The organism is Stratiformator vulcanicus (assembly GCF_007744515.1).
GTDB classification, from domain to species: domain Bacteria; phylum Planctomycetota; class Planctomycetia; order Planctomycetales; family Planctomycetaceae; genus Stratiformator; species Stratiformator vulcanicus.
The window spans coordinates 4639727-4755069 of sequence record NZ_CP036268.1; the positions used below are offsets into that span (position 1 = coordinate 4639727).

Sequence of the window (115343 nt, forward strand, 5' to 3'; positions counted from 1 at the left end):
GAATCGCATGCGCTCGGCCCGCTTTGTCGCGGTAGCAGGTGCCGATGCCGCGCATCGTGGTCCCGATCGCCGAGTCGCCGCGATTCTTCTCGAGGATCGCCTCTTCGGCCATGTGATACGGGAAGATGACGTGGGCGCGGTCGCTGATTCGCAAGTTGACGTCCTGCGGCCCACCCGCGGCCTTCATCGACTCGAGTTCGGCGAGCAAAGCCTTGGGATTAATCACGACGCCCGTCGCGATCACGGAGTCGACGTCCGGATTGAGAATCCCCGCCGGCAAGAGCGAGAGCTTGAACGTCTTGCCGTCACAAACGACCGTGTGTCCCGCATTGTTCCCGCCGAGGTATCGCACCACGATCTCGTGGCGCGAGGTGAGCAGGTCGACGAATTTTCCTTTGGCTTCATCGCCCCATTGCAGGCCGATGACCGATGTCCCAGGCACAGTCCACACCCTCAGTAGATTTTCAACGATCGAGCAGACGCCGCGGGGCGTCAGAGAACAGCGGCCCCGGCATCGTGCCGATGGCCACGCGAAACGAAATATTGGCTCCCCCCGGCCAGAGTACGATGCGACCGATATCGGCGGCCCGATCGACTCGCGCAGGCGGAACCCGCTGATTGTAACGCCCCGTGCCGGGGACAGGAAACCGGGGACCGATCCCGCTGAACACGTGCGGCCCCCGCGCGGCCCCGACCGATCCTGCGGTTCGTAATTTCGATCACCGCGGATCGTTCGGTCCGGAACCTTCTTCGGCTCCTGTTTCAGAGTTTCCGGTGGCGGAATTCTCTGCGGATTTCGATCCCTCGCCCGGTTCGGATTCCTCCGCCGGTTCTTTGTCAAAACGACTGAAGCGGAGGTTGCCGTTGTAGGTTTGCAGTTCGACGAATTCTCGCTGCAGGTCGATCCGAACGGCACTGGGGTTGAAGTGTGATCGCCCGGGCATGCTGGCCTCACCGACGGTATCGCCGGTGTGCCGATCGACGGCCGTGATGTCGGCCGTCCAGTAGCTGGTCCCGAACTTCTGCCGCAGAGATCGATCAATGAAGATAAAGACCGGGGTGCGGTCGACGTCGCTGAGCGGAAGGGTCCCCTTCACCCGCTTCGACCAGCGCTGCCCGCTGCCATCCAAGGCGAGGCCGGTCATTTGTCCGTCGACAAAGAATGTCGGGACGCCGCCGGAGTAGTAGGTGTATTGATTGCCGCGATTGACGATCAGAAAGAGGCTTTCAGTCGTTGAGAAACATAGGGCTGATCGCACATTCCCCTGAAACAAGCTCGCGGGAACATCGCCGAGGTTGGAGACGCTGCGCTCATGGAAATCGACCAGCGCGACCGAGTTGTCTCGATCGACCAGCACCATACGCCCGTCGGCGAGCAGACCGACACGCACGGCTGAGGCGAGCGGCACGTCCGGGACCCAGCCCGACTGACCCGCAACAGGGTCAAACAGGAACAGCCGGGGCGTGGCCACGTCGATCGGAAAAATGCCGAAGGCACTTCCCGTTCGGCCCCGGTGGGCGACCACGAGATAGGGTCCGACGGTCGCGACGGAGGCGTTGACCAACCGCGTGATCTGATCCAAGGCGAGCGGACGCCCGTTGATCGCGTCGAACGCCTTCCATTCGGAACCGCCCTCCAGCAGGAAGACGGCACGAGTGGTCGCCGTCACGGTGCTTCCGGACGACAGACCGTCCCGCGCCCATAGCAACCGGCCGGAAAGTGCGTCGAAGACCTCAAGCGTTCGCAGCGATTGCACGCAAACGATTCGCTCATTCGCCACGGGCATGATCCCGGCCATCTTCGCTTCGCGGATCAACCCTTTAGAATTGGCGAAGTTGCTGAAGGGGAGCAACGTCATCGTCTGCCGTCGGCCTGGTGATCGCAGCCGACTGGAATTGCGACGATCAGACGGCCCACGTGCCCACAGCATTCGAGCTTCACGCACTGCGATGCAATGTACGAAGTCGTTGTAAAGCAGATAGATCCGGTTTCCGACGGCCTTCGCGCGCGGCGTGTAAGAGCGCTCTCCGCTTCGCAGGGAGTAACTCTGCACGACCCGGCTACCGTTCGGCCCGAGCACGATCAGCCGGTTGTTCGAGGTATCAACCTGAAAGGAATGCCGCTGGAAGAAATCAGCCGTCGCCCCTTCAATCGCGAGCGAAACATATCCCGTCGAGCGCGTGTAGCCCTCGACTTTGATCGCGACTTCGTAGTCTTCCCAGCCCGCTGGTACTTCGGCGATTTGAGCTGCCGATGCCTGTGCGTCCGCGAGTTCTTGCCGGAACCGTTCGACTCTGTCGGCAAGCTCTTTAGAGAACCGGGCGTCGCCCGCTTGGCTAACAGCGTCATCACCGGGGGATTTGCGATCGGCCGCCCCTCGCGCAGCATCCTGAATGTGATCGAGCTGAGCGAACGCTTCTTCATGCCGGCCTGCTTCGGCGAGCCGCTTCGCGACTCGAAGTCTTAACTCTTGACCTGACGGCCGGAACGCGAACAGATCAGCCAGTTCGAGCCGATAGCCGTCGTTACCCTCGGCGTCTTCTGCATTTCGTATTTCGCGTTCGATTATTGAATCGATCTTTCGCTGCTCGTTTAAGGACGCGGCGAAGTAGGCCCCTCGAATTTGACCGGCAAGCCAATTGCCGAGACGCACCCGGTAGCGATCAGGTCGAGGGAGCATCGCGTCGAGGTCGGAGTTTCGGGCGACCGCCAGGCAAGCGTTGACCGCCGCAGACGGGTTGCCGGAGGCCACCGCAATTTCGATTTCAAAAATATCGACGGCCCGTAATTCGGCGTCGCTTTCCGAAATGGATCGCAGCCGAGGCAGCAGGTCGGCACGTTCGACGGGGTTGGTCGAAATTAATGCCTTCAAAGCCGCGATGCGTGCAAACCGTATTTCGTTGCGGAGGACCGGACCGGGCGCAGCGGCGTCGATCTCGCCGAGCAACCCCAGCGCGGACTCGAACTTCTGGTCCAGCATTAAGAGCTGAGCCTGTCGAAACTTCGCTTCGGCCTGTTCATCGTCCGCAACCATCGCACGGCGAATCTCTTCGTCGAGCAGACCGGGGTTCTCGAACGCGGTCATCCCCTGCGATGAAAGCGAATAGAGCCGGTCTTTATAGCTGACGAGTGAACCGAGCTTCAGACCGCCCGACAGGGCTTTGCGGCGGGCCAGCACCTTGCCCGTCATCGGGTCGATTACCCAAAGCCGACCGGCGTCAAGCGGGAGCAACAATTGATCCCCGGCCAGAAAGGCACCCCCGGCTGTCCGGTCGTTCGAATTCGATAGTGAGACCCGCCACTCGGTCGTGCCGTCGGCGGCGTCGATCGCCACGACGAGGTTGCTCGACGTGAGGAACACGAGGCCCTCGGCTGTGCCGCAAAACGCAAGGGCGCTGCCGCGCGGCTTCTTCCAGCGAACCGTTCCGTCGAACAGATCGAGACAAATCAGGCTGTCCTCTTCGGGCACGGCAATGATCACGTTCGAGCCGTTGATGACCGGCGGCGAGGACAACCATCGCTGACCAATCGTCTTATCCGCCGTGACCGTCACCTGTCGGCGAAACCGACTCCGATTACGAGTGTCTGCTTCTTTCACGGCTCCGGCCCATAGCAGCCGACGCCCCACCCGATTGACGGCCGCGACCCAACCCAAGGTCGTCGGGCAAACGATGACGCCCTCTTTGACGGCGACCGGGGCGGCCCAGCGTGCCCGGGCCGGATCCTGCTCGATACCGGTTTCGGAATAGGCCAACAGAGTCGACCAAAGGCGGGTACCGGAGATCGGGTCGAGCGCATAAAGCCGAATCTCCCGATCTTTTTCGCCGACCACCAGCAGTTCTCCGTCGTCCGGTAAACAAGGACCGAAGAAATGACATCCCGCGAGATCACCGTCGAACACGTCTCCGACCGCCGTTCCCCCGGCCCGCCAGAGCACGCGGCCGGTGCGCAAATCGTAGGCCGCAAGCTGATTCAGTGAATTGTTGAGCGTCGTCCGTCGCGAGCTTCGGGCGCCTCGGCGGCGAAGGTCGGCCTGCCGGTCGTCGACCGTGCCCGACTTTTCAATCGTGAATACGCGGGCTCCGTCGCTCGACAGTGCGCCCAACGCATCATCGCGATAAAGAAACGAGGTGGCCGGATACTGATTGATATCGAGGTTCTCGACCCAGGCGTCAAATTGAGATCGACGGTTCTGGAAGAGAGAAGGATTATCTTCGGCCTCGGTCGAATCTCCCGCCGCCAAGACCGCTTCCAATGAGTTCGCCGGCGAGCTTTCCCAGATTAAACGCCCCGTTTCGGCCGAGACGACTGAGAGGCCGCGGAGCGTTCGGAACACGATGTTCCCCCGGACCGCGATCGGGCGGCAAACCGGCACCAGCGCGGTCGTCTGCCGGACATCTCCTTCGAGCAGTTCAATCCGCTCCGCCACCGAGCGGTCGAAGGTAAGCGGGTGATCCCAGCGCGCCAGCAAGAGCGGATCGCACTTTGGGGCTCGAGCATTTCGAACCGGGACGCCACCGTCATATCGCCAGTCGGCAAGAGGCAGACGCGAACCCGCGTTGTGCTTGGTGCGAAACTGTCGGCCGAGTTCGGCAACCCGACCCAATTCACGTTGCCAATCTTCGTTTGCCGTCTCAATGATCTCCTGCGCGGACGTGTCTTCGCCAGAGGCCGTCGCCGCGAACACGGCCTTGGAGAGAGCCGATATTGACCCGGCCGATCCCCGGCGGCGCTGACGTTCAAGCAGTCGGGCGGCAAGCGCGAACCGGCCGTGATCAATATGCCGGGCGATCAGAAGCGTCAGGGCAGACGCGCCCGCCGGCGTGTAGGCATAACGCTCTGAAATTTGAGTCAGCAATTCGCTTCGCCCTTGTGCAACCGCATCGCGCAGCATCGCCGCGGCAACGCCTTCATCCCGCAAGCGATATTCGCGGCGGATTTCCGCCGGGAGACTCGAAAACAACTCGGCAGCCTCGGTCGCGACGGGCGAGATTTCCCCCGACCGCAGGCGGACGACTCTGCCACCGGCTCGCTCCAGGACCTGAGAGATGAGGCGGGCCGCCCGCTCCCAGTCTTCGTCCTGAATGAGTATGTAAGCTTGTTTCAACCAATTGGCCGAAGCCGAATCATGCGGCGCTCGGCCGTCGAGCGGGTCGCTGCTGATCACATCGTATGGCGTCGGCTCGCTGCGAGTTCGCTCCGGCTTCTCGGGTACTGGTTCTTTGGAGTCGGGCGGAAGGAGCGTTTCGAAGAATTGCTGAAGCGGATTGAAGGGCTCATCGGCGATGGCATCGGAGCTGGCCAGAACGAGCGACATCAGCACCAACGCAGGAACGGCCAAAACGTTCACGCGAATGAGCGCAAAAGCACGTCGCTCTGAATGAGCCAACTCACGCGGAGCCGAACAGGCGGTTGTAAGAGCGGGCTCGGCCGTTGGCCCACGCCGAAAACAGGCGATGGAGATCGGCTCTTCCGGCAGCGGCTTGTGATCCGCTAAACAAGATCGATGGCCGTTGCGTTCCACGTACGGGACAGTCCCCATTCGTTCATCCTGTTGAAGTTCTTGTGCGGTCACGGGCGGGGCCGAACCTACTTCACAATAGCGGTGGTGCCGCCTTCCGGATACGGGTGTCCTGCGCGAAACATGCCGTTGCCAGCCGTTGAAGCATCAATTTCTGATAAAATACCGGAAAAGGCCTCTCGCTCATGCCTCACATTTGAGGCCGAAGAGCCGTTCGTCGGAAAGTGAATCGCGTTTTCAGGAGTAGTTTTGGGCATCGCTCCGCCTCGAAGGCGATCCAGCGTTGAAAACCGCGGCGGGTCGGGTTACACATATCGGCTTCTCCCCGGCGAGAGAGGCCGATCGGGTTATGCCCCGACTTTCATCGATGCCGGCGGGGGAAACTCCTTCAGCCGCACGCCGGAACAAGGTGACTGAGGTCTCAGCCCGGTGATGATCGCCGGCTGCCTCGACCTTGCACTGTCTGAGTGCTCCGCGAAATTCGGGGACTCCGAGAAAGACGTTTGATATGTCCGATGCAGAACACTTAAGCGCCGAACCGCGCTCGAAAACCGGATCGATCGCCGCTCGACGGCTGCGCCAAAATGCCCAAATCCCCGGCAATGTGTACGGCCACGGCGAAGGCTCGGTCGCGATTGCCGCTCCGCGTGATCGAATCGATCACCTCGTCCATGGCGGACACCATATCGTTCAACTGGAGTTGGAAGGCGAGACCCAGCAGACACTTCTACGCGAAGTGCAATGGGACGCCTTCGGTCAGGAAGTGCTGCACTTCGACCTGCAGCGGGTCTCGTCCGAAGAAAAGATTCAACTCGAAGTCCCTGTGGTCACCACCGGCGAGGCCCCTGGGGTCGTCAACGGCGGACTGCTCGATGTTCCGTTGCACTCACTCGAAATCGAATGCCCCGCCGGACAGGTGCCCGACCAAATTACGGTGAATATCAATCAATTGAAGATTGGCGACGGGATCCAGGTTCGCGACCTGAATTTGCCTGAGGGCGTCTCGACAACCGCCAATCCGGACGATACGGTCGTGCACGTGCTGTCGCCGAAGGAAATGGCGTCGGCCGAGGACATCGAAGACGTTGTCGACATGGCGGTCGAGCCGGAGTTAATTCGGAAGGACGAAGGAGACGAAGAGGCCGCTGCCAAGGCGGACGATTCGAACGACTAGCCGCGAGAATCGAAATCGGGAGCGATGGAATACCGACGTGAGCCTTTGTCGTGAAACTCATTGTCGGACTCGGTAACCCCGGACGGGAATACGCAGGAACGCGGCACAATGCCGGGTTTGAAGTCATTGAAGAGTTGGTGCGACGCGGCGGATCGCCCGCACCGAAGATCAAATTTGAAGGGCAGTATTGGGAAGCAGTCTTCGGTTCGGTTTCGCTCAAGCTATTGGAACCGTCGACATTCATGAATCGCAGCGGTCGCAGCGTTGGGGCGGCCGTGCAGTTCTTGAAGCTTCCACTCGAAGACTTGCTCGTCATTTGTGATGACATGAATTTGGAGCCGGGACGTTTGCGACTGCGAGGACGCGGTTCGGCAGGCGGCTCGAACGGAATGAAGGACATCATCGCGAGGTTGGGGACCGACGAGTTTCCGCGACTTCGCGTCGGGATCGGTCGGCCCGCCGGGCGGATGTCGGCTGTCGACCATGTCCTCGGCAGGTTTCGCGAGGACGAACGAAGCGAATTGGACATTGCCGTCCGCGAAGCCGCGGACGGTGTTGAAATGTGGGCCCGCGAGGGCTTGGTCACGGCGATGAATCACGTCAACACGCGTGTCGACGCCGAGGCAAAATCGAACACGGAATCAAAGAAAACCGATCGAACAAAAGTCGAGACCGAGCGGCCTGCCGACGGAACCGACAATCAGTGAGGGGAGTAAAGCGTGGCTGAAGAGACCGTTGCAGAGCAAAAAGTCAATTACTACGAGGGCATGTTCCTGGTCGATAGCGCCCAGTACGCAACCGACCCTGACGGCATGACCGAGCTACTCGTTGGCTTGATCGAAAAAGCCGGCGGAGAGATCGCCGCGCACCGGGCTTGGCAGGACGGGCGGCTCGCGTACGAAATTCAGGGCCGCCGCAAAGGCCTGCACTACCTGCTCATGTTCACGATGCCGACCGACCGGCTCGACGATCTCGACCGGGCCTGTCGACTCAACGACAAGGTCCTGCGGCAGATGATCATCCGACATCCGCACGTCCTGTTCGAAGCGATGGTCAATTCGATCGATCCGGAAGCGACGGATGAAGAATCGGACGGTTCCGAAGGCTCCGAGGCCGCGGATGTCCCGGACGCCGCGGTCGCATCGGCCGAGTAATTGTCCCCAAACGGCGAACCGGCGATTTTGATCTCATTCCGCCGCAATGGCGGTCGGGATGGAACGCAGCCACATTAAATTTGAACTCCCCTGCCCCTGACGAACCGGACCGATGGCGAACCTCAACAAAGTGATGTTGATCGGGAATCTCACCCGCGATCCGGAAGTCCGCTACGTTTCGTCCGGCACAGCCGTTTGTGACATCGGCCTCGCTGTCAGTCGGCAGTGGTTCGACAAACAGGCGAATGAGCGGAAGGAAGACGTCACGTTCGTCGACATCACGCTCTGGGGCCGGACGGCGGAGGTTGCCGGCCAATACCTGTCAAAAGGTCGTCCGGTCTATATCGAAGGCCGCCTGCAACTCGACCAGTGGGAAGACAAGCAGTCCGGACAAAAGCGGTCAAAACTGAAAGTCGTCGGCGACCAAATGCAGATGCTCGGAGGCCGCGGCGATGGTGATGGCGGCAGCGGTGGCGGTTCCGGTAGTGGAGGAGGCGGCCAACGTCGCGGTAGCGGAGGCGGAGGCGGCGGAGCACCACGGGGTGGAAATAGCGGCAGCGGAAACAGTGGCGGTGGAAATAGCGGCGGCGGGTACGAGCAGCAGGGCGGACCGTCGGCGGACGATTACTACAGCGACCCCGGACCCTCCGGCGGCGACATCCCGGACGACGAAGTCCCGTTCTAATTCGTCTCACGAGGGCGTTGAGTTCATCGGGCCTTAGAACACTTATTCGCGCGATCAAGCATTACTGAAGGCGGCACGACCGCTGATAGAGGATTCCAATCATGGCTAAAGTCAAAACTCGTCGCGGCGTGGGCGGATCACGCCGGTCGCATGTCGAAGTGCTGCTGACCGAAGACGTCGCCAATTTGGGTAACGCCGGAGACATCGTTCGGGTCAAACCTGGTTTTGCCCGCAACTTCCTGCTCCCGCAGGGTCTCGCGACGGTTGCGACCGAACAAAATAAGAAGATGGTCGAAGTCCACCGCGTGCGGCTCGAAGAGGCGGAGAAAGATCGGATCAAGAGCATCCGCACGCAGGCCGACGCGATCAGCAAGTACTCGGTCACGCTGGAAGCGAACGCCAACGAAGAAGGTCATCTGTACGGCTCGATCGTTGCCGTCGACATCAGCAAGGCACTCAAGCAGGCTAACTTCCCGGTCGAGCCGGACCACATCAAACTTGATGGCCCGCTCCGCGAGCTCGGGATGTACACGGTCAAGATCGAGATGCACGAAAAGGTGAAGACCGACGTGAAAGTGTGGGTCGTCCCGAGTGCCAAAGGTGAAAAATAGCGACCCGGTCGGCCTTTGTTCCGGCCCATCTCGGCGATAGGTTGCGTCGATCACAGAAGGGGGCTTTGCCGGTCGCGGCGGTCCCCTTCTTTCGCGCCCGGACGGTGGGACTGCGAATAACCTGTCGACAGTCGGCCGCCGGTGATTGATGCTGGCGAATTTCCTGTTCGCGATGAGGATCCGCGATGGCTACTGCATCTGCAGCAAACGGCGCCGCCGGTCAACTTGAGCGTGTCCCGCCGCAAAATCTCGAAGCGGAGCGTGGCGTTCTCGGAAGCCTGCTCTTGATGAACGACGCGATCGACGAGGTCGCCGACGTTGTCACAGCCGACAGCTTCTACAGCGACCGCCACCGCCTGATCTACGCGTCGATCCACGATCTCTACGAACGCGGCGTGCGCGGCATTGACGTTGTCACGCTTGCCGAAAAGCTGGAAAAAGAAAGACATCTCGAAGAGTGCGGCGGCCCCGCCTATCTCGTCGAAATCCTCGAATCGGTCCCCCACGCCGCACACGCCAAGTACTACGCCGAGATCGTGCGGGAAAAGGCAGTCGAACGCTCGCTGATCTACGCCTGCACCGACATCCTGAAGGAGTGCTACGACGCCACTCGCCCGATCGACGAGATCCTGCAATTGGCCGAACAGGGCATCTTCCGGATTCTCGAGCAGCAGGAGATCACCGAACGATTCTCGATCGATCAGATTCTCATCGATGCGTGGAGTCGCATTGAACAGCGGAGCCAGAACGAAGGAGAACTCAGCGGCCTGACAACCGGTTTCTCCGACCTCGATAAGCACACGAACGGCTTTCAGCCCTCAGAGCTCATCATCCTGGCCGCCCGGCCGAGTATGGGAAAAACCGCCTTGGTCTGTAACTGGGCCGAGGCGATCGCCGACCGCACCGGCAAGGCCGTGCTCCTGTTCAGCTTGGAGCAATCGAAGCTCGAACTCGCCGAGCGATTCCTCTGCATCCGCGCACAGGTCGACGGCCACAAATTGCGGTCGGGCGAATTTGACGAGGCCGAGCGCTATCGCCTGATGGAGGCGTCCTCAGAGCTGCATGAGCTGCCGCTGTTTATCGACGACCAGGCTGGGCGAACCGTCTCTCAAATCGGTGCGATCGCCCGTCGGCTGAAGCGGCAGGGCAATCTGGGCATCATCATTGTGGACTACCTGCAGCTCATCGAGCCGGAAGACCGGAAGGCTCCCCGGGAGCAGCAGATCGCGTTCATTTCCCGTCGGCTGAAGTTCATTGCGAAAGAATTGAGCGTTCCTGTTGTCGCCCTCGCCCAGCTCAACCGTGGCGTCGAGCTCCGCGAAGACAAGCGGCCCCGACTGGCCGACCTTCGCGAATCAGGGGCAATCGAACAGGATGCCGACCTGATTTCGTTCCTGCACCGCCCCGATCAGTACGACAAGAACGATCGACCGGGCGAAGCGGAGGTAATCATCGCCAAGCACCGCTCCGGCCCGACCGGAATCGTGAAACTGACCTGGCGGGCGAAATACATGCGATTTGAAGACTACTCCGGCGCCGCCGAACCCGACGGCGGCTACGGCTTCGGTGATGACGGTTTTTAACTCGCCGTATACATTGCCCGAATTTCTAAGTTAAAATTGACCTATGAGTCGGATTACCATCGAAATTTCTGACGAATTGGTCGAGCACTTGGAGGAACGTGCGTCCTCGAAGGGCTTCGGTAGCGCTTCGGAATATCTTCAAGAGATTATCCGTGACGATCGACGGCAGGCAGCGTTCCAGCGAGTCGAACAACTCCTCCTTGAGGGCCTCGATAGCGGCCCACCAAAGGAGTTGTTGCCAGAGGACTGGGATGCACTGCGATCTCGACTGGCGAGCAAGCATGGCCAACCGGTTCCGCCCCGGAGCGCAGTCGGGTGATCCGCCGACGCCCCCAAGTCGAGATCGATCTATTCGAACTCGCTGACTTTATTGCGGCATCCGACTTTGACGCCGCGATTCGCTTCATCAATGCGGCTGAAGACACGATTGACAAACTCGGCGGGTCACCTTCGTTGGGCAATCAATTTCTGCACGGGCCGGTCGCGTTAGAGATGTTCCGCTTCTGGCGGATCGATAAGCATCCACACCACCTTATTTTTTATATAAGTGATGGTGAAGAAATCGAGATCGTGAGAGTTCTCCATTCGTCACGGGATATCGGCAAAGCGCTTGCGGAAGTCCAACCGTAATTCCCGCGCCGCGGACCCCGTCTTGACCGTTTTCGATTGGCCATCAATAATCCGGCGGCCCGTCCACCGTTCCTTCAGCCCGCACCGGTCGATGAACTCTCTCCCGGCGAATCGGTACGCGATCTTCGCCTGCCTCGCGATCTTCGGCCTCGCCGCGGACCTCGTGTCCAAGAATGTCGTGTTCGCCCAGCTCGGTTCTCCGGCCGGGTCGACCGGCTGGCTGATCGATAGCTGGCTCAAATTCCGTCTCTTCACAACGTTCAACGAAGGCGCCCTGTGGGGCTTCGGCCAAGGCCTGACGAGCCTGTTCGCCGTCTTTAGCATCGCCGCAGCCGCGGGGGTTATCTACTGGCTGTTCGTGGCAAAGGCAGCGAAGAGCCTGTGGCTGACGATTTCGCTGGCACTCGTGATGGCCGGCACGCTCGGCAATCTGTTCGACCGCTTCGGCCTGCACGGCCTGTCGGGACCCGACGGAGAGGTCCGGCTGGCAGTGCGGGACTTCCTGCATTTTCGATTCGGAACGTTCGACTGGGCCGTCTTCAACGTGGCCGACATCCTGCTCGTAGTCGGAGCGATCATGCTCGGCCTGCAATCGCTCATGCCCGACCCCGCGCAGGCGAAAGCCTCATCCGACAAAGAACCGCCCGGCGACGTCGCCACGCAAGCGGCCTAAGTTCGCGCAAATTGTCGACCGCTTTGCAGCCGCGCCCGGCAGGAAGCGGATCACGCGTAGCGATGCCCGAGAAATTCGGCTGACAAGTTCGAAGCCTTCCGGCGCTACAATATTCAACGACGCGAATGTCGGGCGATTATCGCTCCTCGATAAGCTGCTCAAGTAAATCGACCTGTCGCTGACTCGCGGTCGCGATGTCGGCGAACGCCCGAACGGCGTCGGCGAAAACGAGATACAGAAACGCATAAAAGGCAAAGACAACCGTAACGAACACGGCCAGAACGAGGCCCGGCATTAATCCATCATTCATCGCTCCACCAATGGCGAAGCTTGAAGCGAGTAATAAGCCGAATCCGAATACGAGCGCTGCGCCGAGAATCGCAGCGCCTCCGACGAAACGCAGAAACGGATACCCAAATCGTTTCTTTCCAGACACCGTGCGGCGCCGCGGAGTTGCCGGGAATTCAGCATCTCCGAAGTCCGCCGGCTCGTCTGGCGGAGGCGGCACGATTCCGTTTCCGCCAGACCAATCGTCGACCTCGCCATCGCCCCACTCGTCGGTCGAAGGTTCCGCGCCCGCCATTGGGGGTGAGTCCGATTCAATCGGGTCAGGATTGGGAAACATCCCAGCAATGCGAATCGCCGGCCGCCACTTCGACTCGCCTTTGCGAACAAGCGTCTCTTCGGTAATTCGCCCGCTCTCTCTGAGCTTCTTCAACTGACTGGCAGTCAGCGGTCCGACCTTCTTTCCATTTTCCTGAATGAACCACTCAGCGGCCATCGATGTCTCTCCGGAAGATGCTCTACCTATTCTTCAAAGTGTACGACCACCTGAACGCAATACAATACTGTTCGGATTCGCCGACAGTCCTCCCCGGTCGCAGTCGGAATTTCGAAGACCGAATTTATGCGGTCGTCACTGATCGCCGCACGCAGATAATCCGCTCCTTACCAGTCGCGGCTGCGTCTCTTTCTACGCCGGGGCGTCTGCGTCGGTTCCGAAGGGGTTCTTGGCTTCCGGTTGCAGGCGGCACATCCAGATGCCGAGTTCGTAGAGGCCGACGAGCGGGAGCATCATCAAGAGCATGCTCATCGGGTCGGCGGGGGTCATGAACATTGAGATGACCGCGATGACGAGAATCGCCATGCGTCGCCGTTTGCTGTATTCCTCGACGTCCACGATCCCCAGCCGCTCGATCACGAGCATCACCAGTGGCAATTGGAAGCTCAGCCCGAACATCACCGGTAGCATCAAGGCGAAGCTGATCCACTCCGACATCCGAATCTGCGGCGTCAGCCCCAGCCGCTCGTTGAAGCCGAGCAGGAAGTCGAGCACGAACGGGAAGACCGCGTAAAAGCAGAACATCGCCCCGATCAAAAATAGCGCGATGCTGAACGGCAAATAGGTTTGCACATATTTCCGTTCGTGGGGATAGAGACCCGCCGCCACGAACAGCCACATTTGATAGCAGACCCACGGCGAAGCCAGCACCAGCCCGGCGACCAGCGCCACTTTCAGGTAGGTGAGGAAGGCCTCCTGCACGTTGAACGTCACCGGTCGCTGCGGTTCGGCCGGCTTCAAATCGGCGAATCGGGACGACGAAAGGACCAGCTCCACCGTCGGCTCTTTCGACTCTCCGGCAACGACCGCTTTTGCAGGTGGCGGAATCTGTTCCGGATACATCTCGTGCAGCATCTCGGCGAACTCGCGACGTTCGATGGTCACAACAACGTCATCGGGCTTCGCAAACATCGAGGGCGTCGGCTTGGGGGCCTCGACCGGCTCACGCGGCTTGCCCGCCCACCAGTCGGCGACATCACTCCGGAAGTCGCTGAACGAGAAACCCTCCAGTTGGCTTTGGCTTTCGATGCCGTACTCGGCGAGGGCCGCGTTAATCGGCGATGACACGAACTGAATAATGTACTCGCCGAAAATCAGCGCGATGACCACGCCGAGCACGATTCCGATCACCGACATCCACAGCCGAATCCGTAACTCTTCGAGGTGTTCCCCGAAGGTCATGGTCGTCTCTTCGAACAGGTCCTGATTGGGCGTCGACATGGTGAGGACTGCGAGGTTGAGAACGCGACCGGCCGCTGCAGCGGGAGCTGCTGATCAGTCGCGGAGCGGAGGCGTCGCTTCGAAATGGCGACGTGAGCGGTGCGCGGCCTCCCAATCGGGGAAGCTCGCGCCGCGCCGATAGTATCGGGCCATTCGGCCACCCGCGTCAAACGCTTGGGACCGCGCTCGCCCGAAACAACGATCCCGACATCTCCGCCATCGTCCCGCGAAACGTTACGGCGTCGCGCCGTCCGCTGCGTCGTCGACCGGCACGTTCGGATCAACGCCCGGCGGAATCACACCAGGTTCGGCACCGCTATCAATTTCGGCCTCAGCTTCCGCAGCCGCCTGCTCAAGTTCACCGAACACTTCGACAATCCCCGTGGTGATCGCAATCGTTAAGCCGGCAGTCAAAATCAGGACGCCGAGCGCGTTGAGGACGAACAGGTATTTCGCCTCATCCCATTTGATGACCACAAAAATCGTGGTGACGATCAGCGAAATCACTCCGAAGGGAATGCCGATCAAAAACGCAAGCGGCATCCAACCGGCAGAGAATGCAAGAATCGCCCATGGCAACTGCGCCAGGCCCAGCCCGATTCCCCAACCGGGATGCACGTTCCACCCCATTCGAATCCACATCGGCGTCAGATAGAACAACTGCTCGATGCGATAGATCCAAAACATCCCCAGTCCGATGCCCATCACAAACGAGATGTCGTCTTTGAAGACCGAGCCGACCAGACCGAAGGCGATGCCGATCATCAGCATCACGCCGCTGGCCGCCAGCACGCCCGGCCAGGTTTCCAACTGGTTTTCTTCGGGCGCATTCGGATCTTTCTGCTCCTTCGCGACATATTTGACCTCCTTTTCCATCGCCTGCAGATCGAGTTGCTTCTTGAACTGCTTGGCGTAATAGCCGCAGAGCCGCGTCGCGAAGATTGATCCGTAGCCGAACAAAAATGCGAAGGGGACGACCACGGCGGCGGGGATGATTAAAGGCGTCAGCGAAATTTCGCGCGGCTCGTTATCTCCGGCGGCTGCCGGGGCGGCGTTGGAATTCGAATCGTCCGAGGAGGCCTCGCCACGCTTGCGGCGGATGATTTCGGCGTTGTGCTCGAAGTCGGCCACGAGCTGCGAAAGACTCGGGTAAGAGAACGCGGCCGCTCCCGCGAACAGTCCGACGCCCGGCGCCAGTGCGAGCGCCGACAACCCTAGACAATACAGGTGCGGACCGAACAGGCGCAGAATCGCCGGATAGAGCTTCAGCGGCAACCATCCCGGGAACGCTTGGGGCATCGACATGTGCGCCAAACCGGCCGGCCACGCGAAGAAGGCGGCCGCCAATTGAGCGGCCCCGGCCGTGCAGAAGCCGATCAATGCGACATCAGTCTCGCCGAACATGAACATGATGAGACCGAGGCCGTAACCCAAAACGGCGATCGGCAATGCCACGACGAACGACCACGCGTAAAGGATCACGCCGTTCGATGCCGCCTGAAACATGTCGACGCGGGGCTTCTTCAGTTTGACCTTTTTCGCGATCGTCTGCTGATCAACGATGATCTGCATTCCCCAGGACCAGCCCGGCGGAATCAGGAACGCGACCAGACCGAAGAACCCCCAGAACAATTTCAACGGCGTCGCCACGCACCACACGACCATCAACGCGCAGCAAAATGCGATGGTGCCGAAAATCAAATAGGTCAGTGAGGCTTTGACCGGCAGAAAAGGGTTCTTCTGCACGAATTGCAGCGCATCGGAGAACGCGTTGCGGTAGTAGACCTCCGGCTCGTAGCCGCCGCGCTGGGCCCGCAACCGCTGAGTTTTTCCGGCGCCCCCGGTATCGGGATCGGCACCGCACTTCGGGCACTCGATCTCCTCCTCATCGACAACCGCGCCGCACTTCGCGCACACGCGCGTTTCGTGGTCCTCCGCTCTGGAGAGGTCCATCCCGGCGAGAAACTCTTCGGAGTCGTGCGGCTCTTCCGAACGCGGTCGTCGGCGTTTTCGACTCGCACCGCCACTTGCGCCGCGTCCGCTTTGTGATGCCGTAGCCGCGGCCTGTCCGCCGACGCGAATACGCTGGCTGCACTTAGGGCACTTGATCGCTTTGCCACGTGCGGCATCGGGAAGTTTGAGCGCCGCGCCGCATTCGTCGCACCGAATTTTGATCGCCATCGAAGACGCCCGAATCGAAAGGAAGTCGAACGGTTGGAATTGAAACCGTGTGAAATGTCGATAGTTGACTGACCCGGCATCATCCCGCCACGTGCGGTGCGATGCAACCGGCCACGAAAGGCGGGGAGCTATTCCGGCTGTGCATCCAGCGGCGCATCGATCGACTCAGATTCTTGCGCGGAAGCGGCCTGTTTCACGTGCACACGGATCGACATCGCTCCCATGTCGAGTGACCAATCGGGACGCCAGATGTCCGACGCCGCCATCTCCCGCCGCGCCGGCAACCGCACGATCAAGATTGCATCGCTTGAAGAAACGTCATCACGCCCGAGCTGCTTCAGGCTGCGGAGGAACTTTCCGCCCGGGGCCAGGTCGGCGGCGTCTTTGAACGGCGGATCGAAAAAGATCACATCATACGGCAAATACGACTCTTTCCCCTTCGGCCGATAAGAGCAGCGCATCGCGTCGGCCCGCCAAGCGAACGCCGCGTCCTCGATTCCTAGCTTCGCGATATTGGATTGAAGCAGTTCGAACGCAGCGCGATCCTTCTCAATAAAGACCGACGAGACCGCGCCGCGGCTGAGCGCCTCAAGCCCGAGCGTGCCGGTGCCCGAGAAAACGTCGAGGACACGGGCACCGTCGAAGTGGCCCAGCAGCTTGGCAAACAATCGCTCTTTGGCACGATCCGTGATCGGCCGAGTGCCTGAGCCCGATACCGCCGCGAGCGTGCGGCGTTTGAAGCGCCCCGCAATGATCCGCATTAGTTTCGGGCCTGCTCACGACGATAAGACTGAATGATCTCCGACGCCTTCGCGACGAACGGATCGTCACTCACTTCAACGGGCCCCCCTTCGGCGGGAACAGGATCAGCCCCCGATTGCGCCGCATTCGCCGCGGCGTCCTCCCTCAATTGGGCCGCCTGAGGACCGCTGACGATCGTCGTGTCGCCGATGGAGGACGCATTCGACAGTGACTCCAAGTCATCGGTTGCCAAGGCCGTCCGTGGTTCGGCCTCTTTGGCCGGCGTCCGTTCGGGCATTTGGAAAACCAAAGGGCCGACCTGTAGCAGGTCACCCGGATTCAACGGCGTATTCTCCGCGACCTTCTCGTCATTGATGCGAGTGCCGTTGCCGCTGTCGAGATCGCTCACTGAAATTTCGTCGTTGCGACAGACCAGTTTGCAGTGCTTCCGGCTCAGATCGGGAGACGGAAACCGAATCTGGCATTCTTCGCCCCGACCGATAAACACTTCGCCGTCCGGCAGTGTGAGTTTCTTGCCTTGGTGCTTACCGAATCGAATCACAAGCGCGGCCATCAGACTCTCCGGTCGATATCGACGGTTGAAATGGCAAGTCGCACCGACAGGGCATCGTGCCGTCAATGCATTCCTTGAAGTGACTTATCAGCCGGGAACAGAACTTCCCTTTGAAATCGCTGCGCAAGCGACCGGTTGATCCTTTCACCCGAATGGGTCAATCAACCGGCGAAGACGTCGCAGAATTGATCGGCTTCATCTTGGTGGCTTGGCGGTTCGGCGTCCACCGTCGAGGAATCCCGAAGCGGATCGCGCGACCTCCCCACGCGGGTCGGGAACGGCGCGACCGGCCTTTGACCACAAAAAACGCTGGAAATTCGGCGTTGCGTTCGTTGACAAAGTTTCGGGTGGAGCTTTAACTACCACCTTCCCGGCCGGATAACGACGTCCGGCACGGTCGTGCAGCCTGATTAAGGAGCTTCAGATGGCCAAGAAGACCGTCGCCAAAAAGCCGATGTCAAAGACGGAGATTTACACCACGCTTGCCGAGCGCACCGGATTCTCGAAAAAGGATATCGGCACGGTCTTCGACGAGTTGACACAACTCATTGAGGAAAACCTGAGCAAAAAAGGCCCCCGCGTGTTCAACATGCCGGGGATGATGAAAATCTACGTCCATCACAAAAAGGCCACCAAGGCCCGCATGGGACGAAACCCGCAGACCGGCGAGGAAGTCAAGATTTCCGCCAAGCCTGCGACCGACGTCATCAAAGTGCGACCCCTCAAGGGTCTCAAAGAGATGCTCTAACGGAGATTCGGGAGTCGACGACTCCGCAAAATCCGATAGCGTTTCGCGTGCGGCAAAGCGAATTGTGCTTGCCGCGGCTGTCTTTACGCAGCCGCGGCGAGATATTTTCGCATTTCCGCCACTTGACGGCCCATCATTCGCAGTTAGACTCACGGGTGTGTGGGGAGTACGTACCGACTTCCCAAAGGGTTTCGCGGGATCACGGGAGCAGTGATCCGATGTTGGTGCTGTCTCGAAAAAAAAATGAGTCTGTCGTCGTCGACGACCGGATCGTGATTACGATCGTGGAAATCCGCGGCGATAAGGTGCGACTCGGAATCGAGGCGCCGCGCGAGGTCCCCGTCCATCGAAAAGAGATTTTCGATGCGATCCAGGCCGAACGAAATGCCGAAGAACGTTCCGCCTCGTGAGATAATCGGTCAAGTTTCGATCTGTCGAAAGCCGATTCTCGCTGAGTGCTTCGCTTGACGCCGCGGCGAGTTTCTCTAATCTACGCCGTACTGACGGCCCCATCGTCTAGTCAGGTCCAGGACATCGGATTTTCAGTCCGAGAACAGGGGTTCGAATCCCCTTGGGGTCACTTTCAATTTCCCGCGCGGCCTTGTGAGCCCCGCGGGTTTTTTCTTGCCCCGTCGTTCGGAGCCAAAGAATGTCTGCGATGGTTGCTGCCGATTCGTGGCGGTCATTGTTTGAAAGCTGGCCCGAAAGCATCCCGCGTCAGGGATTGTGCGTGACGGCGTTCGGCGAGCAAATCCCGTTCGTCGATTTTCTCGTCTCAGGTGGCATCGTTTTGCTGCAACGAGACAAACCTGACACGCAGGGCGCCCGGAAAGTCATTGTCTCCTACGAAGCAGTTCAAGCCATCAAGATGGCCGACCCCGGCGAGTTGGCTCGCTATCAGGTCATGGGCTTTCAGCCGCCGATGTGACTGAGGGATGACTCAGCGGCAAATGGGGTGATCCGCTTACTTCGTGCGCGGCTTGTGCCTCCCCCAAAAAACCCGAGCGGCACTTCGGCTACGTTGTGCGCTGCTTGTAGTGCTGCAATCGTCTTACGTGACGGCCATTCGGCGGGCCAGGGCAACGGTCGGAACGATCAGCGCCGCGGTGATCCCGGCAGCGACGACATTCCCAGAAGCGGCGTAGACGGCTGCGGCATCGAGTACGATCACCGTGAGCAGCAATACGCGTACGGCCGTCTGAACATGGCGCGGGGTCGGTTCCTTCACCGCGCGACCGATCCGCATATTCAGCGAAAACGCCAGTGCGGCGTAGCAGATCAGGGCCCGAACCGGACCGACGTCGGGAAACCACTCGGCTGAGAACGCTCCGCCGAGTGCCGCGGCGAATAGCAGGATCGCCCCGTTAATGATGATCGCCGCCCCGATCAATTCGATCCGTCCACTCTGTTGCGATTCAGTCCGGGCAAACCATGTGACGCCGCCAATGTAGACCCCCATAACGGCCGCATAAATGATTGCCGGCATCAGATGCATCGGCAAGACGTCGCCCGTTGTTCCCATCCCGACGGCGGCGGCCCCAAGTAGAACGTTCAACAGCCGGCACAGGCCCATCGCCCCCGGTCCCACAAAAGTTTCCTTGAGCAGCCCGTCATAAGCGAACACGGCCCCGGCGATCAGCAGCGCGATGATCACCCCGCCCATCCCGAGCGCTGCGGCAAATAGAATTCCGGCGAGCATCAACGCACTCGCCAACCGCCCCGCGGCCTTGGGCGAAATCGCCCCGGAGGGAATCGGGCGCTCGGGACGTTCGAATTCGTCGGCGGCCCGATCGAACACGTCGTTCCAAATCATGCCCGACAAATAGAGCCCGACCGAGGCCAGCACGGCGCAGCCGAGCCATAAAAGCTTCGTCGATGTCGAGAGGTCTCCGCCGGCCAACGCGTAGCCCGCGGCGATATTCGACATCGCCGAAAAGACGGCCGGGAGCCGCATCAAGCGAAGCCAGGGGAGCAATTTCAATGCTCAGCTTTCCATCTGACCGACGGTCGATTTCACCCACGCACTCAGAGCATCCTGCACTTCGGTCATCTTCGCATCGGCGGCTGCCTGCACCGCGGCGAGTGAGTTTCCGTCGGGCACATCGGCTTTGACGAAGAAGTAGAACTTGATCTTCGGTTCCGTCCCCGACGGTCGGGCCGCGATCTTCACTTCGATTTCACCGGGAGCCGATTCGAAGAACAACAACTCGCCTTGCGGTTCTGGAAGGTCGCCCGATTTCGCGTTACCCGGCAGGCTGCGAACCTCGTGCGTTCCGTAGTCGCGAACCGACGCGAGCGTGACCCCGGCCAATTCCTCGGGCGGCTTGGCGCGAAGGGCTTTGATCAGTCCTTTGATCTGCTCTCGCCCCGCCGGCCCCGGGCAGACCTCGGAGCGCTGACCCTCATTATGATAGCCGTGCGCGATGAACAGCTCGTCGAGCCGATCGAGCAGCGTCTTGCCCTTCTCTTTGAGTTCTGCCCCCAGTTCGGCCACGTATAGACCGGCGACGGCGGCGTCTTTGTCGCGGGCGTACTCGCCGGCGAGATAGCCGAGCGACTCTTCGGCACCGAAGACGAATTTGTCGGGGCCATTCTGGTCCATCGCCTGGCCGATGTACTTGAAGCCGACGAGCAGGTCGTCGATCAGGCCGACGTTGTACGACTTCGCGATCGCGCCGATCAGCGGTGTCGTGACCATCGTTTCGACGACGTAGTGCTCCGGAGTCAGATCGCCCTTCTCCGTCCGTTTGCCGAGGACGTAGTCCACGATCAACGCACCGACACGGTTGCCGGTCAGATGGACCGCCCCGGAATCTTCGGGCACCACGATGCCGAGCCTGTCGGCGTCGGGATCGCTCGCCATAATGACGTCTGCGCCCGACTCCTTCGCCCGCTCGATCGCCGGGTCGAATACGACCGTCCGCTCGGGGTTCGGAAAGTGATCGGCCACGTTGGGGAAGTCGCCGTGCGGCTCGCGTTGCGGTTCGAATATCTCCAATTGCCGAAAGCCGGTCCGCTTGAGGACACCGGCGACGTTCGACTCACCCACGCCGTGCAGCGGTGAGAAGAGAATCGACACATCTCGCGCTTCCGACAGGCTCAGCTCCGCGGCAGCGTCGAGATAAGCCGAGTCGATCTGCGGACCCACGACCTCGATCGCCTGCTCGGCGACGGCCTGATCGAAATTCCGCGTCGGGATATCTTCGGCCCTGTAGACGTGATCGATGATCCCCTTGTCGTGCGGCGGCAGGACCTGCCCGCCGGATGTCCAATAGGCCTTGAAGCCGTTGTCGCTGGGCGGATTGTGCGAGGCGGAGACCATGACTCCGACGTCGCAGCCGAGGTGCCGAACTGCGAAAGAGAGCTCGGGAGTCGAACGGTGCGACTCGAAGAAGAAGACCTTCATCCCATGTGCGGCGAAGGTCGTCGCGGTGAGCTGCGCGAATTCGAAGGAGCGATTTCGCGTGTCACAGGCGACAACCGCCGAGCGGGGCCCTTCCGGCTTTTGCGTTTTCAGATAGGCGGCGAGGCCGTCGGCCGATTCGGCAATCGTGCGGTCGTTAATGGTCGCGCTGCCGATGTCGGACATCAGTCCGCGGCGTCCGCCGGTGCCGAACGGGATCGTCTCGTAAAACAGGATGTCGAGCCGCTTCCAATCGCCGGCGTCAATCAGCGAAGTGAGCTTGTCCCGATACGGCTCCAGATAGGATTCGCTCAGCCAGCGAGCGATATTTTTACCAGAGGCCTCCGTCAGGTCGCCTGACCGCACCGCCTCATCAACCTTCGCCTGATACTCCGCACTCATGTCGCCTGTTCCTGAAGGATAAGACTTCACTGCCGAGGGGCCCGAACGTTCCCTCGCTTCCGGTTCCATTTCCGGACTGAAGACGACGGCACCTTACCAGAGCCGAACGCGCCGTGCGACCGGGCACATCCCCGTGTTCCGGCCCAAATGGCTTGAAAAACTCTTGCAATTGCGTCACGCGAAACTGACCTTGTGTGAGAACGCACACCATTGACCCTTGCCCATTATTCGAATGCATCGCTTACGTGGTTTCACACTAATTGAACTGCTCGTGGTGATCGCGATCATCGCGATATTGATCGCCGTGTTGCTGCCGGCTGTTCAACAGGCCCGTGAAGCAGCCCGACTGGCCAGTTGCCGTTCGAATCTCAAGCAAATGGGAATCGCGCTGGCCAACTATCACGACGTCCACTGGCAATTCCCCATCGGTTCTCGCGGCCCGACCGATTTCGACAATCGCAAAGACTGGTTCAATTGGCGGGGCAGCCTGCTGCCGTTTGTCGATCAGGAGCCGCTGTACGACCAGCTCGATTTCGACGGCAATCTGGCAGCCGACGCGCTCAGCAACGGGAATGAGGTACTCGAAGGGTTGGTGGTCGACGTTTACCGCTGCCCATCGAGCGCGGCTCCGATCGCCTCTGATCTGGAAGGAAGAAACCCCAACCAGGTGATGAACCATCAGTACGTCGGCATTCAAGGGGCTTCGCCGACCAGCCACCTGCCGCCGCACTACCCGTTCGACATCTCTGCCAACACCTTCGCCGATTGCGGTCAGGGTTGGAGCTGCAACTCAGGACTACTCACGTTCAACGAGTCGTTCGCGATCCGCGACTGCACCGACGGTACGAGCAACACGCTCATTATCGGGGAGCAATCGGGACTGATGGATAACACTGATCGCCGCAGCGCTTATTACGGCGGATGGGCCGGAGCCAGAGACCTCGAAACGGTCAGCAACTGCACAAATTCGACCGGCTCAACCTGGCAGACCGGAACAACCTGCCAGCGCTACCCGATCAATGAATCGCGAACGACGCTCGCCGGGGCGGATCATGCGTGGAAAAACAATCTGCCGTTCAATTCGTTTCACACCGGTGGTGCGGTCTTCCTGCTCGCGGACGGTTCGGCGCGCTTCATCGGCGAGAACATCGATTACGAACTCGTTATGAAGCAGCTCTGCATCCGCATGGACGGCGAACCACTCGGCGAGTTCTAAGGCGCCCACACACAAGCGCGCAGCGCAAGCAAGGGATTTCGCTCTTTTAAGTCCGATACGCGCAGGTTGCCCTGCCAAAAAATCCCTCGCTCGCGCGTCGGGCTATTGGTGGATGATATGCGAAGTTGAGTCAACTAAACTACGCCGCTTTGCGGACGGGTGTTGCCGGGGCGTTGAACCAAGCGAGGGGGCCGACGGCTCCGTTGGCGCGGCCGTCCCACTGATGGGCGGCGACTTCCTGCAAAACTCGGTCGGCAATCGCGAGGGCCTTCGTCGCTTCGGTTCCGCTGACGATCGGTCGTGTCCCGGTGCGGGCACAATCGACGAACGCCGCGAGTTCAGCCGTTAAGGCGTCGGCTCCGCTCACCTCGGGTGTCTCGACACCAAGGTCGATACCGAAGAGATCGGCTTTCAATTGATCGATATCCGCTCCCGGACGTCGCGCCTTCGCGAGTGGTCCGTTCCCGGCGAGCAACGCTTCTGACGGACGGAAGACCGTCACATCGCGACTGGTCAAATCGGCGGCAACACACGCCTGCGGCGACCACGTTTGAATCGCCCGGCTCGGTGACGGGTTCACGCGGTTGACCGACAAGTCGGCGATGCAGCCGTTCTCGAATTTGATGCGAGCCTGAACGGCGTCTTCATGGCTGCCCAGAATACTCACTCCGAAAGCTTCAACACTGGCGACGTCCGCGTCGACAAGACCGAGCGTGAGGTCGATGTCATGGATCATCAGGTCATGCACGACGCCGATGTCGGTCGAGCGAAACGCGAACGGGCTGAAGCGTTCGGCCTTGAGATATTTTACATCTCCGGCGTGTTGCTGGACGGTTTGATAAGCGGGGTTGAATCGCTCGACATGCCCGACCTGCAAAACGGTGTTGTGCGTATCGGCCACCTCACACAAAACGCGAGCGTCCTCGAGTTGCGAAGCAAGCGGCTTCTCGATCAAGGTCGGGATTTTGCGACTGAGGAATTCCGTCCCGACAGAGCGGTGCGCGAACGTGGGTGTGGCGATCACAACGGCATCAACGCGGCCGACCAACTCACGATAGTCGGTCGTCCAGCCGCAAGGCGCCAGATCGGCGATCTTCTTCGCCTGCTGGGCATTGGCATCGGCGACGGCGACGAGATTGACGCCTTTTATTCCCGACAAAATGCGGGCGTGATGCCGACCGAGAGCACCGACACCGATCACCGCCACGTTGAGCGGTTCGCCTTCCAATTTAACAGTTGCGCCGTCCGCCATGTCCGTCTCCCGAAGCGTGACCGGTCGCCCGGCCCATATTTTGTTGAACTAATTTTCAATACCGGCCCGGCTGCGTCGGCGAGCGTTCCTCAGGCAGCCTGGCGACTTGATGATTCCGCAGCCGGTTTCGCACTGCGTACGGCTTCGCGACCCCGGCCCATTTTGCCTTCTCGTTGACGTTCGACGAAGTCGAGCATCGTCATTAATTCGATCGGCATCACACCGTCGAGTTCGTCCTGCAGCGTCTGCCGCACGACGTCGATCTTCTTGTGCTCGCGGTACAGCAGTTTGAATGCTTTCTTGACGAGCCGGATCGTCGGTTCGGAGATGCCGCGCCGTCGCATCCCGACGATGTTGAGCGTTTTGATCTCCGGATTGTCGCTTCCCGCGGCGAGCAGGTAGGGCGGGATGTCGTGCGGAACCCGGCAGCCGCCGCTAACGAAGGCGAGCGTCCCGATCGTCGAAAAGTGATGGACGACCGAGTTGCCGGAGATGATCGCGCCGTCGTGGACGTGAACGTGGCCGCCGAGCAGCACGCCGTTGACGAGGATCGTGTCGTCGAACACATGGCAGTTGTGCGCGACATGGGCGTTCGACATCAGCAGATTTCGGTTGCCGATGCGGGTCACGCCGTCTTCTTTTTCGGCTCCGCGATGGACGGTGACGCCTTCGCGGAATTGATTATCGGTACCGATCTCGACCGAGGTGTCGGCATCGGTCCAACCTTTATCCTGGGGTTCTCCGCCAACGACGACGTTCGGCCAGAAGCGATTGTTCGAGCCGACCGTTACCCGACCGGTCATGGCGACATGGCTGTCGAGCACGCAGCCGGGACCGAGCGTGACCTGGGGACCGACGACGCAAAACGGACCGATCCGGACGTCGTCCGCGATCGTCGCGTTCGGATCGATAGCGGAAAGCGGATGTATGTCGCTTGGCACGGCGAAGGCCCTCCCTGGCACATCGGTGTTTCGATCGGCTAAGCGACGTGGAGCAATTCACGCCCGCCGAGTGTTGAGTTGTTCGTTCGCTTTCGAAGTCGGTCGATCGGGGTGCAATGTCGTCGGATATTAAGTTGCCGCGAATCACTCAATTCCAATTTGACGGAATTTTTGCCGACGCCTACGCGGCGCGTGACTGGTCAATCAGTTCGCCCGACGCTGCACACGTTCTGAGTTGCCGGACCAGTTGCCGATTCAACGCATGTCCGCTGCGCTGCGCGGTGACACGACCGGAGATGTCGCAACCGATGAGGGCGAAGTCGCCGACGCAGTCGAGAATTTTGTGACGCGCGCATTCGTCGGGAAATCGTAATTCGTTGTCGATCGGGCCGTTCTCGCCGAGAACAAGTAAGTCTTCGGCGGTCACGTGCTGACCGTAGCCTAGTTTCTTGAGACCTTCGATTTCCGCCGCGTCGATGAACGTGCGGGCGGGCGCGATCTGCTCGGCGAAGACGTCGGGCGTAATTTCGTATTCCGACGTCTGAGTTGGCACGGTCGACGCCGCTCCGTAGTCGAGTTCGTATCGAATCGTGAACTCATGAGGTTCGGCGCGATCGATCGTCAGTCGCGACCCGTCCGAATAGAACGCACCGGTACTCCGCATCGGTCGGACGATGCGAACCGGCGCCGCCTGTTCGACGATTTCCGCCGAAAGAATGGCGTCCACAAACGGTCGGGCGGAGCCATCGCAGCCCGGGGCTTCGCACGCGTCGAGTTCGATCCGACAGTTGTCGATCGCCATCCCGGCGAGCGCGGCGAGCACATGTTCGGTCAGTTCGACTTCGGCTTCCCCCCGTTTCAAGACGGTCCGCCGATGCCGTTCGACGGCGAAATCGATCTCGGCCCGAATCTCGGGAGCACCGTCCAAATCGACCCGGACGAACTTCCGCCCGTAGTTTTCGGGGGCCGGGTTCAGCGTCAATGTCACGGCGGCGTTGGTGAAGAAGCCGAAACCGTTAACCGTAACGGGTCGGCCGATCGTCCGCTGCGAACGCGGGAACGGGATATTCAAGGCGACCTCAATTTCGATGGGATGCAGGACACGATCGGATGAGTGAATCGACCTTTTGACTGCCGTTCGCCTCATGCAGAAGTGCGATGCCGAGCGAGCTTCAAACTCAGTAGCGGGCAGAAAAAAGACCGGCAGGGGCGGACGGTCCGCCACGCTGCCGGTCATTTACCAGACCCACTCTGGAATCTCAGCAGTCGCCATCAGCGACCGATTGACTTATCGACCGGCGACCGGTCGGTATCGCTTGTTGAGCACTTCAATCACGCGTTGAGTGATGTCGTCGGTCTCTTGGTGGTAGATGACCAACTGGCTCATGTTCTGGATCAGCTTCTGCGGATCGTCCTGGGCGGCGACGTCTTCAGCCTTGAAGCGAATCACCATTGTGTAGCCATAATGCTCGGCGGCGGCGCCGACCATCTGCGTGACTTCGACATAGATGTCTTTATACATCGTCGATTCGCGGCGAAGAAATTCGCGTTGAATCGTGGCCTGCTTCGACTTGATCAGACCGTTCAGTTCGATGACCTTCTTTTCCTGAGCGGCGTACTGCGGCGAATCTTTGCCGTAGGGAGAGTTCTTCAACTCTTCGCCGGCGGCTTTGATCTGCTCGGCCAAGGCCTTGATTTCAGTTTCGCGTTTTTTGAGCTCGTCTTTCAGAGCTTCGCGTTCGTCTTTGAAGCGTTGGTAGTTTTCAAAGACCTTCGCCATGTCGACCAAGCCGATGCGTGTCGATTTGTTCTGAGCGAACGCTTCGGTCTGGGCGAATGTGAAGCCGGCGAAAATCGCGGCGATAACGGCGAGTCGGGTGAATCGAATCACGGCGTGGGCACTCCTTTGCGTTGCCGAAAATTGCCGAATATACGGCTGGAGGATTCCATCCTCCGAATCTGTTTCATTTGAGGGCGGCGAAGCCGGAGCGGGTTTTCGCACCTTTGACCAAACCGGTCAAGATGCGTTCCCGCACGAAACTTTCCGCCATAGAATTAGCATCGTCCGAACAGGCAAACCGGTTGAATCGATTCAATCGATTCTAATGATTAGGCAAAATTGAGAGGGCCCTCCTAGCTTGCCAGGGTGCATATCGCTTGCGTGCCGGGGTGCGTGTCGCCCCCGCAGGGCAAAGTCCGCCCGCTGCTTGCATCGCATCCACTTCACAAGACTGATGCAACGGACCGTGTGTTGTATTCAGATCGCGAATCGCCCGGTGCGGCGCCCACGCCGGGTGCCGGGGTGCGTGTCGCCCCCGCAGGGTTGAGGTCGCTCGCGCTTTGCATCGCTTCCACTCCGCACGACTGATGCAACGGACCGTGTTGTATTCGGATTGCGAATCGCTCGGCGCGAAGCCCACGCCGGGTGCCGGGGTGCGTGTCGCCCCCGCAGGGTTGAGGTCGCTCGCGCTTTGCATCGCCCCCATTTTGCAACGCCAGCACAAAGAAACCCGCACTCCGCCTTCTTATCACGGCGTCCACAATCGCCGCTCGCCGTCGCTCTTCTCCTGCATCGCGACCCGTCGGGCTTTGAGCCGCACGTAAGGGGCGACAAACCGCCCGCGATGTCCCATTGATCCGACCGGAGCCCGGCGTTCCGCTCTGATCGGCTCACGCAGATCTTCGAGTACAAAGCCCGCCCGGCACAGCCCGCCCACAATCTGGTCCCAGCGATGCAAAAACTCCGTCGCACCCGTCTCGCGGTACGATGTGTCTTCCGTCTGGGGCAGTGCGGTCTCGCGATAGTATTCGAGACCGAGGACGTGCTGCCCCTGCGGCGTCCGGTGCGTCACCTGCAGTGAGGTCGGCGTCTTGTGCTGACTGATATAAAGCCCGTCCGGTTTCGTCACCCGCGCGACCTCGGAATACACCGGCTCAACATCGGGCACGTAGCAGGTACTGACCGGTTGGTGCACGATATCGAACCGGCTGTCCTCGAGAGACGACAGGTCATCCATTGAGAGTGGAATTGCGGTGACAGCAAGGCCCCGCCGAGCGGCTTCGCGCCGATCGAGTGCCAGCATTTCGTCGCTGATGTCGACGACGGTGACGCGAGCCCCGGCTGAGGCATAAAGAATCGACTGCCAACCTCCTCCCGCCGCCAGGCACAGCACCTCAAGACCTTCGACCGACTTCGGCAGCCAACCCCGAGAATCGAGCGTCGCCAGCGGGTTCGCACATTGCTCATCGGTCGCCACCTTTGCGAACGCACTCCCCGATCGCACAAGACGATCATAAGCAGCCGCATTCGCGGAACGATAAGACATTTCGAGGTGAGTGGTGAGAGGCAAAACGTTTAGCCGCGACCGCCAGGAAGCGTTTCAATCATCGCGATACGGCCACCTTAATCATCGGTCCGGCCATCGCAGATCGCCGCGACATATCGGATCGCATCGCCATTCTTCTCCGCCACTTCTCGCAGCACGTCGAATCTCCCCGCCTTTCGGCAGACCTCGGCAAACGAGAAACCGCTCGGCTGCTCGATGCCTTCGAGCCAAGGCCGGGCCGCGGCGAGCGCCTGATCGTATTCGCCGCATCGCATCAACAGATCGACGAGCACGAACGCCAGCCCCGGCTTATCCGGCTCGTCCGGTTCCTCATCCAGCCGATCACGAAAGTATTGCACCCCGGATGCCCGGTCTTCATCGGCAATCGCCCCGTAATACGCCGCGTAAGCGTTGTAGAAATCCTGAAACGGAGGCTCGCCGGCGTACTGCAGTTGCGGCGCGAGGTGACGGCCGTATTCGACCAATTCCCGGACCATCGCGAACTCTTCGACGTCGGGCTCCAACACCTGCGCGAATCGGACCGATGCGTTCAGATGCGACACATCGGTGTGATAGTTGGCGTTCTCGAATAACCAGCCACGCTCGGCGAACCAATCTGAGAGGCGTCCCTCAGGAGGCCGTCCCTCCTTTGATTCAATTTCCGCCCGAACCGCGGTTGAAACCTCACCATGCAATTGCCGCACGAGCAGCTTGGCAACCCCGGCACGGTCTTCGTCATTGAGCTGCCCGAATGCCTGATCGGAGGCCGTGACCGCGTTGCAGGTACCGTGCGTGGCGAGCATCAGCTCAACCCCTTTGGCCGGATGAACCGCCTCGTACAACGCGATGCCGACCAGTTCTTCGACCTCTTCGTAATCGACCTTAGCCGGGTCGAGCCGCTCGAGCGCGTCGTGAACCGGGTCGAACTCGCGGATCGTTTTGAAGTAGGGCCACGCCGACTTAATCGCACCGGCGTCGAGGTGCAATTGCCCGACTTCGCGCGCGGCCTCGACGTAAGCTTTCTCAAATTCATCGCGCGGCCCGCCCTCGACGTCATCGAGCGCCGTCGGACGTGCCGTCGGAAGCCCGAGTTCGAACCGTTTGCGAAGCAGCAGGGCATCGAACAGCCGGTCGTATTCGCCCGACTGGCGCAGATGCGAAACGAGTCGGGCGACCGCTTCTTCGGGTCCGCCGTTCTCGGCTGCGGTGCGGATTTCGTCAATCGTCGGATTCGCCATCGGTCCATCGCCAAAATGTGTCGTGTCTCGCAACACGCGACATTGTCATGCAATCCGCACGACGGCAACCGTCCGCAGCGAAAACGTGTACGCCCCACCTACAAGCCGCGCACGAAGTAAGCGGATATTCACGCTGCATTCCGATCCGCTTACTTCGTGCGCGGCTTGTTGCGGTGACCGCTCAAGTCAACGCCGCAGGCCGACGCTTCGCACGATAGCCCGACGCGCGAGCGAGGCCGTTCAAAACCCCGCGACACGTCGAAAGGATCGCGACGAAGAGAGCTGATAACTGTCGCATTGACCAAAGGCACGTCCGGTGCCAAACGTCAGACTTCACGGCCTCGCTGGCGCGTCGGGCTATCGGCGACCGGATCGATCGGCTCGCAAGGCAGCCCGACGCGCGAGCGAGGCCGTTCAAAACCCCGCGACACGTCGAAAGGATCGCGACGAAGAGAGCTAATATCGGTCGCGTTAGACCAAACGCACATTCGTTGCCAAACGTCGGACATCACAGCCTCGCTGGCGCGTCGGGCTATCGGCGACCGAATCGATCGGCTCGCAAGGCAGCCCGACGCGCGAGCGAGGCCGTTCAAAGCCCCGCGACACGTCGAAAGGATCGCGACGAAGAGAGAGCTGATAACTGTCGCATTGACCAAACGCACGTCCGGTGCCAAACGTCAGACTTCACGGCCTCGCTGGCGCGTCGGGCTATCGGCGACCGGATCGATCAGCGACGCAGGCCGACGCGGAAGAGGAAGGAACTGTCGGGCGAGAAGTCGCCGATGCCTGACTCGAATTCGACGTCACGCCCGAAGACGTAGCCCGTCTCGACAAGCACAGCCAACCCGGAGTCGTACTTCTGCTCGGCACCGACAATCAGTCGGAAGTCGCGGATCGTTATTTCGTCGTTGAGGCCACTGGCTCGCTCTACGGCCCAGCTTCCGCCCCCGAACTCCCCGCCGATGTAGCCCCAGATTTCGCTGTTCGGCCCGCTGCCGATCTTTTTTGTCACCTTTGGTCGAGGGAAGACAAGCTCGTACCGCAGGTCAGGATTCGGGGCATAGATCATACCCAAGGCGGGTACAGCCAGAATGTCATCGCGATCGAGGTACACCACGCCGACTGCAAATTGAAGCTGCCGCGACATTGCGATGAACAACAGAGCTCGGGCCGGCAGGCGAAATGCGTCCGAGGTCGTGTTGTTGAAGTCGGTGAAGAAACTCGGCGTCACCGCGACTTCGTAGCCGTATTGAATATTGATTTGACCGCGATAGGAGAACGTCAGTTGCAAGTTGTAGAGCTGATCGGGAACGTCGGCCGCGAACGATGCCGACTCGTCCGCGAAAGTGCCGCCGAAACCTGGGGTGATGGAAAAACCGGGCAGCACCGGGCTGAACGACGTGGCCGATAGGTCGAACTCATTGAGTCCAAATCCACTGTCGGCAGTACCGACGAGGGTGTAAGTCGCCCGCATTTTCTTGAGGCCGACGGGGACGCCGCCGAACGTCGTTGTGACGGCATCACCGAGTGCGGCGGGCGGTCCCTGTGCCCGAACGATCGGTTCGGCGCGAGCGATGTCGCTTGCGGTCCCGAACGGAACCTCGCCACCGGCATAGCCAAAGACGTCTTCAACGAGTTCGTCGAGAGACTCGATCCGTGTCGACGCAGGAGCTTCGACGAACCGGTAGTCATTCTCGGAAGCGGTTGCCGGATTGAGCAGATCGCGCCGCTGCGGTACCTCGGCAAAGCGATTTTGTGGGATCGCGAAAATGTTGGTATCAGCCGATTTGAAGCGGCGGCCTGACCGAGCTTCTTCGGCGGCGTCGAGTCCGCGATCGGCCTCGACCTGAGCTATGGCCGGGGCGGCAGCGCAGAACGCCAGAGCCGCGATGAGTAATCTCACGGGAATGATCACGTTGGGAGAGTCGAAGACGAAATGTCAGAAATGAAGAGAGGGCCGGGAGCGATAGCAGGAACCGTTGAGGAACGTCAAGCCGAAACCCGGGATCGCACCGGTCTTGTCCGATGCGATTCGATTGCAAGATGACAGCAATCGGCGTATCTTGCCCGACTCGAAACTTCGCGACTCCGACCGAGTCGATGAGCCCTGTATCTTCACTTCGATAAATTACTGACGGACGAGTTTGATCATGCCACGTGTTGAACGCAGCCGAGAAATCGCACGCCGCCGAACCCGCCGGGCGAAGTTGGCGAAGCTGCGAAAGAAGTACGCCGAAGCACAAACCGACGCCGAGCGCGACGAAATTTTCGCCAAAGCCCGCCGAATCAGCCCCTTCGTCGAGTTCCAAGCCGAAGCCAAAGAAGAGTAGAGCGCGAGACGCAATTCTAAAGCGCAAACAAGCCCGAAGCGCAAGCGAGGGACAATTGATCACGTCCCTCGCTTGCGCTTCGGGCTTGTAAATTTTTTGAACAAATAAGAAAGCCCGCCGGATCAGCGATCCGGCGGGCTTCATCTATTGAGACGTCGAGCGATCAGCTCTTGGTCTCGAATTCGGCATCGATCACGTCGTCATCCGACTCCGTTGATCCGCCGTCTGGTTCCTGTCTACCGGGAGCAGCTCCGGCTTCGCCAGCCTGCTCTTCGGCACCGGCATAGAGCTGCGCCGAGAATGCCTGCACCGCCTGTTGCAGATCGTTGACCGCACTCGTAATCAAGTCGGCGTCTTCACCGCCCACTGCCTCATTGACCTTATCGATCGACGATTGCAGCGACGACTTGGCGGAATCGTCCAGCTTCTCTTCGTTCTCCTTGATCAACTTCTCGGTCTGATAGACGAGCGTGCTGCCGGAGTTTTTCGCTTCGGCCAACTTTCGCTTCTTCTCGTCCTCGGCCGCGTGCGCTTCGGCGTCCTTGCGCATCCCGGCGATTTCGTCTTCGCTCAGGCCGCTCGACTGCTCGATCTTAACGGTCTGCTCTTTGCCACTCGCCTTGTCCTTGGCGGAGACGTTCAAGATACCGTTCACATCGATGTCGAAGCCGACTTCGATCTGCGGCACGCCACGCGGCGCCGACGGAATGCCGTCGAGATTGAACTCGCCCAACAGCCGGTTGTCGGCGGCCATCTTGCGTTCGCCTTGGAAAACGCGGACTGTCACCGCCGGCTGATTGTCGGCTGCCGTTGAGAACGTCTCGGTCTTCGTGACGGGAACCGTCGTGTTTCGTTCGACGAGGACCGTCATGATGCCGCCTTCGGTTTCGATACCGAGCGACAGCGGCGTCACATCGAGCAGCACGACGTCTTTGACGTCACCGGCGATAATGCCGCCTTGAATCGCGGCGCCGACGGCAACGACCTCGTCCGGGTTGACGCCTTTGTGCGGCTCCTTGCCGAACATCTCCTTGACGAGTGCCTGCACAGCGGGGACGCGGGTCGAACCACCGACGAGAACAACCTCGTCGATTTCGCCCTTGCTCAGCCCGGCATCTTTCAGACAGCTTTCGACCGGACCGCGGAGCCGGCTCAGAAGCGGGTCGATCAATTTTTCGAACTCGCTGCGCGAGACCTGCATTTGCAGGTGCTTCGCGCCGGAGGCATCCGCGGTGATGAACGGCAGATTGATGTCGGTCGATTGAGCCGAGGAGAGTTCCTTCTTGGCTTTCTCAGCCGCTTCCCGCAGCCGCTGCAAGGCCATCGCGTCGCTTCGCAGGTCGATGCCCTGCTCCGACTTGAACTGATCGGCAATGTGGTCGATGAGAACTTCGTCAAAGTCGTCCCCGCCGAGGTGCCCGTCACCACTGGTGCTGAGCACTTCGACAAGTTCGTCGCCGACTTCGAGGATCGAAACGTCGAAGGTGCCGCCCCCGAGGTCGAACACCACGATCTTCTCGTCCTTTTTCTTTTCAAGCCCGTACGCGAGCGCGGCGGCGGTCGGCTCGTTGATGATCCGCCCGACTTCGAGCCCGGCGATCTGACCGGCGTCTTTGGTCGCTTGGCGCTGGGCATCGTTGAAGTACGCCGGGACGGTGATGACCGCTTTGTTGACCTTGTGGCCGAGATAGCTTTCGGCCGCTTCCTTGAGCTTGCGCAGCACGAGAGCGGAAACCTCGGACGGCGTCATTTGCTTACCGCCGACTTCGACCTTCACGTAGTCCTCACCCCCGCCAATGACGGGATAGGGGACCATTTTCTCTTCCGACTGAACTTCGTTGTGCCGACGGCCCATGAACCGCTTGATCGAATAGACGGTGTTCTTGGGGTTCGTCACGGCCTGCCGCTTGGCAGGCTCGCCGACGTGGACGTCGCCTTTGTCGGTGAAGGCCACGACACTGGGGGTAATGCGATTGCCCTCTTGGTTCGCGATGACTTTCGCCTCGCCCCCTTCGAGCACGGCAACGACCGAGTTGGTCGTTCCGAGGTCAATTCCGATAATCTTTTCGCCTGATGAGGCCATGCTTCAATCTCCAATGAAATTCGTTGATGCGGGGGCCGAAGAGCCGTGCCCGCTGTGATTGTCGAGGTGGTTGAGAGTTGTGACGGGCTGAATGCCGAATCGGGTCGCTCTCGTCACCGAGCAGGACCAATCCTGCTCACCGCGAGAGTCACTCCACCATGTTACCGGCGAGTGGGACGCACTTTCAGCCGCCAATAAGCAAAGCAACCGACATGCCGGGAACGCCAGAAGCCGCTATAAATCGTAAACTAATATTTTCATTACACTTACGACTCAAGACAGGCCCGTTCCTCTCTTCACGGTAACGATCGCACGCACTTCACCCGCCAAAGTGGCAACACCCGAGAGTCACGCGCGGCCAAAACGACAGGCCATTTTGGCAGTCCGCGGTTGTCGTTGCCGCTGCACAGACCGGTTTACAGGACACGTAGCCGACATCGACCCGCTTCCTTGACACCCTGAATGGGCACCGGTACAACCCCCGATCTCATCGGAGGTTACGTGCTCCCGGCGATTACAGAACGGCGAGCGTCGATTTCGATGGCGGTATCCAGACCGCCGCATTGATTTCAGCCCGCCCTGATTCACCCACCAACGAACCGCCCCATCGCCATGGCCAAGAAAGCGACCGCGAGTTCGAACGCAGCAAAGAAAACGGGGTCGAAGACCGGGGCAAAGAAGTCGGTCAAACGCAAGAAGCCAACCGCGACCGCGGTGAAGCAGCTCGATCAACAGATCGTGAAACTCCTGAACGAGCGGGCCGACCAGATCGCCGAACTGCTGCGAGGCGAGGAGGATCCGGCCGCCGCGCTGTACGATCCCACTCACGATGAGCAATTGCTGAAGACCGCCGTGGGCCTCAACAAAGGGGACCTGCCAGAGCAAACGCTTCGTCGCGTTTTTCAGGAGGTCATCAGCGCGGCCAAGCGACGCATTCGCGTGCAGCGGGTCGTCTATCTCGGTCCGGAATTCAGCTTCTCCCATCTGGCGGCAATCGAACGATTCGGGCAATCGGCTGACCTGGTGCCGGTCAACACAATCGGCGCGGTCTTCGAAGAGGTCAATCGCGGGCACGCGATGTTCGGGATCGTTCCGATCGAAAACAGCACCGACGGACGCGTGGTCGACACGCTTTCGATGTTCGGCAAATTGCCGGTTCGAATTTGCGGCGAGGTTCAGCTTCAGATCCACCTGCACCTGTTAGCGAACGGTCCGCGTGGGCAAATCACCGAGGTTTACAGCAAGCCGCAGGCGCTGTCGCAGTGTCGCAACTGGCTGGCCCGCAACATGCCGCAGGCGCGGCTGATCGAGGTCACCAGCACATCGACTGCCGCACAACTGGCCCGCACGAAACCGGGGGCTGCGGCCGTCGCAAGCCAGCAGGCTGCCGTCGACAATGGCCTGACGATCCAAGCCGAAAACATTGAAGACAACCCGCACAACATCACGCGCTTCGCCGTGATCGGCGAGGACATCTGCAAGCGCAGCGGTAAAGACCGCACGGCTGTTCTGCTGCAGGTCGCCCACCAACCGGGCGCCTTGCACGATGCACTGATGGCTTTTAAGAAGAACAAGATTAATCTGACTTGGATCGAATCGTTCCCGCTGTTCGGTGCCGAAAACGGCTACCAGTTTTTCCTCGACTTCGAGGGACACGCCGATGATGCTGCCATCAGTCGAGTATTGAGCGATTTGGAGAAAAAAGCCGTCCGGATGGAACTGCTGGGATCGTATCCTCGCAGTTTGACGATCGGTTAGAATTGACCGGGACATCGCGGAACGGCGCCCGGGCGCCTTTCGTCGACAGGATGGCCCCTACCTTTATCTACGATCGGCGAAAGCGACGCCGTTCAGCTTCGAATCGAAGGTCGAGTTTATGCGGCGGTTATACGTGGCCGGCAACTGGAAGATGAACACGACGCGAACGTCGGGGGTCGACCTCGCGACCGCGATCGCCGCAAAGGTTCCCGCGGAGGGATGTCCGGTCGACGTCCTGGTGGCGCCGCCGTTCCCCTATCTCACCGCGGTCAGCGACGCGATCTCGGGCAGCGGCGTCAAACTCGGAGCGCAGAACGCGTACTTCGAAGCGTCGGGAGCGTTCACCGGCGAAGTCGCCGTCGACATGCTCAGGGACGTCGGCTGCGATGCCGTGATCCTCGGCCACAGCGAACGTCGTCACGTGCTTGGTGAGACCGACGAGACGATCAACCGCAAAGTGCTGGCGTCGCTTGAGGGCGGACTGCCGGTCATCCTGTGCATCGGCGAATTGCTCGAAGACCGCAAGGCCGACCGAACTGAAGCGATTCTCGATGAGCAACTGACCGGCGGCCTGAACGACGTCTCGGCCGAGCAGTTAAGCGAGATCGTGCTGGCTTACGAACCGGTTTGGGCGATCGGGACCGGCGAAACCGCCACGCCCGAGCAGGCCCAAGCGGCCCACGCCTACACGAGAGACTGGATTCGCCGGAAATACGGTGACGCCCCCGCAGACGCGATCCGCATCCAATATGGCGGAAGCGTTAAACCAAACAATGCGGCCGAATTGCTGGGGCAGTCCGACGTTGACGGAGCGTTGGTCGGCGGAGCCAGTTTGAAAGCAGACTCCTTCACGGCCATCATTGAAGCCGCGATTAGTGTCGCCGAGGGTGCGTGATTCGACGTACCATCGAACAAGCCGCTGAATCAGCCATCTTAATTATCGATCATTCACGGAATTTCTAAGGTCCATCTGATGCTCTTGGTTTTTGCAAGCGTGTGGTCCTACATCACAATGACCCTCCTGATGATTGTCGGCCTGTTGCTGATGTTCATCATTCTGTTGCAGCGGGGACGAGGCGGTGGCCTCGCCGGTGCATTCGGCGGTGCCGGCGGTCAAAGCGCCTTCGGTACGAAAGCAGGCGACGTGTTCACTCGCATTACGATCGTGGTAACGGTTGTCTGGGTTGCCTTGGCCGCGGCGAACGGATTTCAATTGCGAGCCGATGCGGTCGTGAACGCCGACAAATTTAAACCGAGCGGTCCGGCGATCGAATCAACGGAGGACGGTGAGGACATCTTCGGCCCCGCCGAGTCAGGCTCGGCCGTCGAATCGTCCGGAACTGGCGAGCCGAATCCGTTCGAAGAGCTCGAGTCGGGTTCGGCTACGAATTGAAGCGTCGGTATTTAGCTCAATTACGGTCGCTTCTTATTCGGCTCGGCCGACTGGTCGATTAATCCCGGTTCTTTCCCGCCAAGGTGTCACTGTGCTACTGAGCATGACCGGCTTCGGCACCGCGCGGGCCGAGACAGAAGCCTGGGCCGCCACCGTTGAACTCAAATCGGTCAACAACCGCTATTTGAAAGTTTCGACGCGCCTGCCGGAAGTGCTCAACCCCAAGGAAGGGGATGTTGAGCGGATCATCAAAGAGTTCGTCGCTCGCGGCTCGGTGCAATTGCAGATTCGGTTGGAGCCGACAGACTGCAAGACCCCCTACCGCGTGAATGCGGACCTCGTCAAAGACTATTGGACGCAGGCCGAAGCGATCCGGCTCGACCTTGGAAAGTCGGCGCCGATCCCGATTTCGAGCCTGTTTCAGTTGCCTGGAACACTTGTCGATGTGTCGAAAGCGACCGCCTCAATCGAAGAGGTCTGGCCGCTCGTCGAGCGAGCGTTGCGATCGGCGGGCGAAAAGCTGCTGGAGTTCCGTCACTACGAGGGAGCCGCGATGGATGCAGAGCTGCGAAAGTACGCCAAGGTGATCGCCGAGCAGGTCGACGCCGTCGAGAAGCAAGCCCCGGCGGTAATCAGCACCTACCGCGAAAAGATGCTCGATCGGATTCGCACGGCCTTGAGTGAGTCCGACGCGACGGTGACCGAAGAGAATCTCATCCGCGAAACGGCGATCCACGCGGACCGCTGCGACGTCACCGAAGAGATCGCCAGAATGCGATCGCATCTGACCCAATTCGAGCAATTTCTCGACGACTCCGAGTCTCAGGGACGCAAACTCGACTTCCTGATTCAGGAGATGAATCGGGAGATCAACACGATCGGCTCGAAGGCGAATGACGCGTCGATCGCCCATCTCGTGGTGGAATTGAAGGGGGCGGTGGAAAAACTGCGTGAGATTTTGCAGAATGTCGAATGACGGTCTGGGAGTTGCGATTCGGCGGGGCAGGCTCCGGGTGGAAAATTCAGTTCCCGCTCCGGAGAGAGCGATCCGAATTCTCGTGCTGTCCGGCCCCAGTGGCTCGGGCAAATCAACCGTTGTGAATCGATTGATTCAGACGACCACATTGCCGATTGAAAAAGCGGTTTCTGCGACGACGCGCCCGCCGCGTCCGCACGAACAAAACGGCGTCGACTACCATTTTTTGTCACCTGAGGAATTCGAGACGAAGCAGGCAGCAGGCGAATTCCTGGAGACGGCTGAAGTACACCGCACCGGACACTGGTACGGCACACTGCGATCCGAAGTCGAGCGGGCCATTGGGCAACGACGCTGGTCGCTTCTTGAAATTGACGTCGATGGAGCGGCCGAAGTTCGAAGAGCATTCCCCGGCAGCCTGCTCATTTTTTTGAAGACGAAATCGCTAGAGGAATACGAATCGCGACTTCGTGGTCGCGGAACAGAATCGGCAGAAGTCATCGCCCGACGAATGCAAACCGCCGCAGCGGAACTAACGCGGGCCGCCGACTATGATTTTCAGGTAAATAACGACGATCTCGACCGGGCGGTCGGTGAAATCGTCGGTATCGTTGAAGAGCGTGAGGCCCAAATCGATGCTGGAAGCGTTTAAAGAAGAAGAAATCGTCAACAAGGTCGGCGGGCGATTTAAGCTCTCGTCGCTCATCCAGAAGCGGCTCGTTGCGCTGAACCGCGGCGCCCGGCCGCTCGTCGAAATGCAGACGAAAAACCAGATGGAAATCGTCGTGCAGGAGATCATCCAGAATAAGATCTTCCTCGACGCCTCCGGCGAAGTAAAACCGGTCAGCCCACTCGACGCCTTGGGTGGCGACGGCGGTCCGGACGAAGCCGACGGCGGTCCATCGTTGGATGAACTCTAAGTCGGGCTCAATACAAGCCCACAGCGCAAGCGAGGGATATAAGGGAAGACCTCCAATTCGTCACCGGGTGTCGCCGATCGCTGCTCTCTGTATGGACCTGCGATCCCTCAAAGGACGCCGCGTGAGCAAATCTCTTGCTCGCGCGGCGGGCTTGTTTTTCGATCGAATCCGACCATGTCTGAATCGCGAGAAATCCTCCTCGGCGTCACCGGCGGGATCGCGGCGTACAAGTCGGCCGACCTGGCAAGCAAGCTGGTTCAGGACGGCCACGGCGTCACCGTCGTGATGACCAAGGCGGCGCACGCCTTCATCGGCAAGACGACCTTTGAAGCGCTGACCGACCGACCGGTCTACACCTCGCTATTCGACTGGAAGGAGCACCCGCGGGGAGAGCACATCGGCCTCGCCCGCCGCGCCGACATTTTCGTAATCGCCCCCTGCTCCGCCGATGTGCTGTCGAAACTCGCCCATGGCGCTGCGGATGACTTGCTCTCGACGCTCACGCTCAGCGCGACCTGCCCGATGCTGCTCGCCCCGGCGATGAACGTCGAAATGTGGTCGAAAGCCGCGGTGCAGCGCAACGTGGAGCAACTCCGAGACGACGGCTTCCACTTCGCCGAACCGGGCAGTGGCTGGCTCAGCTGCCGCGAAGTCGGCGCCGGTCGCATGGCGGAGCCGGAAGAAATCCGCTCGCGGATTGCTGAGGCGTTGGCTTAGAATGGGGTTGCCATGGCAACTGACACCGCCGCTCACAACTTCAATCCCCCCGCCCACGACCCCGTCGAGTCGCTGCCGCTGGAATTGCACAGCGGCGACCGGATGAACCGCGAAGAGTTTCACTACATCTACTCGCGGATGCCGGAGAACTTCCGGGCGGAACTTATTGACGGAGTCGTCTACGTGGCCTCACCTGCGAAATACAATCATGGGAGACCCATTACGTTCCTGAGTGCGTTGCTGCTTGAATACGAGGCAACAACGCCGGGCTGTGAGGTCAACGAGAACGTGACGGTCCTGCTGGACGACGGAACCGAAGTCCAACCTGATATCCTACTTCGAATCTGCGAGGGATTTGGCGGTCAGTCCAGACTGACGGAGGATGATTACATCGACGGCGGTCCTGAGTTTGTGATCGAAGTCGCAAATACGACCCGGTCGATCGACCTCAATAATAAGAAAGCGAAGTACCGCGAGAACGGAGTGCGCGAGTATGTCGTCTACGAGCCAACACGGAATGTTTTCCACTGGTTCGACCTTTCAGCCGATAAGCAGCTCACTCTCCCCAAAGATAACATTGCCCGTTCGATCGCCTTCCCCGGCTTATGGATCGACGTGGAGGCCGTCGCGACGAAATCACTCGGCAAGGCCAAGGCGACGTTGGAGGCGGGTTTGAAGACCACCGAGTACGCGACCTTTAAAGAGCAGCTTGCCGCTGCAAAAAAGCCCGGCGATGCCTGACCTCCCGCGACTGCTCATCACCGCGGGGCCGACGCGCGAGTACCTCGATGACGTCCGCTATCTCTCGAATGCCAGTAGCGGCAAGATGGGTTACGCCATTGCCGAAGCCGCTGCAAAGGCCGGCTATGCGGTCACGCTCGTCAGCGGGCCGGTCGACCTGACCTGCCCAACGGGAGTCGATCGCGTTGACGTCGAAACGACCGCCGAGATGCGCAAAGCCTGCATGGGGGCTCTCACGTCGTGTGAAGGTGTCATCGCCGCGGCGGCGGTTTGCGACTATCGTCCCGCTACTCGCATCATCGGCAAGCTCGCCAAGACGGGCGGACCGATGACCGTCGAGATGATCGAGACCGACGATGTCCTCGCTGAGATCGGTCGCTGCAAAGAAGCTCGCTGGGTCGTCGGCTTTGCCCTCGAAGCCGAAAACGCCCGCGAACGAGCGTTACAAAAGCTCCGCGCCAAGAATTGCGATTGGATCGTGGTGAACGACCCAACGGCGATCGGGTCCGATTCGAATTCCGTCGAGCTGATGGACCCCGCCGGCGCAATTGCGGCTGAGTGGACCGGTCCGAAGTCTGCGATCGCGGCGTCCTTAATAGACTGGCTGCACAGTCGCTACGACTAACCGCATCCGAGCAACCGTCACGACCGTTCGCTCGGCGCCCGAAAAATTCGCAAGACCCGAGCACTTTGTTGACCGAAGTCAACACCCGGTGTTGCGAAAAGGCGACACGTCACTGCCCCGGTGCTAATCTTCACGGGACGGATTGCGCAACGACGAATTTTGGATTGCGTCGGAGTCTATGATCGATTTCAGGAGGATGATGCTTGATCTGGTCGCGCTGGGGCTGCTCGCAGCCTCGGCGTTTGTCGCGCTGAGCCTATTGACCTTCGATCCTGCCGACCCCCCTTCGACCGCCGTCTTCCCCGCCCCCGAGTCGGTCGTCAACGCCTGCGGACCGGTTGGTGCTCGCGTCGCCCATTACATGCTTTCCGCGTTCGGATTCGGGACCTATCTGATCCTGATCAACCTGATCGTGATTGACCTGCAACTGTTTTCGCGGGGAAACGTGAAGGACCGCTGGATGCGGCTCGCCGGCAGCACATTGATGCTCGTCGCCATCTGCACGGCCTTTGATATCACCGCCCCGGCAGTCGGCACAACGACTCTCGTCGGTAGCGGCGGGCTTCTCGGAGCCGTCACCGCGGCCACGCTCGAATCGCTTTTCTCTGGCCTCGGCGCGACCGTGCTGCTGATGGCCATTCTGACCGCCGGTCTGATCATCACCGAAGACGCCCTGCTTGCCGCTCGGTTTGTTGGCCTCCTCCTGAAACCTTTCGCGTTCATCGGTCATTTCTTCGGAAATATAAGATTGCCGAGGCTTAACTTCTCTCGCTTTGTGCCGTCAATGTGGCGGAAACGATCCCAGGAATCGATCTCCACTGAAGAAGAAATTGAGCTCGAAGACGAGACGGAAGACGCACCCGAAGCAGATGCCGCTGCCGACCGTGAGATTCGGATTAATCCCCCCGCAACGCTGACCCGCAGTCTCGCAGCCCCACGACCGCCGGTGGTCGACAGCCCGCAAGAGATCGTTGAAATTGATCTGCCCGATCTTGACCTGCTCGAAGACGCCGAAGAGTTTCCTTACGAGGAACTCGCGGCGAATGCCCGCATCGCCGCGGAGACGTTGGAGCAGACCTTCCAAGAGTTCGGCCTCAACGTCACCGTTTCGGAAATCGATACGGGCCCGGTCGTCACGCAGTACGAATTGAAACTTGAAAAGGGCCTTCGCGTTAATAAGGTCACGGCGTTAGCCGATGACCTCGCGATCGCACTCCGCGTCCCCGCGGTGCGGATCGTCTCGCCGATCCCCGGCAAGAATACCGTCGGCGTTGAGGTTCCGAATGAAACCCGCGTCATGGTACGGATGCGGGAACTGATCGAGACGGCCCCTGAAAAGTCTCAAAAGTTCAGCGTCCCGCTGTTCTTAGGCAAAGACGTAAGCGGCCACCCGCTCGTGGTCGATATGACAAAGATGCCGCATCTCTTAATCGCGGGCCGAACTGGTACCGGTAAATCGGTCTGTATTAACACCTTAATTCTGTCCATTCTTTACACGCGTCGCCCCGATGAAGTGAAGCTGTTGATGGTCGACCCAAAAATGGTCGAGCTCAGCCCTTACAAACGGCTGCCCCACCTGATGCACCCGGTCATCACCGATATGAAAAAAGCCGAGGCGATGCTCGCTTGGGCCGTCGACAAGATGGAAGAACGCTACGACATTCTCGCCCGATGCGGCGTCCGCCATTTGGACGATTACAATAAGCTTTCGCGCGAACAACGCCTCGACCGCATGGGGCTGTCGGAACTGGAGATCGAACCCGGTTCGCTGCCGGAGAAGATGCCTTACATCGTGATCATTGCCGACGAAATGGCCGACATGATGATGACCAGCGGTAAGGACGTGGAAGGACACATTATTCGCCTCGCCCAAAAGTCACGGGCCGTCGGCATCCACCTGGTCCTCGCCACGCAGAAGCCGACCGTCGACGTAATTACCGGTCTTATTAAATCGAACCTGCCGGCACGCATCTCGTTCCAGGTGGCCAGCCGAACCGACAGCCGGGTCGTCCTCGATGAAATGGGAGCCGAGCGGCTCCTCGGCGCCGGTGACATGCTCTACCTCGAACCGGGCACCAGTAACCTGATCCGCTCGCAGGGCACTTATATCAGTGGTCAGGAAGTCGATAACGTGATCGACTTCTTCGGCGACGTCGAACCGCAATATAGCGATGAATTAAAGAACGTCACCGCCTCTGGCGGCAGTGGCAAGACGGCCGACGCGGACGAAATCCGCAAGAAGGATGACATGTACGAGCAGGCGATCGACGTGGTCGTCAGCGAAGGCCGCGGCAGCACCAGCTTATTGCAACGGGCCCTCGGCATCGGCTACGGCCGAGCGGCGCGATTAATCGACTACATGGCCGAAGACGGCATCGTCGGCGAATACAACGGCTCCCAAGCCCGCGAAGTACTTTACACCGCGGAGCAATGGGAGGCCGTAAAAAGCGGCGGGGAGTTGGTTGAGGTGTAGGCTGTAGCGCGAGGGCACACCATTTCCCAATCGACACGGCCGCGATTGCGTTTGGCCCGGTTCTCGCGCAGACTTCAACGGTCACCGATAGCTTCAACCAGACTGAGGCGATTCGATCCTCCGATCGTCTCCTCGTAGTAATTCCAGCATTCCTCAGCTATCAAAAAATCATGCGCAGAAAACGGATTCGGCTGATTGCAGCCGCCTATTTACTATTCGCAGCAGCCGCCATCTGGGGATTTTCAGTCGGTCGATATGAGGCCTTCCCATGGGCATATCTTAGTCCCATCGAAAAGTTTGTTCTGTTTGTTCCGGAAGTGGAAGAGAAGCCGACTCTAGTCCAGAAGCTCACGAAGCACCGAATGGAGACACCTTCATTGTTTGCGGCGGACGGATTCGTCATGCGAGATGACGAGTTCGTCGATCCAGGCTATTTACTAATGTCTCGCTACAGCAGTGCTCACAGCCAGACGATTGTAGAGCTTGTCCGCTTGAGAGACTTCAGAATATTACATTCGTGGATTCCCCCTGTTGACGAACTTCTAGAGACCATGTTCCCGGAGCAGGAACCCATGATCTCTTACAATCGTTCACGAGACGGGTTTGCCGCCCGTCATCCGTTACTGTTGCCTGATGGCAGAATCGTAGTTCATCCTGGTTTAGGAGCCCTATTTTGCCTCGATAGGCAGAGCCGTGTTGTTTGGAGGCTTGGTAGCAAATATGCATGCCATCATTCGATCGATATTGATGCAGTCGGAAATGTTATTGCCGCTGGAAACATTGCTTTTCCGGGCGAACGAACTTGGCCGGAAGGACTCGACGTGTCCAGCAATAGAACCTTTCCTCGTGACGGCTACTTTGTCGTCTCGCCCGAACATGGTGAAGTATTGCGCAGTGAATCGGTCGCCGACATTTTGGTTCACAATAATTTTCATGGATTGTTATTCGGAATCTCACAAAGGGGCGATACTCAAGACTCTCTCCATCTGAATGATGTGCAACCGCTTCGATACGAAGTTGGCGAGTACCGATACGGAGATCTGGCGTTTAGTCTCCGGGACATTTCGACTGTTTTCGTTTACCGTCCCTCTACTCGAAAAGTTCTATGGCTCAGAACCGGACCATGGGTTTCGCAACATGATGTGGATATGCTGCCTGACGGCGACTTTACGGTTTTCAGCAATAACAGTTATCGCAAGGAAAAAGAGAAGTATCGGGAGATTAGTAATGTCATTCGGTTTAATGTCAAGAGTGACGAATTCGATGCACCTTACGACGAGATCTTGCGCGAGGTAGGCTCCTTTACGATGTCACAAGGTTGTTGCCGCGTGCTTCCCGGAGGCGACGTCGTGTTCGAGCAACAAAACGAAGGGCGAGTCTTTCGCGTTTCTCGCCGTGAAGTCCGTTGGGAGTTCGTCAATAAGACGCGTGACGGATACGCGGGGTGGGTCAACTGGTGCCGGTATTATCTTGCATCAGAGATCGATCTGTCATGGCTCGAGCGAGTTTCTCATGATGATTCAATTTGATTTAGTGGGTTTATTGTTCGCATACATTGGACCCGGCCTCGGGGCCGGTGCCGTCGCGATCGTTTGTGGGTTCATCGGCTCGATTTTTCTTGCGGTCTTCGCCCTGGTCTGGTTTCCGCTGAAGCGGCTGTTCAAAGCGATGAGACGCAGCGTCGGGGATCGGGCGATTGAGAACGATGCCGGCGCGGCACAGCCTATTGACCCCGATACGTAGTGAAGCTGTGAAACCTGCGATGCAAGAGTTGTGTCTGTTTTTCGTCTCAGTGTTGATCGCGGAATTATTATGCCGGATCCCGATGGGGCGTCGGGTCGCGCGTATTGGTTCGGTGGCACGACGTTCTTCCCGCGTAATCGTCTCGAGTCGGGTGTCCGATCACTGGAAGGAACGGGCGATCTTACGTTACTCGGCTCAGTTATCTGTCGACACAACGGTCATCGCACTTTGGTTTGTCATGGTGGCGGGGGCGGTCATCGGTTTCGACCGGCTTTGCGCGTTCGGGTTGAGGTTCTCCCTTTTCGATTATGCACTGACATTCGGAGGGCTCATGTTGGCGACCGGGTCATCGACGCTCTGGTTGATCGCGAGACGATTTGTTGTTCGCTGAAGACTACAATTTTTTCGAGCGACTATTGCACAGAATCGCTCTCGGGTCCGCGACAGTGTCGGCCGCATCTTTCGAAGTCCAGCGGCTGGTGGCGAACACCGACACTCCGAAAGTCGCTCGTGCAAAACATCTGTTCGTCGCAGGGCTGGCCAGAGCCGGAACGACGATCTTGATGCGGCGTTTGTATGAGACCGGAAGGTTTCGCTCGTTGACCTATCGAGATATGCCGTTCGTCTTAATGCCGGACCTGTGGGGTAGAATTAGAGGCCGCGCGCCCGCTTCCGCATCCGTCGAACGCGCCCACGGCGACGGTATCATGGTGAATAATGAATCGCCCGAAGCGTTGGAGGAAGTGTTTTGGCGGGTTCACTTCGGTTCAAAGTATATCCGCCCCGACCGACTCAAAAGTTGCGAGTTGTCGGCCGAGGCTGTTTCACAGTTTCGGGAGTACCTGGCGATTTTGCTGACGGGAACCGATAGCGGAAGGTACTTGTCCAAGAACAACAACAACATCTTGCGACTCCGAGTGATCGCGGCGGCATTTCCGAACGCGGTGCAAATTGTCCCATTTCGCGAGCCCCGTTCTCATGCCGCGTCATTGCTGAGACAGCATAGGCGTTTCTTGAGGATTCACGCCGAGTCGCGCTTTTCAAGACAATACATGCGCTGGTTGGTGCATCACGAGTTCGGTGCCGATCACCGTCCGTTCGAATTCGATCCCGCGACGGTGATGGTCGGCGGAGATCGTCTGTCATTAGGATATTGGATGCGGCAATGGGTCCACGTGTACCGCGGACTGCTTGACACTGCCCCGCCTTCGGCGGTTTTCGTGTGCTATGAAGACCTCTGTCGCGAGGATAATCAACTGTGGATGAAGTTGACGGAGATTCTTGAGCTTCCGGTCGTCGAAGGGAGCGACGTGGGGGGCTTTGTCAGTCGGAACAAGCCGTGCGACGAATCGTTGCCCGAAGGGTTGGAAGCAAATGCGCGGGACTTGTACGAGGTGCTGCAGCGGCGGCAGGTTGAACGACTTTCTCAATGAGTTTCGAAAGTCGTTGACGAGCCAGGTAAGGGGAGGCTCGGTTTTTTTGCCGAGCGACGACGCTTCCAAATGATGCCGTCGACCACATAGTGGTGGAAGTTGATCGATTGATAAATCACGACTGCCGCTACCGGAATGGCGGTAAAAAAATCGACCCTTAAAACGCCACCGATGACGGCATAGAAAGCGGTCGAAATGGCGAGGCACACCGCGAAGTAACTCACAATGTTGAGCCAGCGCGGCTGACTGAGCCATGACAGGAATCGATGTTGTGGGTCGATTCCGCTCTTGAACCGATTTTGATTAAACCACCACACAAACATGATGTATTGCGCATTGTGCCATACGTTCAAGACCAGCCAGCCCGTGTCGATGCTCGTGATCGCGTAGTAACCGATGTAAAACACGGCGAAATGCGAAAGCAGATACATCACAAGAATTGGTCGAGGGTTGCCTTGTCGCCAAGCACGTGCTTCGAGGATTGCCCACCATCCGAGAAACGTGACGGCGGCCAAGCCGATAATAGTGAGGACAGGCAGTGTGATGGGAATGCAGAAGAGCTGCATCCCGAGAAATCTTCCGGGGTTTTCATAGGAGCGCCAGGCGATTCCGAAGAGCGGAACCAAATAAAGAGCGGCGCTGGTCACCCGGGATTCGAGCAATCCCATTGAACCCGACTTACGTTCGAACGCGCGAAAAATCCCGTAACTCTGTCGTGTATAATGAAACCACTGCCAGTAGAAGTAGAGGCTCGCGATTGACCAGAGCCCGAAGAAGTAGATCATACCCCCGGAACCGGCGAGGATTACCCACGGAAGCACGAACACGAGAAACCAGTTTTCACGTGCGCTCTTGGCGTCGAAGGCGAGTCGCGTAAAAGTCGATATGACGTGATGAAACCCGAGAAGCCATATGTCCAGAAAAAGGACTTGGCTGAACAAGTGGGGGTTCAGTACGACAATGTAACCACTGGTAACGGCCAGTGCCGCCACGCCGAGAATGAGCGTCAGGTCGAAAAACGGTCCGGCAAGCCACGTCCCGCCAAGAACGCGTTTGCCCGATGTCGAAAGTGGTGCTGAGGTTGCCATTTCTTCGAAGATAAAAGGCCGTCAGTCGATGCCGACGCGGTGCGAGACAGACTGCCGCGTTGACAGTAATACTCGGCATGATCTTCGTTCGCCTCGTAAAATGCGATTAAGCACAGTGTGAAATTATTGTGAATGCCTTGCAAGCTTGCGTATCGTTGCAGCCTGGCCGTCGATGCCGGTAATCTCCGTTTTGTCTTTCGACTGACTGTCAATTTGTGATTTTGCAGTGACCCGCCCAGCCAAGTTCTTCTCGTTTGCTGCCGCATTTTTCGCCGCCGGGTATGCCGGGCTGATCGCGCTGACCGGTTGCCTCGCAGCGTTGCTGGCGGGGGAGTCCCCCTTCTACCTGTTCACGCGGCAGTTCTGGATCGACGAGTCGATCACGTTCATGCTGGCGGAGTTGCGGAACCCCGTTACGCAGGTGCAGCGGCTCGCCGAAGGGGCCGACCTGAATCCGCCGGGGCATCTGTTCCTACTCGACCTGTGGCACCTCATTTGGTTTTGGCCGTCGGAAATCTCGGTGCGGGTCTTCAGCCTCGCATCGGTCGCGGTCGGGGCGACCGCGGTGGTGCTGACGCTTCGGAAGACATTCGACGTTCAGACGGCATTCATCGCGACGGCGACTGTGCTGCTTGTGCAGCAGTCACTTTTGATGCAGGCGTTCGAGGGGCGGTTCTACGCACCGCTGTTCGGAGCGGCCGGCCTGCTCTGCTTAGCACTTAATTCGCGCGATCGCGGCTGGTGGACGCCGCTCTCGATCTTCCTCGCGGCCGCCCTACTCTGTTCGATTCATTACTTCGGCCTGTTCTCGGCGGTCCTCGCGGTCACCGGCTATGCGGCGGGAAATCTGCCGAACGTAAAACGAGCCCTTTCTCGAATAATCGCCGGGGCTGCGGGCGTCGGTACGATGGTGCTTTACATCCCGCTGATGCAAGCTCAGAAAGCGGCGTTGGGTGACGCCCCGACGTGGCTGGAACCGCCGCTGTTTCAAGATATAGCGGCGTTTCTTATAAGCAGCTACGCAGCGACGGCTATTCTTCTGGCCGCAATCGCGGCCACTTTATCCGTGTTGTGGATTCGCCCTCCGTTTAACCCGAGCTGTAATTACTCAATTAACTCACCCGCAGCCCTCACGACGGTGCTCTCGTTTCTTGTGCTCCCATTCGTGATGCTTTGGTTCACTTATGTGGTTCAGCCGGCGTACGCCCCCCGCTACGGGATTAATACCGGAATCGGGGTCATGGGTGTCGCCGCGTTTCTCCTCCGCGGAACTAATCGAAGGATTCAGCTCGCGCTGATCGCAACCTGCGTGCTGATCGGCGTGACAACTCTCGTCACTGCGAAATCGCGATTTCGCCCGCCGCTGTTCGGGCTCGACCGGCCCGTCGCCGCGGCGATTAACCCTGCGCGTGATCAGATCTCCGCCGAGACACCGCTTATCGCCTATCGTTATCTCGGCATTCAGGCGTGGCGTTACGGCGGGCTGCCCGCCGATCACCTGCGAATTTTGATGCCCGACATCGACCGTGACGGCAAGCTTCTCGACCGACATCAATGGAGAATGCTCGAGAACGTCGCTGACGCGATGGAGGCCCCCCGGCCAATCGGCGTTTTGGAATTAAGCACGCTGCGCCAGTTCTTTCTTTTGCGAGACGGCAGCGAAACTCAGCTCGACTTAAGCTCTCTTGACGAGCCGCCCTTTGAGAGAAAACTAGTTGACGAAGTCGATGGGCGCCTCTCCCTCTATTATTTTGAGATTCAGTGACCGAGTGGCAACGAACCTTAATTCACCGGCCTTTGTTTTCTAAGAACTCTTCGAACTGAGCAGCCGAGAGCACGAGCAACCCTTCGCTGGTGCCCAGATATAATTTGTTATTCGCGGCGGCGAGCGAGAATACTTCCAAGTCAACTCCCCCCACGATCTGATAAAGTCTCCCCGCCTTCGGGTCTCCAGCCAACAGCCCGTGCCCGGTGGCGAAGAGGAAGTGATCTTGCCAATAAATGAAGTCAAAAGTATCGGATAGTTCGAACGACGTTGATTGAAAAAAAGTGGGGTCGTCGAGATATGCCCGGATTTCTGGGCGCAGCGGCGTACCCCCCGACTGCTTCATGGTCAGGATCTGATTCCCATGCAATCGCACACGATTTTTAAATTCGGATTTGATGACCTTTTGTTCGTCCGGCAGATAAGCGACATCGACCCACTCAAGTCGCACGGAGGGATGAGGCGGTAAATCCAACTTCAGTTCTTCGGAAATCTTCGTTCTCAGATCGAGACAAAAGGCATTTGCGTATTCGGTCACGGCGTAGAGCATGGCTTGGCCGTGCGTGATTTTGAGCGCGGCATCTACCCGCCCGTTCTTCTCATCCGGGGTTGCCTTCCAGATCTGATTGGCAACTCCCTCCTCCGAAATTTCATAGATCGCTCCCTCGCCGCCAACCGCAAACCCTTTTCCATACCCAACTGACAAATCTCTAACCGATCGAGACCCTGGCAGCAGTTGCGTGACGCTGTCCGTTTTCGCGTCAACGCGAAAGCCGAACGCCCAAGGTCTTCGCATCGACCCAAGGAAATAAGGCCCGTGCGAAATACCAAAAACGGTGTCGTTCCAACTTGATAACTCTCCGACATGAACCTCTTCGGCGTTGTCAATGTTTAATTGCCCTTCACGAGTGGCCATCACACGGCCGGGCGAAACCTTTTCGTGCGGCACTTCCACTTTAATTAAGTCATGCGCGTCGAGATATTGTATCTCACCAAGTTCCCTTGCAAATTTATTCCGCCAGCGAAGAAAGTACCCGAAAGAGTCGGAGGTCGACGATGCGATGTATCCCTCTCGAATAGTGATATCAGGACCACGGGTACGTCGCACGACTTCTGGCATCTCGAATGATCTAAGCCGTGCCAGCATCTTTCGTTTCTGTTCATTTGACTTGGCGTCCGGCAGTGCCTTTCCGATTATTGTGGAATACCAATACACCGCTTCGAGGTCGGTCTCTTCAAGCGTATCTAAAAGACGAATGAGATCATCAGGATCGATCGCAAGTCGAGACGTCCCGCCAATCGCGTCTGAAATTCCCACGCAGCCATGACTGAACAGCATCAGTCTCGTGTTCTGTGAGTTCAAATGGGCGTCCCGAAAGGAGACGGAAGCTTCAGCCGCAGCGACCAACTCGTCAACAATGTCTTTGCCGCCGCCCTTGCTGCCGCGAGCCCTCGCCATCAGTACGGCACGCATTATGTGGCCGCAACATTTTTTAATAGGATGAGGTAATTCGACGAGGCGGTCAGCGAACTTCCATTCATCGGCCGTTGGCATAATCTTCTTGTTACGGGTGGCGGGATCAGCCGACAAGAACAGACGAGTCGCTTCGGGCAACAGGAAGGCTTGATTGTGTTCAACGCTTGAATCATCCCCATCCAGATTCTGATCTAGAATTTCGCGATAATTGGCCGCCCGTTCCGCAGGTTCCAGATCATGATCAAGGTACATTCTGGTGGCCCACTGTTTCGCCGCCAAGGTGAAGCCCGTCTTACCCATTCGACCTCGAATAATTTGACGTGCGATTGGCTCGCGTTGCTCGGGGAAAGCACGAATATACAGGCCGTCATAAAACGATCCGACACCCGCTCCGGCGACAGTAAAGTAGGTTAGTGACGTTTCTCGATCTCTACGAAGCCGAAGGGCCGTGACGGCGTAATCCATTGCCGAGACCAAATATGCTTTCGCATCCGCTTCGACTTTAAAACTAGGGCTATAATAACGACCAGAATGGTAGTTCGCCGATTTTTTCGCCATAGCATGCAGCAATAGCGAGGTGAGAGCCAACAGGTCGGGATCATCTGCCCGAAACAAAAGAGCGTTTTCGGCGGCGGTCATCGCCCGTGAAAGTTCAGGCCATTCTGTGCGATGATGTCGTTTAAAATGCGGGTTGCCATCTCGATCAAAAAATTTCCCGTCGCGGGAAGCGAGCGGCATCAGCGCAAATGCTTGATCCTTTAAGACTGTGTATTCATCATAATTCCGGCCGGCGGCCAGTTTGCGTTTCACTTCTTCCGGGACGTACTCTGAAATGTCGTCGAGTCGCGTACGGACTGCCGCTGCAATCTCTTTGGGATTCGAATTGTTGTAAGGGAATTCCATTTTCTCCGCCGGGAATAGTCCGGTCGGCGACAGAAAATAGATGGTGAGCAATTCGGGCTCGACAAAATCTTTCTCTTTCCGCCATCTTTTCTTGTTGTCCGCCTCAACATCACTGGGGGCGGAAAGTCGTCCCAGAATTAAGATGTCAGAGGGTGCCGAAGTCATACTCTGTTTGACACGTTTGGTCAGTCCGCCGCGCGCTAATTGAAATTCTTTAAGAATATTGGTCGGGAACAGCCGCTCGCGGAGCACGATTCGATCCGCATTGAACAGGCCACGTCTGAGGTGGCGATGCACGTTGTCGGTCAGTTCAGGCATGAACTTGACCCCCTGCTCCGATGTGATGGACCCCAGAGCCAGTTCCAACGAACTGTCGTCGCGCCGGACGAGGTCCACCTCGCGGGACATCCTGAGCACGATCTGACGCGAAGCGCTGATGAGATCGTCGGACGACTCGGTCGTAAAATCGGTGACAACCGTGCCTCGCGGGAAAGCCGTCACAATGGCGCGAAGCCCCTCTTCGTCTGAATCCGGAACCCGCACGGTTGCCAGATAATCGCAACCGAGCAGTTGGCCGACCTTGAGATCGGTCCGCTCTTGGGAGAGATTCAGTTCCTGTTCGGCCACGATCTTGGAAATCGCAGCCCGCTCCAACACGTCGCCAGTCCACAGTTCCAAAAGATCGGCCTGAAGCAAGGTCTCGACCGCTGCGGAGCGATCCGACGTTCCTCCCTTTTCATCCGACGTAAACAACGCGAGGCGGCGGGTTCCCTCTGCCTCGGCGGCAACACCATTGGGCATGGCGAACAGGAGAGCCACTAAGAGCGGGCAATAGCGAGAAAAGAACTCGGCACAACTCATCGTTGACAAATCTTTCAAATCGAATCGTTCGGCAACCACAGATTGAACGCAATCACACCAGCACTTCTGAGTTCTGGCAAGCGAGATTGTCCTCAGGAAGAAACGGCGATTTGACGGCCCCATTGCCGCCGTTTACAATCACCGACTGAACTTGATCTTTCGATCGATGAACGAAAATGGTCAACACCTTCCGCATCGCCAGCATTATGATTCCCGGCACGACCGGGGGGCTCTGAGGTTGCGGACCGACGCATGATCGATCACAACCCTCGGGTCACCCGGCCCGGGGGTTTTTTCGTGGAAGCTCACAGCCATCAGCTATCGGCTGTCGGCTTCCTTGAATCCGAGCTGGTAGCTGAATGCTGAGAGTTGAGAGCTTCGAATGCCCCGGATCGAAATCTACGATACGACGCTTCGCGACGGCAGTCAGGGTGAGGGGGTGAACTTCTCGCTGCAGGACAAGCTGCTGATTACGCAGAAGCTCGACGACCTGGGATTCGATTTCGTCGAGGGAGGCTACCCGCTCTCGAATCCCAAGGACGCCGAGTACTTCCAGCGGGTCCGCGACCTCGATCTAAAGCATGTCAAAGTCTGCGCGTTCGGCATGACCCGACGCCGGGGCATCGATGCTTCTGAAGATGTCGGCATGGTTGCGCTGCGCGACTCACTCGCCCCGGTCTGCACCGTGGTCGGCAAAACTTGGGACCTCCACGTGACGGAAGTACTGCGGGTCGATCTCGAAGAGAACCTCGCGATGATCCGCGACTCCGTCGGCTTTCTCTTCAGCGAAGGCCGTCGCGTCATCTATGATGCCGAGCATTACTTCGACGGCTACAAAGCGAACCCTGACTACGCTCTAAAAACGATTGCCGCCGCGGCCGATGCGGGAGCCGAAATCGTGGTCTTGTGCGACACCAACGGCGGCAGCCTGCCGGAACACGTGGCGAACTGTGTCGACGCCGCGCGGGACGCGATCTCCTGCCCCGTCGGCATTCACTGCCACAACGACTCCGATCTCGCCACGGCGAACACCTTGGCTGCCGTCGAACACGGAGCAAAGCAGGTCCAGGGCACAATCAACGGGATCGGTGAACGCTGCGGCAACGTCGATCTCGTGGCCGCGGTCTCGAATCTTGTTCTTAAGCAAGATTATGAAGCCCTTGCCGACGGCGGAGTCGGCCGGCTGACGGAGCTTTCCCGCTACGTCTACGAACTGGCGAACATGAACTTTCGCACCAATCAGCCGTTCGTCGGTTCCAGCGCTTTCGCCCACAAGGGCGGCATGCACGTACACGCGGTCAACCGGATCGCCCACAGCTACGAGCACCTCGACCCGGCGCTCGTCGGCAATCACCGCCGCATCCTCGTTAGCGAACTTTCCGGCCGCTCAAACATTGTCGCCGCGACGACTCGCCTGCAATTGCAGCAGGACGATGAGCTGATGAAAACAATTCTCTTTAAGGTGCAGGACCTCGAAAACGAAGGTTACCAATTTGAAGCAGCCGAGGCTTCGTTCGACCTGTTGGTTAAGAAGCTCGCCGGAACCTATGAACCGAAGTTCGAGCGGATTCACTATCGGGTTAATGTCGAAACGGCGAGCGACACGGTTCCTGTTACAGAGGCGACTGTGAAGTTAAGAGTCGACGGGCACCTCGAACACGTGGTGGGTGAAGGGGACGGCCCGGTCAACGCCCTCGACTCCGCGCTGCGCAAGGCATTAAGACCGTATTATCCCAACCTCAGCTCGATGCAACTCATCGATTATAAAGTCCGCGTGATCAACAGCAGCGAAGGCACCGCAGCCCGGGTGCGCGTTGTGATTGAAAGCAGTGACGAGAACGACGAGTGGACCACGGTGGGCGTGAGCGAGAACGTCATCGAGGCTAGTTGGATCGCGCTCGTCGACAGCGTGGAATACAAACTGTTTAAGGACGACGGACTAATGGGCGGCGACACGACCGCGGCCCCGGCTCTGACGGAGGAAGCAATATGACAACTGGCGCAGCCGCGACACCGACCGAAGCTCAACATTTATTGGTCGGTGAGACTAATGTCATGCCGCTCCGAGTCGAGCAGTATCAGAAGATGGTCGAGATCGGCATGCTCCCGGAGCACGCCTCCGTCGAGCTTCTTGATGGGCTGCTCGTTATTAAAGACCGCCGCGACGGCGAAGGCGATATTATGACAGAAGGTAGATTTCACAGAGCGATTCGGGGACTCCTTGCCGAATTGATTGCGGACCAACTCGACCGCTCCATCGCGTTCGTCGATCAAAACAGCCCGTTTGAGCTTAAACCATTCAGTGTCCCCGAGCCGGACGTCTACGTGGCACGCGGTACCCGCAGAGACTACTTCCAAAAGCTGCCTGCCGCTTCAGATATGTTACTTGTCGCAGAAATAGCTCACAGCTCGCTTCCGGGTGATCGATCATCCAAATTTGCTCGTTATGCCTCTGCCGGCATTCCGAATTATTGGATCGTAAACGTCCCCGCATCGATCGTTGAGGCGTGGTCTGCTCCGGTGCCGGAAAAGAACATCTATACGAAGAGTACTGTTTACCAAAGGGACGACACAATCTCACTCGATTTGCTGCCGGACCTCGGCCTCACTGTTGCAGCGAAAGACTTTCTCCCGGAAGAATAATCCGGCCGAACATAACGTCAGCTTTCGCTCTCTCGCTCCCACCTTTCTGCTTTCGACGCCTCTCCCATGGATATCCCCAAACAGTACGAGCCGCACGAAGCGGCCGAGAAGTGGTTCCCGTATTGGGAACAGCACGGCTACTTTAATGCCGACCCCGATCCCAAGAAGCCGCCCCATACCATAATGATTCCGCTCCCCAATGTGACCGGGGCGCTGCACATGGGGCATGCCTTAAATGGCACCCTGCAGGACCTCTTAACACGTTGGCGGCGTATGCAGGGTTACGAGGCACTCTGGATGCCCGGCACCGATCACGCGGGCATCGCCACGCAGGCGGTCGTTGAACGCCGGATGCTCGAAGAAGAAGGCCTTACCCGCCACGACATTGGACGCGACGCACTCGTTAATCGCATCTGGATTTGGAAAGAGTCTTACGAAGCCCGCATCGTCGGTCAGCTTAAGAGCCTGGGCGCCAGCGCCGATTGGCGGCGATTGAGATTCACACTCGACGAAGTCTGCTCGAAGGCCGTCCGCCGTACGTTCTTTAAACTCTTCAATGATGGCCTCATCTATCGCGGCAAGCGACTTGTCAATTGGGACACGTTTCTGCAGACAGCGGTTGCGGATGATGAGGTGTTTGAAGAAGACGTCAACGGCAAGTTCTGGACATTTCATTACAGTGTGGTGGATGAGAGCGGCAAAGAAACTGACGAACGGATCTCCTTCTCAACCACTCGCCCGGAAACAATGCTCGGCGACACCGCGGTCTGCGTGCATCCGTCCGACGAACGTTATCGGCACTTAATCGGCAAGCGGGTTCGCATCCCATTAAACAATCGCCTCATCCCCATTATCGCCGACGGCCTGCTCGCCAAGCCGGAAATGGGAACCGGCTGCGTGAAGGTTACCCCAGCTCACGACCCGAACGACTACGCCTGCTATCAGCGGCACCTCGGGCAAGAGGATGAGATCGGGGTGATTAACATATTGAATCCGGACGGTACTATTAACGAAGAGGGAGAAGCTCCCGAATTCGAGGGCAAGGATCGCCACGAAGCCCGCACGATGATCGTGGAACGCCTCGGCGACCTTGGCCACTTCCACGGCGTCGAAGACCGCGTCATCCCGCTTAAACACAGCGATCGCTCAAAGACGCCGGTGGAGCCCTACCTTTCAGACCAATGGTTTGTGCGGATGGGCCCTTCGGACAAAGACGACTTCGACCTCGCCGGCAGCGCCGTCAAGGCGGTCGAAGACGGCAAGGTGAAGTTCTATCCGGAGCGTTATCAGAAGACATACTGCGACTGGCTGGGCGAGAAGCGGGATTGGTGCATCTCAAGGCAATTGTGGTGGGGGCATCGGATTCCGATCTGGTCGAAACAGGTCGAGGGTCGAGGGGCGAGAGTCGAAAGCCTCGACGAGTTTGATCCTACATATGAAGGCAACCGGATTCACTTTGGCGGCACGAATGAGTCTTCAATGTCTGCCGTCTATGCGGACGGTGTGCAGCCGGGCGAGACGGTGCTGCTGGTCTGCGTTGATGAAGGGCATGAAGAGATTGAAGCGAAGCTCGAATCCGCAGGCTTCGTTCAAGACCCAGACGTGCTTGACACCTGGTTCTCCTCCGCCCTGTGGCCACACGAGACGCTAGGGTGGCCGGACCTCGAACATAATCCTCCTTTACAGGAATCTCCGGGTGCTGACGCTTCCGGCTCGCTTGGTGATGAACACTCGACTCTCGACTCTCGACCCTCGACTGAAGACGGCAACGCCGTTCTGGACTACTTTTATCCGACGAGTGTCCTTCTCACATCGCGGGATATAATTACGCTGTGGGTTGCGCGAATGGTGCTGACGGGCCTATATAATATGGGCGACGTGCCGTTCGCTCATGTGCATGTCCACCCGAAAATTATGGACGGCTTCGGGCAGACCATGTCCAAGTCAAAGGGCAACGGCGTCGACCCGGTCGATCTCGCCAAGCGCTACGGCACCGACGCGATTCGCTTCACAATCGCCTCATTCGCCGGTGAAACGCAGGACGTTCGGCTGCCGATCGGTTATGAGTGCCCCCACTGCGGTGAGATTGTCCCCGCGGCACTGGATGGCGACGGGCCGATGGTCAAACCGGAGACGGTAAAAGAGACGCTCCGCGGCTCGGCTACAAAATTAAGGATGTCTTGCCCCTCCTGCAACAAGGACTCTCAGTTCTCGACGCCGCAGTACGATCCCGACCCCGAGGAACCGATCGCGATCACCATCAGTGAGCGGTTCGAGTACGGCCGGAACTTCTGCAATAAATTCTGGAACGCGGCGAGGTTCGCATTAAGAAATCTGGAAGGCTATACGCCGGGACCGATCGATTTTGAGAATCTCCCATTGGAAGACCGCTGGGTCTTAAGTCGGCTGTCACGAACCACCAACGAGGTCACCGAGCTTCTCGGCATCTACCAATTCGATGCGGCAACGCGGTCGATCCGCGAGTTCGTGTGGAACGAGTTCTGCGACTGGTATCTGGAGATGATCAAGCCCCGGTTGCGCGATGAGGCGGAGCGGCCCGCGGCGCAGCGGATGCTTGTGGGCGTGCTCGATGCGCTGCTGCGTTTACTGCACCCATTTACGCCCTTTCTAACTGAGGAGTTATGGCATCACCTCGGCGAGGTCGCCGGCGAGCGCGGCTTAACCGAAGTGAAGCCGGCAGAGGATGCGTGCATCATTGCGAAGTGGCCCCAACTGCCCGCCGAATGGCAGCAGGCGACGCTGGAAGATCGTCTGGAACGGCTGCAAGAAACGATTGTCGCCGTCCGGAATGTGCGGGCGATCTATAACATCGCGCCGTCGGCTGACATTGAATTAATCTTAAAATGCCCTGAGGACATCGCCACCGATATGCGGGACATGGCCGATCAATTCGACAATCTGTCAAACACCAAACTCACCGCCGCCGGCCCGGACGTCGACCGCCCCAGGGGCTCCGCCGGCTTTACACTGGAAGATTCCGAAGGATTCATCCCCCTCGGCGGCCTGATCGACATCGCCGCCGAACGCCAGCGGCAAAAGAAAGAAGCCGACAAACTCCGCGGCCACATCACCGGCACGGAAAAGAAACTCGGCAACGAAAACTTCACGTCGAAGGCCCCTCCTGAAGTGGTGGACGGCGTGCGGGAGACTTTAGCGGGGCTGAAGAAGCAGTTGGAGGGGGTGGAGTTAATTTTGAAGGATTTGGGGGAGGAGTGAGCGGGGAGGCCATCGTGTCTTACGACCTCGAAAGACAAGGAATATATGTTCCACTAGATGAGTCTGCTGCCGGACAGCAGTCCCTGCGAGAGTCGGTATATCAAGTCAGAGTTGGAGTCAGCGAAGTCTTTTCCGACCGGTGGTACAAGAACCTCTTCGACGGCATTAATCGTCACTGTGGTTCGTTGATCGATGAACATGAAACCGAAGAGATTCGCCCCGATTTAGTTCCTCAAGTCATTCGAGCCATCGAATCACATCGGCATAACTGCCCGCCGCGTCCCGGCCACGAAAGTGAATTCATCGAACAGCTCGAAGTCGCGGCCAATCTTGCGTTGGCGAATGGCCGCCCGATAATCTTTGTGATGTAACGGTTGTGAGTGCTTCGTATCAGCACGAAGTTTTGGCAATCGAAGCTTTTGAGGCCACCTAACTCCCTGCGAGCCATAGCCCGGAAGATAGTTCAACAAGCCGTGGGTCCTGAGACCCGCGGATCGATCGCGGGGCGAATCCGGAACGAGTTTGAGAAAGTGGGTGGGATTGCTGGGGACAGCCTCGAAGAGCCGCCCAAGCGACCGCGGGGTAATTGTTGCAGTATTAATTTACTTGCCGTAAGAGGCGATCCACTGGGGGAAGGCGAAAGCGCCTGTCCCCAGCCACCCGTTGGATTCCGGCCACTATCTGTTTCGCAAGCGTGAGCTGAATACTCCGGCAGCTGCGCCGCACGGACGGTGTCCGTGCCACTCGGGATTTATTAGTTTCACTTCCGTAGTCGGCCTCCAATTCTTTCTTAATGTTCTCAAGCGGCATCTTGTGCCTGTCGGCACCCGGCCATCAAAGGCCGGGCTACCCAATTTCTGCTAACAGCTAAACGCTAATAGCTAACAGCTTCTGAAAAAAATCGGACGCGCGCCCGGCAGTTTTGCCGCGGCAACATCCGCCGCATGGGGATAACGCAGTCAAGTGACTGCTCCCACCGGCGGGGCGAACAGAGGCGGTGCGCACCGTGTGTTCCTCTACTCAAGGAAAGATGGTTGCGCGGTCCTAAACTTCGGGTGCCGGGGTGCGTCTCGCCCCCGCAGTGTGCGGCTCGTTACCTCATTGCATCGATTCCAGCCGTCGACTGTCACGGGAGCGAGCTGTGCAAGGACAATGCGAGCGTTCCGATGCGGGGGCGACACGCCCCCGGCACACGCGCATTCACTCATGCGCGGAGGTCGAAGTTCACCTTGGCGTTTGCGAATCGTTTTTCGTCGAGCCTTAGACCGAAGCCCGGGGCGTCGGGGACGGTGATGTGGCCGTCTTTAATTTCGTAGCCGTCGGCGATGAGCAAATCAGACGACAGCGGGTCGTGCTCCGCTCGATAAAAGTTGGGGAGCACGAGGCCGACGTGAGCTTGCATATAGATCGAAAGCAGCGAACTCCAGTTGTGCGGGGCGATTTGAATGCCCGCAGGGGCGGCGAGGGCACTTTCGGCCATGATGCCTTCGATGCCGAGGCCGTACATATCTCCCTGAAGGACATCGACGGCCTTCGCCTCGACGAGTGGTCGAAATTGCTCGACGTGGGAAGTGCCTTCGCCGTCGGCGAGCAGCGTATTCAGACCTTCATCCTTAATGAACTCTTTCAGCGCGACACAGGGTTCGACTTTTTCCGGAAATGGTTCTTCCAGAAAATCGAGCTTGCAGTCGGCCGTCTCTTTTAAAAATCGGCGGGCGTGGTCGGGGCCGAAGGTGTTGTTGGCGTCGACGCCGATGCCGACTTTTTCGCCGGCATGTTCGCGGACGAGTTTAACGACTTCGATATCCCGCCGGTGCCCGGCTTCGCCCTTCATCCATTTGTGACCGCGGCCCACCTTCAATTTGAAGAAACGGTGTCCCATGTCGAGGCTGAGGTCGATCTCCTCGCGAAAGCGGTCCTGCCAGCGGTTGGCGTGCTTGGGGATGAGATCGCTGAAATAGATGGAGCCGTCATAAACCGGCGTGCGGTCCGACTTCGCATCACCCAGGAGTTGATAGACCGGTTTATTCAACAATCGGCCGAGCAGGTCCCACAGGATCATCGTCCGCGGCCCGAGCGGGCTCTCGATGCGTCGCGACGAGAGGTCGAAGTCGGCGAAAGGATTGGTGCCGACGATTTGGGCGAGGTCTTTCTCCGGTCGCCAGCATCTGCCGATCGCTTCGACGCCGACGTTGGTCCAGAGGCGGACCATTTTCTCGTAGGACTTGCGACCGTTCTCGCCACGGTTGGCGTTGCGACCGACGTACTTCGGCCGCGTCGTGTGCAAGTCGAAGCCGACGGCGCGGGTGATTTTAAGATCGGGCGGGATCTCCGCCGACGTGGCAAGTTTTCCCCACAGGCCTGCGGCGAGCAGTGAAGTCGTGAATTGTCGGCGATTCATGGCGGCTCAATGGGTGACGAGGACTCGGTCCGATGACGCTGTCACTTCCTAATTTGTTCAACATAAACTGATGCCGAACAAAGACCGATCGCGCGGCCGATCATGAGTTGAGGCACCTGCCAATATCATAAGGGGATTTTGATGCAAAATCGATTCGCGATACCACTGATACTGACGATCTGCCTGTTCGCGATCGGGGCCGGCGGCGTCAGTCACGGGCGGCTCAATGAGTTGCTCGATGAGCGGACCGTGCTCAATAAGCATTATAAAAAGCAGTTCATCGAAGACGCGGCAGGCTTCGCGATGGAAGAGAAATTGAAACTGTATGAGGGAAAGGTCGCCGACGCGTACCTCGAACTCATTGAGTACGCGAAGCAAAGCGATGATACGAAGCTGAAGAAGATCGTCTTGCGGATGGAGTATTACGACGAACTCCGCGGCTACGTGTGGGATGTCGATGCAGCGCAGGACGGGTTCGAAAGAGCCGCGGGGATGGCCGGTATTATCACTTATGAGCAGAAGCTCAAAGAACTCGAAAAGTGAGTCGAGGCGGTCGGTTCGTGAAACGGTTCCCGTACGATATGATGGACGATTCTACTCGACACAACGCCTGCCGGAGAACCGCCCGTGCTCGTACGCATGGAACTGAGCCGGATCATTATCAGCGAAATCAACGAGCAGCAGGTCATCACCCTCGATGAGGTTGATGGGGACCGCTCGTTTCCCATTTTGATCGGGATTTTCGAGGCAACCTGCATCGATCGACGGGTCAAGGGGGACGTCCCGCCGCGACCGCTGACGCATGACCTGATTCGCAATTCGATCGAAGAGATGGGGGGCGAAGTGCAGGATGTCGTGGTCAGCAGCCTGCTCGACCACACCTATTACGCGAACATTCGCGTCCGCAACGAAGGCGAACTGATCGAAATCGACAGCCGACCGAGTGATGCGATCGCTCTGGCCATGCACTTCGACCCGCCGCTGCCGATTTATGTGTCGGACGACGTGTTGTCGGAGGTGTCGTAAAGCGCTTGCGGACCCACGGGGCGGTGCTCGTGGGCTTTGGGATGTTTGAGCTTTGTGCGCGGCGCTTCAATGTGGGGGAGATACGTGGTACAGAAGGCTCGCGATTCTGAAACTTCACCCCGATCCGCTGCCGATGAACCGTAAGAGCCAACGCCCCGTCGACTATCTCCGGCTGTTCCCCTGGCTACGGCTGTTTCGAGCCTTCGGGTTGGCACTCGACCCGAAGAAGATGTTCCTCGGCGGAGTATCGTTGCTGCTGATCGTTCTGGGGCATTGGGGGATCGGTGCCCTCCTCCTGACGCCGGCTCAGCAGGGTTCCGATTCGCTACGAGATCTCACTGGCGCGAGTCAGTTCCTTGAACAACCCAGAACGGCTTTTCCGATCTCTGGAGTGAATCACGGGGTTGTGCGGATGTTACGCGGTGGTCGAACGTCGGAGATTTCCGGCCCGCAAACACTTCGGCTGGCTTTTCCCTACCTGTCGCTGCTGAAACCGGCGGCGGTGGCCGCGCTTCCCGGTCAGACGGGGCGGCAAAGGACGGCGGCAATACTGGGACTTTGCTGGTCGGTCCTGATTTGGACGCTGTTCGGATCGATCTTATGCCGCATGACCGCTCTCGAATTCGCAGCCGGCGGGGGCGTCGGCATTTTCAGCGGCAGCGGTTTCGGATTACGAAAATGGTTTGCAAATATCAGCGCGATCATTTTGCCGATTAGCGGTCTTGTTCTCGCCGCGTTGTTCTGTGCGGCGATCGGATTGCTCGCCAGAATTCCGGCAGCGGGTCCGTGGATCGCGGCCGTGCTCTATGGATTAGCAATGCTGGCAGGCGGTTTCTCGCTGCTCATCCTGTACGGGTTACTGCCCGGATGGCCGCTGATGGTCGCCACGATCAGCGTTGAAGGCAGTGATGCCTTTGACGGGTTTAGCCGAACTTACAGCTATCTTCTTGCTCGGCCTTGGCTGGCGATTTGGTGCGTGCTGGTCGCGCTGCTCTTCGGAATCATTTCACTCACTGTCGTTGAGTTGGCCGGGTCGGCACTGCTGTGGGTGACCGATCGCTTCGTGCTTGTCGGCGGCGGTTCGGCCGCTGAGCCGCTACTCACCCGCCACGAACCGTTCTACCAAGCCACGGACGGCAGCCCGACGACGTCACATCCGGCGGCCGGCTTTTGGTCGGGGCTCGTGCAATTTTTCGTCGCCGGGTACGGCGTCGCCTACTTCTGGTCAGCGGCAACGCTGATTTACTTCATCCTTCGCCGATCTGATGACGGCACCTACTTCGACGAAGTCTTTGTCGAAGACGAACCCGAAGACGAGGGCCTGCCACTTTCCGGCATCGCGGCGACAGATGTCGCAATGCCGGAACGATCGCACCACCCGACGGTTGAACGACCGGATGACAGCAACGTGTAGGAAGAGGGCAGAGGGCATCGGCGATTCGGAACGGCCCGGAAGCTCCTTGGCATGCTTTATATTGCAGAGGGAAACTCGGTGATTGAGTCCCTTGCTTGCGCTGCGGGCTCGTGTTTGGACTTGCAACTGAAGCGCCGCCGCGACTGAAACCCCGCTCATCACACTTCTGTGTTCCCACCTCGCGAGGCGCGAGCATATCCCCCACAATTTGCTGCCGCAGGCCCGAAAGGGCCGAAGGCCCCTGCCGCAGGCACAAAAAGGGCCTGTGGCCTCACCAGCGGAAGATGCCGGTGTTCCAGGTGAGGCCGGCTCCGAATCCGGACATGAGCAGGAGGTCGCCCGGTTCGATGAGGCCGGAGCGATAGGCTTCGTCCATGGCCAGGGGGATCGACGCCGCGGAGGTATTGCCGTAGCGGTCGAGGTTGCTCCAAACCTTTTCGGGTGGCACGCCGAACGGGTCCATCGCCGCTTTGAGGATGCGGGCGTTAGCCTGATGGAGCAGGTAGAGGCTGATCTCGTGCGGCGACAGTTCGGACTTTTCGAGAACGAGGTCGATCGTCTCGGTGACGGCTCGGACCGCCCATTTGAAGACGTTGCGACCGTCCATTTGAAGGAAGTGTTCTCCCGCCGCGACGGTTTCGGCCGTTGAGGGCTTGCGCGTGCCGCCGGAGACCATTTCGAGCAGCGGTCCGCCACTGCCATCGGCCCCGGCTTGATAGCAGACGAGTCCCTGTTCGGGTCCGCCGCGGGAGACGAGGACCGCACCGGCTCCGTCGCCGAACAGGGGTGCGGTGCGCTGGTCTTTCGCGTCGACGATCCGGCTGTTGACGTCGCCACCGATGACGAGCGCGAGGCGACTGTTGCCTGTGGCAACGAATTGCGATGCGGTCATCAGGGCGTACATGAATCCGCTGCACGCGGCCTGTACGTCGAACGCAGGGGCATCGAGACCGAGCCGATCTTGCACGAGGCAGGCGGTCGACGGGCAGCCCGAGTCGGGCGTGAATGTTCCGACAACGCACAGGTCGATCTCATCAGCGGTCACACCCGCGGCTTCCATCGCCCGTTTGGCGGCCTCGTAGCAGAGGTCACTGGTGGCTTGGTGCGGAAAGGCATACCGGCGTTCGAGAATTCCGCTGCGTCGCTCGATCCAACCCGGCTCAAAACCGTAGGACTGTTCGAGCTCGTGGTTCGTCACGACACGGTCCGGAACGTACGAGCCGGTCCCGACGATGCGAATGCCGGTGAGGCGATTCGTTCGGTCCGACCGACGAAACGTCTGCTCCGCCGCGGGCGAACGCGACTTAACGGCAACCGCGGCCTCTTTCCCCGTGGGAGAAGCGGCCGGGTAATGCGGCGAGTTCTCTTGCATATCTTCCTTACATCGCCGGAAGCTGCTCACTGGGGAGCAAATCCGCCACGACGACGCGGTTTTCGTCTCGGTCGACAGTTCAAACGCGACCGACGAGCGGGACGCGTCTGCGATCAGGCACCTTCATTCACGGCGCAAATCGGGCGGAGTATAAGGATTCCAGAGAACCGCGACTACCTAAGTTGACACGGTTTTCGTGCAGTCGGGTCGAAAGATGGCCCCGACAACCGAATCATTCGGAAAGATGATGCCTGAATCAAGGACGCAGGGGCAACGTGAACCCGTCTGAACCACATCTGATTCGCTTGCACGGACCGTGGGAGGTCACGGCCGGTCTCGATAATTCTCCGCAGCGCGTGCGGCTGCCCGACTCAATCGAGGTGCCCCAAAACGCCAATGTTGCGGTCTCGAGCCTGCATTTCAGCCGGGCGTTTGGGCTGCCGACGAATATCGATGCGAAAAGCGTTCGCCTGATCGTCGAAGAGATTGGCGGGCCGGGAACCCTCGACTTGAACGGCGAATGGCTCGCAAATGCAGATGCCGGGGACGATATCGCGATCGACGTCACGCCGATGCTGCGGTCACGAAATCGTATGACGCTGCGAATTCAGATTGAGGGTTGCCAATCAATCACGCCGTTTCGCGCGGTCCGGCTCGAAATCACGTAAATCGGATTAGGCGACCTGTTCGTTCGTGGCTGTCCAATGCAGCATTGCCCTCAATTCGCCCGCAAGTTCTCCGCGACGACGGGTTTCAATCCTCGCCCCGAACGCGCGGCTGGATGATAATTTCGCCGTGACGGACTCCGATTCCGCGTCACAATCCAACTCGATGTGCGGTGCGGCCGGAAAAGCGGGTTGAAACGTGAGATGGATATATTGCACGCGCTCGCCCGGTTCGAACAGGACCACTTTCGAACCTCGCCCGCACAACGATCCGTCTGCCGATCGGCGCCACTCGGCTGTGCCGATCAGCGAGTGGTCGGTCTCGTCGAAGTCATCCCGCTCGTCCCCATATCCGGCTTCGACGGCGTCGCCATCGAGCGGCGATTGAGCGTCATCGCCCCCGGCGAGGGCCATCAGTCGCGACTCTAAATCTTGATCGACGTGCGAAGTCTTCTCGCTCGTTGCATCGCCATCATCACGTGCGACCGGCTCCAACGTTTTGGGGGAACGACGGCTCGCAGGCTGAATTGAAGCTTGGGGAATCGAGCCGAAGACATGGTCAACGACCCGCTTGCGATAGACGAAGCCTGCGGCTGCGGCCATGACCATCGCCGCCCCGCAACACCCGGCAGCCGAGACCGACCCGATAGCGGCCCCCAACAGCAAAGCCGAAAGCGTGGCAACACCCACACGCAACGCATCGATCGTTTTCGAACTCCGCTCACCGGTCGTCACGCCCGAGACCAGCCGCAGTGCGTGGGGAAGCGTCGCGATCAAAGCGGTCACCAACCCGCCGAGCAATAACGTCGATTCCGGCGCGGGTAGACGGGAATCGATCCCGCCGAGCAGAGCTCGGATCGTGATCGCCAAGACGGCCAGAATCATTGCAATCGCCGCCGTTACCGCGTGCAACCCGAGCAGCCGCCCGGCAAAATCAACAGGGGCACCCGGATCTGCATGAGATTCCGAGTGCCCCGAGTTGTCGTATCGCATTGTCATCGACGGGTCCGTCCGGCGATCGAATCAGGGTATCAGACGAGCGCCTCGGCCAGCGGTGCAGGCGCACCATCAAGGCCGGCGGCTTCTCGCAAGGCGGCGGCCTTGTTGGTCGCTTCCCAAGAGAATTCCGGCTCCGATCGGCCGAAGTGGCCGCCGCTGGCGGTCTTGCGGAAGATCGGCCGGCGCAGATCGAGCGTCTCGATGATGCCCTTGGGCGTCAGCTTGAAGTGCTCACGAACAAGTTCCGTCAGCTTGTCTTCAGAGACCTGAGCCGAGCCGTGCGTGTTGCAGTGAACGCTGACCGGATCGGCGACACCGATCGCGTAAGCGAGCTGCACTTCGCACTCTTTGGCGAGTCCGGCAGCGACGATGTTCTTCGCCACGTAGCGGGCCATGTAAGCCGCGGAGCGGTCGACCTTGGTCGAATCTTTGCCACTAAAAGCACCGCCGCCGTGACGGCCCCAGCCGCCGTAGGTGTCGACAATAATCTTCCGACCGGTCAGGCCCGCATCTCCGTGCGGACCGCCGATCACGAAGCGGCCGGTCGGGTTGATGTGATACTTGATCGCATCGCCAACGAACTGCTCCGGCAGCGACTTCTTGATCACGTCCTCGATCACGAATTCGCGAATCTCTTCGTTGGTCGCTGAGTCGGCGTGCTGCGTCGAAACGACCACGGCGTCGATTGCCTGCGGAACGTCGTTCTCGTCGTAACGAACGGTGACCTGACTTTTGCTGTCGGGCCGCAGCCAGTTGACTTCACCGGCAAAGCGGGCTTCGGCAAGGCGATTGATGATCCGATGCGACAGGGCGATCGGCAGCGGCATCAGTTCTTTGGTCTGCGTGCAGGCGTAGCCGAACATCAACCCCTGATCGCCGGCCCCTTCGCGATCAACACCCTGTGCGATGTCGCCGCTCTGGCTGTGCAGTTTGACGTCGACGGTGCAGCCGTCGGCGTCAAAGCCGATGTCATCGTGCGTGTAACCGATCGAGCGAACGACGTCGCGGGCGACCTGTTCGTAATCAACGTCCGCGTTCGCGGTGATCTCGCCGGCGAGGCAGAGAAAATCGGTCGTGCAAAGCGTTTCGCAGGCGACCCGGCTCATCGGGTCCTGAGCAAGCAGCGCATCGAGCACGCCGTCTGAAACCTGGTCCGACACCTTATCCGGGTGCCCCATGCTGACCGACTCGGAAGTAAACAAATAGTCGGACATACGTTCTCCTAAAATCTCAAAAAGCGAGCGTGTAACCATGACGCACCGTATCCGCGGCGCGCAGCGACTGCCGTAAGCGGCAGATTGTAGGGGGGACGAGTGTAGGCCACAACTGACTCTCAATCCCTCCCGAGCCAAGCGTACTCTCGGAACCGCCGATGCAGCCGCGACTGGAAAGGAGCGGACCGCGGAGTCGGTTTACATAATGCGAGGAGACGTTCACCCTGATCCGCTTACTGCCGTGCGCGGCTTCAGGCAGCCAAGCGTTGCTTGTTGATTGGACGAATCAAGTTGGTCACCAGCGTAACCGTTCGCTCCGTTGCTCCTCGGCCCTTCGCCACGACCTGGGCGGCTCGCTGCCCTCGCTCTGAGGCGGATTCGCGATCACAAAGCACCTCGGCAACCCGTTCGCGCAGTTCTGTTTCATCGGTCGCGAATTCGACCGCGTCGGCCATCTTCAGTTGCTCGACGACGTCGCGAAAGTTCTGCGTATTCGGGCCGAGGATCAACGGGACGCCGTAGGCGGCGGGTTCGATCATGTTCTGCCCGCCCCGCCCCGTCCCCGGCATGCTCCCGCCCACAAAGGCGATATCGGCCAACGCCCAACACGCCGAGAGTTCGCCCAACGTATCAAGCAACCTCACACAAGGCCCACTTCCACTAGCCCGACGCGCAAGCGAGGGATTCGCGGGGCAAGATTCAAGAACATCTTGCGACCCTTCGAGCGGAATCCCTTGCTTGCGCTGCGGGCTTGTGTTGGGGAGTGATGTCTCTTGCGGGGTGCCGGGGGCGTGTCGCCCCCGCAGGGATGAGTCCGCTTGCTCCTTGCACGGGTTTAATCCTGTCGCATCCCCATCATCGGCTGTCGCGGTTACGGGCGATGCAACGATTGGACGAGCCTCCAGATGCGGGGGCGACACGCCCCCGGCACCCGACTTCAGATTTGATCGACGTATCAAACCGAATCCTTTCGACGCGATCAGCGACGCCACTTCGTCGAAGCGTTCGCGATGGCGGGGGACGAGGATCAGTTTTAGATTAGGATACTCATCGAGCAGGTTGCGATAGGCACCCAGAATCATGCCCTCTTCGGGATCCTTCGTGCTGCCAGCGACCCAAACCGGTTCTTCCTTCACGAGATCAAAGACCTGCCGGAGCTCGTCGATCAACGGGTTCGAACGGTCGGGGGTGGCCCGGTCGAACTTGAGCGAACCGGTGACTTGGACCCGCTCTGCCAACACGCCCAATCGCCGGAAGTGCTCGGCATACTGCTCGGTCTGCGCCGCCACAAGAGAGAGCCGGCGCACGATCGGTTTGAGGATAAACCCGAGCCGTGAGTATCCGCGGAAGCTCTTCTCCCCCAGCCGGCCGTTGACGATTGCGACGGGGACTCCAGCGTCAGCCATGATCGAGATCAGGTTGGGCCACAGTTCCAATTCGGAGAGAATCAAAGCCGAGGGCCTGATCCGCAGCATCGCTTCATTAACCGCCCAAGAGAAATCGAGCGGGCAGAAGCAGACGGTATCATCGGGGAACTTCTCGACCGCGACGTCGCGACCGGTCGAGGTCGTCGTGGTGATCACAAATTCGACGTTGGGCCGCTCGCGCCGCAATCGCTCGACCAAGTCGGGCAGTAGCAACACTTCCCCCACGCTCACAGCGTGTATCCACAAGCAAGGCCGCTCACCCGATCGTACGGGAACACGGCCAAAGAGCTTTTCGCCCCAGCCGACGCGGTATTTCCCCTGCCGCACGGCGCGATACGCCAGCATCGGCGAGACAGCCAATAGGAGCGCCAAGTAAGCGAGATTAAATAGATAAGGCATCCTTGCCTCTTTTCGTCACACAAGCCCGACGCGCAAGCGAGGGACCTTGCTCTAGAGCTTCAATGTTTGATTGAAAGTCCTTGAGCGAAATCCCTTGCTTGCGCTGCGGGCTTGTTTACTTTTTCACGCAGCCCCGTGGCATTTCTTGTATTTCTTCCCGCTGCCGCAGGGGCATGGGTCGTTGCGGCCGACTTTTTCCATGCGATTGACGATCGGGTCAACCGTTTTGACTTCCTGTCCCGGCTCGAGCTGGCTGCCGCCCGATTCGGTGTATTGCTGTTGCGGCTGAGGTTCGGGGGCTGCCTCTTCAGCGTTCGCGTGAGAGACCTCCGTGATCTGCCAGAGATTGCCGACGAACTCCCGGCTTTCTTTTTCGAGCCGGAAGATGAAGCCGGTGACCTGTTCGTCGATCCGCTCCCACATCGCCTGAAAGGCCCGCCGACCTTCACGTTTGTATTCGACCTTCGGGTCTTTTTGGGCATAGCCGACCAGTCCGATGCCGGAGCGAACGTGGTCCATGTGATACAGGTGATCTTTCCACGCCGTATCGACCAGTTCCAACAGCAGTGACCGCTCCGCGTGGGCGAGTTCAGGGCGGTAGTACGCCTGATACTGCATCAGCAGCCGCTGGCGAGCGGCGTCTTTCGGCAGTGCGGCGACATCTTCGGGAGTGAGCGTCGCGTGAAATTCCTCGTTCGCCCAAGTGATGAGCTCACCCATTTGATCGGTCTTCGGCGTGTGCCCGTTGCCTTCATGCCCGCCGTAGGCGTCTTCCAGGAGCGAATCGATCCGTTCGCTGACCTCGCCGTTGGCGTAGAACTGTCGGCTGGCGTCCTGCAGCAAATTCTGTAACTGGTCGCGGCTTTTACCCTTAACCTGCTCGGCGTTGAACGACGCCTTGAAGCGGCCGTTGGCCCAGCGGACGAGTCCGTCGCGGTCGGACTGCTGTGACTGGGCGCTCTCCGGCACGAATCGCGTCATGCCGACGGCGACTGGGAACTGGACTTCTTTGTCGTGATACATCTCCCGCAACTTTGTGCGGACCGACTCGACGGCCTGTTCGGGCGAAAGTTCTTCGAACGACTTCGGATCCAACTGCATCGTGAAGTGCTGCGCGAGCCAGCCGCATAACTGCTGCTCGTTGAAGTCGGGCACCAGGAACTGCTGGAGGACTGAAAAGTCGTACCGCTCAATCGCCTGTGAGGAACGCTCGCGGAGGTAGCCGTGAATGTCGTCGCGGCCGACCTTCTTCAATTCACGATCGTTCGTATTGAGGCCGAAATGCACGTTGGCCCACTTTGAAAGGGCGAGCCAGTTCCAATCACGTTCTTCTTCCTCTTCGGGCAAATTCTCTTCGATCTGCTCGCCGATGTACTCGTCCGCCTGCGCGTTGCATTCGTCTTTCAGGAAGGTGACGAGTTCCTCGTACTCCAGCTCCTTGACCTGCTCCGATTCAAGGTCGAGGCGGTACTGCTGCGAGGCGAACGCGGCGAGCGACTCCCAGCGATAGCGCGGATTGAGGAAGTGCGGCACCAACTTCTCGACCTGCCGATCGATCATCTCGAGGATGATTTCGCGGCAATCGGCTCCGTCGAGGATTTTCTGGCGGAACGTATAGACCTGCTTGCGCTGGTCGTCCATCACCTCATCGTATTCGAGCAGGTGCTTCCGCTGGTCGAAGTGGCGTTCTTCGACTTTCTTCTGGGCCCCTTCAATTCGCCGCGTGACCATCCCGCTGATGATCGGCTCACCGTCCTGCAGACCGGCCCAACTGAGCACGCCCTGCACCCATTCTCCGGCGAACAGCCGCAGCAACTTGTCCTCGAGCGAGACGATAAACACGCTCGAGCCCGGGTCGCCCTGACGCCCGGCCCGCCCGCGAAGCTGATTGTCGATCCGGCGAGAGTCGTGCCGCTCGGTCCCGATGACGTGTAGACCTCCGAGGTCGGCGACCTGTCGGCCCTCTTTCTTCATCCCCTCGCGCTCGGCGATTTGCGCAGTCAGGTCGTCCCATTCCTGCTTGCTGACGTCGAGCCGGGTCTCGTACGTCTGCCGCAGTTCTTCCCAAGCCAGGTACTCGGGGTTACCCCCGAGAATGATGTCGGTACCGCGACCCGCCATGTTCGTGGCGATCGTGACGGCTGCCTTGCGGCCGGCCTGCGCAATCAACTCGGCTTCTTTTTCCTGCTGCTTGGCGTTCAGGACATTGTGCTTGATGCCCTTCTTGTTCAGCTTGCGGCTGACCAGTTCGCTCGACTCGATGCTCGTGGTACCAACGAGGACCGGGCGGCCTTTCTTGTGCTCTTCAATCGCGTCTTCGGCGACGGCGGCCCACTTTTCTTTTTCGGTCCGGAAAATCACATCCGGCATGTTGTTCCGCTGACTGGGCCGGTTCGTCGGGACGTTAATGACGTCGAGCTTGTAGATCTTCCAGAACTCGTCCGACTCGGTCATCGCCGTACCGGTCATGCCCGACAGCTTGTCGTACAGCTTGAAGAAGTTCTGCAACGTGATCGTGGCGAGCGTCTGGTTCTCCGGCTTGACCCGGACCCCTTCCTTCGCCTCGACCGCCTGGTGCAGGCCGTCGGACCACTGCCGGCCTTCCATCTTCCGACCGGTGTGCTCATCCACGATGATGATCTCATCGTGTTCGACGACGTATTCGACGTCCTTGCGGTACAGGTAATGGGCCTTGAGCGAGTTATCGATCAGGTGCGGCCATTCCATATTGCCCGCGGTGTAGAACGATTCGACGCCGGTCAGTTCTTCGGCCCGGCGGACCCCCGACTCGGTCAGGTGGCAGGTCCGCTCTTTCTCTTTGACCTCGAAGTCCTCATCCCGCTTGAGCTGCCGGGCGATGCGATCGGCCTTGGAATACTTCGTGATGTCATCGTGAGCCGGGCCCGAGATGATCAGCGGCGTCCGCGCCTCGTCGATCAGAATGTTGTCGATTTCGTCGACGATCGCGTAGGTCAGCGGCCCCTGAACTTGCAGTTCCTTCCGCGGCTTCATGTTGTCGCGGAGGTAATCGAAACCGAACTCGTTATTCGTTCCGTACGTGATGTCGCAGGCGTAGGCCCGCTGCCGCTCCTGCGCGTTCATCGGCGACTGGATCGCGTCGACCGTCATTCCCAGCCCGAGGAAGATCGGCCCCATCCACTCCATATCGCGTCGGGCAAGGTAATCGTTGACCGTCACCACGTGGACGTGCCCGGCCAGACCGTTGAGGAATGCCGGCGCGGTCGCGACGAGCGTCTTCCCTTCCCCGGTCGTCATTTCGGCGATCATGCCGCGGTGCAGGATGACGCCGCCGACCATCTGCACGTCGTACTGACGCATTCTCAGGTTGCGCCATGCCGATTCGCGGACGCGTGCGAAGGCTTCGGGCAACAGATCGTCGAGCGTCTCCCCGTTGGCGAGTCGCTCACGGAAGTCGGCCGTCGTGCGAAGCAACTCTTCGTCGGAGAGTTGCTTCACCGACTCTTCGAGGCCGTTGATCTGATCGACCAGCGATCCCGGAGTGATCTTATCCTTGCCCGTCTTTGGGTCGCGGACGAAGCCGAGATTCCGGACGCGATGCTCGTTCGACGAACCGAACATCTTCGTGATGCCACGCTCCACCTTCCCGGTGAAAGCGTTGAGGTAATCTCCGACGCGATCGAGAGCTTCCATCTCTGTCCTCAGACGGGCGGGTGGGCCCGATTATGCAAATACTCAACTGTGCAACGTGTGGCAGTCCGGGCAACGCAGACAAACTTTGACGGCAGCCGATTTGACAGGCACGGTACCACTCGGCGGATGGACCATACCCGCCGGGGGTCGGCCCTGCGAACCGCCCGTCGCCCTAAATCGTGAACTGCCAGTATGTTTTCTGTTTTCGGCCCACGGGTCAATGGCGTCCTTGGGGCGGCCGCACCCTTAATGGTCGCAAGAATGATGCCACACGCCATTTGTGCGCACCCGAATCGTGCCGCTAAGCTGACGCGTCCGATCGACCTTCCCTGAACTCTCCTCCGAACCCGAAGACGCTCAACCATGCCCGCTCGTTGGATTTGCGGCCTATTCGCCCTTCTTTGTGCGGCCTCGATTAGTTCCGCCGGCGACCGCCCGAACGTTCTGTACATCGTTTCAGACGACCTGAACTGCGACCTCGGCTGCTATGGCTCCGAAAAAGCGGCGACCCCCGAAATCGATAGGCTCGCCGAAAGCGGGCTCACTTTCACCAAAGCCTATTGCCAGTATCCGGTCTGCAATCCGTCACGCAATTCGTTCCTCAGCGGGATGCGACCCGACGAAATCGGGCTGCCGAAAAAGTGGACCGCCCTTCGCGAACTGGTTCCCGACGTCACCACGCTGCCGCAGCTCTTTCGCGAAAACGGCTACTTCACCGCTTCGGTCTCGAAAATCTTTCACATCAGCCAATGGGACCCGGTGAAGCCCACCAGCGGTTGGCGGCTCGGCGATGAAAAATCGTGGGATATTCGGCTCAACACGCAGCCGCAGCCCACAGGAAACGGTCGACCTCCCTTTCCCCGTGAAGGCCGGCGCATCACGTTGCCGAGTAATCGCAAAGGGGCGGGCAGCGGTGGGACGATCGACTTCGCGATGGAATCCTCCCAATCAAAGGAGGCCCAAGAAGACGGTCAGGCGGTGATCGAGGCGACGAAAATTCTTGACGACCGACCCGACAAGCCGTTCTTTCTCGCCGTCGGATTCCGTCGCCCGCACGCTCCGTTTGTCGCCACAAGTGCGGCGTTCAAACCACATCAACTCGGCGAAATCTCACTCCCGGAACTCGGTTCGCGCGACGATGTCCCGCCGTTCGCCTTTACCGTCTTCCCGCCGAACTACGATCAGCCGGAGCGCTGCCGCGAGTTCCGACAGGCCTATTTCGCCTGCGTGACGTTTCTCGACGAAGTCGTGGGAGACCTGCTCGACGCGATCGATGAACGCGGCCTGACCGAAGAGACGATCGTGGTCTTCTTCTCAGATCACGGCTTTCACCTCGGCGAGCACGGCCAGTGGCACAAGTTCACGCTGTTCGAAGAATCGGCCCGTGTGCCCTTAATTCTCCGCGTCCCCGGCCGGACCGAACCCGGTTCGCGCTGCGACCGCGTAGTCGAACTGGTCGACCTTTACCCCACGCTGCAGGAACTGTGCGGGCTGCCGGAGCCCAACCAGAAACTCGCCGGCCGGTCACTCGTTCTGCTCATTAAGAAACCCGGCCGGGAGCGGGACAATGTCGCGATCACGCAGGTCCGCCGTGGTTCTCGATCGGGTCGCCCGCCGGTGATGGGCTACAGCATTCGCACCGATCGCTATCGGCTGACCGAATGGTGGTCCGAAGAGGACATCCCCCGGCAAATGGGAGCCGAACTCTACGACCACCAAACTGACCCCGCAGAGGAGACCAACCTCCTCGCCCACTCGGGCAGTTCCGCAGCGCCTCCCGAAGTCGCGACCGACCTCAGTCGACGCCTGGCTGAGTATCGCATCAATCAGCGGGCAGCGAATTGAGCTATTGACGGCAAAAGTAGTCGCTTCGTCGCCCCGGCACCTGTACGCTCGCCGAGACTTTTTCTCGTCGACTCGTTCAGGACTTGGTCATGCCCACACGATTTGAACCCGCACTCGTCGGAGCGATCGCATTATTCACAGGTGCGATCGCCGTCGCGGATGAAGCGACCGACTTCGGCCGCTTCGAGGAAGTCCGCCGCTATAAAGCTGACGAAGCCACACAGGGCGTCGCCGTCGATGAGAAGCACTTCTACGCGATCGCCAACCGCCGCATCGGCAAATACGACCGCGAGACCGGCGAGCAGGTCGCGTCGTTCGATGCCGAAGAAGCCGACCTGCCGCTGCTGCACATGAACGGCGGGGTGTGCTTCCGCGGCTTGCTCTATGTCGCACATTCCAACTTCCCGCGGACGCCGGCCACGAGTTCAATCGAAGTTTTCGGTTGCCAGTCACTGCAGCACATTAAGTCACACAGTCTCGGCCGCACGGACGGATCGATGACCGTCTTTGATATTAAGCTCAGGTATTTCACGTCACCCGAAGGTTGGGGTCAATACGCGATCGAGGGGTTCGGCGTCTTCGCGCACTACTCCGAAAATCCGGCATGGACGGGCCACGGCACTCGACACACATATATCGCCAGTCGCGAGATATTCGCGCCTTTTCTTGACAACAAGAAACCCGTGCGGCTACCGCACTTGCGCCGGGAATTGCGACGCGCCACCTTGCCGAAGGCTGTTGAACGTTTTCAATCGAATTACATCTTCCCAGATGAAGTCCTCAAACGGTTCGAACCACACTCCTGCTCCGGCGGGAGTTGGGGGCCGGGCGGGAAGCACTTCTATTGCACCGGTCACGACCGCAAGGAAATCTATATCCTCACCCTCCCCAAAGCCGGCTCCGTCTTAAAACACGTTGCCACCCTCGACATCCCCTTCCCCGGCCAAGCCATCGCCTGGGACCGCTCTGAGGGGAATGAAAACCTACTGTGGGGAATTGACCGGCCGAAACGGGAGGTTGTGGTGGTCAAGTTGATCAAGCCTTAATAGACAAATTGAGTGCCGGGGGCGTGTCGCCCCCGCAGTGTAAGGTTCGCTAACATATTGCACCGCCACCCACTAAAATAACTTAACAACGTTCAAAGCAAGTGGCCTCGACTCGCCGATCCTATAATGACCCCGGCCATGCCCGCGAGTTGACATTTTCTTGCTACCAGCGGCTCCCTATGCTGAACAGCGAGCGGAGCCGTCAATGGCTGGGCAGTGCAATTGATCAAGCGAGAGATCGATTCCACTTTGAACTTTGGGCCTATGTGATAATGCCCGAACATGTGCACCTGCTGGTGTACCCACTGAATGCACGACACGGTATCGAAGTAATCCGTGCTGCGATTAAGCGGCCTGTCGCAAAGAACGCCGTCGATTGGCTGTCGGAGAACGACCCGGAGTGGCTCAATCGCATCACAGTCCGAAAGGGCATTCGCTCGGAACGCCGGTTCTGGCAGAAGGGTGCCGGCTACGACCGGAACGTCACTTCATCGAAAGCACTGCAAAACATCGTAAATTACATCCACATGAATCCGGTCCGCCGGGGGCACGTACAACGAGCTGTCGACTGGAAGTGGTCGAGCGCGTCGTTCGTGTCGGAGCAACGGCCGGGACCTATTGAGGTTGATCGCATACTGTCGGAGTGGTGGGATTAGTGTTCGATGGGACGAATAAATTCTCTGGAAATAAAGGGTATGAAATCGTGCAATAACTAAGCACATCGCACACTGCGGGGGCGACACGCCCCCGGCACCCTTCTTACGCAGGCCCAAACTTGTCAAAGCCGCCTCAAATAAAAAAGCCCACGCGTTGTGACGCGTGGGCTTTGGTCGTTTATAAAATAGCGACTGTGGCGCTACTCACTCAGCTTGCGTCGCCCCGTCGGGACGGCGGAGGCGGCGGCTTTGGGGGTTGGCTTGGCCGAGATCGGGCGGAAGGCCACGATCGACAGTGGCGGCAGCGTGACGGCGATCGAGTGCTCTCGCCCGTGGCAGGGGACTTCTTCACTATAGACGCCCCCCTGGTTGCCCAAATTGGAGCCGCCGTAGATTTTGGCGTCGCTGTTAAGAACTTCTTTATAGAAGCCCGAGACCGGCACGCCGACGCGGTAGTCGTGCCGCGGCACCGGTGTGAAGTTCAGGGCGACGATAATGTGCTCGACGCCGTCCGAACTGGTGCGGACGAACGCGTAGGTGCTGTTCTGAGCGTCGTCGGCTTGAATCCAACTGAAGCCGGTCGGATCGAAGTCGGCTTCGAACAGGGCGCGGTGCGTCTTATAGAAGTGGTTCAGGTCGCCGATGAACAGCCGCAGGCCGTCATGCTTCTCGTGCCCTAACAGGGCCCAGTCGAGTTCCGAGTCATGATTCCACTCGGTCCACTGGCCGAACTCGCAGCCCATGAAGAGCAGTTTCTTACCCGGCATCGTGTACTGATAGCCGTACATCATCCGCAGGTTGGCGAACTTCTGCCAATAGTCGCCGGGCATCTGCGAGAGCAGCGATTGCTTGCCGTGCACGACTTCATCGTGCGAGAGCGGCAGCATGAAGTTCTCGGTGAAGGCGTAGACCATGCGGAACGACAACTCGTTCTGATGGTGCGTCCGGTGGATCGGTTCGCGGCGGATGTAATGCAGGGTGTCGTTCATCCACCCCATGTCCCATTTGATGCTGAACCCGAGGCCGCCGTTGTAGACCGGGTGTGACACCCCACCCCACGACGTCGATTCCTCCGCGATCGTCAATACGCCGGGGAACTGCCCGTGCAGTTCGACGTTCATGTCTTTGAGGAACTGGAGCGCTTCGAGGTTTTCGCGTCCTCCGAACTGGTTGGGAATCCACTCGCCGTCTTCGCGCGAATAGTCGAGGTAGAGCATCGAGGCGACGGCATCCACGCGGAGCCCGTCGATGTGATACTTGTCGATCCAGAAACGGGCGCTTGAGAGCAGGAAATCGCGGACTTCGTTTCGCCCGTAATTGAAGATCAGGGTGTTCCAGTCGGGATGGAAGCCCTTGCGCGGGTCGGAATGCTCATACAGGCAGGTGCCGTCGAACCGGGCCAGCGAGTGCGCATCGGTCGGAAAGTGAGCCGGCACCCAATCCATGATCACGCCGATGCCGTTGCGGTGGCAATGATCGACGAAGTACATGAAGTCTTCGGGCGTGCCGAAGCGGCTCGTCGGCGCGAAGTACCCCGTGGCCTGATAGCCCCATGACCCGTCGAATGGATATTCGGTCATGGGCATCAGTTCGAGGTGGGTGAAGCCCATCTCGTGGCAGTAATCGACGAGTTGCTTGGCGAGTTCGCGGTAGTTGAAGTATTTCGACCCGTCTTCGGGACGTTTCCACGAAGCCAGATGCACCTCATAAACGGAGATCGGTCGCTCCAGCCAATTGGTGCTGGCGCGGCGGATCATCCAGTCGGAATCGGTCCACTCGTAGCTGTCGATATCCCAGGCAACGCTCGCGGTTGCGGGCGGGCGTTCGCTGTAGAACGCGAGGGGGTCGGCCTTTTCGAGCGTTTCGCCCGTCTGGGTGCGGATCGCGTACTTGTACGCATCCCCCTGCCCGAAACCTTCAATGAAGCCGGACCACACGCCCGAGTCGCTTCCCCACAGAACGTCCTGCCCCGGGGTCCACCCGTTGGCATTGTGGATGAGCGAGACCTCGACGGCATTCGGCGCCCAGACGGCGAACCGGGTGCCCTGTGTTCCGTTGTGTTCGGTGATATGCGCGCCAAGCCAATGATACATGGATGCGTTGCTTCCTCGGCGGAGTCGATCAAGTTCAGCGCGAAATCGCGCCAGCCGCGACGATGTCTCTTCCAGTGGCTTTGATTCTACCGTCCGCAACTGGCCACCGCGCCGCAACCGTGTCTCTCCTGATTGTGCCAAGGGGTGGGACATCCGCCAAATCTCCACGAAGAGGATTACGCCGAACAGCCGTGATCGAAGCACTTCGCGCGTCAGGGTCGGCCGTCTCTTGTCTTGATTTCGGCGTCGCAGCGAGTCGTTCTGTAGCGATTATTGAATTTAGGCAAAATGAGCGGGCAAATCGGGCGACATCGATCACCTCCTGTGGCCATACAGTCACCAAACCTTGCTACGGCCGGGTTTGCCCCCGTTGACCCAGTTTCTGAATTGAACTATCGCTTCGGATTCATGGATGGAACCCAGAGGATCGGAGCGGACGCGATGCGCAGTGTGGCCGAAGAAAACCTGCCGGTGACGGTCGGAGATCTGCGAGATTTCCCCAAAGACCCGATCGCCTGCATGCGGGCCCTCCATGAGGAACATGGTGCGATCGCCGCGCTGCAGGACGAGGAGTCCGGCCAGCGCGTCACGTTCGTGTTCAGCCCCGAACACAACAAGACGGTGCTATCGGATGCGAAGCGGTTCCAGTCGCGATTCTTCACGCTTCGCGGTTCGAAGCGGTCTTCTCAGCGGCGGGTGACATCGGGGCTGCTGTCGATGAACGGCGACCAGCATCGCCGACATCGCCGAATGGTTAAGACACCGTTCTCCAAGCCGGTCCTCCCCGACTATCAGCCCGCCATTTCAGGCCTGGTTCGGGAGCTTCTCGACTCGTGGTCAGTCGGTGACGTTCGCGACATCCACCACGAGATGAACTCGTTCATGCTGCGGGTGACCAGCGCGATTCTGTTCGGTCTCGACGACCCCGACCTCGCTTTCGAAACCGGCCACCTGATCGACGAATGGGTCCACAAGAACCACGAAGTCGGCGTGACCGCCTTTATCGCCGATACCGACATCAGTGCCCAATACGACAACCTGCTCGACATGGCCAAGCAGCTCGAGCACAACGTCACGACGATGCTCCAGCGGCGTCGGCAAAGTAAACCCGGCCCCGACGTGCTGAGCCTGCTCATTCAGGCCCGCGACGCCCAAGGGTCCATCAGCAGCGAGGAATTGATCGGCCACGTCGCCCTCCTCTTTGGCGCAGCCCACTTAACAACCGCCCATTCGCTGACATGGACGCTGCTGCTGCTCGCGCAGCACCCGTCGGTCATGGCGGACGTGTTCGAAGAAATTGATTCGGGCATCGACGCAGACTTACCCACGCAGGAACAGACCGAGCGCCTGCCGCTGATGGAGAAAGCGATCAAAGAGAGCATGCGGTGCCTGCCCGCCTCCTCATACTCGCAACGGATCACCGCAGAGCCGGTCGAACTCGGCCCGCTCACGCTCGGCTGCGGCTCGCCCGTCGTGTTCAGTCAGTACATCACCCATCATCGCAGCGATCTGTTCAAAGCCCCCGACGAATTTCGCCCCGGACGCTGGGAATGGATTTCACCGGGCCCATACGAGTACCTGCCGTTCGGCTCCGGACCGCGGATGTGCCTCGGGGCCGGAATGGCCATGACGATCTTGAAGACGACACTGCCGGCGATCCTGAAGAAATTTCGCGTTTCGATGGTCCCCGGCAGCAGGGTCGACGCTCGTGTCATCTCAACAATGCTCGGGCCGACGACGCCCGTCCCGATGCTTCTGTCCGAGCCGGACGGAAAGTTCGAGGCCCAACCGATCTCAGGGACAGTCCTCGACCTCGTCGATTTTCACGAGATGCCCACGGCGGACGAGGCCAGCCAAGCGGCGTGATCGCCTCGCCGCGAACACACCGGCGTCCAAGAGAAGTGGTCCGAACCGATCTTTCATGCCGCTTGTCGGGTGACGAAGCGAGCCGCCCTATGATTTCGGCTTCGGGTCCGCCTTCGAATCGGGCTGAGGCTTCGATTTCGATTCCGGTTTTTGCTTCCGATCGGGCTTCGGGTCAGATTTCCGCCGGGGATCGGACTTTCGCTCTTCTTCCTTCATGTCGAGCAATTGCCGCGTGCGTTTGGCCGTGCGAAAGGCGAGCACGATCCCGTAGACGCAGATGAGGGCAAAGAACAGATAGCCGACCTTCCAAGTCGGATTCGGCACAATCGCCGCATTGCGCAGCGACGCACCAATGCCGAAGAGCATCGCGACCGCAATCGCGCCGTAGCCGATCGTGACGATTATTTTCCAGGTTTTGAAATTCATCCGGGTGGCTCGGCTCGCATCGGACAGCGGGAGCGGTCGGCAACCTTTCGTGACCGCTCACTCGGGAATACAGTAACCGACCGGTCGATCGCAAGAGTGTGACGAGAGTTAAGCCAAGACAAAGCCGCGCAACGCACAGCTAACCCGCGTAACGCACAGCCAAGCTGCGTGACGCAGCCACGGAGCATGGAATGATTGTCAGTCGTGAATGGTTGTCCGAATACGTCGACGTGGACATGCCGGTTGAGGAATTGACCGACCGGCTGACGTTCTCGGGCCTCAATCTCGAAGGGGTCGAAGAAGTCGGCGATGACGTCGCGATCGACCTCGAAGTCACCAGCAATCGCCCCGACTGCCTCGGCCACATCGGCGTCGCCCGCGAGATCGCCGTCCTCTACCAAATCGAACTGAAGCTCCCGCAGGCCGAGCCGCCCGCCTCCGACGAACAGACATCGGACGTCACTTCCGTCGAGATTCAGTGCCCCGACCTCTGCCCGCGCTACAACGCCCGCATCATCCGCGGCATCAAGGTCGGCCCCAGCCCCGATTGGCTCGTGCGTCGGCTCGAATCCGTTGGTATCAAATCGGTCAACAACGTCGTCGATGCGACCAACTATGTGATGCTGGAGACCGGCCAGCCGTTCCACGCTTTCGATCTCGCCAAGTTGAAGGAGGGCCGCATCGTCGTCCGCCGGGCAGCCAAACGCGAGAAGATCGAAGCGATCGATCACCAGACGTACGAACTCTCCGAAGAGATGTGCGTCATCGCCGATGCCGAGCGACCGGTCGCCGTCGCCGGCGTGATGGGCGGCTTCGATAGCGAAATCTCTAAGGGCACCACCGACATCCTGCTGGAGACGGCCCAGTTCGTTCCGCTTACGGTCCGCGGCACCGCCCGCAAGCTGAAGCTCTTCAGCCCGTCGCAGTTCCGGTTCGAGCGACTTGTCGATGCCACCCAGCTCGACTGGAACAGCCGCCGTTGCGCGGAGGTGATCCTCGACGTCGCCGGCGGGACTCTTTGTGCCGGTTCGGTCCACGCGGGCGAGGAAATTCCCACATCGCGCGAGCCGGTCGAGATGCGGTTCGGCCAGATTCCCCGGCTGCTCGGGATCGACATCGCCCCTGCAGAAGCAGTCAAAATATTGGAGCGCCTCGGCCTCAAGGTCGCAGGCAAAGTCACGGACGAGAAAGCAGCCTTTGTTCCCCCAAGCTGGCGGCCCGACCTCACGCGCGAGTGCGACCTGATCGAAGAGGTCGCTCGTATTTACGGATACGACGAGATCCCGGATGACGCAAATATTCCGGTTGAAGTGCCGACGTTGCCGAAGGCCGATGCCGTCCGGCAGCGAATGCGGGCGGTCCTCAATGGAGCCGGGCTCTCCGAAGCGATCACGATCACATTCATCAGCGAAGACCAGCAGGCGCTATTCGACCCGTACGCGGGCCAAGAGCCGCTGCGTGTTGACCATTCAAGCCGTCGGCACGAGCACATCCTCCGCCGCAGCCTCGTGCCGAGCCTGCTGATGTGCCGCCGCGAGAACGAACGTCACGGCACCGCCAACGCCGAGTTGTTCGAGATCGCGAAGACGTTTCTCGAAGCCTCACCCGGCAAGCCGTCGGCCGAACCGATGGTGGTTTCGGGGGTGACCGGTCGCGAGTTCGGCGATGTGAAGGGCATTGTCGAGTCGCTCGTCGAAGACCTCTGCCCCGACGCCGTGATCACCGCGCGCCCGGCGAAGCTGGACGCCTTCGCCGAGGGCCGGGCGGCGGAGCTGTCTCTCGGCGACACGCCCCTCGGCTGGGTCGGCGAACTCGATACGAACGTCTTGGAGTCGCCCACCCTCGACCTCCGCGGGGCCGCCTCGGCATTCGAATTGTTCGTCGACCCGCTCGTGGAGCGCGCAACGCTTCAGCGGACGTTCGAGCCAATCCCGCAGTTTCCGGCCGTCGAGCGCGACATTAATTTCATGCTCGCTGAACCGGTCACGTGGGAGAAGCTCTCCAACGTCGCCCTCGCCGCGGGGGGCGAATTGGTCGAGTCGGTCGAGTTCGCCAGCCAGTTCCGCGGCAAGCAGCTCGGCCCGAACAAGAAGTCCTACGTGATGCGGCTCGTCTTCCGCTCGCCCGAGGGCACCCTCACCGGCGATGAGGTCGACAAAGTCCAACAACAAATCGTCTCCGCCTGCGAACAGCAATGCGAAGCCGTCCAGCGATGAGCGCGACAAACACAAACCCGCAGCGCAAAGAAGTAACGCCCCCGAGCACAAGCCCGCAGCGCAAGCAAGGGACCACACGGGTGACCCTTACCGAAACCAACGACGCCGATTTCTGTACGCCCCCAGCGAATCTGACACCACCATTTCAGCCAAGAATGTTCAACGGGCGTTGCAAAATCTTCCTTACAATTGGAATCATTTCTCTGCTGCTCTCTTCGCTACCGTGGCTCGGCTATGGACGAGGCGCATTTGTCGTTCCCGGGTGGGACATTCATCTACCGACTCTATCACTAACAAGGGAGCATATGGTCCCTTTCGGCGAAGTCCTGACCGCAATTCTTGAATTGCCATTAACGCTGCTGAGCATTATCCGCCCGCTGGATTACTTTATTTACTTTCAAGGTGAAGGAGTGCGAACCGCACGACCGTTTACAATTTTCTTGTTCTGGCACTTATGCGGAGTGACGTTCGTTTGGCTATCGGTTCGGCCTTTAGTTTTTCCCGCAATTTACGGTCACCGTGAGAACTTCGATCTCAGGTCCAATTGATGTCCGATATTCATACTAAGTACAGCGAAGACTTGGCCCCGAGCAGACTGAATGATTTGTCCGAAGTTCCCTACCCCACCGGCCCTGTCCACTACGGCCCGCTCGAACTCCCCACGCGCTATCACCTCTCCCCCCTCGCGGGCTACACGAACCTCCCGTTCCGACGGATCGTCCGCGAACTCGGCGGCGTGGGCCTCGGCACGACCGACCTCGTCAACGCCCGCGGCCTCTTGGAAGGCAGCAATAAAACTTGGGAGTTGATCGAAACCTGCCCCGAGGACCGGCCCTTTGCCGTGCAGATCTTCGGCAACGACCCCGCCCGCATGGCCGAAGCCGCGCAGCTCCTTGAAAGCCGCGGCGTCGACTCGATCGACATTAATATGGGCTGCCCCGTCGACCGCATCACCAAGGTCGGGGCCGGGTCGAAATTAATGTGTGATGATCCGAATTCAACAGTGAACCTCGTCCGCACCGTAGTTGAAGCCGTTCAGATTCCCGTCACCGTCAAGATGCGGCTCGGCTGGGATTCAAAGCAACTCACCGCCCCCAAGTTCGCCCGTGAGTTCGAACAGGTCGGCGTCGCCGCCGTCGCGATCCATGGCCGCACCCGCGCTCAAGGCTTCTCCGGCGAGGTCGACCGCACCGGCATACAAAAGGTAGTAGAAGCGGTCGAGTGCATCCCCGTCGTGGGCAACGGCGATATTAGGAATGTTGAGGATGCACTCGCGATGTTCCGCGAGACCGGTTGCGACATCGTCTCGATGGGACGCGGCGCCCTGGCCAACCCGTGGATCTTCCGGCAACTCGTCGAGTGGGAGACGACCGGCACTTACTCCCCCGCCGGCACCTTCGACGACCGCCTCGGGCTTTTAAGAAAACAGCTCGGCTATTTAATGGAGCGGTTCGAGCCGGAGAAAGCGATCGTCCGCTTCCGCAAGATGGCCCACTGGTATTTAAAGTCGATGCGCGTCCGCGCCCCGCACCGCCATCAGTATCAAGTCGCCAAAACCCTCAAAGAAGTCGAAGCCGCCCTCGCCGCCATCAGCACCGCAGGCCCCGTCGGCGGCACACGGAACGGCTTACTGCCCGACATGCACGTGCCGGTACCGTCCGGGCCGGTGGAGCGGTGGTGAGAGACGAATCGACGCTTCCGACTGCCGTTCGCGATGTATAATTAACGGGATCAACGCCGAAAGAGTTCTGATGGCATAGCCGACGGTAAGGAGCAAGTCGCGTTTGAGCCGTACTTCACACTAATTAAGAATCCGCCGCCATGCGCATGCCCCTGATCCAGTAGTCGCCGGAGTTGAATCCGCCGATCGGGCCGCGTTCACAGCTCGCACTATTTATTAATCGTACCATTCCGACAGACCATTCCTCGTCACCTCTTAACAATTGGGAGTAATCAAGCATGGTTTTCGCCGATTTACTCCGAGCGAGCGCTTGCAGCGAGCGACACTTGTGTTGGATGCGGCCAAGTCACAGGCTGACCTGCGAAGCAATCTCAGCGATTTCGGCGATGCCTTGACGAAGAGCCCTTCCTCGCAGATTCCATTTAGGTCCATCCGATCGCCGCACCAGGCCGACACTTTGTCTCATTCACCGGGAGATACTTTGATGCAAAAATCACAGCCTTTTCTACTCGCGGCATGTTTTGCCCTGCTCGCAACTGCGACCGGAAACGGCGAAGACGCTCCGCGGTCTGTTCGCGAATACAAGGTGCATCAGGGGTTGAGGTATCCCACGGCGGAGCCGAGGCTCAAGCTCGACCTGTACGTCCCGCTCGACGCGGCTGAGCCGATGCCCTGCGTCGTTGTGATTCAAGGCGGAGGGTTCAAGCCGCAGACCGGCCAGCGATTTCGTCCCATGGCCGAACACCTCGCAGAGCACGGGTTTGCCGCGGCACTGATCTCTTATCGGGGCCGACCGAAGCACACCTATCGGGAGACCATGGCCGATGTCGAAGCCGCTGTTCGCTTCATCCGCGAGATCAGCGACGAATACGGCATCGACCCCGATCGAATCGGAGCGATGGGACGATCCGCGGGCGCGACGCTGGCGGTACTCTTAGCCGTCACGCCTGAGAAGAACGAAGGTCGACAGGCGGGCAACGACGAACCGTATCCAGCACGCATTCAAGCGGCCGTCGGCATCGCGGGCGTCTACGATTTCGTCGGCCGGTTCGTCGACCGGGAGCAGATCGCGATTCAGCCCAACCTCGACACCAAACTCGTCACGAACGGGGAATGGATCGGCTCCACCTACGCGCCGACGGACAAGGACTGGCTGAGGGCATCGGCGATCAATCATGTCGACGCCGAGGACCCGCCGATTCTGCTGCTGCACAGCAAGAACGATCGCACCGTCCCGTGGCAGCAGTCGCAGAGAATGCACGCGGAACTGGCAAAAGCCGGTGGTTCTGCTGAACTTGAAATCAGCGACAACGGCGGACACTCCGGCCCTCGAAATTCGAAGACCAAGATGGTCGCGTTCTTCGAAAAGATGCTCGGCGAACGCGGCAGTTCGCCGGCACCTGTGGAGTGAAATCTCAGAAAGAATTTCCTGACCGGCTGTAACACCTCCCGAGCCCCGTCGCTTCCCTGTGTATCGGGAAGACAAACAACTCAAAACCTAAGACGGGACACGAATCATGAACGGGCTGACCAAAACGCTGACTGCTGCTGCTGTGGCTTTCGGAATGATCATCGCCACGGGTGACGCCTTCGCCGGCGATCGCAACAATCGCCGCGGTGGAAACAACGGAGGCGGCAGCCGCATGAAGCAAGTCATGAACCGCTTCGGCGGCCAGAATCAGCAGCGATCTCACAATCGTTCCAGCGGTGGCGGCAACCGATTCAGCGGCCAGATTCACCGAGGAAACAAAAACGGAAATCACCACAACAACTTCCGGAACGATCGGCACCGCTTCGACAACCACCGTTTCGGGCACCAAAACGACCGGCATCGCAACGGCCACTTCACCGGCCACCACAATCGGCACCACGCTCACCGAAACGTCAAACACGTGACGGGCTACTTCGGCTACCGTCACCACAAGCCGACCGTCGCCCCCTGCTACTACGGATTCGATGCCGGCTACATCGCGACGGCCCGACCGGTTCGGCCTTCGGTCACTATCGTACAGAACGCTCCCTCGCTTGGAGCATGGGGCCTCGCCCCGGCGGCACCGGCCGCTCCTGTTGCCGCAACGCCCGAATATGTCGGCACTTGGACCGCCCAACCGAGCGAAGGCGTCATCGTGACCCTGAGCCTCGAAGCAAATGGCAACTTCGTTTGGCAGGTCAAGAACAACGGCCAACAGACGCAGTTCGGTGGAACCTACCAACTCGACGGCGATCAACTCTCCCTCGTCAACGCCGATGCCGGCAACCTGACGGGAACGATCACCTGGCAGAACGGCGGCTTCGGCTTCCTCCGAGACAACGCCCCGGAAGGTGACGCGGGACTGAATTTCGCCGGCTGAGTCGCAGCCGCCCACTCCCACGAGTCCCATCGATCACCCGACACCGACAATTCGGTGTCGGGTTTCTTTTTGCGCCGTGCAATTTCCCACGGATCAGCGCAACGTAGCGACCCAAATCGATCGAACATAAGGTGAGGTCTTACGCGAAACCGAGGGAGTCTCCACCATGAAAATTGCCGTCACGGCCGCGAGCGGTCACCTTGGCCGGGAAGTCATTAAAGCCACAGCAAGGCTTGCTCGAAACGACGAGATCATCGGCCTCGCCCGAACCCCTGAAAAAGCTCAATCACTTGGAATTGAAATCCGACCCGGCGACTACGACTCGCCGCGCGAACTCGAAAATTCGTTGCAAGGGGTCAATACCCTGCTGCTCGTCTCCGGCATGGCTTCCCCCGAACAGAGAATTAAACAACACCGCAACGTGATCGATGCCGCCAAACGGACCGGGGTGAGCAAAATCGTCTACACCAGTGTGCAAGGCGCCGAAGAAGACACGGGTTTCTCGCCTGTCGTCCAAAGTAATCGCCAGACGGAAGAAGATGTTCGCAACTGCGGATTGCAATGGGCCCTCGGCCGCAACGGCATCTATATCGAGCCGGATGTCGAGTACGTCGAGACGTACAAACAACGCGGCGAGATCGTAAACTGTGCCGGCGACGGCCTGTGCGGCTACACGACACGCCCGGAACTTGCTCACGCTTACGCCCGAATGCTGACGGACTCACAGCACGACGGGAAAATCTATAATCTTCACGGCGCGCCCATGACCCAGCAACAATTGGCGGACTACCTCAACGAAGCCTTCGGCCTTAATTTACAATATCGGGCGATATCGGTCGCAGACTTTCGCGAGCAACGTGTCGCAGAACTCGGCGAGTTCATCGGCAATGTGATCGCGGGAATCTATGAAGGCATTCGCCACGGTGCGGCGAACAACGACAGTCATTTCGCCGAGGCAGCAGGCCGGGCGCATCAGAGTTGGCCATCTTACTTCGATGGACTCACACAACATTCATTTTGAGCGCCGTATAGGTCGACCGCGCGAGCGCCACTCATTAAGTCACTGGCGAGAATTGGCGGGCACTGGGCATCCCGTTACACATATTTTGAGGACTGAATGCAAACACCACTCGCATCGATATTTCTTTTTCTTCTCGCCTCGCTATTCGGGGCGGTCGGGCAGTTCCTGTATAAATCGGGAACGGAACAGGTGACGTCCCACGGTCAGGGGACGTCGGTTCTCAGCTATGTGGCGAACTGGAGAATACTCGTCGGCGTCGTCTGTTATATCGCCGTCATGGTTTTGTTCGTCGCGGCATTTAAGAGAGGAGGTGAACTTCGCGTTTTATATCCGATCTACGCCACGACCTTTATCTGGGCCGCGTTGATCGGCCTGTTCGCCTATGGCACGAATATCAGCCTCGTCAATATCTTCGGCATGATCCTTCTGATTCTCGGAATGTTTCTTATGGGGTGGACGCGATGATCGACTCCCCCGCGGGCCGCCGCCCGCTCAAGACCCGAGACTGGCGATTCTTCCAGCGCCTCGCCGCATGGCTGGCAACGACGCCGATTACACCCAACATCATCTCGGCCACCAGCATTTTCTTTGGATTGGCAGCCGGCACCTTGCTCGCATTTACTCCCCATGTCGGCGATGACATCATCGTGAAGGTGATTTGGCTGACCGCAGCGGCTTGCCTGCAGGCGCGATTAATTGCCAACCTGCTTGACGGAATGGTCGCGATTGAGGGTGGCAAGGCGTCGGCTATCGGAGAACTATTTAATGAAGTGCCCGATCGCGTTTCCGACAGTGCGATCTTTATCGGCGCCGGCTACGCCATCGGCAGCGTACCGGAGTTTGGGCTTCTTGCCGCTCTCGTCGCGATCTTTGTCGCCTATGTGCGTGCAATCGGAGCGAGCGTCGGAGTCGGGCAAGTATTTCTCGGCCCAATGGCCAAACAGCAAAGAATGGCCGTCCTCACGCTGGCTTTGGTTTTATGCGGATTGCTGCCAGCCAGTTGGCAACCGGTCCATTCACCATCCGGAATCGGGATCATCGGGGTGGTCCTCATCGCAGTTGCCGCCGGCGGCGTTGTGACGGCGATTCGACGCTTAATGCGAATCGCGAACCTGATGCGGGCGAGAGCGACTGATGGAGCCGCAACCGATGTCTGATCAAATCCCGCCACAGGTCTATTACACGCTCGGTGGAATATTCGCGACGCTCGCCGTTGCCTCCTTAATTACTTGGGGAGTGCGCCGTGGACGACCAGACTCGAATGTGAAAGAGGTGTCCCAACGGGTCCGCACATGGTGGGTGATCGTAGGACTATTTGGCATCGCATTAGTCCTCGGGCACACAGCCTCGGTCCTATTCTTTGCGCTCGTCAGCTTCCTTGCTTTCAAAGAGTTTTTGACTCTTATTCCCACTCGTCGAGCTGACCATCGCGTCTTATTCCTCGCTTATCTTTCAATTCCGTTTCAGTATTATTGGGTCTACTCGGAGTTTTATGGGATGTTTATCGTCTTCATCCCCGTCTACCTCTTCATGCTGATCCCGACCCGAATGGTGATTGTCGGTGAGACAAGCGGCTTTCTCAGGGCGTCTGGAACCCTCCACTGGGGTTTAATGACGACCGTCTTCAGCGTATCGCACGCCGCGTTTCTGCTGGCCCTTGTGCCGTCCGAACAGGCACGCGTCACGGCGGCGTGGCCCGACGGTTCCGAGGCACAACTGGCGGGACCGGCCCTGTTGCTGCTGCTCGTGTTCCTGACGCAATTCAATGACATCGCACAGTTTTGCTGGGGCAAACTGCTCGGGAAGCGTAAGATTGTTCCGACCGTCAGCCCCGGCAAGACCGTCGCCGGATTGATCGGCGGTGTCGCTTCGACCGTCGTTTTGGCAGCGGTGATCGGCCCGTATCTGACGATTCTCGATTTGCCCCGCGCGCTGATCGCAGGGCTGATCATCGGCCTCGGCGGGTTCGCCGGGGACGTGTCCATCTCCGCATTAAAGCGTGACCTCGGCGTAAAGGACTCGGGGTCGATCCTGCCCGGCCACGGCGGGATACTCGACCGAATCGACAGCCTCACTTTCACCGCCCCGCTCTTCTTTCATTACATGTATTATCTGTATGCCTAATCGTTCTTGTCAGATCGAGGCCCGGCGACCAAATTAATGATTAACAATACGCTAAGGTATATCTTCTTTCTGTGCATCGTCCGCCCTGTCGTTCTACTTTTAATCGGCGTGAACGTGCGGAACATCGAACGGCTTCCCGGCGCCGGGCCAGCACTGCTTGTTGCGAATCACAACAGCCATCTCGACACGATGGTTCTAATTTCACTGTTCGGGATGAAACGACTGCATTTGGTGCGTCCGGTCGCAGCCGCCGATCACTTTTTGCGGAATGCCTGGTTGACATGGTTTTCGAAGAGCATTATCGGCATTATCCCGATCGAACGCACAATTAAGAGCGCCCACCGCGACCCCTTGAAAGGTGTCGACGAATCGCTCGGCCGGGACGAAATCGTGATCTTGTTCCCGGAAGGCAGCCGCGGAGAGCCTGAAGTCCGGGAGACGTTTAAAACCGGTGTCGCCCACATCGCCAGACGACATCCTGACGTACCGCTCACACCGGTTTTTCTTCACGGATTGGGACGAGCTCTACCGAAGGGCGAAGGCGTCCTCGTGCCATTCTTTTGCGACTGCTTCATAGGCAAGCAGGTGCCTTGGGACCCGGACCGCGACGCCTTTATGCACGACCTCGAACGCTCTATCGAAAAACTATCCCACGCGGCGCACCGCCCTGACTGGGAGAAATACGAGGAGAATTATTAGTTGCCGATCATTAGGCCGACTTCCGTCCCAAAACGTGTTCAGCAACGCTCAGGATTGTCGCGATCGTATACTTCCAAGCGACGGCACCGGGCAGACGAATATGAGCAGCCGGTTGCAGTCATATTTGCGGAGGTTTGCGGGTGACTTTCGTCACGGTCTTAAGCGCTGTACGAATCACCGTTCCGCTATCAAAGAGGCGGCCACTGGCAGGTCGAAAAAGTACTTCAATATCAGCCCTGCCCATTGCTGCCAGAGTTGACCGGGGTCCGGCTGTGGATGCGGACCCGCAGAACGCGGCGGTGGTCGGCGTCGGTGACGTCGACGCGGAGGTCGTTCCAACTGAAGGTTTCGCCGATGTCCGGGACTTTGCCGAGTTGGTCGTAGACGAAGCCGCCGACGGTGTCGTAGTCGCCGTCTTCGGGCAGGTCGAGCCCGTACTCTTCGTTGAGGTCATCAATATGAACGCGGGCTTCGACGTCGAGCGTGTCGTTATCGACGCGGATCACTGCGGGCGACTCCCGCTCCTCGTCATCGAATTCGTCGAAGATATCGCCGACGATCTCTTCGAGGACGTCTTCGAGCGTGGCCAACCCCGCAACGCCGCCGTATTCATCGACGACGATCACCATGTGGACGCCCGACTTTTTCATGCGTTCGAGCAGTGCATCGATGCCGGTCGACTCGGGGACGAAGACGGCTTCGCGGAGGATGTCACGGATGTTGATTTCGTGACCGCCGTTGCCGTCGAGAGCTTTGAGCAAATCTTTGGCGTAGAGGATGCCGAGGACGTCGTCGATCGAGTCACCGATGACCGGCAGACGCGAGTGGCCTTCGTCGACGAACGCCTGCCGGGCCTCGTCGACGGTGACGTCGGCTGAGAGCACGATCATTTCGGTTCGGGGCGTCATCACGTTCTCGGCGTCGCCCTCACGTAATTCGATCACCCGGGCGATCATCGTGCCGGCTCCCGATTCGATCACGCCCTCTCGCTGGCCGATGTCGACGACCGATTTGAGTTCCTGGGAGATCAACTCGGCGGCGTCCGATCGTTCCGGATCGGGTCGACCGGCCATCCGGTTGAGCAACCGTTCGACGCGCTCGGCGACGATGCGAAACGGATAGATCATCCGCAGTAACAACGTAATGAACGGCCACCAGCTTACGAGAAAACTCTCGCCGTAGATGGTGCCGAAGATCGACGGCAGCAGCGCCGTCGTTATGGTCAAAGTGCCGATCGCGAGCAACCATTCTCCGGCGGCAAGAATGGCGACCCCTTCGACATCGAACGGCGGCCCGAACCACGCCGCACAGCAGGCCCCGAACAGACCGAGCAGGGCCACTTTGAGTCCGCTCAGGTCGGCCTCGACCTCGCCGTGTTGACGCAAAATTTCGGAGCCGCGATCAAGCAGGTCACGCTGCTCACTAATTTCGCCCAGCCGGCTGCGCGAGAAATTGCGCAAACTGCGGGCGGCAAACGAAACGATGAACAGAGACAACAGCGTGAAACCGGCCGCTACAGGCGGAAGCAGAGTCATCGGGTTCTCTCACTCTCCGCAGACCGTACCGACGGCGAGTCGGAGGACGTCAAATCCCGCGAGCGCTCAATTCCGTGCCGAGAAAGTAACGCTGTCTCTCGTATTCGCATTGAGTTCCGATCCTCATCGGTCCGGTCGTCGTAACCGGCCAGATGCAGTAATCCGTGGATCAGATACAGTATCAACTCCTCCCGACCACTCCAACGAAATTCCGCAGCCGCTTCCGCTGCGGTCTCGGCGTCGATGACCAGTTGGCCCTCGAGCGATCCGTCGCCGGGCTCATTGTCGTCGAGCCGAAAGCTCAGTACGTCGGTGTCGAAATCGTGATCGAGATACTCACGATTCATGCGACGCATGTCGGAGTGCCCGACGATCGCCACACTGATTTCAGCTTCGGCGATCCCCTCCTGCCTGAGAACGTCGATCGCGATCGTCCGCAGAGACGATTCGTCGCAGGCGACGGTTTCACAGTTGATCGCAAATTCGATGAGGAACTGCGGATCGGACTCGGCCGTGATTTCGGACACTGTGGGCCTTGGAGAGATAAAATTTGTCACGCCGATTTCTGTTCGGGATATTTGATTCGACCGTGATAAATGCCGATCAGCGATTTGGTCAGCGATTCCTGCACACGGTTAATTTCGCTGAGCGTCAGAGAACTCTCGTCGAACTGGCCGTCGAGCAAACGCTTCATCGTCAGGGAATGGACGAGACTTTCAAGCCGCTTGGGTGTCGGTTCGCTCAGGGTCCGGCTGGCACTTTCGACCGCGTCGGAGAGCATCATCACGCCCGCCTCGCGTGACTGCGGTTTCGGCCCGGGATAGCGAAACGCCGACTCTTCAGCCTCGCCCCGGTGATCGGGCGACTGCTCGGCATGTTTGGCGGCTTCGCGGTAGAAGTACTCAACGAGTGTCGTGCCGTGATGCTGCTCGATGAAGTCGATGATTCGCTCGGGGACGTTGTGATCGCGGGCCAGATCAACTCCGTCTTTGACGTGCCCGATGATAATGAGTGTGCTCATGGCCGGAGCAAGCTGTTCGTGCCGACTTTGCGTCCCTTCCGACATATTCTCAATGAAATATTGCGGCTTGAGCATCTTGCCGACGTCGTGGAAATAAGCCCCGACCCGCACGAGCAGGCCGTTCGCTCCGATCGCATCGGCGGCGGTCTCGCCGATCGTGGCGACGGCGATCGAGTGGTTGTAAGTCCCCGGGGCACGACGCACAAGTTCCTGCAGCAGCGGGTGTGAGACGTCGCTCATTTCCAGCAGGCTGATGTCGGTCACTACGCCGAAGACCGACTCGATAAACGGCAGGCTCCCCGCGACGAGATAGCCGGTGACGACACACCAGAACGCCCCCTGCAGCGACAGACTCAAGAGCATCGTATCGCTGCGGAGTTCCTGAAAGTTCTGGCGTTCCAGCAGGCCCAGCCCGAACGAAACGACGAAGTACACAAGTCCGCAGGTGACGCCGATCTTGATGATCTTCGATCGAGACGACACTTCCGCCAATGGGATGATCGCCGCGGCGCACACGCTCATCAGCAGTATGAAGTGAGAAAGGTCGGCCGTCGTCGAGAGCACGACCACCGAAGTCAGCGTAAACGCGGTAATCGTTGCCAGAACCTGATTGTAGGTGATCGCGAACAACATCACGACGGCGACCAGCGGGATGATCTCGGCCCTCCAGGGGTCGAACGACAACACGCGAGCGGCCCAAATGGCCAGCACCGTCGCGGCCAGATAAACCGCCAGCGAGACCGGGTTGCCGACCAGCAGCGGCTCGTTCTTAACTAGATAATAACCGTTGAGGACCGCCAGCACGGCCACCATCACGATCACCGTCAATGTCCGCGCGGCCGATTGCGTCAACGAAAGTTTTGCGACAATCGAATCGTATTCGGCCCGGAGTGTCGTCAATTCCTGTTCGCTGATCCGAGTGCCGGGCTCCACGAGGATGTCGCGTGGATTGTATTGGTCGTAAACGGGGTCGACGCTCTCCCGCGCTTCCTGCCTCGCCAGTTGAGTCGCGAGGCTGTCGTACGAGAGCGTGACGGGAGTCAGCCGCAGCATCCACTGCTTTAAGAACGGAGCAAGCAATTTGAGCGACTGCTTGGAAACGAGCGCCTCACCAACCTTACCCGTCTCTTGCAGCAAATCGGCGAGCACGATTTCATTCTGAGCGACCGCCGCCACCTTCTCGCCCGCCCGATCATAGACTGCGATGAGGCCGTCACGCTGGATGTTGAGGGAAGCGAGTTCCTCAGGGGTCGTAATGCCGGTGCGGCGAAATAGATCGACGATCTCCTCGAAGTCCGCGAGAATCCTTTCCAGTCGACCATCTTCAATCGCTTCGGGATCTCGACCAGCAGCCGACTTCAAATCGTCGAATTCCCGGCGGGCCTCTACGTTGCCGCCCTGACCGACCGCGGTTGATTCCAGCTCAGTCAGCCCGAACGCCGCGGCTGTGTCTTCCGGAAGATTCTCGAGTCGCTCGGTCGACAGCACACGGCGCAGGTCTTTGGCGAGCAGATCGGTCAGATCGTCGAGCCGGCTCGCAAAATTGATGAAGATCGGACGAACCTGCTCGGCTCGAATCGACCGGGCCCGCTCCGTGTTGAACTCGTCTTCACGGCGAAAGGGAACCTTCGCCGCTAATCCGTGCGTCGCGTAGTCCCCCAAGCGATACGGAAACGGAGGACGTTCCGCCCGCACTGCCAACACAACGCCGACGCAGGCGCAAATGACGAGAATGACCTGGACGAGGCGCTGCTGACTCCGCACGAGCGCATCGAACCGACCGGCCGCGGTCTGCGACGTCCGCAGCTTGACCGAGCGCGGTGAACGCCCTTTTTTTGACGGGATCAATGGCATGAAAGACCACCTCCGAGAGGCGGCAGGCGCGAGGAGAGATCAGTCGAAATCGGCGATCAGATGACCTGATCGCGATGTCGGCACGGACCGATCGTCACAGAGAGGGTGTATTCGGATGGAGCCGCGCATTTGAATTCCGAGTTTCTCAGCTTCGTTCAACACAGCTTCGTTCAACACAGCTTCGTTCAACACAGCTTGGTTCGTCACACCTTGATTCAACACTGTTTTGTCAAAGACCGTTTGTCATCCGACTGGTGGTCCGGCGAATTGTTCGCAGAACGACGTTCGGTCAACTTTCCGCCGGATCGTAGGCATGCACGATTTCCCGCACGAGGCGGTGACGCACGATGTCCGCCCGCTCCAACCGGACGACCGACACCCCAGCGATCGAGCCGAGCCGTCGTGTCGCATCCAGCAAACCGCTCGGCACGTCGTCCGGTAAGTCTAATTGCGTGGTGTCGCCAGTGACAACAACGCGGGACCGTTCCCCCATCCGAGTCAAAAACATTTTCATTTGAGTGACGGTCGAATTCTGGGCCTCGTCGAGGATGATAAACGTGTCGTTGAGCGTCCGGCCTCGCATGAATGCCAACGGCACAATCTCCACGACGTCTCGCGCCATGTACCGCTGGACGTGCTCAAAATCGATCATGTCGTTGAGGGCATCGAGCAGCGGTCGCAGATACGGATTGACCTTCGCGAGCATATCCCCCGGTAAAAATCCGAGCTTCTCACCCGCCTCGACCGCCGGACGCACGAGCACGATTTTTCGGACCTGTTCGGTCCGGAGTGCCTGAATCGCTGCCGCGACGGCGAGATAGGTCTTCCCGCTGCCGGCCGGACCGACGCAGAAGACCAGATCGTTCTTCCCCATCGCGTCCAAATACAGCTGCTGTCCCGGCGTTTTGGCAAAGACTTGGCGCCCGCGCTCATGCAAATCGACCGCCTGATCCGTCGCGGAGCCGACCGTCGTGTCGGAAGAGGCCTCGTCGACCGGGGACATCTTCATCCGATTTCGCGTCGCCGGCATTTGGCGGTCCGATGTCGTCCCCGTAGCCACAGCCGGTTTGCGACTGATCCGATCTCCCAATGCCGCGAACACATCCGACTCATCCACTCGACCTCGTGTATCGGCGAGAGTGAGCAGATGATCGAACACGGCACGGCACTGCGCGACATCGGTCTCATCGCCGAACAGGCGAACCTCACCGCCGCGGAGCACGATCTCAACGCCCGTCGCATCGCGAATCATCCGCCGATGCCGGTCACGCTCACCGAGCACCAATCGAATGGCCTCGGGACTCTCAGATTGAATCGTCGCTTCACTCATCAGTTACTCTTGATTCGCCTCGAAATCGTTTCAAAAAGGGGCCGCGTTTGATCACGAATCTCCGCACCGCCGCTCTCGTCGGGCGACCCGACACCGCGAACACCCAAGTTCGATCTTAGGCTGCCGAAGAGCATTCGGAAACGATCAGCCTTCGGTCGCGAACTACTTCGCCGATCAGAATATTCACGTTTTCCGGCTTGGTCCGATCACAGAAACCGGGGATTCCAGCGCGAAGCTGCCGCTTGTGCCGGTTCTGCTCAAGAACCCCGGCCGCCCGAACGATCATTCGATACAGTCGCCGTTCGCTTCGATCATTTGCGCCCCAACGATCGGCAGACAGCGGAATCGCAAAGTGGTTCACGATCACGGACGATCAAATCCATGTATGAAGATTTCTTCGGCCTGACGCGCCGCCCATTCGCTACGGCCCCCGACACCCGTTGCCTCATCCAGACGCCCCCCTTCGCGACCGTCTCGGCGGAGGTGGTCCGCTCGCTTTCTCAGGACCGCGGGATCTGCGTGATTACGGGACCGTCCGGCGCCGGCAAAACACTGCTGTGCCGCCACCTCGCCGAGATGTCGGCCGAATCGGACTCCGCTGACTTCAGCGGAACCGCAGTCTATTTGGCTGGCGCCGAATACCCGACTCGGCGATCACTGCTCCAATCGATTTTGTACGAGCTCGACCGTCCCTACACGCGGATGGGCGAACAGGAACTGCGGCTCGAATTGGCCAATGTCGCCCGTGAACGGGCCGAAGGCGACGGCGGATTGCTGTTGATCGTCGACGACGCCCATCGCCTCTCCGAGCGTATTCTCAACGAATTGGCAATCTGCTCGGCGATCCAACTGACGGAGCAACGTCGAATCCAAGTCGTGCTGGCCGGCTGTCCGGAATTGGAAGAAACGATTGCGGAGCGCTCCCTTTCCGACTTCTCGGACCGGATCGGCTGCTTTACTTCGATGGGCCGTTTGAAACGACATGAATCCGTCGACTATCTGCGAGGCCGCATTCAATGGGCCGGTTGCGATGCCGACGCCATCTTCACCGAAGACGCACTCTCGGCGATCGCCCACATCGCCGACGGCCTCCCCCGAAGCCTCAACCAACTCGCCGACCACACCCTGCTGCTCGCTTTCGTCGCGGAACAAAACCCCGCGAGCAAGGCCGCCGTTCTCGAAGCGCTCCACGATCTGCGCAGGTTGCCCGTCCATTGGAACGAGCCGCCCGAGACGATTTCGCTCAGTTCGCCAGCCGCGACTGCGACGGCAGCCAATGTCTTGATGCCGGCAGATGAAACCGGAGTAGTCGAAGCAGAATCGATTCAAGACGACGAGCCGGCCCCGGCAGCCTTCATCGAAATCGGAGCCGAACCGGCGGATGACGAAATCTCCGCCGCCTCGTCGACCGAAGAATTCGAGCCTGCGGAATCGGTCGACCAAGCCGTTGTAGAGTCGCAATCTGATTCCGACACACAGTTCGAAGCCGGCGCCGACGACGAAACAGCGATAACCACCGATCCCGCAGTCGAAGACTCGGACTGGGAGATCGATTGGAGCGACGACGAAGCGGAATCCGTCGAATCGCCCGTGGCTAACAAAGGCCACGACGAAGTTGCCGCGTCCCAAATCGAGGACGCGATGGGAGAAGCGATTTCAACCGGTGGTTTTCCTTCGGAGGAGATGCCCGCTGAAACCGAAGAGCCGTGCTCGTTCGAAGTGGGCGACGACTTCGAAGTCGGAGAGGAAAACTCCGATTGGGAGCCGAGCGAAGAGATCAACGCGTCAAACGTCATCCACAGCCCGGCAGATCCGTGCGAAGCGTTTCACTCGATCGAGTTTCCGGTGATTACGGAATCCGACCGGCTATTCGACACAAATCTCGGCGAGGATGCATCGGATCGCGGCGAAGCCATCATCGGAGCCGAAGCATCTGAGGACGTTGCGGAAACCGCCGAACTGGATCACGAAAGCCTTGACGAATCGCCGCGTGACATCAGCGAGATTCAAGCGGCACTCGAAGACGATTTGGAAGAACTCGACGTCGCCGATGCCAGCGATTCGATCGGCAGTGAGGCAAGTGTGCCCGACATCGAATCCGATAACGCTCCCGTTGATGTCGTCGCTGAAGCCGCCGTCGCTGACTCAACTGATCAGTCAAAAGGGCCGACCCCACTGACGACCGAGGCCGTCGAGCGCATGCTCGATGCGTCACCTGCGGCCGAACCCGTCGGTGAGGACGAGTCCCCCGAGGAACTGATTGAAGAGTTCTTCGACGAAGAAGAATGGTCGGTCGATCCCGATCCGCTGCAGGCTTCGATTGCGGATGAAGACGAGAGCTCGTCACCGTCGGACGATTTGATAACCGCCGAAAGTCCGGCGATCGCGCAAACGGAACCGATCGAAGACCGCGACAACACGACCGCCGAACTCACGTTCGAATACACGGTTGACGACGTTGAGCAAGATACCGCCGAAGAGACTCCGGAAGTCGAAATCGGCTCGGTCGCTGAAATCATCGCCGCCCCGCCGGAGCCGTTTCGAGTGACTCACGTGATCGATCGGTACGCGTTGCTCGATGCCGGCGGCTCTTGGCAAACGAACACACTCGCATCGCCGCCGACTGCGGAGAATATTGAAGATACCGTTTTGGACGCCGACCAAGGCGAAGCGTCCGCGGCGCCGACGGCCGACCACGCGGCCATTCTGGAAACCCTCGACCACGCGGAGCGGGCCGTTCAGAGCGGCCTTGTAGACAGGGATGTCCACGGCGTCGAGATCGCCGGCGAATCGATTCTCGGCAATCGACACGACACTGAGGAGCAAACGCCTGAGCCGAAGCGTCTGGGACTATTCGCGGGACTTCGAAAAGAACGCGTCCGCCGGGACTGAGGTCTCGCCGCGAAACTTGCAGTTTGGCGGACGTAATTGCTGTTCGACTCGACCCGGCCTTCATGGCAGAAGACATTCGAAATCCATGCCGCTCCGCCTGACAGATCGGGCGGCCGCGACTTCGGACTTCGTCGCCGGAGCCCGAATCGGTCTTGACCGTCACGGGCCGTTTTGCCAATTCGCTGCATTCCGTCTTCAAAACTACGGGTGCTCGGTACTTCGAGGGAGCCTACGGTGCCTCCTGGAAGTCGAATCCCGCCGACCTGCGACACTGGTGACTCCTCAAGCCTCATTGAGGGCGCCGCATTCAACGTTCTTAACCTGCTATGCCAACGGATAATTTGAGCCCTGCGATCGACTCGGAATCGACGATCGAAAACGGCGCACCCGGAATTCAGCTCCGTCCGGAAATGGTCGCGACGTTGCTGCTGTGTCTGTTGATCGGGGTCGGCGTTCTCGCCCGCGCGACCCGCTACCTGCCCGGCTGGGCACCGTGGGGCGACGAGACTGCCGTCGCGGTGCAAGTTGTCGAGCGTGACTATCTCGGCCTGCTCGAGCCGCTCGAACTCAACCAGGTCGCGCCCGTCGGCTATTTATGGGCCGCAAAAACGGCATCGCTGCTGTTCGGGGTTCACGAAACCGCATTGCGTTTTCCGGCCTTCGTCGCTTCGATTCTGACACTGCTCTTCGTCACGCTGGCCGCGCGACGAATCGGTGGCCCTTGGGCGACCGTCTTCACGGTCGGCGTGCTCGCGGCATCGGCCTACCATGTCCGACATGCCTCTGAGATTAAGCAATATGCTGTCGACGCCTGCATGGCCGCGATGCTGCTCTACATTGCACTGATTGCACTCGAGCGAGCGCCATCAGTTTTCCGCTTAAGAGCGAGACTGGCACTGTTGGCCCTTGCGCCGCTCGCGATGTTCTGCTCGCTCCCTGCCGTTTTTGTCGCCGGTGGAATCGCGCTCGCGTTCGTGCCGGCCGTTTGGGCGGAGCGAAAGATCACGACCGTAATTTGGTGGTTCGGTTACTGCGGGATAATTCTCGTCGCGTTTCTTGCGCAGTACTTCTATCTCCTTAAACCGTACGATCAGGTTCTCGGCGATGTGATGACGAATTGCTGGGGGAGCGGATTCCCTTCCTATGATTCGCCTTGGTCGTTCCTAGTGTGGATCGCTCAGGCGGCGACCGGTTCGATCTTCGCCCATCCGGTCGGCGGCGAGAACTTCGGCAGCTTGCCGGTCGCCGCGCTGTTCGCACTTGGTCTGTTCTCGCTTCACCGAAGACGACGTTTCGACGTATTGTCGATCATCGGCGGTGTCTTTCTGCTCGCCTTTGTCGCGGCACTATTAAAAAAATATCCGCTAGGCGGACATCCCCGCGTCGTGCTCTATCTGTCGCCGTTCGTAGCCGTCGGCGTCGGAGCCGGCATTCGTGAACTGGTCCGATTCTGGACTCAAAGCGGCAAAGTAACGCCGACACTTGCAACGCGAATTAAAATCATACCCGCCGCGATCTTGATCGCGATCGGATTGGGAAGCACGACGAAAGACCTGATCAAGCCTTACACGAGCGACCATGCCGAACGCGTTGCGGCTTTCGGGAAGTGGTTCTTTATCGACTACCCCGCTGCGACTGACGGACCGGTTCTCAATGCCAACACGGCTTGGGCCGCACGCTATGAATTGCCACACCGCCCCGAAGGTCGTGAGTTCGGGTTCTTAAAGGCGAAGTACGCGGACTCCCTGCGCACCGCAGAGACCTGCCTGCCGGAGCGCGTCGACCGGCCGACCGGCTTGTTCATCGCGTTTCATCCCTACGACGCCACATCGGTCGCCGCGCGGAAGCAATGGGAGTGCGATCTTAAAGAGCGTTTTCGCCTGAGCCGTACCGATTATTATCCCATCGCCGTCGACTCAGCCGACAACATGCAAATTGACGTCCTCTGGATCGAACCGATCTCCCGCGTGGCCGAAGCGTCTGCGGAACAAGAGATTCGATAATTAATCAATCGGGCTCATGGCGCCACCGGTCAAACCAATCGGCCGACAGACGCCAAATCAAACCTGCGTTCTTGCCTTAATCGAAATGCTCATCCGCCTCGTCGAACTCCGGCAGGCACACGATGAGCACCTTCATCGCGCCGACGGCTCGATGCCTCACTCCGGGTGGAATCACGCAAGCCGCCCCGGCTTTGACCGGCACCCGTTCCCCGTCGAGCTCGAGCGCCGCCTCCGGGCCGCATTCGAGGATGTAATAGGTTTCCGTGTGCTCCTTGTGATAGTGCACCTGCGCATCGGAAGAGATGTCCGTGACGTGTAGGGTGCCCGGAAACGCGTCCACATCGACGAACGCCCGCCGCGCCGTCCCACACGGACACTCGATGCCGGGAAGTGACGGGATATCGATCAGGTGATATCGAGGCATTAGGCAGCCTTTGGAGAGAGTTCTCTTTGATCCGGTCTTAATAATTGTCTCGACACAGTCTTGTCGGCAGGTTCAACGCTCGCTCATCGCCCAATCGGACGAACACTCCCTCACCGGGGTTTGGCATACGTTGCGACTGTTGCGTATGAAGAATTTCACGCCACGTTAGCCCGCTTCCGCAAACGGACGAGGTTAAGTCTGACGATTCCTCACAACCGGCACAATCGGGAACTACTCCGCGCGCCACAGAGAAACTTCGGTGGCGAAGGGAATCTCGCTGGGGAAACCTTCGCGCGCCGATCGATCACTCTCGATAAGCGCGTGTAATTGGATCGTGGCGAGTTCGGTCGCCGACTGACCGTCTCAATTCGAGCGACCATCGCGACAGAAAATTACACTCGACGCAGACGATCCCGTCTGCGCGCCTTAATGCGCGGAGTGAATCGAATGAATCGCGATCTGAAACTCGGCCTCTCGTTCGGAATTCTTTGCAGCGGACTGCTTGCCGCATTCTGCCTGAAGAACGAGCCCGACCTCACGACAGGTTTGCCAAAGCTCGAGAATCCCGAGCAACTCGACCGCCAGATCGCCGACCGCCAGGTGACCCCGTATCTCGACGGCTTGGACGAATTCCCCTCCGGCCCGTCCATCAGTCGGGTCGCGCCGCAAGCCGATGCCGGCGAATGGTCGTCACTCGGTTCTTCAATCGTTCGCACTCCTCGACCGACCGACGTGACGCTCGGCTCCCCGGTCAGCTTCGGGCAATTCGTGTCGGACGGCCCCTCATTCGGTCGTGTGCCCGACCCGATCCGCTACGAGTCTTTACCCACGCTGGAACCGATCGGTTCAGACGCGCCGAAACCGCGTCGCGATCGAATGGCACCAACCGACTTCGGGTCTCATCCCGCCGACTTCGACTTGGCTCCCTCGGCACCGCGGCCGATTAAAGACCCGCGTGCCGTTCGCGGACCGACGCTGCCGACGACGCACGTTGTCATGCCGGGCGAAACGCTGAGCGGAATCGCACTGAAGCATTACAGCGACTCGTCATATTATGGGAAAATTTTTGAGGCCAACCGACATTTGCTTCGCGATCCGGACAGCGTCCGCGTCGGCATGAGATTACTCATTCCGGCCGTCGATAAGACCTCGCAGCTTCCCCGCTTCGAAAAAATTGAGACGTTCGATTCGGGTCGAGCAACCGGCCCGACCGCCGTCGATCCTATTTCTAATCCTCAACGCGCCGATCTGCCCGCCTCCGGCCCGTCGGACCGACGGATGGGTCACCATGCCCCGCCCTCGCCAATCCAGGTCGCCGTTCGCGATACGACCACGTCGAAACCGGCCTCAGCTTCGAAACTCTTTCGCCCGGTCAGCCGCCCGCCTTTTGTGTCATCGCATAAAATTGAAAACCGAGAAGCCGCGGCAAAGAGCCAGCCGATCGAACGCCCGCGAACGACCGTGATCGACAGCACGAATATCAAAGAACCCGGGAAGTAGGGCGTCGGCAGCACAGTCCAGACGGTCGCTGATCGCATCTCGGCTAACCACGAGAAGAGAACGGGCTGAAGTCCGACATGCTGTTAAGGGTTCTTGGTACCGTTCGACCAAATCGTCAACATACCCTGCTGTAAGCGATGCCGCGGCCCGTCGTCTTCGAAAAAAGTCAAACCGGCTGCAATGTCGAGGTCTCCATCGGAATCAAAGTCGCCGAGTGCCGCGTCAACAGAACCAAATCGTCTGGTTCGAAGAATTGGTCGGCAAAGAAAACTCCCGTCACGCTGATGCTCGAACCAAACCAATAAATTAAACTGCGTCGCCGCGGAAACCTGACCTTCGGCAATATCGTTCGAGATGTATGCGGAGGCGACGACATCTAGATCACCATCGAGATCGATATCTCCGCTGACCGCGCGATATGCCCCCGGCAAATGGCCGATGATGTGTGGGCGAAACGGAAACTCGCCCCGATTCTCAAACCATCGGACAGCGTGATTCGGCGAAAGAAACCCGAAATCGAGCATGTCGCCATTTGTAAAGAGAATGTCGAGGTCGCCGTCGACGTCGAAATCGACGAGGTCCATCCCGCTCGAACCGAACGCGGGGTCTTTGGCGTCGAAAATGGTTCGTCGTTCAAAACCGCCCAAACCATCGGCAATGTAAGCCTCGACGACCTCATGCTGTTGGCTGAAGAGGGCAACGATGTCGAGTCGACCATCGCCATCGATATCGTCAATTCGAACATCACTCGCACCCGGCCGCTCGTCAAGGATCGTACGCTGCCACTCCTTATCGCCTTCGGAACGATCCAGTAAGGCCAGTGCGCCACCCGACCGCCAGCCGAACTCAGCCACGGCAAATTCAAGGTCGCCATCCCCGTCGAGATCGCCACCGACGGCATCGGCCACTCGATTCTTGGTCTTGAGCAGAGTCGATCGAGCCGGCCTGCCTGTCTCGGAAAGATCGAGTCGGTACAACCGCCCGGGAACATCATCGGACGGTAAGAACACACCTAACTCTGCCAGTAAAAAGGCACGCGGCACTTTTTCACCGGAGTCGATGGGTCGGAGCCGCGCCGGGTTGTAAATGTTGGCCAGCACACGCCCCTCCGACCAAGCGGACGTGCGGTCGACACGGATGACCCGACCGTGTCTCATATCGCAGATCGTCAAGAACCCGACCGAAGAGTCTTGTGGCGGATACCAAGCGACGTCGGAAACGCAACCATCGGACGGACCTTCGTCCGGATACTTGAGCGTCGTCGGAACGAAGATCGGATTAATGTCTCGCGTTGGAAGCCGCGGCATTTCAATTTCTTTGGGGGCTTTCGCAATATAGTAGCCGGTGGTATCAGCCTGCGGAGGTGCTTCAATTTCGCGAACGAGGGCATCAGACGACCCCTCGTAAAAATCGTATCCAAGATTAACTTCGACAGCCCATCGCTCTTTGGGGAACAGCGCGGGCTCCGGATAGGCGTGGCACGCACCGCACAACTGATGGACCCTTGGCGAAAGGGCCTCGGCTCGCCGCATATCTTCTTCGGGACTGTTGCCGAATGGCAAACCGTCCGACCACGCTTTCGGTAGTTTCGGACCGACGACAGCCGTTGGTGATTGCAAACCAAGGGCACTCAGATACTTCCCGGCAACCGTTGGTAAGTACACATCAACTAATACAGACATGGCGCCCGCGACGGTGATCGCCACCAACGCAAGCCCCAATAGTCGAAACGGTCGTGTATTTAGGCGGCTCATATCGATTCGATTCAGCAAGCGGTGCGCTGGCCTTTCGAGACAAAGTCATAATACACCGCTTTCACCAATAGTCTTGATCTTTAGCGATCCGAAGTCAAAGTACCAGTGACGATCCCCTCCATCGAGAACAATTCGACCCTGAAATCTTCCACCCGGTCAGCCGCCCGGCTCTTGTGTCATCGCATAAAATTGAAAACCGGGAAGCCGCGGCAAAGAGCCAGCCGATCGAACGCCCGCGAACGACCGTGATCGACAGCACGAATATTAAAGAGCCCGGGAAGTAGGGCGTCGGCCGCGAAGTCGGTTCCCCTCAGCGAGTTCGATCCATCGATATCGACCTCGGCACCCACCGACCGGGCTGTCGGTGTGACGATCAGAGGCGGGCCGGCTGCTGCCTGCCGGTCATGTTCGAAGCCGTCAGACGCCATGCAATTTGCAGATTGCCGCCTTGCTTGCGCTGCGGGCTATCATCGTTAGCATCAAGTCCTATTTCTTCCCCGCGTGCGGGTGGGCGTGTTCGTAGGCTTCGCGGAGCTGACGGGTGCTGACGTGCGTATAGATCTGCGTGGTTTTTAAGTCTTTGTGCCCCAGCAATTCCTGGACGCCGCGGATATCGGCGCCGCCGTCCAGCAGATGCGTCGCGAACGTATGGCGGAGAGTGTGAGGAGACGTCTTCGTATCAAGCCCCGCGGCTTTGATGTGCTTATCGAGCATTCGGCCGACGCTGCGGGTCGTTAAGCGGGTGCCGAACTTATTAAGAAAGACCGCTTCGCGGGCATCGGCATTCGATTCGTCCGGCTCCCGCACGGCGCACCAGCGGTCCAAAGCTTCGGTCGCGTGATGTCCTACCGGAGCGATCCGTTCTTTGCGGCCTTTACCGAGGACGCGAATGACCGATGCGTCGCGATCCCAGTCGGTCAGATCCATTCCCACAAGCTCAGCGACACGCAAACCCGCGGAGTAAAGAACCTCTAAGATAGCGCGATCGCGAAGGCCGGCCGCTTCTCCCGCGGGAGGTGTGTTTAGCAGCCTTAAAATTTCGTCGTCGGTCAAGAAGTGCGGCAGTTTCCTTCCCGCGCGCGGCGTTCGCAAAGCCTTGGCGGGGTTCGCGTTGACCTTGCCTTCGCGTCGACAAAACTTAAAGAAACTCCGCAGGCAAGCGAGTCGTCGCGCGATCGTGGAGCGCGCGTATTGGCACTCATGCAGATAGGCCACATATTCGCGAAGTGCGGCGACATCGATTTCGACGACCGGCGGTACGCGCTGCTTGACCTCATTGAAGAACTCGAGCACGCTGCCGAGATCTTCGGAATATGACTTGAGTGTCAACTCCGACGCATTTCGCTCCACGCGGAGATACCGGACGAAGGCGTCAATCTCGCCGTACATAAATGCCCTCTTGGGTGGAGCAATCGGCGGAGTTGGTCACGCGGCGCGGCGGTGCGACGGATCGCTCTCGACTTCGCGTTCGGCACGAATGCGGCGTACTTTCTGGCTCAGGATCGCGGCATCGTACCAGGAAAAATTTAATTCTTCGTCGGCGGCATATTGGCCGAACTGGTCAAGCAGCGATTCGAAGCTCGTGTCATCGTAAAGAAAGATGTATTGCTCGCCATGTCTGGCCAGCGCGATGACATTCATCGATCCCTTCATCATTCGCCTCGACCATCACGGCCCCAAAGGGCTCAGTATTGTTTAACCAGCGTCAGACAGATTTTAGCGAGACCGCCGCCAACGGCGATCGGAGATAGCGAATAGAAGTCCAGTTCCACGGCAAAATCGCGTCGAAACCAATCATCTCCGCGTGTCCGCAGGACCCCTATTCCGATCACCTATTTCCGCCTGGAGTTGCCGCGACGATTGTTTAAATGACGACGTGCAGCCGTAGTTCGAGTGGGCCTCGACATCGTCGCTAATGCCTTCATCGACTTTTGAGGTCGGTCTCCGCTCCGGTACCCGTCCGAACCGTCAGATTCGTTATAATTGGCAGCGGCGATTACTTCGGTTTCGTGCGAAATTGCCGTTTCAGTTTCAAGACGTAACGTCGGCGGGCATCGCCGCCGTGCAACGTCAGCATTTCCACGATCATGCGATGCATCGCGAAGCGGAGGAAATCGTCGCTGCGATGCATATACCCTTCCCAACCGCCGGCTCGAAGGTCATCACGCAGTTCGACATAGTCGCGCACCAAAGCGGCGAGGTCTCCGTCACTGCCGTCGAACACGCGCGTATAACTCATTACCGGCGTTCGGGGATCCCACACAGGTTCGGGGAACGATGCGACGAGTCCGGCTGGAGGAACGCCTTCGAATTCCAAGGGCGGCGGGACCGGTGGCAAGGAATCAGTCGCCCCGGCAGTCAGCGGAGCGGGCGGAATTTCGGGAAACTTGACCAAAACCGGGTCGGGCACCGACTCGACTTCGCGAACCGGCTCGGTCGACGGAATAGGGTTGTTCGAAAGGACCTCAGCCGATTTCAGCGAGGACTTTGCCGCAGACTTCTCTTCGCGTTCTTTCATCCTGGGCGTGACCACTTCGAAATCGAGAAACGGGAGCGGGCGATCTGCTTCGAGTGGGTCTTCAATTGATTCCGAATTGACCTGTCGAATCGTCCAGGGAGCCTGCGGCGGATAAATGGTTCCAATCGAATCCGCCTTCGCCCGGCGAAACTCGTGGATCGCCGTTTCGATCGCGTTCTTCGGCCCCGATGCTTCCGTCGAACTGTCACCATAGACCGTTTCGATGTGCCGCTCGTTGGCGGTCGATTCTGAGGTTGCCGTTTTCGCGCTGAGGTCGAGAACTTCGTTTGATCGAACGACGGCGTCCGGAGACTGCCCGCGAATCGAGAGCGGGACTTTGCTCTTGAGGCATCCGCAGGCTCGTTCCCACCAACTGCTGTCGCACCTGGTCGCTTTGGGGATATCGCGAATGGCCTGCCGGGCGAACGGGTCGTTGGCGATGCCGGGGGCAAAACCGGGCGGGTGCGTGGCATACCAAGAGACCTGCATCCCGATGCGTGGTGGGTAATACGGGTCGTAATCGGTCACCGCCCCAACGACCACCGCGTCTGCCCCCAATACCTGACCGAGGCGGAGGACGTCATCGGGGTTATCGAGATTGATGCCCGCATCGACCATGGCCTGCTCGACCACGCCGACTGGGATCACCTGATAGCCGGGCACCTTCTGCAATTCGCCGTAGTAGGCGTTGGCAAATTCGCGACCGTCGACGACGCGCTCGGTGCTGAGATTCAGAAAGGGAGCGATCGCGACGACGTCCATCGCCGGAATCGGGTTCGTGACACCCCGCTCGACAAGAACGCAGCCGGGCAAGCCGGAGATGAGCAGCAGGATGGCGAATCGTCGCACGGGATCAGTCGGTCGGGGCGAAAGGTCGATCGAACGGCATCCGTTCCGATACCGTCACTATCGACACGACCGGCGTAACCTCTCCAATCGAACCCCCGCGACCAGCGCAGGCAGGCTCGATCGATACCGACTTTCGTCAACCCGTCGCTTGGTGCGCGACGTATTGACGACCACCAACGCGGCCCGGCATCAGCGAGAGATCGGGCCACGACCGCTCAAGCTGCCGCAGGCACAAGAGGGGCGAATGCCCCTAGGCGCTGGGGCGGAGGTGTCGATAGGCGCAGAGGACTTCGTAGAGGTCCGGGGAGACCTGGATTTCATCCTTGGCGAAATCGCGAACCCACGTGCGGTTGCCGCGGGAGGCCTCGGAGAGCACGTCGGCCAATTCTTCAAGAGGAACGCTGACCTGACGCTGATCGAGCGTATCCGTCTCATCGCCTGTAAAGATTCGAAGTTGTGGTCTCATCGGCTTATTCCTTGCCTTTCGGCTTTGCCTGTGGACTTCGCAGCTTCGCAGGTAACGACCGCCCGGTCGCTGGGGCAAACTATTGAGTCTGCCTCGGTGTGCTCAGCCGCGTACTTTCCGTGGGAGGCGAAATTTCGCTTCCCACTCGAATATCGTCGTCGCTGGCAGTAGTGCTTGAGGCCGTCTGTCAAATTGAAACGTGATTCTTCGTATTCGATGGATCGGTTTCGGCGACGACCGGACGGGTTAGAATGAATTTTCGGAGTTTTATCGCCGTTCCGATTCACGCGACCCCCGCGATTCAAGCGGCGTTGGCTGAACTCGGCAAAATGGGAAGACGGCTCAAGCTTGTCGAACCAGACAATTTGCACATCACGGTCAAGTTCCTCGGAGAAACCGCTCCACATCAGGAGGGTCCGATTGTCAACGTTCTTGATCGGATGGTTGGAAGGTTCTCCGCCGAGGAATTCCACTTTCGCGGGCTCGGCGTGTTCTCCGATCAAACGCGACCAACCGTTTGCTGGGCGGGCATCGCGAATACCGACCCGATTCAAGGCTGGCACCGCTTCATCGAGAACGAGCTGAGGGATCTCGGATTCACACCGGACCGCTACAGCTATCGGCCCCATTTGACGCTCGCCCGAATCCGCGGACGACCGCCCCGGCAATTCTCAAGCGTGCTGGAGCGTTATGCCGCGAACGACTTCGGGTCCCGCAAAGCGACGGAGATCACGTGGTTTCGCTCCGACCTGACGCCCAACGGCCCCCGGTATCGCGTATTGCACCGCGCGAAACTCCGGGGGGCGGGCTGATAATGAACGGGCCGTTCTATTCGCCCGCTTCGGTCGGTTGGCGGGGGCCCGCTTCCGTCAACGCTCCGGTCTCGACAAAAGAAAGGGCCGCGGCGACCGCCCGCTTATCTCGCAGCAGCGCGTGATGCAGGACGTTCGGAATGACGAGCGAATCCGCAGCGCCGCCGAGGAACGTACTTTCAACGGCAACCAGGCCGTCATCGTCCCCCTCGACGAACGGGTTCAACCCGCCGGTTTTCGGAAAGCTGCCCGCAACGGTGGCGAATTCGACCGGCGGGGCGGGAAGTCGGCCGCCCAAGCCGAAGGGACCGCTGGTCAATTCCTGTCCCGGTTGCCCGAACAGGACTTGGAAGGCTTTGAGTCGGTGCAGATTGTCGGCCATCTGTGCGCCACGATTGGGCGTTCCGAGCATCACGACTCTGCCATATCGATCGAGTTCGTCCTCCGCCTGATCGACATGTTTCGCAAAGTAGGCTCGCGTCACGAGGCCGCCCATGCTGTGAACGACCAAGTGGGTGCGGGGGTGCTGCCCAATCGACCGGATCGAATCGGCCAGGGCATCGCCGACATCGGCGATCGGCTGGCGTGTGCTCGCGTATTCAAATTGGTAGGTCGCGTAGCTGGCCTTTTCGAATGCTTTTTGATGGCTCGACCACATGCGCGGCGAGCGTGCCAACCCGTGGATGAACACCACGGCCTCACGCTCGTTCCAGTCGTCGGGAAGATCTTGATCGCCAACTTGCGCTTCCAGCCAGTCCACGCACTCTTCGCGGGACCCGAGTTCTTTGCTGAACGGGCCTTCTCCACGTACACGATAGCGTCCCGTGAGCACGTTACGCTGAAGTCGGTTCCGGCCGAAAAACGCTTGGTCGGTCCAGAACGGGAATTCGCGAATCCCCTGCAACAAGTCGCCGCGGGAGGACTGAGGCTTCGCAATTTCCTGCCCGGCGTTCTCGTTCGTCGGGGCACTCTCAGCCTCAGCGGCAGCTGCGTACCGGCCTGAGACCGACGCCAACACAGAGGTCGCGAGCAGCAGAAATCGACAGTCCATATCCGTGTCGTTTCGCGTACGAATCGGGTTTCGAGGTGGCGGGAGCCTTCGGTAGATAGCTGTCTCCCAGTCAGGCCCCCTTATTGTAGCAACCGGCGCGGTCCGGACAGGAGGCATCGTCCGGCTCGAACGCGCTTGATTGATTCTCGATAGCGGTTCGCTGACCATCGCCGCTTCTTTGACACTCTTTGCAAGAAACGTTGCGACCGATTTTCGGTCGACCCGCCTCGACAGGGATGGAATAACTCGATGGACAATTCACTCGCCGGCAATCCGCTGCTCGAAACCGAAGGCCTCCCCGATTACGCAGCGATCCTTCCCGAACACGTCATCCCTGCGATCACGCACTTGTTGAATGTGGCGAACACGGGTCTGGCCACGATCGAGGAGCAAATCGAGCCGACATGGGAGAAGACGATCGGGGCACTCGAAGAGCTGGACCGCCCGTTCGAACGGGGGTGGCAGCCGGTCGGTCATCTGCTTGGAGTCCGCAATTCTGCCGAATTGCGTCAGGCCTACGAGACGGTCCTGCCGCAAATCGTCGGGTACAGCCTGCGCGTGCAGCAGAGTCAGCCGATTTACTCGTCGCTGATGCAACTGCGAGATTCGGAGGCTTGGGAATCTTTGCCACCGGCGCGTCAGCGGATCATTGAGCAACGAATTCAGAATTCGGAACTCGCCGGCGTCGGGCTCGACGGCGAGGACCGCGCGAGATTCAATCGCAATGCCGAAGAACTCTCGCAGCTATCGACGAAATTCTCGAACAACGTCCTCGACGCAACCAAAGCCTTCGAGTTGGTTCTGACCGACCCGATCGATGTCGAAGGCATGCCGAAGAGTGCGCTTGCCGCGGCCGCGCATTCTTACAGCACAGCTCACTCGGCCGGAGACCAACCGGCATCGGTCGAGTCGGGGCCTTGGCGATTCACGCTCGATCATCCCAGCTTCACTCCGTTCATGGAGCACGCTCGCCCGCGGGACTTTCGCGAGCGGATGTATCGCGCATTCGTCTCCCGGGCCTCCGACGGCGAATTCGACAACACGGAAATCATCGACCGCACACTCGAATTGCGGCGCGAACAGGCGGAGCTGCTCGGCTATTCGAATTACGCCGAGATCAGCCTGGCGTCCAAGATGGCCCGCTCCGTCGAAGAGGTGACCAGCCTGCTGACGAAGCTGCGCACCTCATCGTGGGACGCAGCGGAGAAGGAACATAACGAATTAACGAACATCGCCCGCGAGACCGGCTTTGTCGAAGAACTCATGCACTGGGACGTCGGCTTCTTCGCCGAGCGACTGCGCGAACAACGGTTCGCATTTACCGACGAAGAACTGCGGCCCTACTTCTCGCTCGATCGTGTCCTCGACGGCCTGTTCGAGTTGTGCCGAGACCTGTTCGGAATCACCGTCCGCCCGGTCGATGGTGATGTGCCCGTTTGGAACAAGGACGTCCGCTTTTACACGGTTCACGATGAAGCCAACCGGCAGGTCGCCTCGTTTTACCTCGATCCCTATTCGCGGCCGGAGGACAAGCGCGGCGGCGCGTGGATGGCCGACTGCCTGCAGCGACGCCGGCTGCCGGACGGCAAAATCCAATTACCGGTCGCACATCTGGTCTGCAATCAGACGCCGCCGGTCGGCGAGACACCTTCACTAATGAGCTTCCGCGAAGTGGAAACGCTGTTCCACGAATTCGGCCACGGTTTGCAGCACATGCTGACCAAGGTCGACGATGCCGATGCCTCCGGCATTAACGGCGTCGAATGGGACGCCGTCGAGTTGCCGAGCCAGTTCATGGAGAACTGGTGCTATCACGAGCCGACGCTGATGGGCATCACCCGTCACTATGAAACGGGCGAGCCGCTGCCACATGAGCTGTTCGAAAAAATTTGTAAGGCCCGCACCTACCGCGCCGGCACGCAGATGTTGCGGCAGATTCTGTTCGGCCTGACCGATATGACTTTGCACTCCAGCTATGACCCGGCAACCGACGGCACACCGTTCGACGTTCAACGTCGGATCGCCGAAAAGACCTCCGTCATGCCGATGTTGCCGGACAACAAGAGCCTGTGCGGCTTCGCCCACATTTTCGCCGGCGGATATGCGGCTGGTTACTACAGCTACAAGTGGGCCGAAGTCCTCAGCGCCGACGCCTTCGAAGCGTTCGTCGAAGTCGGATTGGACAATGACGATGCCGTGCGAGAGACCGGCAAACGCTTTCGCGAAACGGTCCTCGCCTCCGGCGGCGGACGACATCCGATGGAGGTCTTCCGAGAATTCCGCGGCCGTGAACCAAGCCCGGAACCGCTGCTAAAACACTCGGGGTTAAAGGCCTGAGTGGTGGAGTTCCACTCGCGGGCCGGCTGTTGTGCTGAACCCAATGTGCGTCTGGAGATTGTGACGCGACCGCTCTGGTGTCGATCGATGCGGCGACCTCGGGCATGAACCCGCCCGCAAAGTCGACTTAACCGGCATAACCGGTAATTCATGTTGCACGCATCGACGCTCAGCGATAACTTGGCTTAGGACAACCACCGACCGTCGGCGTAGGATTCCTCCTACCCTGAGGGCCGGTTCCTCCCGATTACCACGTGCCATCCCTCCCGGCTCGTTCGGTACTTTCGAAGGTCCGCCATGGACGTCAGGCAATTTCACCAACCTCTTGATGCTGCGCGGGCCGCCATGCGTCGAGCAATTCTCTCGGTCTCGCTCGTTTTTGCCGCTATTCCGGCAACGGCCGAAGAAGCGATTCCGCCCCGCCCCGATCGCTTCGCCACCGAGTTGAAGCCCTTCTTGACGACCCACTGCGCGGATTGCCACGCGGGCGAGTTCGCCGAAGCCGGCCTCGACGTGATCGCGCCCGACTCTGAAAAAGAATTACTGGACGACCTCGACTCGTGGGACAAGATTCTGCTGCAGGTCAAAGTCGGGTCGATGCCCCCGGCCGACTTCGAGCCGCAGCCGACCGCAGCGGATCGCGCCGGCTTTGTCAAAGGCCTCGACGATCTGCTCAACCAGCAGGATTGTTCGGTGCCCCACCCCGGTCGCGCGACCGCCCGTCGACTTAACCGCATCGAATATCGCAATACGATCCGCGATCTGTGCGGCATCGAATTCGACGCCGCCGATCACTTCCCGTCCGATGACGTCGGCAACGGGTTCGACAATCAGGCCGACATCCTCACCGTCAGCCCGCTCATGCTGGAGAAGTACCTCACTGCCGCTGAGCAGATTGCCGAAGAGGCGATCGTCGTTGATTTGGAGTCAACAAAGGATATCGCACTCGATTTGACCGGTAGCTTTCTTTGGGACCGCACGGAAACTCGCACCGTCGAGTTGCCCGAGGCCGGCCGTTACAAGGTCACCGTTCGAGCAATGGCGGACCAGGGAGGCGACGAGCCAACACGCATGGAGGTCCTTCTGGACGGCAAGCGGCTCC

At 59.3% G+C, this 115343-nt stretch carries 98 protein-coding genes and 1 tRNA gene (2 of these 99 running past the window's edge); 57 read left to right on the forward strand and 42 right to left on the reverse strand.

The features are described from left to right. The 4 genes in view from Pan189_RS18485 to Pan189_RS18500 are tightly spaced (at most 48 nt apart) and all read right to left on the reverse strand, a layout consistent with a single transcriptional unit that may run on beyond the window. Positions 1-442, reverse strand: the 5' end (the start) of a protein-coding gene (locus tag Pan189_RS18485; RefSeq protein WP_145365560.1) for an adenylosuccinate synthase. It extends 842 nt beyond the left edge of the window; 442 of the gene's 1284 nt are visible here — the first part of the coding sequence; the start codon lies at positions 440-442; its stop codon lies off the left edge, out of view. Positions 443-464: 22 nt separating this feature from the next. Next, positions 465-671 (reverse strand): hypothetical protein, encoded by a 207-nt coding sequence (locus tag Pan189_RS18490; RefSeq protein ID WP_145365561.1) that lies wholly within the window; start codon positions 669-671, stop codon positions 465-467. 48 nt (positions 672-719) lie between these two features. Continuing rightward, a complete protein-coding gene (locus tag Pan189_RS18495) occupies positions 720-5543 on the reverse strand; it encodes an outer membrane protein assembly factor BamB family protein (protein WP_145365562.1) in 4824 nt (1607 codons plus the stop codon). A gap of 47 nt (positions 5544-5590) precedes the next feature. Next, a complete protein-coding gene (locus Pan189_RS18500) occupies positions 5591-5779 on the reverse strand; it encodes a hypothetical protein (protein ID WP_145365563.1) in 189 nt (62 codons plus the stop codon). A 251-nt stretch (positions 5780-6030) separates the two neighbouring features. Between Pan189_RS18500 and Pan189_RS18505 the strand changes: the two genes are divergently transcribed. The 9 genes from Pan189_RS18505 (at position 6031) to Pan189_RS18545 (ending at position 12032) form a co-directional block, all read left to right on the forward strand. Beyond that, positions 6031-6696 (forward strand): 50S ribosomal protein L25, encoded by a 666-nt coding sequence (locus Pan189_RS18505; protein ID WP_145365564.1) that lies wholly within the window; start codon positions 6031-6033, stop codon positions 6694-6696. Between the two features lie 50 nt (positions 6697-6746). After that, positions 6747-7403, forward strand: coding sequence for an aminoacyl-tRNA hydrolase (gene pth / locus Pan189_RS18510; protein WP_145365565.1), 657 nt, complete (start codon positions 6747-6749; stop codon positions 7401-7403). A gap of 12 nt (positions 7404-7415) precedes the next feature. Further along, positions 7416-7850, forward strand: a complete 435-nt coding sequence (rpsF, locus tag Pan189_RS18515; protein WP_145365566.1) for a 30S ribosomal protein S6 — start codon at positions 7416-7418, stop codon at positions 7848-7850. A 112-nt stretch (positions 7851-7962) separates the two neighbouring features. Then, entirely contained in the window at positions 7963-8535 is a 573-nt protein-coding gene (locus Pan189_RS18520) for a single-stranded DNA-binding protein (RefSeq protein ID WP_145365567.1), read from the forward strand. A 101-nt stretch (positions 8536-8636) separates the two neighbouring features. Further along, a complete protein-coding gene (rplI, locus tag Pan189_RS18525) occupies positions 8637-9146 on the forward strand; it encodes a 50S ribosomal protein L9 (RefSeq protein WP_145365568.1) in 510 nt (169 codons plus the stop codon). A gap of 185 nt (positions 9147-9331) precedes the next feature. Beyond that, positions 9332-10729, forward strand: coding sequence for a replicative DNA helicase (gene dnaB / locus Pan189_RS18530; RefSeq protein WP_145365569.1), 1398 nt, complete (start codon positions 9332-9334; stop codon positions 10727-10729). A gap of 43 nt (positions 10730-10772) precedes the next feature. Continuing rightward, complete coding sequence (locus Pan189_RS18535) at positions 10773-11048, forward strand: ribbon-helix-helix domain-containing protein (protein WP_145365570.1); 276 nt, start codon at positions 10773-10775, stop codon at positions 11046-11048. Further along, positions 11045-11359: a type II toxin-antitoxin system RelE/ParE family toxin gene (locus tag Pan189_RS18540; protein ID WP_310820772.1), complete on the forward strand. Its 315-nt coding sequence runs from the start codon at positions 11045-11047 to the stop codon at positions 11357-11359. The genes Pan189_RS18535 and Pan189_RS18540 overlap by 4 nt, the downstream gene beginning before the upstream one ends. Positions 11360-11450: 91 nt before the next feature. Next, on the forward strand, positions 11451-12032 hold the full coding sequence (locus Pan189_RS18545; protein WP_145365572.1) for a signal peptidase II: 582 nt from the start codon (positions 11451-11453) through the stop codon (positions 12030-12032). Between the two features lie 136 nt (positions 12033-12168). On the opposite strand, the gene Pan189_RS18550 is transcribed toward Pan189_RS18545, so the two are convergent. The 5 genes from Pan189_RS18550 to Pan189_RS18570 all read right to left on the reverse strand — a co-directional run bounded on the left by Pan189_RS18550 (position 12169) and on the right by Pan189_RS18570 (position 17590). Continuing rightward, positions 12169-12813, reverse strand: a complete 645-nt coding sequence (locus Pan189_RS18550) for a DUF4339 domain-containing protein (protein ID WP_145365573.1) — start codon at positions 12811-12813, stop codon at positions 12169-12171. 192 nt (positions 12814-13005) lie between these two features. After that, positions 13006-14094, reverse strand: coding sequence for a twin-arginine translocase subunit TatC (gene tatC, locus Pan189_RS18555; protein ID WP_145365574.1), 1089 nt, complete (start codon positions 14092-14094; stop codon positions 13006-13008). A gap of 234 nt (positions 14095-14328) precedes the next feature. Continuing rightward, entirely contained in the window at positions 14329-16275 is a 1947-nt protein-coding gene (locus Pan189_RS18560) for a hypothetical protein (RefSeq protein WP_145365575.1), read from the reverse strand. 128 nt (positions 16276-16403) lie between these two features. Next, positions 16404-17036 (reverse strand): 16S rRNA (guanine(966)-N(2))-methyltransferase RsmD, encoded by a 633-nt coding sequence (rsmD, locus tag Pan189_RS18565; RefSeq protein WP_145365576.1) that lies wholly within the window; start codon positions 17034-17036, stop codon positions 16404-16406. After that, positions 17036-17590 (reverse strand): FHA domain-containing protein, encoded by a 555-nt coding sequence (locus tag Pan189_RS18570; protein WP_145365577.1) that lies wholly within the window; start codon positions 17588-17590, stop codon positions 17036-17038. Before Pan189_RS18570 ends, rsmD begins: the two co-directional genes overlap by 1 nt. Positions 17591-18014: 424 nt before the next feature. Here Pan189_RS18570 and Pan189_RS18575 point away from each other — a divergent pair, with 424 nt between their 5' ends. From Pan189_RS18575 to Pan189_RS18590, 4 genes are all read left to right on the forward strand, one after another. After that, entirely contained in the window at positions 18015-18338 is a 324-nt protein-coding gene (locus Pan189_RS18575; protein WP_145365578.1) for an HU family DNA-binding protein, read from the forward strand. A 218-nt stretch (positions 18339-18556) separates the two neighbouring features. After that, positions 18557-18748 (forward strand): carbon storage regulator CsrA, encoded by a 192-nt coding sequence (gene csrA, locus Pan189_RS18580; protein WP_145365579.1) that lies wholly within the window; start codon positions 18557-18559, stop codon positions 18746-18748. A gap of 95 nt (positions 18749-18843) precedes the next feature. Then, positions 18844-18918, forward strand: a tRNA-Glu gene (locus tag Pan189_RS18585). A gap of 69 nt (positions 18919-18987) precedes the next feature. Continuing rightward, positions 18988-19266, forward strand: coding sequence for a hypothetical protein (locus tag Pan189_RS18590; protein ID WP_310820773.1), 279 nt, complete (start codon positions 18988-18990; stop codon positions 19264-19266). A gap of 123 nt (positions 19267-19389) precedes the next feature. On the opposite strand, the gene Pan189_RS18595 is transcribed toward Pan189_RS18590, so the two are convergent. Continuing rightward, entirely contained in the window at positions 19390-20319 is a 930-nt protein-coding gene (locus tag Pan189_RS18595; RefSeq protein WP_145365580.1) for a UbiA family prenyltransferase, read from the reverse strand. Positions 20320-20322: 3 nt separating this feature from the next. Continuing rightward, positions 20323-22143 (reverse strand): phospho-sugar mutase, encoded by a 1821-nt coding sequence (locus Pan189_RS18600; protein ID WP_145365581.1) that lies wholly within the window; start codon positions 22141-22143, stop codon positions 20323-20325. Between the two features lie 232 nt (positions 22144-22375). Here Pan189_RS18600 and Pan189_RS18605 point away from each other — a divergent pair, with 232 nt between their 5' ends. Next, the gene (locus Pan189_RS18605; RefSeq protein WP_145365582.1) at positions 22376-23359 is read left to right on the forward strand and encodes a DUF1559 domain-containing protein; all 984 of its coding nucleotides are present in this window, start codon (positions 22376-22378) and stop codon (positions 23357-23359) included. A gap of 139 nt (positions 23360-23498) precedes the next feature. On the opposite strand, the gene Pan189_RS18610 is transcribed toward Pan189_RS18605, so the two are convergent. From Pan189_RS18610 to Pan189_RS18640, 7 genes are all read right to left on the reverse strand, one after another. After that, entirely contained in the window at positions 23499-24611 is a 1113-nt protein-coding gene (locus tag Pan189_RS18610; RefSeq protein ID WP_145365583.1) for a Gfo/Idh/MocA family protein, read from the reverse strand. 89 nt (positions 24612-24700) lie between these two features. After that, positions 24701-25552 (reverse strand): acyl-ACP--UDP-N-acetylglucosamine O-acyltransferase, encoded by an 852-nt coding sequence (gene lpxA, locus Pan189_RS18615; protein WP_145365584.1) that lies wholly within the window; start codon positions 25550-25552, stop codon positions 24701-24703. A gap of 181 nt (positions 25553-25733) precedes the next feature. Continuing rightward, positions 25734-26789, reverse strand: coding sequence for a UDP-3-O-acyl-N-acetylglucosamine deacetylase (locus tag Pan189_RS18620; protein ID WP_145365585.1), 1056 nt, complete (start codon positions 26787-26789; stop codon positions 25734-25736). Between the two features lie 51 nt (positions 26790-26840). After that, positions 26841-27443 (reverse strand): OmpH/Skp family outer membrane protein, encoded by a 603-nt coding sequence (locus tag Pan189_RS18625; RefSeq protein ID WP_310820775.1) that lies wholly within the window; start codon positions 27441-27443, stop codon positions 26841-26843. Positions 27444-28080: 637 nt separating this feature from the next. Then, complete coding sequence (locus tag Pan189_RS18630) at positions 28081-28878, reverse strand: class I SAM-dependent methyltransferase (RefSeq protein ID WP_145365587.1); 798 nt, start codon at positions 28876-28878, stop codon at positions 28081-28083. A gap of 77 nt (positions 28879-28955) precedes the next feature. Beyond that, entirely contained in the window at positions 28956-30116 is a 1161-nt protein-coding gene (locus tag Pan189_RS18635; protein ID WP_145365588.1) for a hypothetical protein, read from the reverse strand. Positions 30117-30843: 727 nt separating this feature from the next. Next, positions 30844-32019, reverse strand: a complete 1176-nt coding sequence (locus Pan189_RS18640) for a hypothetical protein (protein ID WP_145365589.1) — start codon at positions 32017-32019, stop codon at positions 30844-30846. 247 nt (positions 32020-32266) lie between these two features. Here Pan189_RS18640 and Pan189_RS18645 point away from each other — a divergent pair, with 247 nt between their 5' ends. Then, on the forward strand, positions 32267-32446 hold the full coding sequence (locus Pan189_RS18645; RefSeq protein ID WP_145365590.1) for a DUF6800 family protein: 180 nt from the start codon (positions 32267-32269) through the stop codon (positions 32444-32446). Positions 32447-32609: 163 nt separating this feature from the next. Here Pan189_RS18645 and dnaK read toward each other — a convergent pair whose 3' ends face one another. Further along, positions 32610-34529 (reverse strand): molecular chaperone DnaK, encoded by a 1920-nt coding sequence (gene dnaK / locus Pan189_RS18650; RefSeq protein WP_145365591.1) that lies wholly within the window; start codon positions 34527-34529, stop codon positions 32610-32612. Between the two features lie 612 nt (positions 34530-35141). Between dnaK and pheA the strand changes: the two genes are divergently transcribed. The 13 genes from pheA to Pan189_RS18715 all read left to right on the forward strand — a co-directional run bounded on the left by pheA (position 35142) and on the right by Pan189_RS18715 (position 47308). Next, the gene (gene pheA / locus Pan189_RS18655) at positions 35142-36287 is read left to right on the forward strand and encodes a prephenate dehydratase (RefSeq protein WP_145365592.1); all 1146 of its coding nucleotides are present in this window, start codon (positions 35142-35144) and stop codon (positions 36285-36287) included. 118 nt (positions 36288-36405) lie between these two features. After that, positions 36406-37182, forward strand: coding sequence for a triose-phosphate isomerase (tpiA, locus tag Pan189_RS18660; protein ID WP_145365593.1), 777 nt, complete (start codon positions 36406-36408; stop codon positions 37180-37182). Between the two features lie 78 nt (positions 37183-37260). After that, on the forward strand, positions 37261-37680 hold the full coding sequence (secG, locus tag Pan189_RS18665) for a preprotein translocase subunit SecG (protein ID WP_145365594.1): 420 nt from the start codon (positions 37261-37263) through the stop codon (positions 37678-37680). Between the two features lie 91 nt (positions 37681-37771). Continuing rightward, entirely contained in the window at positions 37772-38656 is an 885-nt protein-coding gene (locus tag Pan189_RS18670) for a YicC/YloC family endoribonuclease (RefSeq protein WP_310820777.1), read from the forward strand. A gap of 37 nt (positions 38657-38693) precedes the next feature. After that, positions 38694-39308 (forward strand): guanylate kinase, encoded by a 615-nt coding sequence (gene gmk / locus Pan189_RS18675; protein ID WP_310820778.1) that lies wholly within the window; start codon positions 38694-38696, stop codon positions 39306-39308. Next, positions 39292-39576, forward strand: a complete 285-nt coding sequence (locus Pan189_RS18680) for a DNA-directed RNA polymerase subunit omega (protein ID WP_145365597.1) — start codon at positions 39292-39294, stop codon at positions 39574-39576. The genes gmk and Pan189_RS18680 overlap by 17 nt, the downstream gene beginning before the upstream one ends. Before the next feature lie 174 nt (positions 39577-39750). Continuing rightward, positions 39751-40293: a flavoprotein gene (locus tag Pan189_RS18685; protein ID WP_145365598.1), complete on the forward strand. Its 543-nt coding sequence runs from the start codon at positions 39751-39753 to the stop codon at positions 40291-40293. A gap of 12 nt (positions 40294-40305) precedes the next feature. After that, the gene (locus tag Pan189_RS18690) at positions 40306-41034 is read left to right on the forward strand and encodes a Uma2 family endonuclease (protein WP_145365599.1); all 729 of its coding nucleotides are present in this window, start codon (positions 40306-40308) and stop codon (positions 41032-41034) included. After that, positions 41027-41659, forward strand: a complete 633-nt coding sequence (locus Pan189_RS18695; protein WP_145365600.1) for a phosphopantothenoylcysteine decarboxylase domain-containing protein — start codon at positions 41027-41029, stop codon at positions 41657-41659. Before Pan189_RS18690 ends, Pan189_RS18695 begins: the two co-directional genes overlap by 8 nt. A gap of 196 nt (positions 41660-41855) precedes the next feature. Then, the gene (locus tag Pan189_RS18700) at positions 41856-44132 is read left to right on the forward strand and encodes a DNA translocase FtsK (protein WP_310820781.1); all 2277 of its coding nucleotides are present in this window, start codon (positions 41856-41858) and stop codon (positions 44130-44132) included. A 170-nt stretch (positions 44133-44302) separates the two neighbouring features. Further along, positions 44303-45661, forward strand: a complete 1359-nt coding sequence (locus Pan189_RS18705; RefSeq protein ID WP_145365602.1) for an arylsulfotransferase family protein — start codon at positions 44303-44305, stop codon at positions 45659-45661. Next, positions 45645-45875 (forward strand): hypothetical protein, encoded by a 231-nt coding sequence (locus tag Pan189_RS18710; RefSeq protein WP_145365603.1) that lies wholly within the window; start codon positions 45645-45647, stop codon positions 45873-45875. Before Pan189_RS18705 ends, Pan189_RS18710 begins: the two co-directional genes overlap by 17 nt. Positions 45876-46321: 446 nt before the next feature. Beyond that, positions 46322-47308 (forward strand): sulfotransferase, encoded by a 987-nt coding sequence (locus tag Pan189_RS18715; RefSeq protein WP_145365604.1) that lies wholly within the window; start codon positions 46322-46324, stop codon positions 47306-47308. Here the strand turns inward: Pan189_RS18715 and Pan189_RS18720 are convergent. Next, positions 47302-48300: a hypothetical protein gene (locus tag Pan189_RS18720; RefSeq protein ID WP_145365605.1), complete on the reverse strand. Its 999-nt coding sequence runs from the start codon at positions 48298-48300 to the stop codon at positions 47302-47304. The two genes, Pan189_RS18715 and Pan189_RS18720, sit on opposite strands and share 7 nt — an antisense overlap. Before the next feature lie 322 nt (positions 48301-48622). On the opposite strand from Pan189_RS18720, the gene Pan189_RS18725 reads away from it, so the two are divergent. Then, positions 48623-50161, forward strand: a complete 1539-nt coding sequence (locus Pan189_RS18725; RefSeq protein ID WP_145365606.1) for a hypothetical protein — start codon at positions 48623-48625, stop codon at positions 50159-50161. A gap of 22 nt (positions 50162-50183) precedes the next feature. On the opposite strand, the gene Pan189_RS18730 is transcribed toward Pan189_RS18725, so the two are convergent. After that, a complete protein-coding gene (locus Pan189_RS18730; protein ID WP_145365607.1) occupies positions 50184-52448 on the reverse strand; it encodes a hypothetical protein in 2265 nt (754 codons plus the stop codon). Positions 52449-53111: 663 nt separating this feature from the next. Between Pan189_RS18730 and Pan189_RS18735 the strand changes: the two genes are divergently transcribed. The 5 genes from Pan189_RS18735 to Pan189_RS18755 all read left to right on the forward strand — a co-directional run bounded on the left by Pan189_RS18735 (position 53112) and on the right by Pan189_RS18755 (position 59653). Beyond that, a complete protein-coding gene (locus Pan189_RS18735; RefSeq protein ID WP_145365608.1) occupies positions 53112-53363 on the forward strand; it encodes a hypothetical protein in 252 nt (83 codons plus the stop codon). Positions 53364-53784: 421 nt separating this feature from the next. After that, complete coding sequence (gene cimA, locus Pan189_RS18740; protein WP_145365609.1) at positions 53785-55395, forward strand: citramalate synthase; 1611 nt, start codon at positions 53785-53787, stop codon at positions 55393-55395. Then, on the forward strand, positions 55392-56045 hold the full coding sequence (locus Pan189_RS18745; RefSeq protein WP_145365610.1) for a Uma2 family endonuclease: 654 nt from the start codon (positions 55392-55394) through the stop codon (positions 56043-56045). Before cimA ends, Pan189_RS18745 begins: the two co-directional genes overlap by 4 nt. 66 nt (positions 56046-56111) lie before the next feature. Next, the gene (gene valS, locus Pan189_RS18750; RefSeq protein ID WP_145365611.1) at positions 56112-59282 is read left to right on the forward strand and encodes a valine--tRNA ligase; all 3171 of its coding nucleotides are present in this window, start codon (positions 56112-56114) and stop codon (positions 59280-59282) included. 14 nt (positions 59283-59296) lie between these two features. Continuing rightward, positions 59297-59653, forward strand: a complete 357-nt coding sequence (locus Pan189_RS18755) for a hypothetical protein (RefSeq protein ID WP_145365612.1) — start codon at positions 59297-59299, stop codon at positions 59651-59653. Positions 59654-60486: 833 nt separating this feature from the next. On the opposite strand, the gene Pan189_RS18760 is transcribed toward Pan189_RS18755, so the two are convergent. Then, positions 60487-61683, reverse strand: coding sequence for an enolase C-terminal domain-like protein (locus Pan189_RS18760; protein WP_145365613.1), 1197 nt, complete (start codon positions 61681-61683; stop codon positions 60487-60489). Positions 61684-61824: 141 nt separating this feature from the next. Here Pan189_RS18760 and Pan189_RS18765 point away from each other — a divergent pair, with 141 nt between their 5' ends. The 3 genes from Pan189_RS18765 (at position 61825) to Pan189_RS18775 (ending at position 64123) form a co-directional block, all read left to right on the forward strand. Further along, the gene (locus tag Pan189_RS18765; protein ID WP_145365614.1) at positions 61825-62226 is read left to right on the forward strand and encodes a hypothetical protein; all 402 of its coding nucleotides are present in this window, start codon (positions 61825-61827) and stop codon (positions 62224-62226) included. A gap of 84 nt (positions 62227-62310) precedes the next feature. Next, on the forward strand, positions 62311-62709 hold the full coding sequence (locus Pan189_RS18770) for a bifunctional nuclease family protein (protein WP_145365615.1): 399 nt from the start codon (positions 62311-62313) through the stop codon (positions 62707-62709). Positions 62710-62842: 133 nt separating this feature from the next. Continuing rightward, a complete protein-coding gene (locus Pan189_RS18775) occupies positions 62843-64123 on the forward strand; it encodes a hypothetical protein (protein ID WP_145365616.1) in 1281 nt (426 codons plus the stop codon). Positions 64124-64394: 271 nt separating this feature from the next. Here the strand turns inward: Pan189_RS18775 and Pan189_RS18780 are convergent, their stop codons facing one another. Continuing rightward, entirely contained in the window at positions 64395-65495 is a 1101-nt protein-coding gene (locus tag Pan189_RS18780) for a 3-oxoacyl-ACP synthase III family protein (RefSeq protein WP_145365617.1), read from the reverse strand. A 275-nt stretch (positions 65496-65770) separates the two neighbouring features. Between Pan189_RS18780 and Pan189_RS18785 the strand changes: the two genes are divergently transcribed. After that, complete coding sequence (locus Pan189_RS18785) at positions 65771-66163, forward strand: hypothetical protein (RefSeq protein WP_145365618.1); 393 nt, start codon at positions 65771-65773, stop codon at positions 66161-66163. A gap of 6 nt (positions 66164-66169) precedes the next feature. Here the strand turns inward: Pan189_RS18785 and Pan189_RS18790 are convergent, their stop codons facing one another. From Pan189_RS18790 to secA, 4 genes are all read right to left on the reverse strand, one after another. Further along, on the reverse strand, positions 66170-67045 hold the full coding sequence (locus tag Pan189_RS18790; protein ID WP_145365619.1) for a hypothetical protein: 876 nt from the start codon (positions 67043-67045) through the stop codon (positions 66170-66172). A gap of 146 nt (positions 67046-67191) precedes the next feature. Next, positions 67192-68373, reverse strand: a complete 1182-nt coding sequence (metK, locus tag Pan189_RS18795; RefSeq protein ID WP_145365620.1) for a methionine adenosyltransferase — start codon at positions 68371-68373, stop codon at positions 67192-67194. Positions 68374-68624: 251 nt separating this feature from the next. Beyond that, on the reverse strand, positions 68625-70199 hold the full coding sequence (locus Pan189_RS18800) for a 3-deoxy-D-manno-octulosonic acid transferase (protein ID WP_145365621.1): 1575 nt from the start codon (positions 70197-70199) through the stop codon (positions 68625-68627). 123 nt (positions 70200-70322) lie between these two features. Further along, positions 70323-73871, reverse strand: coding sequence for a preprotein translocase subunit SecA (gene secA / locus Pan189_RS18805; protein WP_145365622.1), 3549 nt, complete (start codon positions 73869-73871; stop codon positions 70323-70325). Between the two features lie 363 nt (positions 73872-74234). Here secA and Pan189_RS18810 point away from each other — a divergent pair, with 363 nt between their 5' ends. The 3 genes from Pan189_RS18810 to Pan189_RS18820 all read left to right on the forward strand — a co-directional run bounded on the left by Pan189_RS18810 (position 74235) and on the right by Pan189_RS18820 (position 77418). Then, on the forward strand, positions 74235-75716 hold the full coding sequence (locus Pan189_RS18810) for a sulfatase (protein WP_145365623.1): 1482 nt from the start codon (positions 74235-74237) through the stop codon (positions 75714-75716). An 89-nt stretch (positions 75717-75805) separates the two neighbouring features. After that, positions 75806-76762 (forward strand): hypothetical protein, encoded by a 957-nt coding sequence (locus Pan189_RS18815; RefSeq protein ID WP_145365624.1) that lies wholly within the window; start codon positions 75806-75808, stop codon positions 76760-76762. Between the two features lie 101 nt (positions 76763-76863). After that, a complete protein-coding gene (locus tag Pan189_RS18820; RefSeq protein ID WP_310820783.1) occupies positions 76864-77418 on the forward strand; it encodes an REP-associated tyrosine transposase in 555 nt (184 codons plus the stop codon). 200 nt (positions 77419-77618) lie between these two features. Here Pan189_RS18820 and glgB read toward each other — a convergent pair whose 3' ends face one another. Further along, a complete protein-coding gene (gene glgB / locus Pan189_RS18825; RefSeq protein ID WP_145365626.1) occupies positions 77619-79664 on the reverse strand; it encodes a 1,4-alpha-glucan branching protein GlgB in 2046 nt (681 codons plus the stop codon). 288 nt (positions 79665-79952) lie between these two features. On the opposite strand from glgB, the gene Pan189_RS18830 reads away from it, so the two are divergent. Next, complete coding sequence (locus Pan189_RS18830) at positions 79953-81377, forward strand: cytochrome P450 (RefSeq protein ID WP_145366253.1); 1425 nt, start codon at positions 79953-79955, stop codon at positions 81375-81377. Positions 81378-81464: 87 nt separating this feature from the next. Here Pan189_RS18830 and Pan189_RS18835 read toward each other — a convergent pair whose 3' ends face one another. Next, the gene (locus Pan189_RS18835) at positions 81465-81803 is read right to left on the reverse strand and encodes a DUF898 domain-containing protein (protein WP_145365627.1); all 339 of its coding nucleotides are present in this window, start codon (positions 81801-81803) and stop codon (positions 81465-81467) included. A 191-nt stretch (positions 81804-81994) separates the two neighbouring features. Here Pan189_RS18835 and pheT point away from each other — a divergent pair, with 191 nt between their 5' ends. The 3 genes from pheT to Pan189_RS18850 all read left to right on the forward strand — a co-directional run bounded on the left by pheT (position 81995) and on the right by Pan189_RS18850 (position 87111). Continuing rightward, the gene (gene pheT, locus Pan189_RS18840) at positions 81995-84019 is read left to right on the forward strand and encodes a phenylalanine--tRNA ligase subunit beta (RefSeq protein WP_145365628.1); all 2025 of its coding nucleotides are present in this window, start codon (positions 81995-81997) and stop codon (positions 84017-84019) included. Positions 84020-84566: 547 nt separating this feature from the next. Then, a complete protein-coding gene (dusB, locus tag Pan189_RS18845; protein WP_145365629.1) occupies positions 84567-85700 on the forward strand; it encodes a tRNA dihydrouridine synthase DusB in 1134 nt (377 codons plus the stop codon). Positions 85701-86184: 484 nt separating this feature from the next. Beyond that, on the forward strand, positions 86185-87111 hold the full coding sequence (locus Pan189_RS18850; RefSeq protein ID WP_145365630.1) for an alpha/beta hydrolase: 927 nt from the start codon (positions 86185-86187) through the stop codon (positions 87109-87111). 4 nt (positions 87112-87115) lie between these two features. On the opposite strand, the gene Pan189_RS18855 is transcribed toward Pan189_RS18850, so the two are convergent. Further along, the gene (locus Pan189_RS18855) at positions 87116-87592 is read right to left on the reverse strand and encodes a hypothetical protein (RefSeq protein WP_145365631.1); all 477 of its coding nucleotides are present in this window, start codon (positions 87590-87592) and stop codon (positions 87116-87118) included. Here Pan189_RS18855 and Pan189_RS18860 point away from each other — a divergent pair, their 5' ends adjacent. The 6 genes from Pan189_RS18860 (at position 87593) to Pan189_RS18885 (ending at position 91895) form a co-directional block, all read left to right on the forward strand. Further along, the gene (locus Pan189_RS18860; RefSeq protein WP_145365632.1) at positions 87593-88051 is read left to right on the forward strand and encodes a hypothetical protein; all 459 of its coding nucleotides are present in this window, start codon (positions 87593-87595) and stop codon (positions 88049-88051) included. It begins immediately after the preceding gene. A gap of 166 nt (positions 88052-88217) precedes the next feature. After that, positions 88218-89072 (forward strand): SDR family oxidoreductase, encoded by an 855-nt coding sequence (locus tag Pan189_RS18865; RefSeq protein ID WP_145365633.1) that lies wholly within the window; start codon positions 88218-88220, stop codon positions 89070-89072. Between the two features lie 96 nt (positions 89073-89168). Beyond that, the gene (locus Pan189_RS18870; protein WP_145365634.1) at positions 89169-89537 is read left to right on the forward strand and encodes a hypothetical protein; all 369 of its coding nucleotides are present in this window, start codon (positions 89169-89171) and stop codon (positions 89535-89537) included. Beyond that, entirely contained in the window at positions 89534-90229 is a 696-nt protein-coding gene (locus Pan189_RS18875; RefSeq protein WP_145365635.1) for a CDP-alcohol phosphatidyltransferase family protein, read from the forward strand. The genes Pan189_RS18870 and Pan189_RS18875 overlap by 4 nt, the downstream gene beginning before the upstream one ends. Beyond that, positions 90222-91196, forward strand: a complete 975-nt coding sequence (locus Pan189_RS18880) for a phosphatidate cytidylyltransferase (RefSeq protein ID WP_145365636.1) — start codon at positions 90222-90224, stop codon at positions 91194-91196. The genes Pan189_RS18875 and Pan189_RS18880 overlap by 8 nt, the downstream gene beginning before the upstream one ends. A 36-nt stretch (positions 91197-91232) precedes the next feature. Next, positions 91233-91895: a lysophospholipid acyltransferase family protein gene (locus tag Pan189_RS18885; protein ID WP_145365637.1), complete on the forward strand. Its 663-nt coding sequence runs from the start codon at positions 91233-91235 to the stop codon at positions 91893-91895. A 230-nt stretch (positions 91896-92125) separates the two neighbouring features. On the opposite strand, the gene Pan189_RS18890 is transcribed toward Pan189_RS18885, so the two are convergent. The 4 genes from Pan189_RS18890 to Pan189_RS18905 all read right to left on the reverse strand — a co-directional run bounded on the left by Pan189_RS18890 (position 92126) and on the right by Pan189_RS18905 (position 97635). Next, positions 92126-93430: a hemolysin family protein gene (locus Pan189_RS18890; protein ID WP_145365638.1), complete on the reverse strand. Its 1305-nt coding sequence runs from the start codon at positions 93428-93430 to the stop codon at positions 92126-92128. Continuing rightward, positions 93427-93957 (reverse strand): rRNA maturation RNase YbeY, encoded by a 531-nt coding sequence (gene ybeY / locus Pan189_RS18895; RefSeq protein WP_310820788.1) that lies wholly within the window; start codon positions 93955-93957, stop codon positions 93427-93429. Before ybeY ends, Pan189_RS18890 begins: the two co-directional genes overlap by 4 nt. 26 nt (positions 93958-93983) lie before the next feature. Then, the gene (locus Pan189_RS18900; protein WP_145365640.1) at positions 93984-96305 is read right to left on the reverse strand and encodes an HD family phosphohydrolase; all 2322 of its coding nucleotides are present in this window, start codon (positions 96303-96305) and stop codon (positions 93984-93986) included. A 289-nt stretch (positions 96306-96594) separates the two neighbouring features. Continuing rightward, positions 96595-97635, reverse strand: a complete 1041-nt coding sequence (locus tag Pan189_RS18905; RefSeq protein ID WP_145365641.1) for a PhoH family protein — start codon at positions 97633-97635, stop codon at positions 96595-96597. A 381-nt stretch (positions 97636-98016) separates the two neighbouring features. Here Pan189_RS18905 and Pan189_RS18910 point away from each other — a divergent pair, with 381 nt between their 5' ends. Further along, the gene (locus Pan189_RS18910; RefSeq protein WP_145365642.1) at positions 98017-100527 is read left to right on the forward strand and encodes an AAA family ATPase; all 2511 of its coding nucleotides are present in this window, start codon (positions 98017-98019) and stop codon (positions 100525-100527) included. A 326-nt stretch (positions 100528-100853) separates the two neighbouring features. Beyond that, positions 100854-102530 carry a glycosyltransferase family 39 protein gene (locus Pan189_RS18915; RefSeq protein ID WP_145365643.1) on the forward strand — a complete coding sequence of 559 codons (1677 nt, stop codon included), beginning with the start codon at positions 100854-100856 and terminating at the stop codon, positions 102528-102530. A gap of 76 nt (positions 102531-102606) precedes the next feature. Here the strand turns inward: Pan189_RS18915 and Pan189_RS18920 are convergent, their stop codons facing one another. Then, the gene (locus Pan189_RS18920; protein WP_145365644.1) at positions 102607-102954 is read right to left on the reverse strand and encodes a cupin domain-containing protein; all 348 of its coding nucleotides are present in this window, start codon (positions 102952-102954) and stop codon (positions 102607-102609) included. A gap of 447 nt (positions 102955-103401) precedes the next feature. On the opposite strand from Pan189_RS18920, the gene Pan189_RS18925 reads away from it, so the two are divergent. After that, positions 103402-104454 (forward strand): LysM peptidoglycan-binding domain-containing protein, encoded by a 1053-nt coding sequence (locus Pan189_RS18925; RefSeq protein ID WP_310820790.1) that lies wholly within the window; start codon positions 103402-103404, stop codon positions 104452-104454. An 83-nt stretch (positions 104455-104537) separates the two neighbouring features. Here Pan189_RS18925 and Pan189_RS18930 read toward each other — a convergent pair whose 3' ends face one another. The 6 genes from Pan189_RS18930 to Pan189_RS18955 form a co-directional block, all read right to left on the reverse strand. Next, positions 104538-106208, reverse strand: a complete 1671-nt coding sequence (locus Pan189_RS18930; RefSeq protein WP_145365646.1) for an FG-GAP repeat domain-containing protein — start codon at positions 106206-106208, stop codon at positions 104538-104540. A 176-nt stretch (positions 106209-106384) separates the two neighbouring features. Next, on the reverse strand, positions 106385-106636 hold the full coding sequence (locus tag Pan189_RS18935) for a hypothetical protein (RefSeq protein ID WP_145365647.1): 252 nt from the start codon (positions 106634-106636) through the stop codon (positions 106385-106387). A 58-nt stretch (positions 106637-106694) separates the two neighbouring features. Beyond that, entirely contained in the window at positions 106695-107597 is a 903-nt protein-coding gene (xerC, locus tag Pan189_RS18940; RefSeq protein ID WP_145365648.1) for a tyrosine recombinase XerC, read from the reverse strand. Positions 107598-107633: 36 nt separating this feature from the next. Further along, positions 107634-107861 (reverse strand): hypothetical protein, encoded by a 228-nt coding sequence (locus Pan189_RS18945; RefSeq protein WP_310820792.1) that lies wholly within the window; start codon positions 107859-107861, stop codon positions 107634-107636. Positions 107862-108204: 343 nt separating this feature from the next. Continuing rightward, complete coding sequence (locus tag Pan189_RS18950; RefSeq protein ID WP_145365650.1) at positions 108205-109575, reverse strand: hypothetical protein; 1371 nt, start codon at positions 109573-109575, stop codon at positions 108205-108207. Between the two features lie 250 nt (positions 109576-109825). Beyond that, positions 109826-110041 (reverse strand): hypothetical protein, encoded by a 216-nt coding sequence (locus Pan189_RS18955; RefSeq protein WP_145365651.1) that lies wholly within the window; start codon positions 110039-110041, stop codon positions 109826-109828. A 251-nt stretch (positions 110042-110292) separates the two neighbouring features. Between Pan189_RS18955 and thpR the strand changes: the two genes are divergently transcribed. Beyond that, the gene (thpR, locus tag Pan189_RS18960; protein WP_145365652.1) at positions 110293-110853 is read left to right on the forward strand and encodes an RNA 2',3'-cyclic phosphodiesterase; all 561 of its coding nucleotides are present in this window, start codon (positions 110293-110295) and stop codon (positions 110851-110853) included. A gap of 16 nt (positions 110854-110869) precedes the next feature. On the opposite strand, the gene Pan189_RS18965 is transcribed toward thpR, so the two are convergent. Further along, complete coding sequence (locus Pan189_RS18965) at positions 110870-111904, reverse strand: esterase/lipase family protein (RefSeq protein WP_145365653.1); 1035 nt, start codon at positions 111902-111904, stop codon at positions 110870-110872. A gap of 249 nt (positions 111905-112153) precedes the next feature. Here Pan189_RS18965 and Pan189_RS18970 point away from each other — a divergent pair, with 249 nt between their 5' ends. Both Pan189_RS18970 and Pan189_RS18975 read left to right on the forward strand, forming a co-directional pair. Continuing rightward, positions 112154-114241, forward strand: a complete 2088-nt coding sequence (locus Pan189_RS18970; RefSeq protein ID WP_145365654.1) for a M3 family metallopeptidase — start codon at positions 112154-112156, stop codon at positions 114239-114241. A gap of 297 nt (positions 114242-114538) precedes the next feature. Further along, positions 114539-115343: the beginning of a DUF1592 domain-containing protein gene (locus Pan189_RS18975; protein ID WP_145365655.1), read on the forward strand. Its footprint extends 1592 nt past the window's final position; the window shows 805 of its 2397 coding nt (coding positions 1-805); the start codon lies at positions 114539-114541; its stop codon lies beyond the right edge, outside the window.

Excerpts from the sequence above, each read along its gene's own strand:
- Pan189_RS18495 (WP_145365562.1), bottom strand. The coding sequence starts at position 5,543 with ATGGGGACTGTCCCGTACGTGGAACGCAACGGCCATCGATCTTGTTTA.
- Pan189_RS18500 (WP_145365563.1), bottom strand. The coding sequence starts at position 5,779 with ATGCCCAAAACTACTCCTGAAAACGCGATTCACTTTCCGACGAACGGC.
- Pan189_RS18505 (WP_145365564.1), top strand. The coding sequence starts at position 6,031 with ATGTCCGATGCAGAACACTTAAGCGCCGAACCGCGCTCGAAAACCGGA.
- Pan189_RS18520 (WP_145365567.1), top strand. The coding sequence starts at position 7,963 with ATGGCGAACCTCAACAAAGTGATGTTGATCGGGAATCTCACCCGCGAT.
- rplI (WP_145365568.1), top strand. The coding sequence starts at position 8,637 with ATGGCTAAAGTCAAAACTCGTCGCGGCGTGGGCGGATCACGCCGGTCG.
- dnaB (WP_145365569.1), top strand. The coding sequence starts at position 9,332 with ATGGCTACTGCATCTGCAGCAAACGGCGCCGCCGGTCAACTTGAGCGT.
- Pan189_RS18535 (WP_145365570.1), top strand. The coding sequence starts at position 10,773 with ATGAGTCGGATTACCATCGAAATTTCTGACGAATTGGTCGAGCACTTG.
- Pan189_RS18545 (WP_145365572.1), top strand. The coding sequence starts at position 11,451 with ATGAACTCTCTCCCGGCGAATCGGTACGCGATCTTCGCCTGCCTCGCG.
- Pan189_RS18550 (WP_145365573.1), bottom strand. The coding sequence starts at position 12,813 with ATGGCCGCTGAGTGGTTCATTCAGGAAAATGGAAAGAAGGTCGGACCG.
- tatC (WP_145365574.1), bottom strand. The coding sequence starts at position 14,094 with ATGTCGACGCCCAATCAGGACCTGTTCGAAGAGACGACCATGACCTTC.
- Pan189_RS18560 (WP_145365575.1), bottom strand. The coding sequence starts at position 16,275 with ATGGCGATCAAAATTCGGTGCGACGAATGCGGCGCGGCGCTCAAACTT.
- rsmD (WP_145365576.1), bottom strand. The coding sequence starts at position 17,036 with ATGCGGATCATTGCGGGGCGCTTCAAACGCCGCACGCTCGCGGCGGTA.
- Pan189_RS18570 (WP_145365577.1), bottom strand. The coding sequence starts at position 17,590 with ATGGCCGCGCTTGTGATTCGATTCGGTAAGCACCAAGGCAAGAAACTC.
- Pan189_RS18575 (WP_145365578.1), top strand. The coding sequence starts at position 18,015 with ATGGCCAAGAAGACCGTCGCCAAAAAGCCGATGTCAAAGACGGAGATT.
- csrA (WP_145365579.1), top strand. The coding sequence starts at position 18,557 with ATGTTGGTGCTGTCTCGAAAAAAAAATGAGTCTGTCGTCGTCGACGAC.
- Pan189_RS18590 (WP_310820773.1), top strand. The coding sequence starts at position 18,988 with ATGTCTGCGATGGTTGCTGCCGATTCGTGGCGGTCATTGTTTGAAAGC.
- Pan189_RS18600 (WP_145365581.1), bottom strand. The coding sequence starts at position 22,143 with ATGAGTGCGGAGTATCAGGCGAAGGTTGATGAGGCGGTGCGGTCAGGC.
- Pan189_RS18605 (WP_145365582.1), top strand. The coding sequence starts at position 22,376 with ATGCATCGCTTACGTGGTTTCACACTAATTGAACTGCTCGTGGTGATC.
- Pan189_RS18610 (WP_145365583.1), bottom strand. The coding sequence starts at position 24,611 with ATGGCGGACGGCGCAACTGTTAAATTGGAAGGCGAACCGCTCAACGTG.
- Pan189_RS18620 (WP_145365585.1), bottom strand. The coding sequence starts at position 26,789 with ATGACCGGCAGCGTGGCGGACCGTCCGCCCCTGCCGGTCTTTTTTCTG.
- Pan189_RS18630 (WP_145365587.1), bottom strand. The coding sequence starts at position 28,878 with ATGTCTTATCGTTCCGCGAATGCGGCTGCTTATGATCGTCTTGTGCGA.
- Pan189_RS18635 (WP_145365588.1), bottom strand. The coding sequence starts at position 30,116 with ATGGCGAATCCGACGATTGACGAAATCCGCACCGCAGCCGAGAACGGC.
- Pan189_RS18645 (WP_145365590.1), top strand. The coding sequence starts at position 32,267 with ATGCCACGTGTTGAACGCAGCCGAGAAATCGCACGCCGCCGAACCCGC.
- dnaK (WP_145365591.1), bottom strand. The coding sequence starts at position 34,529 with ATGGCCTCATCAGGCGAAAAGATTATCGGAATTGACCTCGGAACGACC.
- pheA (WP_145365592.1), top strand. The coding sequence starts at position 35,142 with ATGGCCAAGAAAGCGACCGCGAGTTCGAACGCAGCAAAGAAAACGGGG.
- tpiA (WP_145365593.1), top strand. The coding sequence starts at position 36,406 with ATGCGGCGGTTATACGTGGCCGGCAACTGGAAGATGAACACGACGCGA.
- secG (WP_145365594.1), top strand. The coding sequence starts at position 37,261 with ATGCTCTTGGTTTTTGCAAGCGTGTGGTCCTACATCACAATGACCCTC.
- Pan189_RS18680 (WP_145365597.1), top strand. The coding sequence starts at position 39,292 with ATGCTGGAAGCGTTTAAAGAAGAAGAAATCGTCAACAAGGTCGGCGGG.
- Pan189_RS18685 (WP_145365598.1), top strand. The coding sequence starts at position 39,751 with ATGTCTGAATCGCGAGAAATCCTCCTCGGCGTCACCGGCGGGATCGCG.
- Pan189_RS18690 (WP_145365599.1), top strand. The coding sequence starts at position 40,306 with ATGGCAACTGACACCGCCGCTCACAACTTCAATCCCCCCGCCCACGAC.
- Pan189_RS18695 (WP_145365600.1), top strand. The coding sequence starts at position 41,027 with ATGCCTGACCTCCCGCGACTGCTCATCACCGCGGGGCCGACGCGCGAG.
- Pan189_RS18700 (WP_310820781.1), top strand. The coding sequence starts at position 41,856 with ATGATGCTTGATCTGGTCGCGCTGGGGCTGCTCGCAGCCTCGGCGTTT.
- Pan189_RS18705 (WP_145365602.1), top strand. The coding sequence starts at position 44,303 with ATGCGCAGAAAACGGATTCGGCTGATTGCAGCCGCCTATTTACTATTC.
- Pan189_RS18710 (WP_145365603.1), top strand. The coding sequence starts at position 45,645 with ATGATGATTCAATTTGATTTAGTGGGTTTATTGTTCGCATACATTGGA.
- cimA (WP_145365609.1), top strand. The coding sequence starts at position 53,785 with ATGCCCCGGATCGAAATCTACGATACGACGCTTCGCGACGGCAGTCAG.
- Pan189_RS18745 (WP_145365610.1), top strand. The coding sequence starts at position 55,392 with ATGACAACTGGCGCAGCCGCGACACCGACCGAAGCTCAACATTTATTG.
- valS (WP_145365611.1), top strand. The coding sequence starts at position 56,112 with ATGGATATCCCCAAACAGTACGAGCCGCACGAAGCGGCCGAGAAGTGG.
- Pan189_RS18760 (WP_145365613.1), bottom strand. The coding sequence starts at position 61,683 with ATGAATCGCCGACAATTCACGACTTCACTGCTCGCCGCAGGCCTGTGG.
- Pan189_RS18765 (WP_145365614.1), top strand. The coding sequence starts at position 61,825 with ATGCAAAATCGATTCGCGATACCACTGATACTGACGATCTGCCTGTTC.
- Pan189_RS18775 (WP_145365616.1), top strand. The coding sequence starts at position 62,843 with ATGAACCGTAAGAGCCAACGCCCCGTCGACTATCTCCGGCTGTTCCCC.
- Pan189_RS18780 (WP_145365617.1), bottom strand. The coding sequence starts at position 65,495 with ATGCAAGAGAACTCGCCGCATTACCCGGCCGCTTCTCCCACGGGGAAA.
- Pan189_RS18790 (WP_145365619.1), bottom strand. The coding sequence starts at position 67,045 with ATGATTCTGGCCGTCTTGGCGATCACGATCCGAGCTCTGCTCGGCGGG.
- metK (WP_145365620.1), bottom strand. The coding sequence starts at position 68,373 with ATGTCCGACTATTTGTTTACTTCCGAGTCGGTCAGCATGGGGCACCCG.
- Pan189_RS18800 (WP_145365621.1), bottom strand. The coding sequence starts at position 70,199 with ATGCCTTATCTATTTAATCTCGCTTACTTGGCGCTCCTATTGGCTGTC.
- secA (WP_145365622.1), bottom strand. The coding sequence starts at position 73,871 with ATGGAAGCTCTCGATCGCGTCGGAGATTACCTCAACGCTTTCACCGGG.
- Pan189_RS18810 (WP_145365623.1), top strand. The coding sequence starts at position 74,235 with ATGCCCGCTCGTTGGATTTGCGGCCTATTCGCCCTTCTTTGTGCGGCC.
- Pan189_RS18815 (WP_145365624.1), top strand. The coding sequence starts at position 75,806 with ATGCCCACACGATTTGAACCCGCACTCGTCGGAGCGATCGCATTATTC.
- glgB (WP_145365626.1), bottom strand. The coding sequence starts at position 79,664 with ATGTCCCACCCCTTGGCACAATCAGGAGAGACACGGTTGCGGCGCGGT.
- Pan189_RS18830 (WP_145366253.1), top strand. The coding sequence starts at position 79,953 with ATGCGCAGTGTGGCCGAAGAAAACCTGCCGGTGACGGTCGGAGATCTG.
- Pan189_RS18835 (WP_145365627.1), bottom strand. The coding sequence starts at position 81,803 with ATGAATTTCAAAACCTGGAAAATAATCGTCACGATCGGCTACGGCGCG.
- pheT (WP_145365628.1), top strand. The coding sequence starts at position 81,995 with ATGATTGTCAGTCGTGAATGGTTGTCCGAATACGTCGACGTGGACATG.
- dusB (WP_145365629.1), top strand. The coding sequence starts at position 84,567 with ATGTCCGATATTCATACTAAGTACAGCGAAGACTTGGCCCCGAGCAGA.
- Pan189_RS18850 (WP_145365630.1), top strand. The coding sequence starts at position 86,185 with ATGCAAAAATCACAGCCTTTTCTACTCGCGGCATGTTTTGCCCTGCTC.
- Pan189_RS18865 (WP_145365633.1), top strand. The coding sequence starts at position 88,218 with ATGAAAATTGCCGTCACGGCCGCGAGCGGTCACCTTGGCCGGGAAGTC.
- Pan189_RS18870 (WP_145365634.1), top strand. The coding sequence starts at position 89,169 with ATGCAAACACCACTCGCATCGATATTTCTTTTTCTTCTCGCCTCGCTA.
- Pan189_RS18875 (WP_145365635.1), top strand. The coding sequence starts at position 89,534 with ATGATCGACTCCCCCGCGGGCCGCCGCCCGCTCAAGACCCGAGACTGG.
- Pan189_RS18880 (WP_145365636.1), top strand. The coding sequence starts at position 90,222 with ATGTCTGATCAAATCCCGCCACAGGTCTATTACACGCTCGGTGGAATA.
- Pan189_RS18885 (WP_145365637.1), top strand. The coding sequence starts at position 91,233 with ATGATTAACAATACGCTAAGGTATATCTTCTTTCTGTGCATCGTCCGC.
- Pan189_RS18890 (WP_145365638.1), bottom strand. The coding sequence starts at position 93,430 with ATGACTCTGCTTCCGCCTGTAGCGGCCGGTTTCACGCTGTTGTCTCTG.
- Pan189_RS18900 (WP_145365640.1), bottom strand. The coding sequence starts at position 96,305 with ATGCCATTGATCCCGTCAAAAAAAGGGCGTTCACCGCGCTCGGTCAAG.
- Pan189_RS18905 (WP_145365641.1), bottom strand. The coding sequence starts at position 97,635 with ATGAGTGAAGCGACGATTCAATCTGAGAGTCCCGAGGCCATTCGATTG.
- Pan189_RS18910 (WP_145365642.1), top strand. The coding sequence starts at position 98,017 with ATGTATGAAGATTTCTTCGGCCTGACGCGCCGCCCATTCGCTACGGCC.
- Pan189_RS18915 (WP_145365643.1), top strand. The coding sequence starts at position 100,854 with ATGCCAACGGATAATTTGAGCCCTGCGATCGACTCGGAATCGACGATC.
- Pan189_RS18920 (WP_145365644.1), bottom strand. The coding sequence starts at position 102,954 with ATGCCTCGATATCACCTGATCGATATCCCGTCACTTCCCGGCATCGAG.
- Pan189_RS18925 (WP_310820790.1), top strand. The coding sequence starts at position 103,402 with ATGAATCGCGATCTGAAACTCGGCCTCTCGTTCGGAATTCTTTGCAGC.
- Pan189_RS18930 (WP_145365646.1), bottom strand. The coding sequence starts at position 106,208 with ATGAGCCGCCTAAATACACGACCGTTTCGACTATTGGGGCTTGCGTTG.
- Pan189_RS18935 (WP_145365647.1), bottom strand. The coding sequence starts at position 106,636 with ATGGCGTCTGACGGCTTCGAACATGACCGGCAGGCAGCAGCCGGCCCG.
- xerC (WP_145365648.1), bottom strand. The coding sequence starts at position 107,597 with ATGTACGGCGAGATTGACGCCTTCGTCCGGTATCTCCGCGTGGAGCGA.
- Pan189_RS18945 (WP_310820792.1), bottom strand. The coding sequence starts at position 107,861 with ATGAAGGGATCGATGAATGTCATCGCGCTGGCCAGACATGGCGAGCAA.
- Pan189_RS18955 (WP_145365651.1), bottom strand. The coding sequence starts at position 110,041 with ATGAGACCACAACTTCGAATCTTTACAGGCGATGAGACGGATACGCTC.
- thpR (WP_145365652.1), top strand. The coding sequence starts at position 110,293 with ATGAATTTTCGGAGTTTTATCGCCGTTCCGATTCACGCGACCCCCGCG.
- Pan189_RS18965 (WP_145365653.1), bottom strand. The coding sequence starts at position 111,904 with ATGGACTGTCGATTTCTGCTGCTCGCGACCTCTGTGTTGGCGTCGGTC.
- Pan189_RS18970 (WP_145365654.1), top strand. The coding sequence starts at position 112,154 with ATGGACAATTCACTCGCCGGCAATCCGCTGCTCGAAACCGAAGGCCTC.